Annotated in this window: 117 protein-coding genes and 4 pseudogenes (2 of these 121 running past the window's edge); 55 read left to right on the top strand and 66 right to left on the bottom strand. The window is 33.2% G+C overall.

All coding sequences use genetic code 11. From position 1 onward, the window contains the following. Nucleotides 1-472 carry the beginning of a metallophosphoesterase gene (locus ACPWTF_RS06670; protein WP_427874903.1) on the bottom strand. 3260 nt of this gene lie to the left of the window's left edge, so only the first 472 of its 3732 coding nucleotides appear in the window; it begins with the start codon at nucleotides 470-472; its stop codon lies beyond the left edge, outside the window. A gap of 26 nt (nucleotides 473-498) precedes the next feature. Here ACPWTF_RS06670 and ACPWTF_RS06665 point away from each other — a divergent pair, with 26 nt between their 5' ends. Next, nucleotides 499-1686 carry a Pycsar system effector family protein gene (locus tag ACPWTF_RS06665; protein ID WP_427874902.1) on the top strand — a complete coding sequence of 396 codons (1188 nt, stop codon included), beginning with the start codon at nucleotides 499-501 and terminating at the stop codon, nucleotides 1684-1686. A 166-nt stretch (nucleotides 1687-1852) separates the two neighbouring features. On the opposite strand, the gene ACPWTF_RS06660 is transcribed toward ACPWTF_RS06665, so the two are convergent. Next, nucleotides 1853-4222: a GAF domain-containing protein gene (locus tag ACPWTF_RS06660; protein ID WP_427874901.1), complete on the bottom strand. Its 2370-nt coding sequence runs from the start codon at nucleotides 4220-4222 to the stop codon at nucleotides 1853-1855. Between the two features lie 227 nt (nucleotides 4223-4449). Between ACPWTF_RS06660 and ACPWTF_RS06655 the strand changes: the two genes are divergently transcribed. Together ACPWTF_RS06655 and ACPWTF_RS06650 are read left to right on the top strand one after the other, a co-directional pair. Next, complete coding sequence (locus ACPWTF_RS06655) at nucleotides 4450-5202, top strand: SDR family oxidoreductase (protein WP_427874900.1); 753 nt, start codon at nucleotides 4450-4452, stop codon at nucleotides 5200-5202. 70 nt (nucleotides 5203-5272) lie between these two features. Beyond that, nucleotides 5273-5854, top strand: a complete 582-nt coding sequence (locus tag ACPWTF_RS06650; RefSeq protein ID WP_427874899.1) for a TetR/AcrR family transcriptional regulator — start codon at nucleotides 5273-5275, stop codon at nucleotides 5852-5854. Nucleotides 5855-5945: 91 nt separating this feature from the next. Here ACPWTF_RS06650 and ACPWTF_RS06645 read toward each other — a convergent pair whose 3' ends face one another. From ACPWTF_RS06645 to ACPWTF_RS06600, 10 genes are all read right to left on the bottom strand, one after another. Further along, nucleotides 5946-7004: a nucleoid-associated protein gene (locus tag ACPWTF_RS06645; RefSeq protein ID WP_095931005.1), complete on the bottom strand. Its 1059-nt coding sequence runs from the start codon at nucleotides 7002-7004 to the stop codon at nucleotides 5946-5948. A gap of 34 nt (nucleotides 7005-7038) precedes the next feature. Beyond that, entirely contained in the window at nucleotides 7039-7404 is a 366-nt protein-coding gene (locus ACPWTF_RS06640; protein WP_427874898.1) for a four helix bundle protein, read from the bottom strand. Between the two features lie 96 nt (nucleotides 7405-7500). Further along, nucleotides 7501-8043, bottom strand: a complete 543-nt coding sequence (locus tag ACPWTF_RS06635) for an IS1096 element passenger TnpR family protein (protein ID WP_125719847.1) — start codon at nucleotides 8041-8043, stop codon at nucleotides 7501-7503. Nucleotides 8044-8231: 188 nt separating this feature from the next. Next, nucleotides 8232-8831 carry an HPP family protein gene (locus tag ACPWTF_RS06630; protein ID WP_427874897.1) on the bottom strand — a complete coding sequence of 200 codons (600 nt, stop codon included), beginning with the start codon at nucleotides 8829-8831 and terminating at the stop codon, nucleotides 8232-8234. 84 nt (nucleotides 8832-8915) lie between these two features. Next, on the bottom strand, nucleotides 8916-10250 hold the full coding sequence (locus tag ACPWTF_RS06625; protein WP_427874896.1) for a chloride channel protein: 1335 nt from the start codon (nucleotides 10248-10250) through the stop codon (nucleotides 8916-8918). A 327-nt stretch (nucleotides 10251-10577) separates the two neighbouring features. Next, complete coding sequence (gene gloA2, locus ACPWTF_RS06620) at nucleotides 10578-10967, bottom strand: SMU1112c/YaeR family gloxylase I-like metalloprotein (RefSeq protein WP_379796822.1); 390 nt, start codon at nucleotides 10965-10967, stop codon at nucleotides 10578-10580. Further along, nucleotides 10967-11542, bottom strand: a complete 576-nt coding sequence (locus ACPWTF_RS06615; protein ID WP_427874895.1) for a sugar O-acetyltransferase — start codon at nucleotides 11540-11542, stop codon at nucleotides 10967-10969. Before ACPWTF_RS06615 ends, gloA2 begins: the two co-directional genes overlap by 1 nt. A gap of 3 nt (nucleotides 11543-11545) precedes the next feature. Then, nucleotides 11546-11740, bottom strand: coding sequence for a YciI family protein (locus tag ACPWTF_RS06610; RefSeq protein WP_427874894.1), 195 nt, complete (start codon nucleotides 11738-11740; stop codon nucleotides 11546-11548). A gap of 7 nt (nucleotides 11741-11747) precedes the next feature. Continuing rightward, nucleotides 11748-12005, bottom strand: a complete 258-nt coding sequence (locus ACPWTF_RS06605) for a hypothetical protein (protein WP_427874893.1) — start codon at nucleotides 12003-12005, stop codon at nucleotides 11748-11750. Between the two features lie 158 nt (nucleotides 12006-12163). Next, the gene (locus ACPWTF_RS06600) at nucleotides 12164-12622 is read right to left on the bottom strand and encodes a DinB family protein (RefSeq protein WP_427874892.1); all 459 of its coding nucleotides are present in this window, start codon (nucleotides 12620-12622) and stop codon (nucleotides 12164-12166) included. Between the two features lie 141 nt (nucleotides 12623-12763). Between ACPWTF_RS06600 and ACPWTF_RS06595 the strand changes: the two genes are divergently transcribed. From ACPWTF_RS06595 to ACPWTF_RS06555, 9 genes are all read left to right on the top strand, one after another. After that, nucleotides 12764-14929 carry a TonB-dependent receptor gene (locus ACPWTF_RS06595; RefSeq protein ID WP_427874891.1) on the top strand — a complete coding sequence of 722 codons (2166 nt, stop codon included), beginning with the start codon at nucleotides 12764-12766 and terminating at the stop codon, nucleotides 14927-14929. A gap of 271 nt (nucleotides 14930-15200) precedes the next feature. Next, nucleotides 15201-15614, top strand: coding sequence for a DUF2141 domain-containing protein (locus tag ACPWTF_RS06590; RefSeq protein ID WP_427874890.1), 414 nt, complete (start codon nucleotides 15201-15203; stop codon nucleotides 15612-15614). Between the two features lie 37 nt (nucleotides 15615-15651). After that, entirely contained in the window at nucleotides 15652-16272 is a 621-nt protein-coding gene (locus ACPWTF_RS06585; protein WP_095930994.1) for a hypothetical protein, read from the top strand. Between the two features lie 21 nt (nucleotides 16273-16293). Then, nucleotides 16294-17631, top strand: coding sequence for a 2TM domain-containing protein (locus ACPWTF_RS06580; RefSeq protein ID WP_095930993.1), 1338 nt, complete (start codon nucleotides 16294-16296; stop codon nucleotides 17629-17631). Further along, a complete protein-coding gene (locus ACPWTF_RS06575) occupies nucleotides 17631-17954 on the top strand; it encodes a 2TM domain-containing protein (RefSeq protein ID WP_427874889.1) in 324 nt (107 codons plus the stop codon). Before ACPWTF_RS06580 ends, ACPWTF_RS06575 begins: the two co-directional genes overlap by 1 nt. Next, nucleotides 17935-18264, top strand: a complete 330-nt coding sequence (locus ACPWTF_RS06570) for a 2TM domain-containing protein (RefSeq protein ID WP_427874888.1) — start codon at nucleotides 17935-17937, stop codon at nucleotides 18262-18264. Before ACPWTF_RS06575 ends, ACPWTF_RS06570 begins: the two co-directional genes overlap by 20 nt. Nucleotides 18265-18266: 2 nt before the next feature. Further along, on the top strand, nucleotides 18267-18572 hold the full coding sequence (locus ACPWTF_RS06565; protein ID WP_379796804.1) for a 2TM domain-containing protein: 306 nt from the start codon (nucleotides 18267-18269) through the stop codon (nucleotides 18570-18572). A 13-nt stretch (nucleotides 18573-18585) separates the two neighbouring features. Then, nucleotides 18586-18978, top strand: coding sequence for a 2TM domain-containing protein (locus ACPWTF_RS06560; protein ID WP_427874887.1), 393 nt, complete (start codon nucleotides 18586-18588; stop codon nucleotides 18976-18978). Between the two features lie 40 nt (nucleotides 18979-19018). Beyond that, nucleotides 19019-19783, top strand: coding sequence for a LytR/AlgR family response regulator transcription factor (locus ACPWTF_RS06555; protein WP_379796800.1), 765 nt, complete (start codon nucleotides 19019-19021; stop codon nucleotides 19781-19783). Here ACPWTF_RS06555 and ACPWTF_RS06550 read toward each other — a convergent pair whose 3' ends face one another. From ACPWTF_RS06550 to ACPWTF_RS06535, 4 genes are read right to left on the bottom strand one after another with little or no spacing between them, the layout of a single operon-like run. Then, complete coding sequence (locus ACPWTF_RS06550) at nucleotides 19784-20305, bottom strand: hypothetical protein (RefSeq protein WP_427874886.1); 522 nt, start codon at nucleotides 20303-20305, stop codon at nucleotides 19784-19786. A gap of 23 nt (nucleotides 20306-20328) precedes the next feature. Beyond that, on the bottom strand, nucleotides 20329-21354 hold the full coding sequence (locus ACPWTF_RS06545; RefSeq protein WP_427874885.1) for a COX15/CtaA family protein: 1026 nt from the start codon (nucleotides 21352-21354) through the stop codon (nucleotides 20329-20331). A gap of 15 nt (nucleotides 21355-21369) precedes the next feature. Beyond that, nucleotides 21370-22803, bottom strand: a complete 1434-nt coding sequence (locus ACPWTF_RS06540; RefSeq protein ID WP_427874884.1) for a CCA tRNA nucleotidyltransferase — start codon at nucleotides 22801-22803, stop codon at nucleotides 21370-21372. Between the two features lie 14 nt (nucleotides 22804-22817). Further along, complete coding sequence (locus tag ACPWTF_RS06535) at nucleotides 22818-23192, bottom strand: GxxExxY protein (protein WP_427874883.1); 375 nt, start codon at nucleotides 23190-23192, stop codon at nucleotides 22818-22820. Between the two features lie 481 nt (nucleotides 23193-23673). Between ACPWTF_RS06535 and yaaA the strand changes: the two genes are divergently transcribed. Beyond that, the gene (gene yaaA, locus ACPWTF_RS06530) at nucleotides 23674-24432 is read left to right on the top strand and encodes a peroxide stress protein YaaA (protein ID WP_427874882.1); all 759 of its coding nucleotides are present in this window, start codon (nucleotides 23674-23676) and stop codon (nucleotides 24430-24432) included. Nucleotides 24433-24614: 182 nt separating this feature from the next. On the opposite strand, the pseudogene ACPWTF_RS06525 reads toward yaaA, so the two are convergent. The 19 genes and pseudogenes from ACPWTF_RS06525 to ACPWTF_RS06435 all read right to left on the bottom strand — a co-directional run bounded on the left by ACPWTF_RS06525 (nucleotide 24615) and on the right by ACPWTF_RS06435 (nucleotide 40620). After that, nucleotides 24615-26202, bottom strand: a pseudogene (locus ACPWTF_RS06525) (MDR family MFS transporter). Nucleotides 26203-26207: 5 nt separating this feature from the next. Continuing rightward, entirely contained in the window at nucleotides 26208-27287 is a 1080-nt protein-coding gene (locus ACPWTF_RS06520) for an HlyD family secretion protein (protein ID WP_095929088.1), read from the bottom strand. A 12-nt stretch (nucleotides 27288-27299) separates the two neighbouring features. Further along, complete coding sequence (locus ACPWTF_RS06515; RefSeq protein WP_427874881.1) at nucleotides 27300-28619, bottom strand: TolC family protein; 1320 nt, start codon at nucleotides 28617-28619, stop codon at nucleotides 27300-27302. Beyond that, nucleotides 28609-28845, bottom strand: a pseudogene (locus tag ACPWTF_RS06510) (TetR/AcrR family transcriptional regulator); the annotation flags it as partial. The pseudogene ACPWTF_RS06510 and the gene ACPWTF_RS06515, both read right to left, overlap by 11 nt. A 2-nt stretch (nucleotides 28846-28847) precedes the next feature. Further along, complete coding sequence (locus ACPWTF_RS06505; RefSeq protein ID WP_427874880.1) at nucleotides 28848-29222, bottom strand: TetR/AcrR family transcriptional regulator; 375 nt, start codon at nucleotides 29220-29222, stop codon at nucleotides 28848-28850. Nucleotides 29223-29426: 204 nt separating this feature from the next. After that, complete coding sequence (locus tag ACPWTF_RS06500) at nucleotides 29427-29909, bottom strand: hypothetical protein (protein ID WP_427874879.1); 483 nt, start codon at nucleotides 29907-29909, stop codon at nucleotides 29427-29429. 11 nt (nucleotides 29910-29920) lie between these two features. After that, nucleotides 29921-30682: a tryptophan synthase subunit alpha gene (gene trpA / locus ACPWTF_RS06495; protein ID WP_427874878.1), complete on the bottom strand. Its 762-nt coding sequence runs from the start codon at nucleotides 30680-30682 to the stop codon at nucleotides 29921-29923. Nucleotides 30683-30897: 215 nt separating this feature from the next. Further along, nucleotides 30898-31254 carry a hypothetical protein gene (locus ACPWTF_RS06490; protein WP_427874877.1) on the bottom strand — a complete coding sequence of 119 codons (357 nt, stop codon included), beginning with the start codon at nucleotides 31252-31254 and terminating at the stop codon, nucleotides 30898-30900. Between the two features lie 15 nt (nucleotides 31255-31269). Then, entirely contained in the window at nucleotides 31270-31635 is a 366-nt protein-coding gene (locus ACPWTF_RS06485) for a carbon-nitrogen hydrolase family protein (RefSeq protein WP_427874876.1), read from the bottom strand. A gap of 6 nt (nucleotides 31636-31641) precedes the next feature. Further along, nucleotides 31642-31962: a gamma-glutamylcyclotransferase family protein gene (locus ACPWTF_RS06480; RefSeq protein WP_202006225.1), complete on the bottom strand. Its 321-nt coding sequence runs from the start codon at nucleotides 31960-31962 to the stop codon at nucleotides 31642-31644. Nucleotides 31963-32042: 80 nt separating this feature from the next. Further along, nucleotides 32043-33224 (bottom strand): tryptophan synthase subunit beta, encoded by a 1182-nt coding sequence (gene trpB / locus ACPWTF_RS06475; protein WP_427874875.1) that lies wholly within the window; start codon nucleotides 33222-33224, stop codon nucleotides 32043-32045. 12 nt (nucleotides 33225-33236) lie between these two features. After that, nucleotides 33237-33869, bottom strand: coding sequence for a phosphoribosylanthranilate isomerase (locus ACPWTF_RS06470; RefSeq protein WP_427874874.1), 633 nt, complete (start codon nucleotides 33867-33869; stop codon nucleotides 33237-33239). A 97-nt stretch (nucleotides 33870-33966) separates the two neighbouring features. Then, complete coding sequence (trpC, locus tag ACPWTF_RS06465) at nucleotides 33967-34752, bottom strand: indole-3-glycerol phosphate synthase TrpC (RefSeq protein WP_427874873.1); 786 nt, start codon at nucleotides 34750-34752, stop codon at nucleotides 33967-33969. Between the two features lie 80 nt (nucleotides 34753-34832). Further along, nucleotides 34833-35825, bottom strand: a complete 993-nt coding sequence (trpD, locus tag ACPWTF_RS06460) for an anthranilate phosphoribosyltransferase (protein WP_427874872.1) — start codon at nucleotides 35823-35825, stop codon at nucleotides 34833-34835. A gap of 73 nt (nucleotides 35826-35898) precedes the next feature. Then, entirely contained in the window at nucleotides 35899-36306 is a 408-nt protein-coding gene (locus ACPWTF_RS06455; protein WP_427874871.1) for a GNAT family N-acetyltransferase, read from the bottom strand. A gap of 128 nt (nucleotides 36307-36434) precedes the next feature. Further along, nucleotides 36435-37001 carry an anthranilate synthase component II gene (locus ACPWTF_RS06450; RefSeq protein WP_427874870.1) on the bottom strand — a complete coding sequence of 189 codons (567 nt, stop codon included), beginning with the start codon at nucleotides 36999-37001 and terminating at the stop codon, nucleotides 36435-36437. A gap of 88 nt (nucleotides 37002-37089) precedes the next feature. After that, complete coding sequence (locus ACPWTF_RS06445; protein WP_427874869.1) at nucleotides 37090-37533, bottom strand: hypothetical protein; 444 nt, start codon at nucleotides 37531-37533, stop codon at nucleotides 37090-37092. 106 nt (nucleotides 37534-37639) lie between these two features. After that, entirely contained in the window at nucleotides 37640-39040 is a 1401-nt protein-coding gene (locus ACPWTF_RS06440) for an anthranilate synthase component I family protein (RefSeq protein ID WP_427874868.1), read from the bottom strand. A gap of 299 nt (nucleotides 39041-39339) precedes the next feature. Continuing rightward, the gene (locus ACPWTF_RS06435; RefSeq protein ID WP_427874867.1) at nucleotides 39340-40620 is read right to left on the bottom strand and encodes a hypothetical protein; all 1281 of its coding nucleotides are present in this window, start codon (nucleotides 40618-40620) and stop codon (nucleotides 39340-39342) included. Nucleotides 40621-40848: 228 nt separating this feature from the next. Between ACPWTF_RS06435 and ACPWTF_RS06430 the strand changes: the two genes are divergently transcribed. Then, nucleotides 40849-41085 (top strand): hypothetical protein, encoded by a 237-nt coding sequence (locus tag ACPWTF_RS06430; RefSeq protein WP_427874866.1) that lies wholly within the window; start codon nucleotides 40849-40851, stop codon nucleotides 41083-41085. Beyond that, entirely contained in the window at nucleotides 41076-41324 is a 249-nt protein-coding gene (locus ACPWTF_RS06425) for a type II toxin-antitoxin system RelE/ParE family toxin (protein ID WP_427874865.1), read from the top strand. The genes ACPWTF_RS06430 and ACPWTF_RS06425 overlap by 10 nt, the downstream gene beginning before the upstream one ends. Nucleotides 41325-41467: 143 nt before the next feature. On the opposite strand, the gene ACPWTF_RS06420 is transcribed toward ACPWTF_RS06425, so the two are convergent. From ACPWTF_RS06420 to ACPWTF_RS06390, 7 genes are all read right to left on the bottom strand, one after another. Further along, on the bottom strand, nucleotides 41468-42034 hold the full coding sequence (locus tag ACPWTF_RS06420; protein ID WP_095929075.1) for a YceI family protein: 567 nt from the start codon (nucleotides 42032-42034) through the stop codon (nucleotides 41468-41470). Between the two features lie 39 nt (nucleotides 42035-42073). Continuing rightward, nucleotides 42074-42706: an NAD(P)H-dependent oxidoreductase gene (locus tag ACPWTF_RS06415; RefSeq protein ID WP_095929074.1), complete on the bottom strand. Its 633-nt coding sequence runs from the start codon at nucleotides 42704-42706 to the stop codon at nucleotides 42074-42076. A 13-nt stretch (nucleotides 42707-42719) separates the two neighbouring features. Then, nucleotides 42720-43178 carry a MarR family winged helix-turn-helix transcriptional regulator gene (locus ACPWTF_RS06410; RefSeq protein WP_095929073.1) on the bottom strand — a complete coding sequence of 153 codons (459 nt, stop codon included), beginning with the start codon at nucleotides 43176-43178 and terminating at the stop codon, nucleotides 42720-42722. A 289-nt stretch (nucleotides 43179-43467) separates the two neighbouring features. Then, the gene (locus ACPWTF_RS06405) at nucleotides 43468-45045 is read right to left on the bottom strand and encodes an FAD-dependent oxidoreductase (protein WP_427874864.1); all 1578 of its coding nucleotides are present in this window, start codon (nucleotides 45043-45045) and stop codon (nucleotides 43468-43470) included. A 509-nt stretch (nucleotides 45046-45554) separates the two neighbouring features. Next, nucleotides 45555-46031: a DUF6691 family protein gene (locus tag ACPWTF_RS06400; protein WP_427874863.1), complete on the bottom strand. Its 477-nt coding sequence runs from the start codon at nucleotides 46029-46031 to the stop codon at nucleotides 45555-45557. 10 nt (nucleotides 46032-46041) lie between these two features. Continuing rightward, the gene (locus ACPWTF_RS06395; RefSeq protein WP_427875739.1) at nucleotides 46042-46605 is read right to left on the bottom strand and encodes a YeeE/YedE family protein; all 564 of its coding nucleotides are present in this window, start codon (nucleotides 46603-46605) and stop codon (nucleotides 46042-46044) included. Between the two features lie 159 nt (nucleotides 46606-46764). Continuing rightward, a complete protein-coding gene (locus tag ACPWTF_RS06390; RefSeq protein WP_427874862.1) occupies nucleotides 46765-48177 on the bottom strand; it encodes an MBL fold metallo-hydrolase in 1413 nt (470 codons plus the stop codon). A 205-nt stretch (nucleotides 48178-48382) separates the two neighbouring features. Here ACPWTF_RS06390 and ACPWTF_RS06385 point away from each other — a divergent pair, with 205 nt between their 5' ends. From ACPWTF_RS06385 to ACPWTF_RS06360, 6 genes are all read left to right on the top strand, one after another. Continuing rightward, a complete protein-coding gene (locus ACPWTF_RS06385; RefSeq protein ID WP_427874861.1) occupies nucleotides 48383-48973 on the top strand; it encodes an HD domain-containing protein in 591 nt (196 codons plus the stop codon). A 293-nt stretch (nucleotides 48974-49266) separates the two neighbouring features. Next, nucleotides 49267-50241, top strand: a complete 975-nt coding sequence (locus ACPWTF_RS06380; protein WP_427874255.1) for an integrase core domain-containing protein — start codon at nucleotides 49267-49269, stop codon at nucleotides 50239-50241. A gap of 218 nt (nucleotides 50242-50459) precedes the next feature. Beyond that, nucleotides 50460-51806: a cytochrome ubiquinol oxidase subunit I gene (locus ACPWTF_RS06375; RefSeq protein WP_427875738.1), complete on the top strand. Its 1347-nt coding sequence runs from the start codon at nucleotides 50460-50462 to the stop codon at nucleotides 51804-51806. 2 nt (nucleotides 51807-51808) lie between these two features. Then, nucleotides 51809-52885 carry a cytochrome d ubiquinol oxidase subunit II gene (gene cydB, locus ACPWTF_RS06370; protein WP_427874860.1) on the top strand — a complete coding sequence of 359 codons (1077 nt, stop codon included), beginning with the start codon at nucleotides 51809-51811 and terminating at the stop codon, nucleotides 52883-52885. Between the two features lie 591 nt (nucleotides 52886-53476). Further along, on the top strand, nucleotides 53477-53881 hold the full coding sequence (locus tag ACPWTF_RS06365) for a hypothetical protein (protein WP_427874859.1): 405 nt from the start codon (nucleotides 53477-53479) through the stop codon (nucleotides 53879-53881). Between the two features lie 239 nt (nucleotides 53882-54120). Then, entirely contained in the window at nucleotides 54121-54507 is a 387-nt protein-coding gene (locus ACPWTF_RS06360; RefSeq protein ID WP_095929062.1) for a helix-turn-helix transcriptional regulator, read from the top strand. Nucleotides 54508-54593: 86 nt separating this feature from the next. Here the strand turns inward: ACPWTF_RS06360 and ACPWTF_RS06355 are convergent, their stop codons facing one another. Continuing rightward, a complete protein-coding gene (locus tag ACPWTF_RS06355; RefSeq protein ID WP_427874858.1) occupies nucleotides 54594-55379 on the bottom strand; it encodes a sulfite exporter TauE/SafE family protein in 786 nt (261 codons plus the stop codon). 173 nt (nucleotides 55380-55552) lie between these two features. Then, complete coding sequence (locus ACPWTF_RS06350) at nucleotides 55553-56188, bottom strand: Crp/Fnr family transcriptional regulator (RefSeq protein WP_427874857.1); 636 nt, start codon at nucleotides 56186-56188, stop codon at nucleotides 55553-55555. Between the two features lie 360 nt (nucleotides 56189-56548). Between ACPWTF_RS06350 and ACPWTF_RS06345 the strand changes: the two genes are divergently transcribed. The 4 genes and pseudogenes from ACPWTF_RS06345 (at nucleotide 56549) to ACPWTF_RS06330 (ending at nucleotide 61446) form a co-directional block, all read left to right on the top strand. Continuing rightward, nucleotides 56549-56860 (top strand): rhodanese-like domain-containing protein, encoded by a 312-nt coding sequence (locus tag ACPWTF_RS06345; RefSeq protein ID WP_095929060.1) that lies wholly within the window; start codon nucleotides 56549-56551, stop codon nucleotides 56858-56860. Nucleotides 56861-56935: 75 nt separating this feature from the next. Next, nucleotides 56936-58515: pseudogene (locus ACPWTF_RS06340) on the top strand (NADP-dependent glyceraldehyde-3-phosphate dehydrogenase). 276 nt (nucleotides 58516-58791) lie between these two features. Then, entirely contained in the window at nucleotides 58792-60669 is a 1878-nt protein-coding gene (locus ACPWTF_RS06335) for a M1 family metallopeptidase (protein ID WP_427874856.1), read from the top strand. 162 nt (nucleotides 60670-60831) lie between these two features. Continuing rightward, the gene (locus ACPWTF_RS06330) at nucleotides 60832-61446 is read left to right on the top strand and encodes a hypothetical protein (protein WP_427874855.1); all 615 of its coding nucleotides are present in this window, start codon (nucleotides 60832-60834) and stop codon (nucleotides 61444-61446) included. 48 nt (nucleotides 61447-61494) lie between these two features. Here ACPWTF_RS06330 and ACPWTF_RS06325 read toward each other — a convergent pair whose 3' ends face one another. Continuing rightward, nucleotides 61495-62097: an outer membrane beta-barrel protein gene (locus ACPWTF_RS06325; RefSeq protein ID WP_427874854.1), complete on the bottom strand. Its 603-nt coding sequence runs from the start codon at nucleotides 62095-62097 to the stop codon at nucleotides 61495-61497. Nucleotides 62098-62232: 135 nt separating this feature from the next. On the opposite strand from ACPWTF_RS06325, the gene ACPWTF_RS06320 reads away from it, so the two are divergent. The 13 genes from ACPWTF_RS06320 to ACPWTF_RS06260 all read left to right on the top strand — a co-directional run bounded on the left by ACPWTF_RS06320 (nucleotide 62233) and on the right by ACPWTF_RS06260 (nucleotide 76686). Beyond that, the gene (locus tag ACPWTF_RS06320; RefSeq protein ID WP_427874853.1) at nucleotides 62233-62640 is read left to right on the top strand and encodes a GNAT family N-acetyltransferase; all 408 of its coding nucleotides are present in this window, start codon (nucleotides 62233-62235) and stop codon (nucleotides 62638-62640) included. A 169-nt stretch (nucleotides 62641-62809) separates the two neighbouring features. Then, nucleotides 62810-63190 carry a hypothetical protein gene (locus tag ACPWTF_RS06315; RefSeq protein ID WP_427874852.1) on the top strand — a complete coding sequence of 127 codons (381 nt, stop codon included), beginning with the start codon at nucleotides 62810-62812 and terminating at the stop codon, nucleotides 63188-63190. A 177-nt stretch (nucleotides 63191-63367) separates the two neighbouring features. Continuing rightward, nucleotides 63368-64450 carry an efflux RND transporter periplasmic adaptor subunit gene (locus tag ACPWTF_RS06310; RefSeq protein ID WP_427874851.1) on the top strand — a complete coding sequence of 361 codons (1083 nt, stop codon included), beginning with the start codon at nucleotides 63368-63370 and terminating at the stop codon, nucleotides 64448-64450. Between the two features lie 120 nt (nucleotides 64451-64570). Then, nucleotides 64571-67738, top strand: a complete 3168-nt coding sequence (locus ACPWTF_RS06305; RefSeq protein WP_427874850.1) for an efflux RND transporter permease subunit — start codon at nucleotides 64571-64573, stop codon at nucleotides 67736-67738. After that, nucleotides 67731-69182: a TolC family protein gene (locus tag ACPWTF_RS06300; RefSeq protein WP_427874849.1), complete on the top strand. Its 1452-nt coding sequence runs from the start codon at nucleotides 67731-67733 to the stop codon at nucleotides 69180-69182. Before ACPWTF_RS06305 ends, ACPWTF_RS06300 begins: the two co-directional genes overlap by 8 nt. Before the next feature lie 333 nt (nucleotides 69183-69515). After that, nucleotides 69516-69908, top strand: a complete 393-nt coding sequence (tssD, locus tag ACPWTF_RS06295; protein ID WP_095929050.1) for a type VI secretion system tube protein TssD — start codon at nucleotides 69516-69518, stop codon at nucleotides 69906-69908. Between the two features lie 21 nt (nucleotides 69909-69929). Further along, nucleotides 69930-70331 carry a hypothetical protein gene (locus ACPWTF_RS06290; protein ID WP_427874848.1) on the top strand — a complete coding sequence of 134 codons (402 nt, stop codon included), beginning with the start codon at nucleotides 69930-69932 and terminating at the stop codon, nucleotides 70329-70331. Continuing rightward, complete coding sequence (locus tag ACPWTF_RS06285) at nucleotides 70322-71788, top strand: phage baseplate assembly protein V (protein ID WP_427874847.1); 1467 nt, start codon at nucleotides 70322-70324, stop codon at nucleotides 71786-71788. The genes ACPWTF_RS06290 and ACPWTF_RS06285 overlap by 10 nt, the downstream gene beginning before the upstream one ends. Nucleotides 71789-71797: 9 nt before the next feature. Next, nucleotides 71798-71968: a hypothetical protein gene (locus ACPWTF_RS06280; protein WP_172426870.1), complete on the top strand. Its 171-nt coding sequence runs from the start codon at nucleotides 71798-71800 to the stop codon at nucleotides 71966-71968. Nucleotides 71969-71973: 5 nt separating this feature from the next. Continuing rightward, complete coding sequence (locus ACPWTF_RS06275; RefSeq protein WP_427874846.1) at nucleotides 71974-73377, top strand: T6SS phospholipase effector Tle1-like catalytic domain-containing protein; 1404 nt, start codon at nucleotides 71974-71976, stop codon at nucleotides 73375-73377. 76 nt (nucleotides 73378-73453) lie between these two features. After that, complete coding sequence (locus ACPWTF_RS06270) at nucleotides 73454-74473, top strand: DUF2931 family protein (RefSeq protein ID WP_427874845.1); 1020 nt, start codon at nucleotides 73454-73456, stop codon at nucleotides 74471-74473. 29 nt (nucleotides 74474-74502) lie between these two features. After that, nucleotides 74503-75588 (top strand): DUF2931 family protein, encoded by a 1086-nt coding sequence (locus tag ACPWTF_RS06265; RefSeq protein WP_427874844.1) that lies wholly within the window; start codon nucleotides 74503-74505, stop codon nucleotides 75586-75588. A 99-nt stretch (nucleotides 75589-75687) separates the two neighbouring features. Then, nucleotides 75688-76686: a DUF2931 family protein gene (locus ACPWTF_RS06260; protein ID WP_427874843.1), complete on the top strand. Its 999-nt coding sequence runs from the start codon at nucleotides 75688-75690 to the stop codon at nucleotides 76684-76686. A 72-nt stretch (nucleotides 76687-76758) separates the two neighbouring features. Here the strand turns inward: ACPWTF_RS06260 and ACPWTF_RS06255 are convergent, their stop codons facing one another. Continuing rightward, nucleotides 76759-77028: a hypothetical protein gene (locus ACPWTF_RS06255; protein ID WP_427874842.1), complete on the bottom strand. Its 270-nt coding sequence runs from the start codon at nucleotides 77026-77028 to the stop codon at nucleotides 76759-76761. 403 nt (nucleotides 77029-77431) lie between these two features. Next, nucleotides 77432-78181: a DeoR/GlpR family DNA-binding transcription regulator gene (locus tag ACPWTF_RS06250; RefSeq protein ID WP_427874841.1), complete on the bottom strand. Its 750-nt coding sequence runs from the start codon at nucleotides 78179-78181 to the stop codon at nucleotides 77432-77434. 99 nt (nucleotides 78182-78280) lie between these two features. On the opposite strand from ACPWTF_RS06250, the gene ACPWTF_RS06245 reads away from it, so the two are divergent. Continuing rightward, nucleotides 78281-78814: a 5' nucleotidase, NT5C type gene (locus ACPWTF_RS06245; protein WP_427874840.1), complete on the top strand. Its 534-nt coding sequence runs from the start codon at nucleotides 78281-78283 to the stop codon at nucleotides 78812-78814. Between the two features lie 72 nt (nucleotides 78815-78886). Here the strand turns inward: ACPWTF_RS06245 and ACPWTF_RS06240 are convergent, their stop codons facing one another. Together ACPWTF_RS06240 and ACPWTF_RS06235 are read right to left on the bottom strand one after the other, a co-directional pair. Beyond that, nucleotides 78887-80356 carry an ATP-binding protein gene (locus ACPWTF_RS06240; protein WP_427874839.1) on the bottom strand — a complete coding sequence of 490 codons (1470 nt, stop codon included), beginning with the start codon at nucleotides 80354-80356 and terminating at the stop codon, nucleotides 78887-78889. Between the two features lie 306 nt (nucleotides 80357-80662). After that, entirely contained in the window at nucleotides 80663-80845 is a 183-nt protein-coding gene (locus ACPWTF_RS06235) for a hypothetical protein (RefSeq protein WP_427874838.1), read from the bottom strand. 568 nt (nucleotides 80846-81413) lie between these two features. On the opposite strand from ACPWTF_RS06235, the gene ACPWTF_RS06230 reads away from it, so the two are divergent. Both ACPWTF_RS06230 and ACPWTF_RS06225 read left to right on the top strand, forming a co-directional pair. After that, a complete protein-coding gene (locus tag ACPWTF_RS06230; RefSeq protein ID WP_427874837.1) occupies nucleotides 81414-82043 on the top strand; it encodes a hypothetical protein in 630 nt (209 codons plus the stop codon). A gap of 365 nt (nucleotides 82044-82408) precedes the next feature. Beyond that, nucleotides 82409-82771 (top strand): hypothetical protein, encoded by a 363-nt coding sequence (locus tag ACPWTF_RS06225; RefSeq protein ID WP_320492248.1) that lies wholly within the window; start codon nucleotides 82409-82411, stop codon nucleotides 82769-82771. 124 nt (nucleotides 82772-82895) lie between these two features. Here ACPWTF_RS06225 and ACPWTF_RS06220 read toward each other — a convergent pair. The 12 genes and pseudogenes from ACPWTF_RS06220 to ACPWTF_RS06165 form a co-directional block, all read right to left on the bottom strand. Further along, a pseudogene (locus tag ACPWTF_RS06220) lies at nucleotides 82896-84248 on the bottom strand (GH1 family beta-glucosidase). A 429-nt stretch (nucleotides 84249-84677) separates the two neighbouring features. Then, complete coding sequence (locus ACPWTF_RS06215) at nucleotides 84678-85091, bottom strand: hypothetical protein (protein ID WP_427874836.1); 414 nt, start codon at nucleotides 85089-85091, stop codon at nucleotides 84678-84680. Between the two features lie 82 nt (nucleotides 85092-85173). Continuing rightward, nucleotides 85174-86241, bottom strand: coding sequence for a type I restriction endonuclease (locus ACPWTF_RS06210; RefSeq protein ID WP_427874835.1), 1068 nt, complete (start codon nucleotides 86239-86241; stop codon nucleotides 85174-85176). Nucleotides 86242-86397: 156 nt separating this feature from the next. Further along, the gene (locus ACPWTF_RS06205; protein ID WP_427874833.1) at nucleotides 86398-87297 is read right to left on the bottom strand and encodes a hypothetical protein; all 900 of its coding nucleotides are present in this window, start codon (nucleotides 87295-87297) and stop codon (nucleotides 86398-86400) included. Between the two features lies 1 nt (nucleotide 87298). Continuing rightward, nucleotides 87299-88570, bottom strand: coding sequence for an ABC transporter permease (locus tag ACPWTF_RS06200; RefSeq protein WP_427874832.1), 1272 nt, complete (start codon nucleotides 88568-88570; stop codon nucleotides 87299-87301). 3 nt (nucleotides 88571-88573) lie between these two features. Beyond that, nucleotides 88574-88969, bottom strand: coding sequence for a hypothetical protein (locus ACPWTF_RS06195; protein ID WP_427874831.1), 396 nt, complete (start codon nucleotides 88967-88969; stop codon nucleotides 88574-88576). A gap of 14 nt (nucleotides 88970-88983) precedes the next feature. Beyond that, nucleotides 88984-89241: an excalibur calcium-binding domain-containing protein gene (locus tag ACPWTF_RS06190; RefSeq protein WP_427874830.1), complete on the bottom strand. Its 258-nt coding sequence runs from the start codon at nucleotides 89239-89241 to the stop codon at nucleotides 88984-88986. A gap of 7 nt (nucleotides 89242-89248) precedes the next feature. Then, on the bottom strand, nucleotides 89249-89473 hold the full coding sequence (locus ACPWTF_RS06185) for a DUF4236 domain-containing protein (RefSeq protein WP_427874829.1): 225 nt from the start codon (nucleotides 89471-89473) through the stop codon (nucleotides 89249-89251). Nucleotides 89474-89550: 77 nt separating this feature from the next. Beyond that, nucleotides 89551-89709: a hypothetical protein gene (locus tag ACPWTF_RS06180; RefSeq protein ID WP_286970024.1), complete on the bottom strand. Its 159-nt coding sequence runs from the start codon at nucleotides 89707-89709 to the stop codon at nucleotides 89551-89553. Between the two features lie 143 nt (nucleotides 89710-89852). Then, on the bottom strand, nucleotides 89853-90521 hold the full coding sequence (locus tag ACPWTF_RS06175; RefSeq protein WP_427874828.1) for a response regulator: 669 nt from the start codon (nucleotides 90519-90521) through the stop codon (nucleotides 89853-89855). Nucleotides 90522-90527: 6 nt separating this feature from the next. Beyond that, entirely contained in the window at nucleotides 90528-92222 is a 1695-nt protein-coding gene (locus tag ACPWTF_RS06170) for a tetratricopeptide repeat-containing sensor histidine kinase (RefSeq protein ID WP_427874827.1), read from the bottom strand. A 54-nt stretch (nucleotides 92223-92276) separates the two neighbouring features. Beyond that, nucleotides 92277-92465 carry a hypothetical protein gene (locus ACPWTF_RS06165; protein ID WP_427874826.1) on the bottom strand — a complete coding sequence of 63 codons (189 nt, stop codon included), beginning with the start codon at nucleotides 92463-92465 and terminating at the stop codon, nucleotides 92277-92279. Nucleotides 92466-92843: 378 nt separating this feature from the next. Here ACPWTF_RS06165 and ACPWTF_RS06160 point away from each other — a divergent pair, with 378 nt between their 5' ends. The 3 genes from ACPWTF_RS06160 to ACPWTF_RS06150 all read left to right on the top strand — a co-directional run bounded on the left by ACPWTF_RS06160 (nucleotide 92844) and on the right by ACPWTF_RS06150 (nucleotide 94375). Next, nucleotides 92844-93578, top strand: a complete 735-nt coding sequence (locus ACPWTF_RS06160) for a hypothetical protein (RefSeq protein WP_427874825.1) — start codon at nucleotides 92844-92846, stop codon at nucleotides 93576-93578. After that, on the top strand, nucleotides 93553-93840 hold the full coding sequence (locus ACPWTF_RS06155; protein ID WP_427874824.1) for a hypothetical protein: 288 nt from the start codon (nucleotides 93553-93555) through the stop codon (nucleotides 93838-93840). The genes ACPWTF_RS06160 and ACPWTF_RS06155 overlap by 26 nt, the downstream gene beginning before the upstream one ends. Nucleotides 93841-93958: 118 nt before the next feature. Beyond that, entirely contained in the window at nucleotides 93959-94375 is a 417-nt protein-coding gene (locus tag ACPWTF_RS06150) for a lipocalin family protein (RefSeq protein WP_250836993.1), read from the top strand. Between the two features lie 89 nt (nucleotides 94376-94464). Here the strand turns inward: ACPWTF_RS06150 and ACPWTF_RS06145 are convergent, their stop codons facing one another. Further along, complete coding sequence (locus ACPWTF_RS06145) at nucleotides 94465-98484, bottom strand: PAS domain S-box protein (protein WP_427874823.1); 4020 nt, start codon at nucleotides 98482-98484, stop codon at nucleotides 94465-94467. 12 nt (nucleotides 98485-98496) lie between these two features. Beyond that, complete coding sequence (locus tag ACPWTF_RS06140) at nucleotides 98497-98943, bottom strand: response regulator (RefSeq protein ID WP_379796668.1); 447 nt, start codon at nucleotides 98941-98943, stop codon at nucleotides 98497-98499. Nucleotides 98944-99446: 503 nt separating this feature from the next. Between ACPWTF_RS06140 and ACPWTF_RS06135 the strand changes: the two genes are divergently transcribed. Continuing rightward, complete coding sequence (locus tag ACPWTF_RS06135; protein WP_250836990.1) at nucleotides 99447-100892, top strand: glycosyltransferase; 1446 nt, start codon at nucleotides 99447-99449, stop codon at nucleotides 100890-100892. A gap of 264 nt (nucleotides 100893-101156) precedes the next feature. Here the strand turns inward: ACPWTF_RS06135 and ACPWTF_RS06130 are convergent, their stop codons facing one another. Both ACPWTF_RS06130 and ACPWTF_RS06125 read right to left on the bottom strand, forming a co-directional pair. Next, nucleotides 101157-101870, bottom strand: a complete 714-nt coding sequence (locus ACPWTF_RS06130) for an AAA family ATPase (protein WP_427874822.1) — start codon at nucleotides 101868-101870, stop codon at nucleotides 101157-101159. Between the two features lie 29 nt (nucleotides 101871-101899). Then, a complete protein-coding gene (locus ACPWTF_RS06125) occupies nucleotides 101900-102631 on the bottom strand; it encodes a YggS family pyridoxal phosphate-dependent enzyme (protein ID WP_427874821.1) in 732 nt (243 codons plus the stop codon). Between the two features lie 160 nt (nucleotides 102632-102791). On the opposite strand from ACPWTF_RS06125, the gene ACPWTF_RS06120 reads away from it, so the two are divergent. After that, nucleotides 102792-103055, top strand: coding sequence for a DUF2024 family protein (locus ACPWTF_RS06120; protein WP_095929017.1), 264 nt, complete (start codon nucleotides 102792-102794; stop codon nucleotides 103053-103055). An 89-nt stretch (nucleotides 103056-103144) separates the two neighbouring features. On the opposite strand, the gene ACPWTF_RS06115 is transcribed toward ACPWTF_RS06120, so the two are convergent. Continuing rightward, complete coding sequence (locus tag ACPWTF_RS06115; RefSeq protein ID WP_427874820.1) at nucleotides 103145-104554, bottom strand: PLP-dependent aminotransferase family protein; 1410 nt, start codon at nucleotides 104552-104554, stop codon at nucleotides 103145-103147. Nucleotides 104555-104757: 203 nt separating this feature from the next. Here ACPWTF_RS06115 and ACPWTF_RS06110 point away from each other — a divergent pair, with 203 nt between their 5' ends. The 9 genes from ACPWTF_RS06110 to ACPWTF_RS06070 form a co-directional block, all read left to right on the top strand. Then, nucleotides 104758-105351: a murein L,D-transpeptidase catalytic domain-containing protein gene (locus ACPWTF_RS06110; RefSeq protein ID WP_427874819.1), complete on the top strand. Its 594-nt coding sequence runs from the start codon at nucleotides 104758-104760 to the stop codon at nucleotides 105349-105351. Between the two features lie 509 nt (nucleotides 105352-105860). Then, nucleotides 105861-106454, top strand: coding sequence for an RNA polymerase sigma factor (locus tag ACPWTF_RS06105; RefSeq protein ID WP_427874818.1), 594 nt, complete (start codon nucleotides 105861-105863; stop codon nucleotides 106452-106454). 156 nt (nucleotides 106455-106610) lie between these two features. Then, the gene (locus ACPWTF_RS06100) at nucleotides 106611-107114 is read left to right on the top strand and encodes a hypothetical protein (RefSeq protein WP_427874817.1); all 504 of its coding nucleotides are present in this window, start codon (nucleotides 106611-106613) and stop codon (nucleotides 107112-107114) included. Continuing rightward, complete coding sequence (locus ACPWTF_RS06095; RefSeq protein ID WP_427875737.1) at nucleotides 107080-107760, top strand: FecR family protein; 681 nt, start codon at nucleotides 107080-107082, stop codon at nucleotides 107758-107760. The genes ACPWTF_RS06100 and ACPWTF_RS06095 overlap by 35 nt, the downstream gene beginning before the upstream one ends. Nucleotides 107761-107933: 173 nt before the next feature. Then, entirely contained in the window at nucleotides 107934-111251 is a 3318-nt protein-coding gene (locus ACPWTF_RS06090) for a SusC/RagA family TonB-linked outer membrane protein (protein WP_427874816.1), read from the top strand. Nucleotides 111252-111261: 10 nt separating this feature from the next. Next, nucleotides 111262-112710: a RagB/SusD family nutrient uptake outer membrane protein gene (locus ACPWTF_RS06085; RefSeq protein WP_427874815.1), complete on the top strand. Its 1449-nt coding sequence runs from the start codon at nucleotides 111262-111264 to the stop codon at nucleotides 112708-112710. A gap of 11 nt (nucleotides 112711-112721) precedes the next feature. Further along, on the top strand, nucleotides 112722-113486 hold the full coding sequence (locus tag ACPWTF_RS06080; RefSeq protein ID WP_427874814.1) for a DUF4843 domain-containing protein: 765 nt from the start codon (nucleotides 112722-112724) through the stop codon (nucleotides 113484-113486). A 30-nt stretch (nucleotides 113487-113516) separates the two neighbouring features. Beyond that, the gene (locus ACPWTF_RS06075; RefSeq protein ID WP_427874813.1) at nucleotides 113517-115007 is read left to right on the top strand and encodes a PKD-like family lipoprotein; all 1491 of its coding nucleotides are present in this window, start codon (nucleotides 113517-113519) and stop codon (nucleotides 115005-115007) included. A gap of 82 nt (nucleotides 115008-115089) precedes the next feature. Continuing rightward, nucleotides 115090-115343 carry the start of a thioredoxin family protein gene (locus ACPWTF_RS06070; RefSeq protein WP_427874812.1) on the top strand. The gene runs 616 nt beyond the window's last position, so 254 of the gene's 870 nt are visible here — the first part of the coding sequence; its start codon is at nucleotides 115090-115092; its stop codon lies off the right edge, out of view.

Here is a 115343-nt window from a genome sequence, read left to right as displayed (position 1 = left end):
TTACAAAATCGGCTTGACGTTCTAAACCTTTAATTCCGCTGTACCAATCATGATTTCCGGGAATTACAATGGTTCTTCCTTTAAAACCTTCCGTTAATTTTAATTGATTCGTCAGTTTAGTTTCTGCTAAAGCCTTGTCTTCAGGTTTTTTGTTGCCTGGAAAACCTTTAGGGTAAATGTTATCTCCCAAGAAAAGAAGTGTCGATTTTTTATTTGCTTTTTTCAGCTTTTGGTGCAAAAGTTCTAGCGTTTGTTGCGCTTGTTCTTCGTCGGCATTTCCAGCATCTCCAACAAGAAAAAATGTATGTGCAATTTTTATAGTGTCAGTTGCGTTTTCTGTTTCGTTGGCACTAACGTTTTTCCCGTACTGCGGTTTGCGCGTAGAACAAGAGTAAACGATGAATAGGGCCATAATTGCCAAAGAAAAGTTTTTAATCTTGGCAATAAAATGATTATCCAAAAACAATTTCATAATTTAGTGGTATAAAAATATTCTTTATGAATCTAATAGAACAATCCGAAGATTTTGTCGGTAATTTACTCAAAGATAAACTTTCTAATCTATATTCTTACCATAATTTTAATCATACTTTTACGGTGGTTACAGCGGTAAAAGAACTTTGTAAAAAAGAGGATGTAGAAGGCGAGGACAAAGAGGCACTTTTGGTTGCTGCATGGTTTCACGACACTGGATATATAGAAGGATATGAAAATCATGAGCAGAAAAGCACTGAAATTGCTGCTGACTTTTTGCGCGAAAAAGGAAAGTCGGAAGAATTTATTGCGCTTGTTTCAAGTTTAATTTTAGCGACAGTTAAAGAATATGAACCTAAAACGCATCTTGAAAAAATTATAAGAGATGCCGATTATGCGCATTTAATGGGAGCGGAATATGCTACAACTTGTGAATTATTGCGTCTGGAATTGAAAAATGCAGGAATAGTTAGTTTTTCTAATGCCGAATGGACAAGAGAAAATTTGAATTTCTTGTTGAATAAACATAGGTTTTATACCGATTACGCTTTAAGAAAATGGCAACCTTTGAAGGAAAAAAATCTCTTAATGATTCAGAAAAAAATCAATAAGCAGGAATTGAAAGCCGCTGCTGCACTTGAGGAAGAAAATAAAAAGAAAGAAAAAGCTGAAAAAGCTGAAAAACCAGACCGCGGAATTGATACTCTGTTTCGTGTCACTCTCGGAAATCATACTCGTCTAAGCGGTATTGCAGATAGTAAAGCCAATATATTATTGTCGGTAAATGCGATTATTATTTCGATTGCCTTATCTTCTATTATTCCAAAATTAGACAGTCCAAAAAATGCACATTTAGTTGTTCCTACTTTTATTATGCTGATGTCTAGTGTAATCACCATTATTTTTGCGATTCTTTCTACGCGTCCAAAAGTAACTTCTGGATTTTTTACAAGAGACGATGTGGAAGCTAAAAAAGTGAATTTAATGTTTTTTGGAAATTTCTATAAAATGCCTCTTGAAGATTACGATTGGGCAATGAATGAAATGATGAAAGACCGTGATTATTTGTACTCAACCATGATCAAAGATTTGTATTATCTAGGATTGGTTTTACAGCGAAAATATAATTTACTCCGAATTGCCTATAACTTTTTTATGTTCGGAATCATCATAACCGTAATCGCATTTGTGATTGCTTTTAAATCCATTTAAAATTAGACGCAGATTTTACGGATTCGCTATCGCGAAAACGCGGAAAAAAAACGGATTTTTAATCTAAAAACAAATAAAAAAATCTGTGTTCATCCGCATTTTCGCGATAGCGAATCCGTTTTATCCGTGTTCAATACATCATCGCCAACAAAAAAAGCTCAACTATTTAGTTGAGCTCATCTAATAAATCCTGATAAGTTATTTTTTTAATTCCTGGGTCTACATTATTATTGATTACTTTAACACGAATCGCTCTTAAACCTGAAACTCCCTGAAGATCTTCAACTTCAAATTGTTCAATAGAAGGTTCAAGAATTTTCTTGTGCTGTAAATATTTAATGTATTTTAAGTATTCTGCTTCTTCGCTATTTTGAGAATATACAATTGTGATTTTTTCTTTCTCCGTAATTCTTTCGTTTGTTCCTTTAATATGCGATTTGTCAATTCGTTTTTTAACGACTTCATATCTTGCATTATAAGTTCCATCAACGTCAAAACGTTTTTCATCCATTCTAAAACGGATTGAAAGGGCAGAACTGAAAACCAAAATCAACGAAGTAACATCCAATTCGTAAGGCAGAGATTCTTTAAGATCATGATGCTCTAATTCCATTTCGCATAAAGTCTGCAATTGCCATAATCGAAGATTGTGCAGATACATGATATCGAATGGTTTTGTTGGCGAAATTGAAGCTCCAATATATAAATTATGTTCTACACCATCTGTTTTAAAACGTTCGTAATAATGCGGATAAATCTGTTGCGCTTCAACTTGTTTTCTGTCTAAAACAGTTGCCAATCTTTTATTGATAATTGACATTGCATTGTCGAACTTTTTTCTTTCGTGGTAAAACATTCCGGTTTTTTCATCCAGTTTTTCAAAGTACAATTTTTCCAGTTTTTCGCTTTTTGCATTGCTTTTGGTATTTTTTAAGATCGGATGAATTTCTTCTTCAATATAACGCTGAACATGTTGTTCTGTATCTGCTTTTAACGGAAAATCCAATTCGCTTCTAAGTGATTCCAGTTCAAATTTTCTCTGTTCCAAAAGAACAAGATTCGAATTAGATTCTTGATTATCAAAGATCTCCAAAAGAGCTGTAAGCTGACTTTTTAAATCAATTTTTACCGTTTCATTTCGGTGTTCAGACGAACCTTTAATATCTATTTGGCCATACAGCGGATATACATTTTTAAAGACAATTTCTTTAAAAATATAATCTTTAGTATGGTTCATATTCTGAAAGTAATTCTGCGATTCCCTTTTAAATTTCCAATAAACGCTAGGGTGAATTGTAGTATATTCTCGCTGAATTATCGCCTCGATCTGATGTTGCATATCAGTATTGTAGCGATCAATTGTGTCAGTTAAATAGGGAAGAACCAAGTCTAGTTTTGTAGCATTTACGCTGTTTAAATCTCTCGGATTTTCAGAAACCAATTCGACAACACCCAATAAATGTCCGCTTTTGATAACGGGAGCAAATATGCAACTCTGAATTCCTTGTTGTAGTAAATGTTCGCCAAGTCTTTTATTGGTTTGTTCTTCAGTGAATTTGCTGACATTAGAAATAACGAAAGGCTCTCTATTGTCCAGTAAATTTTCAAAAGAACATCCAAAAAAAGCATTTTTGCAATCTACTTCCTGATCAGAAGAAAGTAAGAAGCTTTTCATTTGATTTTCGTATTTTGCTGGTCTGATAAATTTCTCTTCCTCTGGGTTGTAAATAATAAATCCGACTTTTAAATTAGAAAGATTAAAAATGGACTGAAAAATATTAGAAACTTCCTGATCTGTAGCAACTGTTTTTGGTTCAGGCTTTAGCAAATTACTTTTCAAAATAGAAATAGCACTTTCTGTTGTGGCATCAAACAAAGAAACAATTCCGAAACCTCTTAAAATCCAACTTCCTTTCGGGAACTTAGATTTCCACAAATTAATATCATTATAATTATCAATCAATTGATCGATATCTTCTTGAGTTAATGGTATAGAATTTTCAGTTGGAATAATTTCCATGAAATCAGCATTGTACAAAATTCTATAATGCTTTTCAATACCATTTTCATCTGGAATGTCATAAAAAAAGGGCTGATTGAAATCGATATGCTGTTTGTAATAATTGCTTAAAATTAAACAGCAGTTATTGATGTAAAATTGATGTTCGCTAAAATCACGAATTTCCATATAAAATTCGTCTCCCGCATTTTTCAAAATTTTCTTGAAACGCTCCGTATAATTGAAAGAGATATTTTGAAATGGAATCGTTACCGCTTTTATTTCGTTGTGCGTCAATGCAGTCGGAAATAAATCGGCTAATATATTTTTAATTAAAGCTTCATTGTTTTTGATAACCGAATAATCCTGGATTCCAGTCCTAAGTTCCGGAATTAATTCAATCTGTTCTAAAATTGCTTTGGCATAGTTTGATCTGTAATCAATGTCTGATTGTGCAATTTCTTCAAAAGATTCAATTAGCTTATGAAATGATATTATAGTGGTAAAAGGACTTTCTTTAAAAAATTGAATATCCATCTGAGTAATTTTTTAATGCAAAATTAAGGATAAATTAAGAATACTCGACATTTTTCGATTTCTTTCCTCTATAGTTAAATAGTTGTTTCCCTTAGAATTAAAGGGTTTCAAGAAGCTCTTTTCTATTTTAACTAAAAATTAACATTATTAATAACGGAACGATCGTTCCGTTATTATATCTTTGTACTGTAATAATTGAATAATCAATAACTTAAAAACAAATAAAAATGAAAAGTTTAGAAAACAAAGTAGCAATCGTGACAGGTGGTAATAGCGGAATTGGATATGCAGCTGCAGCCGATTTTGTATCAAAAGGAGCAAAAGTAATTGTAACGGGAAGAAACAAAGAAGCTTTAGCGAAAGCGGAAACAGAATTGAAAGTTACAGGAATTGTAGCCGATCAATCTGATTTAAAATCAATTGATAATTTGGTTGATGAAGTAAAAGCAAAATTCGGAAAAGTGGATATTTTGTTCTTGAATGCAGGAATAGCAGCTTTTGCGCCTCTAGATTCAGCTTCAGAAGATCACTATGATAGTATCATGAATGTGAACGTGAAAGGAGTTTATTTTACCGTTCAAAAAGTATTGCCAATTTTAAACGATGGAGGTTCAATTATCTTTAATACTTCTGTAAATGCTCATGTTGGAATGCCAAATTCTAGTGTTTATGCCGCAAGTAAAGCAGCCGTATTATCTTTAAATAAAGTTTTTGCTGTAGAATTGGCTTCAAGAAAAATTAGAGTAAACGCAGTTTCTCCTGGTCCAATTGAAACACCATTGTACGGAAAAGTTGGTTTAGAAAAAGAAGAAGTAGAAGGATTAGGAGCTGCTTTAGGGGAGAAAATTTTATTAAAACGTTTTGGACAAGCTGCAGAAGTTGCAAAAACAGTTAGTTTCTTAGCTTCAGACGATGCTTCTTTTATAACTGGATCTGAAATTGTTGTTGATGGTGGACTTATCGTAAATAGCGTATTATAATTTTTTTGACTAATTCAGGAACGATTGTTCCGTATTTTTATATCTTTGTAAATGAATTTAATTTGATGTCATGGCTAGAACGAAAGAATTTAATGAAGATCAGGCTTTAGATAAAGCAATAGAAATTTTTTGGCACAAAGGTTACAACGGAACTTCAGCTCAAGATTTGGTAACTCACTTAGGTTTGAGCCGTTCTAGTTTGTATGATACTTTTGGCGATAAGCCGCAATTGTTTACAAAGTCTTTACAGCGTTATCAGCAACAATCGCAAGATACTGTCAAAGAGCTTTTAGAAAAATCTGAAAATGTTAAAGAAACATTACAGGCTATTTTTAAGCAAGCTGTAATCGAAAGTTTGGAAGACCGAATTACAAAAGGCTGTTTTATGGTTAACTCATCTGTAGAATTGGCTATGCACGATGAAGAAATTGCCAATATTGTAAAAAGCAACAGCCAAACGATGGAAGAAGTTTTTACAAATGCCGTTAAAAAAGGGCAGGAAGCTGGACATATTTCCAAACAGCTGGATGCAAAAGTTTTGGCTCGATTTATCTTTAATAATTATTCTGGAATTCGAGTCTTGGCTCGCGCTGGAGAAAGAAACAAACAAGTTTACGATGATATTGTAAAAGCCGTATTTTCGGTTTTATAACATTAAAATTTAAGACAATAAAAAAACGGCAGTTACATTTGTAACTGCCGTTTTCTGTATTAATAAGTAAGTAATAGAAAATGAAAACTTCTTAGCTTTTTTCTTCTTTGTTGAAGTAAACTAAGTAGTAATACATTTGTTTTTCTTCATCCCAGCCTTTTTCAACAAATTTTTCTGCGCTTTCAGGATTAATAAAATCCATTTTAATCTGAATATGAGTATCCAAATTAATTACATTTTTAATCGATTTTCTAGCGTCAGAAACTGCTGCGTTGGCAATTGGGAATGAGGTAACATCTTCGATGCTGTATTTTTCTCCTTTATCAACTTTATAGTTTTTAAATTCAGGGATCAAATCAGGATTATCAATTACTTCATTCAAGAAATTCTGTTCTTCAAACTGATCATTTTTAGCGAAATAATTCACAGATCGGTTCATAAACATTACTTCCTCTTTCTTGTCTTCTGCTGGCAAAACCACGTCTTTTGCGAAGTTTTGACAGAATTTCAAATATTTTTTAGTGATGAAATTTTCATCTTCAAAAGCATCTACAGATAAAAAGTGCTCTAACCAGTAACGTGCATCATAACGGTTGCTGTCTACAGTCAGGATTTTGTATCCTTCTTCTTTTTTGTAGTTGAAGATCAAACATCCTTTGTCTAATTTATTCAAGTTGATTCCCTGTTGTAAAATCATCTCAAGGTTACTGTTATTTTCTTCAAACTGTAAAAAGTCTGCTTGTAACTCACTTTTAAAAATTCCGATTGCATCAACAACATTGTTGTCAATACTTAAGTTTGTCAAATAAGTTACATAAACCTCTCCGTTTTTAATGTGCGGGTGATTTGACTGCTCGTATAAATGTTTTGTGATGTTTTTAGAAACTTCATGAACATTTGACGGATTTGCAAAAATCTCAGTTGCATACTTAAACATGTCGTTGTAGTCCAAGTCCACTTCGTGTGCAAACTGATAATAGTTTTCTTCTTTTTCTCTAAAAGGCTTAAAAAAGAATTCTTTAATCAAAGGAACAATTTCATCATTTAAGTTGAATGGTTGCTCTGATAAAAAAATAGCTTCATTACGACTTTTGTTTCCAACGCGGTGTATGGAAAGGGTGTCGATGTGGGTATTGAATAAGTTTATCATCTTTAAGGTGCTGAGGTTCTAAGTTGCTAAGGTACTAAGGTTTGGTTCTATCTTTTATTTTTTTAATAAAAGAAACTAACATTCTTTCTACTTCGCGGCTGTCCTCGTATAATTTGTTAAAATCGTCTTCTTTTAAATAAAATATATTTTTAGCGATCTCTAATTGTGTTTGCATTTCAAATAGAGAGCCAATAGAAATAGTTAAAAAACGTAAAAGTTCTTTGTCAGTTTCTCTTCCATATCCTTCGGCAATATTGCTAGGAATAGAGATCGAGCTACGTCTAATCTGTGAAGTTAGTCCAAAGACTTCTTCTTTAGGAAATTTGTTTGTTAAGGAATAAATTTTGGTAATTAAGGTCATGGATTTCTGCCAAACCAATAAAGTTCTAAAATTGCTCATGTTTAATATTTTTAATTCAAAGAATTAAAAATAAGAAAAAACTTTCAAAAAATAAAACCTTAGTAACTTAGCAACTTAGAACCTCAGAACCTTAAATTAGTTCCAATTTTCCTCAAATCCATAATCTTCGAAGCTGTCATCGCCTTCGAACATGTCAAGATCGTCTTCGTCTAGGTCGTCTTCAAATTCTCCGTAGATGTCATCATGCATGTCATCGGCTTCAAAGTTTTTTTCGATAGCATCTGCTGGCATTTCACCGTGAGAAAACAAAGTTTCTGGGTAAGTAACTCCAACTTGTTCATCTTCAACGGCAGCCAATTCAACTAAGAAAGTCCACATACTGATGAAGTCATAAACGTAGATAATTTTAGTATTTTCTTTGTCTAAAATACTAGATAACGGATAATCGTTCATGGTTCTTATTTCGCCAGGAACATCTCCTGTATCGAAAAGCGGAATTTCATCTTCTTGATTCCAAGTATCGTCACAAGTATAAAATGAAGCCACTTCTGATCCGTCAAAGCCAAAAGAGTTGAAGATTGCATTGTGTAAATCCTCAAGAGTATCTTCCTCAAGAATAGCAATGTCTCTAAAAATATCTTCTTCGGCGTCTAGAATAACTCTAAATTTATAAACCATAATCTTTGTTTTTATTGAGAGGTCAAAGGTAAAATATAAAAAACGAAATACGAATTGTGAATTACGATTTGTTGAAAAGATTTTAGAAAATTGATTGTCAATAGTTTGTCAGGCTGAGCGAAGTCGAAGCTCTTTCCCAATTGGAACGCCCTTCGACTTCGCTCAGGGTGACATACAATAGCATAAAACTATTTTCTCGCCAGTCTTTTTCTAATTTTATGATAATGTTTGTGATAGGTGCTGTGGCTTGGATAACTTCTGCTTGAAGTCATATTATTAAAAATCAAAGCCGTGAAAAGCAATATCATAACTCCTGTAAAAACGGGAGAAAGCACATACATATAACCTAAGGCTTTTACTTTTTCTGTTCCGATAACTGCAATTAAAGCTGTTGCTCCTCCAGGCGGGTGAAGCGTTTTGGTAATCTGCATTAAAATAATGGCTATTGAAACCGCTAAAGGTGCTGCAATCCACATAATGTCTGGAACTAGTTTATGAACCGTAACGCCTACAAGAGCAGAAATTACGTGTCCGCCAACTAAATTTCGCGGCTGAGAGAACGGACTCTGAATAATTCCGTAAACCAAAACACTCGATGCTCCAAAAGAACCAATTAAATAAACGGCATCAGGCCTAGAAAAATGTATGGATTGTACATAAGCTAAAATTCCGATTCCAACGAAAGAACCTAAAAATGACCAAAAGTGTTCCTTATAATCTATTAAAGTTTCTTTGTAAAGAATGTAACGTGTTTTGCGATAGCTTCTTTTTATTTTTTCAGTTGGCATTATTGTGGTATTATATTTTACTCGTTATGCTTTTAAATATACTTTGCTGTACGTTTTTAATTCCAGATTATTATTAATCTGAAATTATTTAACTAAACTTGGAGAATAACTATAAACGGTATACGGATAAATTGTTTTTGCAGTGTATTTTGAAATTAAACAAACTACAAGAATTGGGAAAAACAAAGTATAATCGTTTGTTAATCCGCAAACCAAGAATATTGCTGTAAAAGGCGCATGAATACTTGCACTAAGAACCGCAGCCATTCCGATAATCATAAAGTTAACCGGAATTACATTTACATGGAAAAAGCTGTTTAAGATCGAAGCCAATAATAATCCTAAAAATGCTCCGATGAATAAACTTGGAGCAAAAACACCGCCATCACCTCCAGAAGCCAATGTTATTGAGGTTACAATTGGTTTTAGAATTAAAATTCCGATAAATGTTAAAGCCAAAGTTATAGTCAATTGGGTTTGAGGTGCGTTTCCAAAAATTCCTTTAATGGCGTGATAACCTTCTCCATATAATTGAGGGAAAAAGAATAAGGAAATACTTAACACCGCTGAACCTAAAATGATTTTGTAATAATGGGTGTCGATTTTACCAAATTGTGATTTGAAGAATAAGACACAACGTGTTAGGTAAACCGAATTCATTCCAGCTAAAATTCCTAAAAGAATGAAGTACGGAATTGCTTTTAAATTCCAAGTTGCAATTGAAACGGCAAATAAAGGTTCTTCTTTTAAAATCGTTAATAAACCAAATGCAATAGAAACCGCGATTAAATTTGAAATGATAAATGCACGGCTTACTTTTCTAGAAATTACTTCGAAAGCAAATAAAACTCCCGCAATCGGACTGCTGAAAAGTGCCGTAACTCCTGCTGCAACTCCCGCACATATTAATTCTGTTTTGTATTGACGGAAAACATTTTCTTTTTCATGCGCAACAGATCCAATAGTTGCTGTAGCGACAACGGTAGAAACTTCGATTCCTGTTGAACCTCCAAAAATAACAGTTAGTAATCCGTTTATGAAATGCGACGGAATTTTATAAGATGGAAGATTTTTAGATTTTGATGCTGTGCTTTCAAAAACTTCTTTGATTCCTTTATTTTCTTTTTTCTTAAAAAGATATTGCCTTAAAAAATAAATTACCGATAATCCGAAAACTGGAAATACGATATAAAAAATAGGGTGTACCGATACTTCGTGAAAGAAGATTTCTTCGTAGTATTCTGTTATTTTTTTTAATGAAATTCCGAGAAAGGCAGAAAGAAAGCCAATTAAGATAGAAACAATAACTAATTTTCGGAGTTTAATTAATTGATGATTTTTTTTGATTTGCGCCGTTTTGTTCATCATTATAAGTTTGAGAATTCCGCATTTTTTTCTGCGGATTACAAAATTAAGCATCAAATTCGGTTTTTTCTAGGAAATATTCATTTTAGTGTGTTAAAATCGATATAAACAGGAAAATTCTTTCGATATGTGATTTTGCCACAAAGGCGCTAAGGCATAAAGTTTTTTTAAGTTTTCTTGTACAGCGAATAGAATTGCCTCCAGCTTTAGCTGGAGGTATAAAATTTGAAAAACAAAAGGCTTTAGCCAAACAATTCGCTTATTTGGCTAAAGCCTCTTCAGTACGATTCTTGTAATCATCCAGCTAAAGCTGGACGCAATTCAATTTTAAATGCTTAAAAAAAACTTAGCGTATTAGCGCCTTCGCGGCAGAAAAAAAGCCTAACGTTCATAAAACTCAATCGGCAATAAATCAGGATCTGCAATAAAAGTAAAACGTTTTTCAGTCGTTTCATCAATTCTGATTGGTTCTGATTCTATGTTTTTAGAAGTTAAAAAAGCAATTGTTTCTTCCAGATTAATAACTTCAAAAGCCAAATGTCTTAAACCAACAGCCTCAGGTCTAGAAGGTCTTTTCGGTGGATCTGGAAATGAAAATAATTCAACAACATACGAACCATTTAAAGCTAAATCTAATTTATAAGACTGGCGTTCTTCGCGATAGATTTCTCTAATTATGGTTAAACCTAAAATCTGTGTATAGAAGTGTTTCGATTTTTCGTAATCGGAACATAAAATAGCAATATGATGAACTTTATTAAGGGTAAGCATTATTTTTTTGATTCAGGTTCTTGATTTAATTTTCGGATCACTTTAGCAGGATTTCCAACAGCCAGCGAATTGTCTGGAATATCTTTTGTAACCACAGATCCAGCGCCAATAACACAGCCTTTTCCTATTGTTACGCCTGGGCAGATAACAGAATTTCCGCCAATCCAGCAATCGTCTCCAATTGTAACAGGATAAGCATTTTCTAATGTTTTTCTTAATTCAGCGTCAAGCGGATGTGAAGCGGTATAAATTTGAACATTTGGCGCAATAAATACATTAGAACCAATGTTTACCGGTGCGCAGTCCAAAACAACACAATTCACGTTAAAATAAACATTTTCTCCAGCAAAAATATTATAGCCATAATCGCAATGAAATGGCGGTTCAATATATAAACCTGCTCCAGCATTTGGAATCAGTTCGTTTAAAATCTCTTTTGCTTTTTTAGTAACTCTATATTCTTTTACATTTAAGCTGTGTAAAAGGTTTTTTGCGGCGCGACGGCCTTTTAGTAATTCTGGATCAAAGGCATTATAATATTCGCCAGAGATCATTTTTTCTTTTTCTGTTTTCATATTTTACATTTTCGTCTTGGCAATTTTGTCGTGTATTTTTACAGTTTCCTGCAAAGCTGCGGTGCAGTACCAAGGCGTTAATTCGGCTTCGAGTAAATTGGCCTTTATGGCTGGATCAGTGGCAACAAGAGCTTTGGCTTCTTCTATGGTTTCTACATTAAAGATGTAAATACCACGATAATTTCTGTCATTTTTCATGAATGGTTCATGCAACAACCAGTTTTCCTTCTTTGGCTAATTTACCAATGTTTTCCATGTGACCTTCAAAAAGTTTTTTGGTTTCTTCTTTAGAAGCGGTTGTATTGCTTCCCGATTTTAAAAGACAAAAAACATATTTCTTCATTCCGTATTCGTCGGCATGGAGAGATTTCGCGAGGTTTTCATCATATTTCACTTCAGTTTCTTGCGAAAAACCGATTGCATTAAAAACCAAAAATGCGAGAACAATTAGTGAATTTTTCATCTAAATAATTTAAGTTTAAAAGAGATATTTTTTAAAATTGGTCTCATCTTGTCATTTCGACGAAGGAGAAATCGCGCTAGAAACTCTACAACGAAATTCCAATCTATGTTGAGCTACTAACGGAGATTCCTCGTTCCTCGGAATGACATCGCAACGTATTAAAGCAATTTCTTCAAAATAACAATTTGTCCCAAATGATAAACATCATGCTGAATAATCCCGTGAATGTGTTCGTAATACGTATGACCGTTATTAACATAAATCTTCGATAAATCTTCGTCATTAAAATCGTCAAAAAAAGCATTCCAAGAGTCTTGAGATTTTGCTAAGGTTTGAAGAGATTGTTCCCATGCAGCTTCAGAAGGATCTAAAACAGGAACAAAATAATTATGATCTGGAGTAATAATTACTTCGCCCTGCATGCGTTCTAAAATATTTCTTCTCCATTGAATCAAATGATTTACAATTTCCCAGATGGTATTCAGGTTTGGGTTTATTTTTCTGTAAGCTTGCTCAGCTGTAACATTTTTTAAAGTATTGTCTAAATTAACTTCAAGCCATGGATTTCCATTATAAATAGACTGATATAGATTTGAAATTCGTTTACTTTCTGACATAAAATGATGATTTTGGTTTTCCTAGCTAAGATACAAATTAGTATTTTACAACTCATCCTCGAAAATCTACAATTGGGTTATTATATATTTTTTAACGTTTAATGTTAAAATACATTTGCTTCATCAAAAACCAAAGATGACATGAAAACCAAATTATTTTTTACCCTTAGTTTTTTATTTTTTACTGCAGTAATTTTTGCTCAAAATACAATTTCAGGAAAAGTAGTAGATCAAAAAGGAAAACCAGTTGCAGGTGCAAACATATATATTGACGGAACTTACGATGGAGCAACAAGTTCTGAAACTGGAGATTTCTCTTTTGAAACGACAGAAACAGGAAACAAATTTTTAGTAGTGAGCTTTTTGCTTTTTGAAACTTTCAAACAAGAAATTGATGTTGCCAATTATAAAGACCAAACGGTAAAATTAAGAGAAAATGTTAATGCTCTAGATGCGGTTGTGATTACAGCAGGAACTTTAGAATCTGGAGACAAGGCAAGAATTTCTGTTTTAAAACCTCTAGATATTGTTACAACAGCCGGATCTGCCGGAAATATCGTGGCGGCATTACAGACTTTGCCAGGAACGCAGTCAGTTGGGGAAGACGGACGTTTATTTGTACGTGGAGGTGAGGCAAGCGAAACTCAGACTTTTGTTGATGGAATTCGTGTAGCACAGCCTTACGGTGCAACAACAAACAATTTGCCAACAAGAAGCCGTTTTTCTCCTTTCTTGTTTAGCGGAATCGCATTTTCTACGGGTGGTTATTCTGCAGAATATGGAGAAGCTTTATCGAGTGTTTTGCTTTTAAATACTCAAGATGAGGAAGATCATGAAAAAACAGATATAGGATTAATGACGGTTGGTTTGAGTTTGGGTAATACACAGAAATTCAAAAAAAGTTCTTTAAGCGTAAATATGGCTTATATCAACTTGGCTCCTTATCAGGCTGTGATTCCGCAAAATGTAGATTGGAATAATCCGTATCAATCGCTTGGAGGCGAAACGGTTTACAGATACAATTTTACAAATGGAATTTTTAAATTGTATGCTTCATTCGATTCTGAAAAATTCGATTTAAATCAGAAAAACGTCAATTTCGAAAACCCGATTCGAACCGACATGAACAATAACAACTTCTATTTGAATTCTTCATACAAAGGAAGTTTTGGAACAGGATGGCAGATTACTTCTGGGGTTAGTTACGGTTACAGCAAAAACAAACTTAAATATGATATCACGGGAGTTGATAGTCAGGAAAATGCAGCTCAGTTGAAATTGAAATTAAGCAAGAAATTTTCAAACTATTTTAAATTGTCTTTCGGAACGGATTATTTTATTACAAAATACAATGAAAATGTAGCCGATAATATTGCGCTTGATGTTACAAATGGTTACGATTCGAACATTTTTGCAGCATATACAGAAGGGGATGTTATGTTTTCTAAAAAACTAGCTTTAAAAGTAGGTTTGAGATTTTCTAATAACAGTTTGCTAAACGAAAACCATATTGCGCCAAGAGCCTCATTAGGATATAAAGCTTCAAAAAGCAGTCAGTTTTCTTTTGCTTACGGAGATTTTACTCAGACGCCAGTTGTAGATTATATTAAGTTTTCTAAATACCATCAGTTTGAAAGCGAAAAGGCAAGTCATTATATTTTGAATTATACGTTTACAAGACCTGGGCAAACCCTTAGAGCAGAGGCTTATTACAAAGATTATAGCAATTTGGTGCAGTATGATACAAGAGATATTCAATACAATTCGGTTTTCAATAACAACGGATCGGGTTATGCAAAAGGATTGGATATTTTTTGGAGAGATAGCAATTTGTACAAAAACTTAGAATATTGGATTTCCTACTCTTATATCGATTCAGAAAGACAATATAAAAACTTTCCTTACATGGCAACTCCAAGTTTTATTGCAAATCATAATTTATCTGTTGTAACGAAATATTTTATTACAGATTGGAAATCGCAAGTTGGTTTTACAAACAGTTTCAGTACAGGACGTCCGTACAATGATCCGAACCAGACGCAATTTATGAACGGAAAAACAAAATCATATAATAGTTTGAGTTTTAACTGGGCGTATTTATTAACAACACAAAAAATCCTTTATTTCTCGGTTTCAAATGTGTTAGGAACACAAAATGTTTTCGGATACGATTATGCTAAAAATCCAGACCCAAGCGGCGTGTATCAAAGACAAGCCGTGGTTCCAACAGCAGATAGATTCTTCTTCGTAGGTTTCTTCTGGACAATCAGCCAGAATAAAAATGAGAATCAGTTGAAAAACTTGTAGTTTTTGGTATAGATGCTAAGTTGCTAAGATTCTAAGATACTAAGAGAAAAACTTAGAATCTTAGCAACTCAGAATCTCAGAAACTTAAAAAAAACAATTCAGTAACTAAAATCAACAACTCAGTAGCATTTAATTTTAAAAGACTAAAAACCAGCATACTTTTGAAGTGTAAATTAAAAAAGTCGCTAAGAGGCTAAGTAAAAAAGCTTAGAATCTTAGCAACTCAGAATCTCAGAATCTTTAAAAAAAACTTAGTAACTAAAAAAAAATCATGACCAAAATTATCACAATAACCATCTTATTTATCTGCAGCTTAATGTCTGCACAAAATGCAAAATTAACTGTTGCTGTTTCAGGCTTAAAAAATGATACAGGAGTTGTAAAAATAGGATTATACAATTCAGACGGAACTTTCCTTAAAACAACTTACAAAAGTTTGGCTTCGGAAATTAAAGACAATAAAGCAGTTGTAACTTTTGATAATCTTCCTGCGGGAGAATATGCAATTTCTACGTATCATGATGAAAACAGTAACCGAAAGCTGGATAGAAACGCAATGGGAATGCCAGTAGAAGAATATGCAGCTTCAAACAATGCAAAAGGATTTATGGGCCTCCTTCCTATCAAGATGCTAAATTTAATGTCAGTAAAGATTCAAAAATTGAAATTGTATTCTAAAAAATAAATAATCTATATAAACAAAACCATTAATAATTTATAAAATGAAAAAAATCATCACTTTAATCGCACTATTTGTAGTAGTAATAAGTTCAGCCCAGACACAATTTGAACAAGGAATGAATAAAGCATTCGGACTTTGGAAAGAAGGAAAAAATACAGAAGCTTCTGCTTTATTTGAAAGAATTGCGGCGGCTGAAAAAAACAGTTATCTGCCCAATTATTATGTAGCTTTGATCAATGCGACAGCTGTATTTACAGAAAAAGACAAAACTAAAATCGATTTATTATTGACAAAAGCGCAAGATGCATTAGATATTGAATTGATAAAGGATCAAGCAAACTCAGAGCTATACGTAATGCAGGCTTTAATTTATACAGGATATGTTGTAGCCGATCCAATGACAAACGGGATGAAATATTCTGGCAAAGTGATGGAAGCTTACGCGAAAGCAAAAGCGCTAGACCCAAACAATCCGAGAGCTGTTTTTGGTGAAGCAGATTACCAATTAGGAGGAGCAAAATGGACAGGAGTAGACACAAAACCTTTATGCGCGCAAGTTGATAAATCTATTGAACTTTTTAATACTTTTAAACCAGCTACACCTTACGCTCCAAAATGGGGATTGGATAGAGCTTTAGAAATTCAAAAAACTTGTAAATAATTCAATAGTTTATAAAACATTATGATATTAAAACCTAATTTGTTAAAAGCATGCTTCGTTGGAGGAATAGTATTTTTATTTTCTTTTCTAATTCGGTTCGCCTCTTTAGGGACAGCAGTTTTTACCAAGAATCTTTACATTTATTTCTTGTACTGCATGCTTTACAGTGTGGTTTTGTATATCGTAAACGTTGTTCTTTTTGAGTTTTTAGATAGGGTTTTCAGAGAAAATCCATATTCGCTAAAGAGAATTTTAATTGGTTTTGCAAGTTCGTTTTTAATATCGATGATTGTAATTGGAGTATTGCGTTTGTTTACAAGTGTAATAATCGAGAATAAAACAATTATAGGTTTTCTTGCCAATGAAAAAGCAGAAAATTATATCGAATCTGCGGTAATGACTTTTATTGTGCTTTTGTTTTTTCATGGACTTAATTTTTATAAACTCTATCAGGAAAATAAAGTAACTCAGCAGAAAATTATTGCAGGAACGGCAAATGCCAAATTCGAAAGCTTAAAAAATCAGATCGATCCGCATTTTCTTTTTAACAGCTTAAATGTTCTGAGTTCTTTAATAGAAGAAAATCCAGATAATGCGCAGCGATTTACAACTTCTCTTTCTAAAATTTATAGATATGTTTTAGAACAGAAAGACAAAGAATTGGTTTCGGTTGAAGACGAATTGTCATTTGCAAAAACCTATATGAATCTGTTGAAAATGCGTTTCGAAAATAGTTTGTTTTACGAATTGCCAACAGAAAATATCAATCCAGAAGCCAAAGTGGTGCCGCTTTCTTTACAGCTATTGCTGGAGAATACTGTAAAACACAATGTAGTAAGCGAGCAAAAACCGCTTCATATCAGAATTTTTATTGATAAAGATTATCTGGCGATTCAGAATGATCTTCAGAAAAAAGAAGTTTTGCAGGACAGGCAAGGAGTCGGATTGCAAAATATTGTAAACAGATACGGAATTATAACAGATAGAAAAGTGAAAGTTGATCAGGATGAGAAAAATTTCACTGTTAGAATTCCAATTTTAACCAAACAAATTGCGGTTATGGAAATGAGTGCAGAATATACCGACGAAGCAAAAGCTTACTATAGAGCCAAAAAAAGAGTAGAGGAACTGAAAGGTTTTTACGGAAATTTAATTTCATATTGTTGTGTGATTCCGTTCTTGGTTTTTATTAATCTAAAATTTTCACCAGGATTTCAATGGTTTTGGTTTTCAGCTTTAGGCTGGGGATTTGGAGTTGCAATGCATGCTTTTAAAGTTTTTGGATACAGCTCAGATTGGGAAGAAAGAAAAATTCGCGAGATTTTAGAGAAAGATAACAAACAAAAAACGTGGAAATAATGGAAAATAATTTCACAGAAACAGTTCGCTATTATGATGCTCAGAAAAAAGTAAAAGAGATAAGAGGATTTTACGAGCATTTGACTGTCTACGTTTTATGCAATCCAATTGTAATTGTTGTAAATTATATGACTTCTCCAGAATACCTTTGGTGGATTTGGTCTGTAATGGGGTGGGGAATAGCTATAATCTTGCACGGACTGAAAGTTTTTGGTCTTCCGCCTTTCTTTAATAAGAAATGGGAACAGAAAAAGATTCAGGAAATTCTAGAAAAAGAAAATAAACAACGATTAGAAAATAGTCATGGAAACAAATTTGAGTAACGATCAAGAAGAAATAATACTGCAAGAATTAGCAAGTAAAAAAGTAATTCAGCTGAAATCTTTTTACAAGCATTTGTTCATTTACACTCTTGCACTGATTGTTTTTCTTTTAAAAGAATACACCAATCTGCCATTGCAATTTTTTCCGATAAAATATCTCAATTGGGTAGTTGTAATTATTTGGTCGGCTGTTATAGTGGGTTCTGCAATCGATTTGTTTGCTTCCTATAAGATTTTTGGACACGAATGGGAAGAACGAAAATTGAGAAGCATTTTAGAAAAAAAATATAAAAAACAAAAATGGGAGTAATCATGGAAACGAATTTAAGCGAGGAAGAAAGATATATTCAGGCAAGAAAAAAAGTCGAAAACTTAAAAGGATTTTATGGCAATCTAGTTGCTTATATCTTGGTAAATGCAATTTTGATTTTTATAAATCTTTATACATCACCTCAATATCTATGGTTTTTTTGGCCATTATTGTGGTGGGGAGTTGGAGTAGTTTTTCACGGATTAAAAGTATTTGAGGTTTTTCCAGGAATGGGTAAGGAATGGGAAGAAAGAAAAATCAGAGAGTTTATGGAGAAGGAAAAACAGAATAAAAACAAGTGGAAATAATTAAAATATAGTTATGGGACGTTTAAGAAGACAATTCTATGATGAATTAGGAAGAGAATATGAAAAGCATTATGGGAAAGAGTATAGTCAGGATGAAAATTATAATGCCGCTTATATAAGAGTAAAAAAACTGAAAGGATTTTACTCACACCTTAAAGTTTACATTATTGTCAATATCATCATCATTGTATCCAGTTTAACCCGAGATAATTCTAATGTAGGATTGGACTTTAGCGGTTTGACGGAATGGCACACGTACTCTACTGCACTTTTCTGGGGAATTGGTTTACTAGCTCACGGATTATCTGTATTTGGAACTGATTGGTTTTTTGGATCAGATTGGGAGAAAAGAAAAATCCAAAAATACATGGAAAAAGATACCGCAAATAAAAATAAATGGGAGTAACTTTGACTTCATAATTTTTTCAAATTTCACATTATAGGAAATGATCACATTAATTATAGAAGACGAAAAACCAGCTGCGAGATTGTTGCAAAGAAAACTTGAAAAGTTAGATGTAACCGTAGAAACAATGCTTCACTCTGTTGAAGAATCGGTTCATTGGTTTGAAAATAATCCACATCCAGATTTGATTTTTTTGGATATTCAACTGTCTGATGGTTTGTCATTTGAGATTTTTGAAAAAATAGACATCAAAAGCGCTATCATTTTTACAACGGCGTATGATGAGTACGCTTTAAAAGCTTTTAAATTAAATAGCATAGATTATCTTCTCAAACCTATTGATGAAGACGATCTAGAAACAGCGGTTTCAAAATATAAATCTCGCCTTCCAAAAACAGCAGAAACTTCAAATTTGCAATTGGACTTTGAGCAGATTCGACAGATGTTATCTAATCCTTTTGAAAAGACATACAAAAAGAGGTTTACGGTTAAAATTGGCCAACATTTAAAAGTCATTACTACAGAAGAAATAGAATGTTTTTTTAGTGAAAACAAAGGAACTTACATTCATACCTACGACAATCGCGATTATTTGATCGATTCGACTTTGGAGATTTTAGAACAAGAACTCGATAAGAAGGATTTCTTTCGCGTAAGCAGAAAATTTATTGTTCCGTTAAAAGCAATTAAAGAAATTCAGGTTTATACTAATTCTCGACTTAAAGTGATTCTTCCAACTTATAAGGAAGATGAGGTCATTGTAAGCCGAGAAAAAGTACAAGATTTTAAGACTTGGTTGGGATAATTAGTTGTCGATAGTCGACATAATTTCTATCGCTCCAAACTTCCAATCAGGATTTATTATTTGAGCGTCAGTAGGCTTTATAAAAGTTATTGACACAATTTTTTTTACTGCTTCATTGTTTGGAGTAATGCTGATATAATTTACAAGCTGATCATAAGGTTGATTTATATTACTAGCAATACTTCCTATTATCCCAATTTTAGATAAACAATCCGTTGTTGGAATGTCTTTTTTTAATGGAGAGTTTTCAATATTGTTTTGATAAAACGTATTAAGAATATATTTTTTGGTAGCAAAGATTAGAACTCCCGATTTAGAACCGAACTTTTGCTCAACTTCTTCAGCATTTCCCTTATAAATAAATGTCAACAGATCATTCTGATTGATATTTTTTAAGGTATTTTCTGCCTGATTCATATATCCAATACTTTTAGAATTCAAAATGACTAATGGATTATTTTTGGTTTGCCCAGAAACAAGGCAAGTAAAAAGAATTGTAAATAAAAAACAGACTTTTTTCATCAATATTTTTTATGAAAGTTAGCTTATTTGCTCAATCTATGCAATGTATACGTCATTGCACTCAAAAGGAAAAATGCCATAATTTGGTGAATTAATCCTAAAGCCAATGGCACGCTATATAATAAAGTGAAAACTCCCAATAAAAACTGAATAAAAACAAAAACGACTAAAGTTTTGATTCCGTTTGATTGAGTGTGAGTAAGCGTATATTTTTTGCTTTTGAAGAAAAGGAAAAGAATAATCGCAACTACTACATAAGCAAAAGTTCTGTGTACAAACTGAACACCGCTTTTTCCTTCAATTAAGTTTTTTACTAAAGAAGATTGCTCAATAAAAACCGATTCGTGAATAAATTCTCCATCGCTCATTAAAGGCCAGTGATTATGAATTAGTCCAGCATTTAGACCTGCTACAAATCCGCCGTAAATAATTTGGATTAATAAGGCAGCCAAAGCATAGCGAGCAATATTTCTAAGCGGTAAAATCTTGTTGATATTTCTTTCCGGATAAATTAAATCTAAGGCAACCCAAAGTGTGTATGCGAAAGTAATGAATGCAAAAGTTAAGTGTAAGGAAAGTCTGAAGTGGCTCACATCTGGATTGTCAATTAATCCGCTTCTTACCATAAACCAACCTAAAAATCCTTGAAAAGCTCCCATTGCCAAAAGAACGATACATTTTTTAATCGTATCTGTATCTAATTTCTTTTTGGCTAAAAAGTAAACAAATGGAACAAAGAAAACCAAACCAATAATGCGTCCAATAAAACGGTGAAACCATTCCCAGAAATAGATAAATTTATAATCAGCCAATTGAAAATCGTTATGAATGTTGATTTTCTGATACTCTGGAAATTTTTTATATTCGTCAAAAGCGGCTTGCCATTTAGCATCTGTTAAAGGCGGGAAGGTATCGGTTACCAAATGCCAGTCGGTCATAGATAAACCTGAATTGGTCAAACGGGTAATTCCTCCCACGACAACCATTAAAAACAATAAAACACAGCCTGATAGTAACCAAATGATTACTGATTTATTCTCTTTTTTCATTTTATTAAATAATACTTATTTCTCAACTTTTTTTAAGCCCAATTTCTCCGCTCTTTTAATTACAAAATCATAAGCAGCCTGATATTCATTTGGAATAATACCTTCTAAAATAGCCTCTTTCACCGCTTCTTTTAAAACTCCTATTTCGCGTGAAGGCTTCAAATCGAATATCTCCATAATTTCTTCTCCCGTAATTGGCGGTTGAAAATTACGTACATGATCGCGTTCTTCTACTTCAACGATCTTCTTGCGTACGAGTTCGAAATTTTTATGATATTTCTTGAATTTTGATGGATTTTTGGTTGTGATATCTGCCTCGCACAAAGTCATTAAATTTTCGACATCTTCACCAGCATCAAAAACCAAACGGCGAACCGCGCTATCCGTTACAATATCCTGAGCCAAAACAATCGGACGTGAACTCATAATAACCATTTTCTGAACGAATTTCATTTTATGGTTCAAAGGCATATGCAAACGTTCAAAGATTTTCTTAGCCATTTTTCCGCCCAAGAATTCGTGTCCGTGAAAAGTCCAGCCTTGTTTTTTAGTGAAACGTTTAGTGGGCGCTTTCCCAATATCATGCAATAAAGCTGACCAGCGTAACCAAACATCATCTGTGTTTGGACAAATATTGTCGACAACTTCCAGCGTATGGTAAAAATTGTTTTTATGTGTATGACCTTCAATTTCTTCAACCTGATTCAACGCGGTCAATTCAGGTAAGATTAGATCTAGAAGCCCTGTTTTGTATAAAAGTAAAAACCCTGTTGAAGGTTTATCCGTCATAAGAATTTTGTTTAATTCATCAACGATTCTTTCGCCAGAAATAATTTTAATGCGATCTGCATTTTTTGTGATCGCATTCAAAGAATTTTCTTCGATTTCAAAATTCAATTGAGTCGCAAAACGAATCGCACGAAGCATTCGCAAAGGATCATCAGAATAAGTAATATCTGGATCCAAAGGCGTTTTTATGGTTTTATTTTCTAAATCGGTTAAACCATCAAAAGGGTCTAAAAGATCTCCAAAATTGTTTTTATTTAAAGATAAAGCAAAAGCATTGATTGTAAAATCACGACGGTTTTGATCGTCCTGCAAAGTTCCGTTTTCCACAATCGGATTTCGGCTATCACGATTATATGATTCTTTTCGGGCACCAACAAATTCAATATCCGTATCTTCAAAACGAAGCATGGCAGTTCCGTAAGTTTTAAAAACCTGAACTTTTGGTTTATTCGGAAGTAAATCGGAAACTTTAAGCGCTAATTCGATGCCGCTTCCAACAGCAACTACATCAATATCTTTTTTAGAACCTCGATTTAAAAGCAAATCACGAACAAATCCTCCTATCACATAAGAGTCGATTTTTAATTCCTGAGAAGCTTTCGAAATAATATCGAAGATTTTGTTTTGTAAAGCAGTTTTGTAATTTGTTTGTATCGCCACGAATTCCTTAATTTTTATAAAATAATACGTTTGTGTTCAAGTGAGGTAGAATTAAAATTTGCCAAAATCGCTAAATTGTTTTTGGATACTTTTAAATAATTAAGACATTGCGAAATATATTTTGGATGCAGAAAATCACTTGATTTTATTTCAAGTATAATTTTATCAAACAAAACAAAATCAGCATAAAACTTGTGATCTAAAATTATGTCTTTATAATTTACTAAATATTCTTTTTCTCTTTCAAATGGAATATTTGCTTTCTTGAATTCGTATTCTAAAGCATCTTTATATACGATCTCAGAAAAGCCTCCACCTAAATTTCTATGAACATCAAATAAAATTCCCATTACCTGATAGCTTTCCTGCTGATACAATATTTTTGACATAGTCTAAATTTTTTCCGCCACGAATTCACGAATTTTTCTAATTAATTTTTTAAAAAGTTAATTCGTGAATTTGTGGCTATTATTTAGAATACAACTTTCAATTTTTGTATTGAAAATGTTTTTGGAATTTTATGGTTGCAAATTTACAACATAGAAAATGCCTTTTATAATCTACAGCCTAATTTTTTGAGTAAATTCACAATTTTTCAATTAAATTTTAAGAAATAAAAAACACTGGTGGCGAACTATACGAATTAATCTAAATTTTCCGCCACGAATTCACGAATTAATTTTAATCCATTTCGAATAAATTAGAGTAATGAATTACCCGAATTCATTCGAAATTAAACTCAAAGATTGTAAAAAATAAATTCGTGAATTCGTGGCATAAAAAAAAATATACGCTCATAGAACAAATCAATTACGATAATCTGTTTTTAGAAATGCAATTTGTATTTTTGAATCACAGAAAAATGCACACATGAAAATTGTTATATCTCCAGCGAAATCATTGAATTTCGAAAAAGAATTACCAACATCTCAATATACAGAACCTTCATTCTTAAAAGAAGCAAGAGTGGTTCATAAAGTAGTAAAAGAAAAAAAGCCTTCTGAATTATCAGAATTAATGTCTATCTCAGACAAACTAGCCGATTTAAACTGGAAGAGAAATCAGGAGTGGAAAACGCCTTTCACATCAGAAAATGCTCGTCCGGCAGTTTATACTTTCGATGGCGACGTTTATACAGGTTTAGATGCTTATACAATTCCGTTAGAAAAACTAGATGATTTACAAGATAAACTTCGAATTCTATCAGGTCTTTACGGTCTTTTGAAACCGCTTGATTTAATGCAGGCTTACCGTTTGGAAATGGGAACAAAAATGCCGGTTGGTGAATCTAAAAATCTGCATGAATTCTGGAAACCAACTGTGACTAAAGCTTTGAATAAAGAATTGAAAAAAGACGAATTGTTTGTGAATTTAGCGAGCAATGAATATTTTTCGGCGGTTGATGTAAAAGCTTTGAAAGTTCCTGTAATCACTCCAGATTTCAAGGATTATAAAGATGGAAAGCTAAAAATGATCAGTTTCTTTGCGAAAAAGGCCAGAGGTATGATGGTTCGTTATATTATCGATACAAACGCTGAAACTATTGACGATTTAAAAGGTTTCAATTACGATGGATATCAGTTTGATGCGAATCTTTCTAAAGGGAATCATTTAGTTTTTACAAGATGATTTTTTAAAGATACTAAGGTTCTGAGATGCTAAGATTCTAAGTTTTTTACCGAAAGGCGCAAAGTTTTAAGCGAAGTTCATGAACTGAATACTGCCACTGAAAACTGTGACTATTATAAAAAACAACGCCGAATTCAATTAAGAATTCGGCGTTTATGCGTATTATAAAATTATTATTATCATTAATGCATTGCGTCGGCTGCACTAATTTTGTTCTTCCCTTTTTTAATAAAGAGAATAATCGGTATGCAACATAAAAACATAATTCCTAAATAAAGGAAAATATCCATATAAGCCATTACAGTACTTTGCTTCATTACTGACATTTCAATAGCCTGATACGCTTTTTTCAAAGCAACATCTGCGCTATATCCTTTTGCCATGAATGCGTGCTGCATTCCTGCAATTCGCTGCTGTACTTCAAACTTGGCAGGATCTAGGTTATTAATTAAATCTACGCGGTGCGACTGGCTGAAACGTGTGATGAAAGTAGTAATGATCGCGATACCAAAAGACCCGCCTAACTGACGCATCATTCCTGTAAATGCTGCTCCTTCACCAATTTGTTTTCCTTTTAAAGTTGAAAGAGAAAGTGTTGTAATAGGTACGAAAAGTAGTCCTAAACCAATTCCTCTTAAAATTAAAGGCCAATACATATGTTCAACTCCTGTATCTGGTGTCATTCGGCTATACATCATAAAAGTAAAGAAGAAGAAAACTAAAAATCCTACTCCAACCATATAACCTTGCGGTACACCTTTCTGAATCATATTTCCCACAAATGGCATCATGATCGCCGTTGTAATAGATCCAGGAATCAATAATAATCCTGCATCAGTTGCGGTCAGATCCTAAAATAGACTGCGTGTAAATCGGAATGATTAATGTTGAACCATAAAGACCAAAACCAAGAATAAAACACATTATAGTTCCAATTCTAAGGTTACCATCTTTTAAAACGCTTAAGTTTACGATCGGATGTTTGTAGGTAAGCTCTCTCCAAATAAAAAGAACCAATCCTAAAACTGTCACAACACTTAAGGTTACAATAAGTGAATCGTTAAACCAGTCGTCTTGCTGTCCGTGCTCTAATACGAATTGTAAAGAACCAATAAAGGCACTCAACAGAATGATTCCCCACCAGTCAACCTGATTGGCTTTTAGTTTTTCTCCATATTTAGGACTTCTTACGAATGTTAAAGCCAAAATAGTTGCAATAATTCCCAACGGAATATTGATATAGAAAATATAAGGCCAAGAATAATTATCTACTAAATATCCTCCCAAAGGCGAGCTTAGAGTTGAACCAACAATTACACCCATACCGTAAATAGCCTGTGCCATTCCACGTTTTGCTACTGGGTAACTTTCTGTAATAATCGTTTGGGCTGTTACTAGTAAAGCTCCTCCACCCATACCTTGTACGAAACGGAAAGCTACAAGCTCCCAAATATTTGTGGCATTACCACACAAAAAAGAACAGACTGTAAATATTATAATGGAAGCCACAAAATAGTTACGTCTTCCAAATTGCTGCGATAGCCAGCTCGTCATCGGAATTACAATAACATTCGCAATAGCGTATGCTGTAATTACCCATGCCACATCGGTCAAGGTAGCACCAAGACTTCCGCGCATGTCAGTTAGCGCTACGTTTACAATCGTAGTATCTACAATTTCCAGCAGTGCACAAAGTACTGCTGTAATCGTAATGACAACACGTCTGAAACCGTATTCTACTAAATCGTCATCTTGTACTGCTGTTGCCATTTATTTTATTTCAAATGTACATCTACATCAACATTCATTCCTGGTCTTAAAAGTTTTACTTTCTCAGGATCGTTTGATTCATCTATACTAATTTTTACTGGTAATCTCTGAATTGTTTTTACGAAGTTTCCTGTTGCATTGTCAGGAGGTAATAATGAAAAACGAGATCCTGTAGCAGGAGAGAAAGAAGTTACGGTACCTTTAAACTCATAGTTTGGATACGCATCTACTTTTAAACTTACTTTTTGTCCCACAACCATTTTGTTTAATTGTGTTTCTTTAAAGTTTGCTACAACCCAAGCTTCGTTGTTGTTAATGATGTAGAATAAAGATTGTCCTGGCTGAACCAACTGTCCTGGCTGAATATCAACTTTAGAAACCTGACCATCAATTGCAGCAGTTACTACGGTATAAGAAAGGTTTAAGTGAGCCACATCTAGCATTGTTTTTGCTTTTTTGATGTTTGCTGCAGCAACTTCTGTTTGTTTGTCTGAAACTTTAGATTTTGACTGAATAACAGATTTTTGGTAAGAAGTAGCTTTTTGTTGTTGCTCTAAAACACGTACTTGGTTTTCTGCTTCTTCTTTTGCCGTTAAAGCTTGCTCATATTGTTGTTTTGTAATAGTATGAGTTTTGTACAAGTTGTTGTAACGGTTGTAATCGTTTGTAAGCTGTCTCAATCTAATTCTTGCACTTTCGATAGAACCGGTTGCAGATCTCATTTGAGCATCAGATACTGAGATGCTTGCATAAGCACTTCCGATATCAGCTTTTGCAGCTTCGTACTGACCTTCAGCACCTAATAAAGCTGCATTAGCTTCATCAATCTTTAATTGATAATCTCTCTTGTCAATAGTAAATAAAGTATCTCCTTTTTTTACATAATCATTATCTTTCACATAAACTTTGCTGATATATCCTGAAACTCTCGGGATAATCGGGTTCATTTTTTTCTCGATTTGAGCATCATCTGTTTCTTCGTGAGCTTGACCGTGTAGGTATTTAGATATTCCGTAAGTTCCGCCTCCTAAAATCAGAACTGCAAGTATGATGATGAATTTTTTATTTGTTTTTTTCTTTTCCATGAGAGCTATCGATTATATTTTAGAAAGATTGAATGATTGTGATAATTGTCCTGATACTGAAAGTAATTCGTAATATTTTTGAATAATGGTTGCTTTGGCTACAGCAGTGTTGATTTTGGCACTTAATTGTTCAACATCAGCTTCAACCAAATCATTGGTGTCAGCAAGACCGTTGTCAAATTTATCTTTTACCAATCGGTAATTTTCTGCAGCCTGTTGAAGCGCTTCTTCGTAAACCACACTTTGATTTATAGCCAAATCATAATCTTCAATAGATTTTTGAACTTCAACTTTAATGCGGTCTGTCATGATTGATTCTGTATTTTTTACTTCAAGAGCTTTACTTTCAGCCTCTCTTACGTGTGCACTGTTTTTTAGAATTCCAGATAAATCATAAGATAAACCTAAACCAAAATTCATTGCATATTTTACAGTAATAATATCTTTAAGATCTAGAGCAGTATAGCCTCCAAGTAATGAAAGCGTTGGGTAGTATCCTGCTTTTGCAATCTTAACACTTGCCTCAGAAGCTTTTTGTTGTAAACGAATTGCTTCTAAATCTTTTCTGTTTTCAAGAGCCATTGCATCTGTTGTAGGTGCACCAGTCGTTTTCAAATTGAAAAAATCATCCTCATTTACCTGTATTTTTACAGTTGGGTTTAATTTAAGCAATGTTGTCAAATAGAAATTGATGTTATTGATATTGTTATTAGCTTCATCGATTGATAATTGTGTTTTTGAAACTAACAATTGCGCTTTCAATAAATCATTTCTCGGAATAATTCCGTTTTTCTCCAACTCTGTAAAATCAGTAACACGTTGTTTAGCGCTTTTTTGATTTTCGTTTAGAGCATCTAAAGTTTTTTGTGCTTTGTATAAAGCGGTGTAATAAGTGATTACTCTTAAAGCAACATCTTCCTTTGTTTTTGCAGCGTTTGCAGTTTCAGCTTCATACATACTGTCGTAAGCATCAATACTGCTTTGTATTTTAAATCCTGCAAAAATTGGTAAACTTAAATTGGCCATACCAAGCATTGCTCGGTCTGGAGAAGCTAGAGAAGCACTTTGACCCTGATTTGGTAGATCAATAGAAGCCTTTGTAAGACGTTGATACTGACCAGATATTTTTAAATCAGGATATTGGTTATTCTTAACCGTCTGTAATTCGTATTTTTTTGTGTTTACCTTAGTGTTGGCAAGCGTAACTTCGTCACTCTTTTCCCATGCCATTTTCACGGCTTCGCCTAAGGTTAAACTTGTTTTTTCTTGTGCTTCTACTGAAGATATTCCAATAAAGAAAACTCCAAAGAGCATTAATTGACTAATTTTCATAAACAAGTAGCGCTTTTATAGTTTGTTGAATGTGCTTTGTAAGATCGTTTTTAATGTAATTGTTAAACATTTCTTCGGTTTTTAAATCAAATATTTCTTCGAAGAAAGAGCGATTCATGTGAAAGTGAAAAAAGGTTCCGATAATTGTTGGTGTAATGAGCTGGATATTTACATCTTTTCTAAAAACCCCCAGAGCCTGGCCTTGCTTAATAATGCTTTCAACCGATTTTAAATTTCCTTTTTTGAGCTCAGTAAAAGCCTGAAGGCTTTTTTCTCTCTTTTGTTGTAAAGTTCAAAATGTAAAACCCTGTAAATCCCTTTGTTAAGGCAAATTCTGTTGATGTAAATTTCGATTAATTTATTGACTTTTTCAAGAGGTTCTAGATCTTCTTGTAATAAATTTTCGAGTTGTAGTTTTAAATCAACGGTCTTGTGAAAAATAAGAGCTTCCAGTAATCTCTCTTTTGAACCAAAATAATAAGAGACCATAGCAATGTTAATTTTGGCCTCTTTGGAGATATCCCGTATCGATGTACCCTCAAATCCTTTCTCAGAAAATAGCCTTTCTGCAACATTAAGAATCTGAATTTTTTTATCGTTCAATTCGATGTGTGACATGGTATTGTTTCTAATCGGATGCAAAATTAAACACTTGTTTAATTTAAACACTTGTTTAATTTTATTTTAACACAATATTAACATAAAGCGTTTTCGATAATTTATGTTAAATCGGGCATTAATTAGTTAAAATAAAAAAGCTGAAACACCTTAGTATTTCAGCTTTTATCTAGTTTTTATGCTCTCAAATTATCTTTTGTAATTTCGATATGAGAGATAAAGAATAAAAAATCCGGCAATTAATCCAATATATAAAAGACTGCCTTCTTTCTGTTCGTATTCACTTTTATTAATTATAATCTTTCCATCTTTCTCAAGTTGAATTAGATTAATATTTATATTTTCATCTTTATTAGAATTTGCTTGATAGTAGACTTTAACCTTGTCTCCAATATTTACTTTTTGCAGTAAATCATTATAGTTTTGGGACATCCTGTAAACCCCTAAATCTTTATCTAGATTTTTTAAAGATATAAAAAAGACATCTGATTTTTGTCCTTTACTTCCATAATGAATATTAATCCCTTTGTCGATTATTATACTTTCAAACTTATCTTGCTTTGATAAGTCAATATTTCTTTTTTCGTAACCTATATAAGCTAAAAAGAAAAATAATATAGAAAATAATCCCGCAGTAATTGAGTTTATTAGCTGTTTAGTTTTCTTAGTCATGAAAGATGTATTTATCGAATCTCTCCAACAAATTCTTCAATTTTTCCGCTTCCTTTTTCACTCAAATGTTTGATAAAGGCACTTCCAATAATAGCGCCTTTTGCATACTTTGTTGCCTGATTAAAAGTTTCTTTATTCGAAATTCCGAAACCAACTATTTGAGGATTTTTTAAATTTAGATTAGCGATTCTTTCAAAATAGCTTTCTTGAACATCTCCAAAACCAGATTGAGATCCCGTAACACTTGCAGAACTTACCATGTAGATAAATCCGTTTGAAACGCTATCAATAAAACGAATACGTTCGTCTGAAGTTTGAGGCGTAATTAAGAAAACATTTATCAAACCATATTTTTCAAAAATCGCTTTGTATTCATCTGCATAAACATCAACTGGAAGATCTGGAATAATTAAACCGTCAATTCCGATTTCAGCACATTTCTGGCAAAAAGCTTCAACTCCGTATTGTAACATCGGATTAAAGTATCCCATCATAATCAACGGAATTTTTACGCTTTCGCGGATGTTCTTCAGTTGATCAAAAAGAATTTGCGTTGTCATTCCGTTATGAAGCGCTGTTGTCGAACTAGCCTGAATAGTCGGCCCGTCTGCCAAAGGATCACTAAAAGGGAGTCCAATTTCAATTAAATCCACTCCGTTTTTTTCTAAATCCTGAATAATCTGTACGGTATCATTTAAGTTCGGATATCCCGCAGAAAAATAGATCGAAAGGATCTTTTTATCTTCTTGTAATTTTTGAGTTATTCTGTTCATTTTTATATTTTTTCTCCTGCAAGGTTTTCAAAACCTTGTAGGTATGTTTATATTTTCTTTTTTGCCAAAGATTAAAAGCTTATTTCACGCAGATTTATATTGATTTAAGCTGATCTTCGCAGATTTTTTTAGATGCTTTTAATAAAATCTCTATTAATCTGCTAGATCTGAGAGAGAAAATCTTTTCTAATCTGTGAAATCTGTGGCAATATATTTTAAAATTTTATGATTTGGCTTTCCCAATCATTACCTTTTTTTTCAACCAACAACAATCCAGAATACGAATCATTCATTTGGGCGACTAATTCTCCTTTATTATTCCAAAAAGCACTTTGGCCTGCTGATGGCGATCCCCAAGATTCTCCGCTGAAATTCGACATCAAAACATTCATTTTATGTTTTTCAGCATAATTTTGCAAATGGCTGTACGCATTCGGAATTCCGTTTGGCGAAAAGAAAATACTTGCGATATAAATATCGGTATCATTTTTAGCTGCGTTTTCTGGATGTAGCGGATTGTCAATGTCAGCGCAAATTGCAAAAGAAATATTTTGATCCTCAATCGTTAACATAGGGTTGTAATCAAACTAAGAATCGAAAAAATCACCTTCGCCTTCATGTAAAAATTGTTTCGTATAAATAGAAACAGAATCATCTGGAGCTATAATAAATTCGCCAATAAATAGTTTTGAATCTATTCGAATTGGCGCTCCAGCTATAATGACAATGTTATTTCTAACCGACAATTCTTTTAAGTGATCAATTCTATAATCATCTTCTGTAAAAACTAAAGCTTCTGCATTTTCTCTTTCGTAACCCGTAATAGATAATTCAGGAAACGCAATTAAATTAGCGCCATTTTGAGCAGCCAATTCAATAAGATGATAATGATTTAGTAAATTAGAAGATATATCTCCACGTTTTGGTTTGGTCTGCGCAGCCGCTAAAATCATTTTATATTATTTATTTTCTGTATAAACCCAAGCTACTCTTCCTGATTGAAGTTTGACCTGAACTCTTTTGTATGAATTAGACTCGAATTGATCTACTTTTAACAATTCTTGATTAGAAACTTCAAAAGCAACACCGTGTATAATGTCTTCCAAGCTTTCACTTGGTACAGCCACAACATAATCTGCCATTCCAAACTCTTCTTCAATTTGTAAACTTTTAAGTTTGAAGCCCAGTATTTGATCTGGACTGCCGCTTAAAACTTTATTAAAAATCTGCATCTGAATTTGTTTCGATCTTAATGTTCCGTAGGAGAATAATAGTTCCATAATTATGATTTTCTCTTTATTTGTTAGCGTACAGACTCCCGATAACTTTCGGGATTTGAATGCCCAAATTACAATTTTTATTACAATTTAAAGTAATCTATATAATTATCTAAATCTTTATCGCCACGACCAGAAAGACTTACTACAACAACATCTGTAGGCTTGAATTTCTTCTGATCTAAAACTGCAAAAGCGTGTGCACTTTCAATTGCTGGAATAATTCCTTCTAATTTTGTTAATTGTAGACCGGCATTCATCGCATCATCATCGGTAACTGAGAAAAATTCTCCCCTTCCTGTTTGTGCTAAATGGGCGTGCAAAGGCCCAACCCCTGGATAATCTAGACCTGCAGAAATAGAATAAGGTTCTGTAATTTGCCCATCTGGAGTTTGCATTAAAAGTGTTTTACAACCATGAATAACACCAACTTTTCCTAGTTTACTAGTTGCGGCACTGTGTCCGCTGTCAACACCTTTTCCAGCAGCTTCAACCGCAATAATTCCAACTTGTGGTTCGTGTAAAAAGTGGTAATAAGTTCCTGCAGCGTTACTTCCTCCGCCAATACAAGCTACTACATAATCAGGATTTTCACGACCTTCTTTTTCTTTTAACTGCCATTTGATTTCCTCAGAAATAATGCTTTGAAAACGTGTTACCATGTCTGGATAAGGATGAGGCCCAATGGCAGATCCGATAATATAATGTGTATCTACAGGATTGTTAATCCAGTCACGAATGGCTTCGTTTGTAGCATCTTTTAAAGTTCTTGAACCTGAAAGCGCCGGACGAACTTCTGCGCCTAACATTTTCATACGCGCCACGTTTGGTGCCTGACGGGCGATGTCTATTTCGCCCATATAAACGATACATTCAATTCCCATTAAAGCACAAACTGTTGCTGTTGCTACACCGTGTTGCCCAGCTCCAGTTTCGGCAATAATTCTTTTTTTACCCAAACGTTTTGCTAGCAGGATTTGTCCAATTGTATTGTTTACTTTGTGAGCTCCAGTATGGTTTAAGTCTTCTCTTTTTAGATAAACTTTGGTATTGTATTTCTCAGATAGACGTTTTGCAAAATACAACGGACTAGGGCGTCCAACGTAATCTTTCAACAATTGGTTGAACTCTGCTTTAAAATCAGGTTCATCCATTATACTTAAGTATTTCAGACGTAGTTCTTCTACATTTGGATACAGCATTTCTGGGATGTAAGCACCACCAAATTCTCCGTAATATCCTTTTTCGTTAACGTTAAAACTCATTTTATTTAAATTTTAAAAGTTGGCAACATCAAATTTTCGTTTGAAGATGCTTAATAAATTTTTATTTTTCAGCCCTGGTTCGATTTCAAATTTACTATTTACATCGACAGCATAAATAGGTAATTTGGTTTTTGAAATTTCTTCAATAGCTTTTAATTCATTCATTCCAATTCCGCCACTTAAAAAGAAAGGCTTTTTCGAATTGTATTTTTTTAATATGCTCCAGTCGAAAGTTGTTCCATTTCCGCCTGGTAATTTTCCTTTGGTGTCAAATAGAAAATAATCGCAGACATTTTCAAAAGGTTTTATGATTTCAAAATCGAAATTCTCATCGGCCGAAAAGACTTTAATAATTTCAATTTTTTTTGGAAGTTTTTCTTTTAATACTGAGCAAAATTCAACTGATTCTTCCCCATGTAATTGAACTGCTTGTAAGTTGTATTTTTCGACTTTTTCCAGAATTTCTTCCTGACTTTGATTAACAAAAACGCCCACTTTTTTGATTGTTTTTATCAATTCGGGAACATTCTCATTGCAATATCTAGCGGATTTTTCCCAGAAAATAAATCCCATATAATCGGGTAGGAGTGCACCTACTTCGAGGATATTTTCTGGATATTTCATGCCGCATATTTTGAGTTTCATTTTTTTATTTTTTTTGCCGCGAAGGCGCTAAGACACTAAGTTTTTTTACAAATGAGCACAAATTAAATTTGCGCCTTTGTGACTTTGTGGCAAACGTTTATAGGCCTAGCTTGTTAATAAATTCTGTTGCCGCTTGACCAGCATTATCGGTTTTCATGAAGTTTTCTCCAATTAAGAAACCTTTGTAACCGTAAGGTTTAAGTTCTTGAATGGCTTCAATTGATGAAATACCGCTTTCGGATACTTTTACAAAATCATTCGGAATTTGTGAAGCCAATTCTTTACTGAAATCTAAGCTTACTTCGAATGTTTTTAAGTTTCTGTTATTTACGCCAATCATATCTAAAGTCGGCATAATTGATTTTTCCAGTTCTTCCTGATTATGAACTTCCAACAAAACTTCTAAACCTAAGCTTTTTGCAAATTCAGATAAAGATTTGATTTCTTCAAGAGTTAAAACTGCTGCGATTAACAAAATCAAATCGGCACCATGAGCTTTTGCTTCTAAGATCTGGTATTCGTCTACAATAAATTCTTTTCGCAAAAGCGGAATATTTACCGAAGCTCTAGCCAAAAGTAAATCGTCAAGAGATCCGCCAAAATATTTACCGTCGGTTAAAACTGAAATTCCGCATGCGCCGGCATTCTCATAACCTTTAACTACTTCTTCAACTGTAAAATTATTGTTGATGATTGATTTTGAAGGAGAACGGCGTTTGTGTTCTGTAATAATTCCAGAATTGCTTTCTTTTAATTTCTGACTAAGAGAAATCGTCTGTTTTCCAAAAAAGACTGAAGCTTCTAACTGAGAAACCGGAATGATCGATTTCTTCAAAATCACTTCTTGTTTTTTGTCTATTATTATTTTATCTAAAATATTCATTATTTTGTTTGTTTCAGGTTTCAAGTTTCAGGTTCGTTCCAACAACTTGAAACTTGAAACCTGAAACTTGAAACAATTTTTTACCTGCTTAATTCTTGTAATTTCTGTAATGCTTTTAACCCTCTTCCAGACAATAAACTTTCTTTAGCCAGTTCAAATCCTTCTTTTGGAGAGCATTTCGTAACGGTCGAAATTGCCATTGCAGCATTGGCGCAAACCACATTATTCTGTGCTTCATTTCCTTTTCCAGAAATGATATTCGTGAAAATTTCTGCAGACTCTTCAATTGTTTTTCCTCCTTCAATTTCGGTTTGAGAAAGAAGACGAACACCAAAATCTTCTGGATTCAACATTCCCTCCATATGGTTGGAAATTGTTTTGGTTGGACCAGTTAATGAAATTTCATCATATCCGTCAAGCGAATGTAAGATCGTAAAATTGGTATCTGTATTTTGATATAAATAAGCATACATTCTTGCCAATTCTAAGTTGAAAACTCCAACCAATTGATTTTGTGGAAATGCAGGATTTACCATTGGTCCTAACATATTAAAGAATGTTTTTACTGCCAATTCTTTTCTAATTGGTCCAACATTTTTCATTGCTGGGTGAAATAGGGGAGCATGCAAAACGCAAATTCCAGCCTGATCAATACATTTTTCTAAAAAGGAAGGATCATTACTGAATTTAATTCCCATTTTTTCCATCACGTTGCTAGATCCAGAAATAGATGAAACTCCGTAATTTCCATGTTTTGCAACTTTTATTCCAGCTCCTGCTGATACAAAAGAAGCCAAAGTCGAAATGTTGAAAGTGTCTTTTCCGTCGCCACCCGTTCCGCATAAATCGATGGTATTGTAAGCTGATAAATCAACACGAATGCAAAGATCTAATAAAGCTTCGCGAAAGCCAGAAAGTTCATCAATTGTAATGCTTCGCATCATAAAAACAGTCAAAAATGCCGAAATCTGACTTGGATTGTATTGACCGCTTGAAATATTAATCAATACGTTTTTTGCTTCTTCTTTAGTAAGAACTTCGTGGTTGATTAATTTGTTTAATATAGTTTTCATTTTTTTAAGATTCTAAGTTGCTAAGCTTCTGAGCTACTAAGTTTTTTACTGTTACTGAAATTGAATGCTGTTTTTAATGTTCGTTTCCTTGATAAATCCACATGGGTTCTGTTTTTCCAGCTCTTTCGAAACCATTTTTTTTATAAAAATCAACCGATTTCCCATCTGCCGTTAGCATTTGCATATGAAAGTGACTGTATTTCTCTTGCATTTTATCCAAAATCAATTTTCCAATTCCTTTCCCTTGATATTCAGGAAGTACTAGCAAATGTAGATAATAAACAGTCAAGAATCCATCAGAAATCGCATTCCCAAGTCCAACAAGTTTTTTGCCTTCCCAAGCCGTTACTAATGTTTCCGAATTTAATAATCCGTTGTACAATTCGTTTGGTTTGCTAGCAGAACTCCATTCATTTGCTTTATATAAAACCAAAACATCTTCAATATTGATATCTCGGGTTTCTAAAATTGTTATTTCCATTTTTTAAGGTTTCAAGTTGCTAAGGTTCTGAGATATTATGTTTTTTGTTTCAAGTTTAAGGTTTCAAGTTTTCTGCGACTGAACACTAAAACTCTGAACACTGATCACTAATTACTGAACACTGATCACTAACTCTTAATCCAATTCTCCAAAATCCTTTTTCCGTTTGGTGTAAGAACGCTTTCTGGGTGAAACTGAACGCCTCTCACGTCATAAGTTTTGTGTCTTAAAGACATAATTTGTCCGTTTTCGTCTACCGAAGTTGCTTCTAAATCTTCAGGTAAATTGCTGTCGACAACCCATGAGTGATATCTTCCCACTTCAAATTCTTTTCCTAAACCTTCAAACAAAATTTCGTCGTCTACTAAAGTTTTTACATTTGTAGCAACTCCGTGGTACACTTTATCAAGGTTAGAAAGCGTTCCTCCAAAAACTTCTCCAATGGCTTGTTGCCCTAAACAAACCCCAAGAATACTTTTTGTCGGACTATATTTTTCGATTACTGCTTTTAACAAACCTGCTTCATCTGGAATTCCAGGCCCTGGAGAAAGTAAAATTTTATCAAAAGATGCAATTTCATCAATATCAAATTCGTCGTTTCTGTAAACGGTAACTTCGCAGTTTAAATCTTCTAAATAGTGCACTAAATTGTAAGTGAAACTATCGTAATTGTCTATAACTAAAATCTTTTTCATTTTTTTTAAGGTACTAAGTTGCTAAGATTCTAAGGTTCTAAGTTTCCTAACTTGAAACTTGAAACAAAGAAAACCTGAAACTAAATTTCTATTTTTCTCGAACGTATTTTTCTATAATAACACGATCTACTCCTAATTTTTCTATTTTTTCTACACCTTTCTGAATTAAAGTGTCGTTTTGAACTTTCACAACAAATTCAAATTTGTTGTTTTCCCAATCGCGGTTGTTAAAGAACTCTAAGTTTTCTGTATATATACTGTCTTTTAAAGTATATTTTCCGCCGCCTCCAAAGAACAATGCTACTGTTGAATCTTTTCCATTTTTCAAATCATGATTAAAAAAAGCAAAATGTGTATCGTTAATAATCTTAATCATTTTTGTTTTAGTATTGAAAGTTGAAAAAGTCGAATCTTTCTCAGTTGTTTCAGCTGATATAAGACGCCAGGTTCCTTCAATCGGATTGTGCTTTTTTTCTGAATTACAAGATGTCATCGTAATGATTAAAACTAAAATTGATACTGCTTTTTTCATGGTTTTATATTTTGTGGTTTTATATTTTATGGTTAATTGTTTCAGGTTTCAAGTTTCAAGTTTTCTGCGACTGAACACTAAAACTCTGAAAACTGAACACTGATGACTAAATTTTCTCTGCCATTTCTAGTGCTGTATTTAGTGCTCTTAATTTATTATAAACTTCCTGCATTTCGCTTTCTTCGTCAGAACTTGCTACAATTCCGGCTCCAGCTTGACAATGCAATTGATGATTTTTAGAAAGGAAAGTTCGAATCATAATGGCGTGATTAAAGTTTCCTTCAAAATCCATAACTCCAATTGCGCCTCCATAAAAATTACGATTTGTTTTTTCGCAATCTTCAATTAACTGCATTGCTCTGTGTTTAGGCGCACCGCTCAAAGTTCCTGCTGGGAAAGTGTCTGCTACAACTTGCATTGTAGTTGCTTTGTCGTGCAAATGTCCCGTAACTTTTGAAACTAAGTGTATTACGTGAGAGAAAAACTGTACTTCTCTATATTTTTCTACATTGACATCGTGACCATTTCTGCTTAAATCGTTTCTTGCCAAATCAACAAGCATAACATGCTCGCTATTTTCTTTTTTATCTTCTGAAAGTTCTTTTGCTAAAAGAGCATCGCGTTCGTCATTTCCAGTTCTTTTAAAAGTTCCTGCAATTGGGTGAATTTCGGCTTTTCTATCTTTTACGATAATTTGTGCTTCTGGCGAAGAACCGAATATTTTGAAATCTCCATAATCAAAGAAAAATAAATACGGAGAAGGGTTGATGCTTCTTAAAGCTCTATAAACATTAAATTCATCTCCTTTGAAGCCTTGAGTAAATCGGCGAGAAAGAACTAATTGGAAAACATCTCCACGGTAGCAATGTTTTTTGGCTAAAGCCACATTGGTTTTAAATTCCTCATCGGTTAAGTTAGAGAAACCTTCGCCTTCTTTAGAAAATTTATAAGAAGCTATATTTCTAGATTGTAATAATTGCTCGATTTCTGAAATATTGTTTTTTCCGTCTAGACTATGGCAAAAAATATAAGCTTCATTTTTAAAGTGATTGATTGCAATAATGTTCTGATAAACGGCATAAAAAATATCTGGAATAGAAGTCGCGTTGTCTTTTTTTGCAATAGATATTTTTTCGAAATAACGAACAGCATCGTAAGAAATGTATCCGAATAAACCGTTATTGATGAATTTAAAATCGTTTTTTTCTGATTTAAACTGACTTGAAAATTCCTGAATTACCTGAGGAATATTTGTTGAAGCATCAATATTGATTTTTTCTGAAGTTCCGTCAGGGAAAGTTTTAGAAATAACTTCATTTTCTATTTTGATTGTAGCAATCGGATTGCAGCAGATATAAGAAAAACTGTTGTCATTTCCATGATAATCACTACTTTCTAGTAATAAACTATTTGGGAATTTATCTCTGATTTTGAAATAAATACTTACTGGCGTTACAGTATCTGCCAGAATTTGTTTGTAATGTGTATTAAGAATAAAAGGTTTCAAAATATATAGTTTTATGTTGTTCTGTTAATTTATTTTCAATTTGATCCAAAAAAAAGGGCTTGTCGTGATGACAAGCCCTTTATATTTTATAGTTTTAACAATACCATAGGAAGCTTCGTTCACGACGTCTGACGTAAATTGCTCCACCACCAAGTATTGTTTAAAATTGTTCTCATTTCTTTATTTTGATGTCACAAAGATATAAATGTAATTTTAATTAGAGTACATAAAATTTGAAAAAAATCTTTTCGTATTTGTGAAATTTGTTAAATTTTAATTCAAAGGATCTCTATAACTCCTTAGTTACCACTTGCTACCGTGTTATTTACATTTAGTCTAAAATCTGGATTTCCTTTAATATTTGGAATAGCAAATAGCTCGCTAAGTTTCATTTTTGTATACTCTATTCCGTAAGCTGGGTTACCATAATAATTTTTTATGCCAGGAATATTGCTTCCAGATTCACTTTCAATTTCTCCTTGACAATTGTTTGCAATTACATTTTTAAAAGTGATTTTTGATAGATTAGCTTCACCATTTCCGATATTTCCTTCCAATAAAATAAAAGGAGCAAATCCAGAAACAACACTATTGGTTAAATTGAAATAGGTATTTTCTTTAATGTAAGCAGATTCTCTAACCAAACCTTGATTGTTTTCTTCTAAATTAACCAATGTGATATTGTTGGCATTTATTTTAGTCATTTTTTTAGTCATGTCTGTAGCAGCAACTTTTTCGTATGAATCTACCTCAAAACATCTTGAACCTGAAATATCTGAAGAAAACGGATGGCGAACGGCAATACTATTACTAATGTTAATTTGAGCACCTTGGGTAAAATCAAAATCATCATCTGTTGTTCTAAATGAAACCAAATTGCTCAGATTTAAATCTCCACCATAACATTCGAAAGAATCATCATTCGAAAAGCTAACTTGAACATGACTAACAATTGTTTTTCTTCCAACGCCAGCAAGAGAAAGACCATTTAATTCTTTAGAAGCGCTTAATTTTCTTCCAGCATATTCGATTCTCACGTATTTAATAATTCCCGAGTTATCTTCTGGATCTTGGCCTCCATAGTGATTTAAGGTTGGATTTAAATCGAAAGGCAATGTATGTATACCTCCAAGAGAGTTTATTGGAGCTTTTCCTAAAACAATAATTCCGCCCCAGTCACCTGGTTTTCTATTGTTTATTTCATTTTCAGAAGTAAAAATAATCGGATCGGTTTCTAATCCTTCAGCTATAATTTTAGCTCCATTTGTAATTACAAGAGTTCCGCAGGTTTTATCGTCTCCTCGTATTACAGTACCAGGCTCGATTGTTAAAGTTGCATTATTTGTAACGTACACAACACCAACTAGATGGTAAATATTACGCTTTGACAATCGAGTATCTTTGTCGATTGTTCCCGCAATTATATTGGTTGCTTCGCCATAATCATTAGCAGCTGGTTTAAAGCTCGTCCAGTTAGTCATCCAGTTAGAAGTTCCAACGATTCCTTTTGGTTGTTGTTGAGCTTGTGCGAAAAAGCTGATAATGAAGATTATAGATGCAAAATGTAATTTTGTTTTCATAACTATGATTTTAATTTCTAGTTTTTGATTTTTTTAATTGTCCCAAAAATAGAAGCCGTATGTTAATCAAAGTCCTGATGCTTATTACGAAAGAGTTACTATATTATTAAGAATGTTAAGATTTTGGAAAGAGTTAAAGTATTTTTGGTCATAAATGCCTATTTCAAAATTATTTGCAATTGAATTTTCATTTGAAGATAATTTGTAACTTTGATAAAAATAAAAGAAATGGATTTAGATACTCGAAAAGTGATTTTTATTAGAGACTTTCTTAAACTTGAAAGTGAGAAAGCAATTTCTCAATTTGAGAAACTGTTAAAAAAGGAAATTAAAGCAGATTTAGAATTAAAGCCAATGTCTATTGCTGAATTTCATAAACGAATAGATGCTTCTATAGACGATTCAAAAAATGGAAGAATTACAGATGTTGATGAATTAATTTCTGAAATTGAGAAATGGAGTTGAAAATTTATTGGACTGATTTTGCTAAAGCTGAATTAAAAAAGATTTTTGATTATTATAAGAAGGAAGCTAGTTTAACTGTTGCAAAAAAACTTGTAGTCGGAATTACCAGAGAGACTCTGAAATTAAAACCACACTCAACAAATGCGATAGGACAAAAAGAAGAACTTTTAGAAAGTTACTCTGAAGAGATACGATATTTGGTTTATAAAATTATAAAATTATTTATTGGATTAATTTAAAGAAAAATTCAATTGAAATTTTAGATGTATTTGATACAAAACAAAACCCAATAAAAATTAATAGAAGTACATAAATAAGCAAACCCCAACAGTAAAAAAACTGTTGGGGTTTATTGTATTTCTGAATTAGTAAGCTTGAAATATTAGAATTTTAAAGCTACAGCCAATTCGAATTCGTCATTGATAGTTTTGTCTCCTAAGCCGTCGAAGAAGCTACCTGAACCGTATTTAATATCGTATTTAGTTCTGTCAACTTTGAAAGCAGTTGTAGCAGTGTTTCCTTTTACAGTGATATCGAAAGTTACTGGTTTAGTGATTCCTTTGATAGTTAAGTCTGCAGTTACAGTATAAACGTCAGCAGATTTTGCACCGATAGTTTTGAAAACTAATTTTGAAGTTGGGAATTTGTCAGTTCCGAAGAAATCGTCAGCTTTTAAGTGACCGTTTAATTTTCCTTGGTATTCTCCAGTTAAATCTGTAGAAGTTAATGAAGTCATATCAACTGTAAAGCTTCCTCCAGTTAATTTTTTTCCTTTGAAAACTACAGAACCTTCTTTGAAGTTTACTGTTCCAGAGTGCTCTCCAGTTACTTTTTTACCTACCCATTTAATAGTAGATGCTTTTACGTCGATTTTTTTAGTTTGAGCATTTACTGAGATACTAGCTGCTGCTACGAATAATGCTATTGCAATAGTTTTTAAATTTTTCATGTTTTTTAAAATTAAAATTTGAATTTGATTAATAAATAATTATAGAGTGATAAATAATTCTTCGTGTGATTTTCTAACTTTTTTCTGGTGTTGAGATTTATCCTCATCATGTCTGTAACCTACAGTTGCAATTACAGAAGCATTTAGACCTAATTTGTCAAAACCTAAAATTTCGTTGAAAGAAGCTGCGCTGAAACCTTCCATTGGAGTAGCATCAATTTTTAATTCGGCAGCTGCATTTAATAAGTTTCCTAAAGCTAAATAAGTTTGTTTTGCCGTCCAGATGTGTTTTGCGTCTTCAGATAAATTTGAAATTACACCTTTCATCATATCGCTAAATCCACCTAAAGCTTCAGCAGGAACGCCTCTTACTTCGCTAATATTGTTGATGTATTTGTCAACAGAACCTCCGTCAAGGCTTAAATCATTTGCAAAAATGAATAGGTGAGAAGCATCTGTAATTTGAGTTTGTCCCCAAGCTGCTCCTTTTAATTTTTCTCTTAATTCTGGATTTTCAACAATAACTACTTTATAAGGTTGTAATCCGTATGAAGAAGCACTTAATCTTACTGCTTCTTTTAATGTATTTAAATCAGCATCTGATATCTTTTTTGAAGCATCATATTGTTTGACTGCGTATCTCCAATTTTGATTTTCTAAGAAATTGCTCATAGTTTTTATTATTTTATTTGTTGGTTCTATATTTTTCTAATAATTGATTTAAGAAAACTAATTCTTCTGGTTGTAAATTGTTAGCAAACGTTTGTTCATGCTCATCTACTTTCGGATCTAATTCTTTTAAAACATCTAATCCTTTTTCTGTAATCGAAACTTCAATTTTTCTTCGATTATCAGGACAGACATTTCGAGTTACAAAATCCTTCAGTAATAACTTGTCTACCAAACGTGTTGTGTTGCTTGTTTTAGCAAGCATTCGCTCTTGTATCACGCACATATTAGCAGGTTTTCCTTTTTGTCCTCTTAATATACGCAACACATTATACTGCTCTCCAGATAAATCATACGGTTTAATCAACTCGTTGAAATGATCCTGAATCACATTTTGCGTGTACATGATATTCAGAATAACTTTTTTCGCATTATCCATCTTAACCGTACTCTTAATAACCTCTTCAATTGTCATAGTCGTAAGTGTATAATTTGTATATACAAATGTATAGCTTTTAATAGTTGTATATACAAATATTGTGTTAATTATTTGTTAACATGTTTAATTGCGCTTTTTGCAAGAACTAATAGACTCGTTTTTTGATACTAAAATTAATCTAATTTTTCAATATAACGATCTGATATATTGCGAATTAATGATTTTTTAAAATCAAGAAGCAATTTTGATTTATACTATTTTTTAAATGGCTTTTTGTAAGAAGACTTTAAAACAAAAGTTATTGAAGATAGGCTGAATTTACCGTTTATTGGAATTCCGAGAGAAGAAAACCGTTTGCAATTTGTCTGAAATTGGCAATTTCTGTGTTAATCCAAGCTTCATCATGTTTTAATTCTTTAGCTAGTACTCTTGCTGTTTTCTCAGAAACTTCAATTGCAGCTCTTGCATCTAAGAACAATAAACGAACTCTTCTTGCTAAAATATCATCTACCGTTCTTGCCATTTCATAACGGATAGCCCAAACAATTTCTGCCATCGTAAATTCGTGATCAGGATGCAGTTTTTCTTTTAACTCTTGTTTGCTTTCTTGTAATTCAATTATTTTAGGAATATCAGTACCATATATATAAAGGTGATTTTCTCTATCTAAAGAATTCGTAGATTTATTTCCATGAATGGGAAGATGTTCTGTGCAACATTCCTTTGGAGATAATTTTCTGGTTTTGATTGCTTTATCCATAATATCTTCAGCAATTTTTCTGTACGTTGTCCATTTTCCTCCTGTAATGGTAATTAGCCCCGTTTCTGAAACTATAATTTTATGACTTCTAGAAACTTCTTTGGTGCTTTTACCTTCTTCTTTGGGAGCAGCCAATGGGCGCAATCCTGCAAAAACAGAAAGAACATCTGTTCTTGTGGGTTTCTTGGTTAGAAAACGTTGCGCTGTTTCGAGAACAAATTGAATTTCGCTTTCTAAAGCAATGGGTTCTAAACTTTGTTTTTTAATTAAAGTATCGGTCGTTCCAACTACAACACGATTATGCCACGGAACAGCAAATAAAACTCTTCCGTCTTTTGTTTTTGGAATCATTAAAGCATGATCTCCAGGCAAAAAAGATTTGTCAAATACCAAATGTATTCCCTGACTAGGAACAATGTATTTTTTATAAACATTATCATTGAGCTTCATAATAGCATTTGTAAAAACACCTGTCGCGTTAATTATGGCAGTACCTTTTACATCCTGCTTAATTCCGCTTTCCTGATCTTGAATTTGAACACCAATAACTTGGTTTTTGTCGTCTTTTAGCAAATTGACAACTTTTACATAATTCAAAACACAAGCTCCGTTTTCTACAGCCGTTTGAGCAAGGTTAATTGCTAAACGAGAATCATCAAATTGTCCATCATGATAAATAACGCCATTCACCAATCCATTTTCTTCTACGTTTGGAAGCATTTCAATAGTTTTCTTTTTCGAAAGATATTTAGAACTTCCTAAACTAAGGCAACCGGACAATAAATCGTAAATCTTTAATCCGATGGTATAAAAATAACCGCTAAACCAATGATAATTTGGAATAACAAAGGATTGGTTTTTAACTAAATGATTTGCATTTTGCGCTAATAATCCTCTTTCTTTTAATGCTTCTCTAACTAAATGAACATCGCCTTGAGCCAAATATCTTACACCGCCATGAACCAATTTGGTACTTCTGCTAGAAGTTCCTTTTGCAAAATCTACAGCTTCAAATAATATTGTTTTGTAACCGCGACTTGCAGCATCAATTGCAGTTCCGAGTCCGCTTGCTCCACCACCTATAATTATTACGTCCCATTTTTCAGTATTTTTAAGTTTGGCTAATTGTTCGGAACGATTCATGTTTTGGCTTTAAAAATTTATTTTTAGGGAAATGTTGTTGAAAGCAAACTTAACGAAATGAAATTAAAAATTGATGAAGAAAAAGTTTTTGGTTTGTTTGGTTTTGTTTCAGGTTTCAAGTTTCAAGTTGATTAACATTGAACATATCTAACCGCAAAGTGCGCAAGGTTTTTTTAGGAACAAGACTTTTATAAAGTGCAAAGTTCGCAAAGCTTTGTAAATAAAACTTTGCGAACTTTGCGTATATTTTAGTGTGCTTTGTGAATAATAAAAATTGATAAAGAAAAGGTTTCTGGTTTTTCTTTGTTTCAAGTTTCAGGTTTCAAGTTGATTAACATTGAACATATCTAACCGCAAAGTACGCAAGGTTTTTTTAGGAACAAGACTTTTATAAAGCTCAAAGTTCGCAAAGCTTTGTAAATAAAACTTTGCGAACTTTGCGTATATCTTAGCGTGCTTTGCGGTTAAATCAACCTGAAACTTGAAACAAATTAAACCTGAAACAAATTTTAATGAGGCAGTTTATCCTTAATCAAACCATAAACCCAAGTTCCCGCAATTGCGCTTATTAAAGTCACAACAATTACAGTTGCACCCGTACCGATTTGAGCAAAAAGCGAACCAGGACAAGCTCCAGTAATTGCCCATCCGAAACCGAATAATAATCCGCCATAGATTTGTCCTTTGTTGAAAGTCTTTGGCTGGATTTCGATTTTTTCGCCATCAAGAGTTTTGATATTAAATTTTTTAATCAATTGTACTGAAATTAATCCAACAGCAACAGCACATCCAATTACGCCATACATATGGAACGATTCCAGATTGAACATTTCTTGAATACGAAACCAACTTATGATTTCTGCTTTTACGAATACAATTCCGAAAAAGATTCCAACAATTAGATATTTTAGGTTTGCAAATCCTGTTTCTTTTTTCTGGCTTGCGTTGATTCCTTCGCCGTCTATATTTTTATTTTCTAAACTCATTTTTGAAATTTTAAAGTGAAAGAATATAAGGTAAAATCAAAAGTGCCATTACAAAACCGCCAATCATAAAACAGATTGTTGCTACCAATGATGGCCATTGTAAGTTTGATAATCCCATAATCGCGTGTCCGCTTGTGCATCCGCCAGCGTAACGTGTTCCGAAACCTACTAAAAATCCGCCCACCACAATCATGATAAATCCACGAAGCGTTAATAAACTTTCCCAAGAAAATAATTGCGATGGAACTAAACCAGTGTGGTCAGTAATTCCGTAAGTCGCTAATTTCTCCGATAATTCAGGAGCAATTTCTACAGGATTTGGATTTGATAAAAAGTGAGCCGCAATAAAACCACCGAAAAATATTCCAAGAACGAAGAATAAATTCCAGCTTTCTTTTTTCCAGTCGTATTTAAAAAACGAAATGTTTGCAGGAATACAAGCTGCACAAATATGACGAAGCGAAGAACTAATCCCGAAAGATTTGTTTCCGATAATTAATAAAATTGGAACTGTTAATCCAATCAGCGGGCCAGCAACATACCAAGGCCAAGGTTCTTTAATGATTTCAAGTATACTCATTTACTTTTAAAATTTAGATTTTTTTTATTTTCACCATTAAGATATTAAGTTAATTAAGTTGGAATGCTTAATTTTTCTTAGCCTTCTTTGAAAAGTTTCATTAAGCTCAAAAACTTAATTAACTTAATATCTTAATGGTGAAAAAATTACACGTTATAGTGTTTTGCTTTGACAAACAAAATCCGATTTTGGAACATTGGTTTTAGAAATCGATCCAAAACCGCCTTCAACTTCAGAGAAATTTCTGAAACCTCTTGCTTGAAGGATAGAAGCTGCAATCATACTCCTGTAGCCTCCTGCGCAATGCAAATAAAAATGCTCGTTTGGATCAATGTCTTTTACCCAGTCATTAATATAAGCCAAAGGTTTGCTGTAAGCGTCATCAATATGTTCTGCTGCGTATTCTGTTTCTTTACGGATATCTACGACTTTATCTTCGCCAAATTTAAACTCGTTAGCAAATTGCTCAGCAGTAATTCTGTTAACAGTATCAATCTCAAAACCTTCATTTTGCCAAGCTTCAAAACCGCCTTCCAAATGCCCAATAATTGTATCAAAACCTACACGGCTTAAACGCGTTACAGTTTCTTCTTCCATGCCAGCCGCAGTAACCAGAATAATTGGCTGTTTTACATCGGCAATTAAAGTTCCAACCCACGGCGCAAAATCACCATTGATTCCGATATTGATAGATTGCGGAATAAATCCTTTGCTGAAATCTGCTGCGCTTCTTGTGTCTAGAATTAGAGCGCCAGTTTCTTCAGCAACTGCTTCAAATTCTTTTACATTTATCGCTTTCATTCCGTTGTGTAAAACCGTTTCAAAGCTTTCGTAACCTTGTTTATTCATGGCAACGTTCATGCTGAAGTAGGCTGGAGGAGGCAATAATCCATCCGTTACTTCTTTGATGAATTCTTCTTCGGTCATGTTAGCACGCAAAGCATAATTTGTTGCTTTTTGATTTCCGATTGTTGAAACCGTTTCTTTGCTCATGTTTTTTCCGCAAGCGCTTCCCGCACCGTGCGCAGGATATACAATTACGTCATCAGCCAAAGTCATGATTTTATCTCTTAACGAATGATATAAAATTCCAGCCAATTGATCTTGTGTCATTCCAGCTGCTTTTTGAGCCAAATCAGGGCGGCCAACATCTCCGATAAATAAAGTATCACCAGAAAAAATAGCGTGATCTTTTCCGTTTTCATCAATCAGTAAAAAAGTAGTACTTTCCATGGTATGACCTGGAGTATGTAGTGCTTTAATTGTTATTTTTCCGATTTTGAATTCCTGACCGTCTTTGGCAGAAATGCAGTCAAATTCGCAAGCAGCATTTCGACCGTAAACGATTGGAGCTCCGGTTTCTTTGCTTAAATCAACATGACCTGAAACGAAATCGGCGTGGAAATGCGTTTCAAAAATATATTTCAGTTTAACGCCATCACGCTCTAAACGATCCAGATAAGGCTGAATTTCTCTAAGCGGATCAATAATGGCCGCTTCGCCATTTGAAGTGATATAATATGCACCTTGAGCAAGGCATCCGGTGTAAATTTGTTCTATTTTCATGATAGGTATTGTAAAATGATGGGTTACAAAGGTAACTTTGTTTTTTAAAAAAATAGGTGACTAATGTTACAGAAATTAGGTTTTTGTGTAAAAAAAAGTGGTGTTTGTCATATTCGGTTGAGATAAATTAAATTTAAAGTTGAGCAATTACGCTTTAAGCTTTAATTTTGCATATGACGAATGTCATTTTAAAACAAAAAATAAAATGAACACACAAGACTTATTGGATCAAATTGCTTTTATAAAAGAAATTGACAAAGTAAAATACATTCAGCGCAAGACAAAATTATTCAACAGCGACAGATGTGAAAATGATGCAGAACACAGTTGGCATTTGGCTTTAATGGCAATTGTTTTGGCAGAACATTCCAATGAACCGATTGATGTTTTGAAAGTGGTGAAAATGGTTTTGATACACGATATCGTAGAGATTGACGCAGGAGATGTTTTTATTTATGATACTGTGAAAAGTCATGATAATACAGATGAAGAACGTTTGGCGGCAAATAGAATCTTTGGTTTATTGCCAAAAAGTCAAGCGGAAGAATTAATTGCCATTTGGGAAGAATTTGAAGCCGGAGAAACCAATGAAGCCAAATTTGCAAAATCAATGGACAGATTAGAGCCTTTATTGCAGAACACATCAAACAATGGCGGAACTTGGAAAGAGTTTGGAGTGAAGTACGATAAAGTTTATGAGAAGAAAAGCGTCATTAAAAATGGTTCAGCATCTTTATGGAATTACGCTGAAGGTTTGATTAATGAAAGTGTTGAAAAAGGGATTTTAGAAAAATAATAAAACAGAACCCAAGTAATCAAAATCAAATATAGCCTGCGGTTTCAACCGCAGGAAACGTATTTAGGATTGTGGATTATGAATTGCGTTCCTGCGGTTGAAACCGCGGGCTATGTTTCATACGATATCTATACACAATATTGTCATTTCGACCGAAGGGAGAAATCTTCGTAAGAAGCTCGACAAAGAATGGCTTCTCGTTGCGGAGTTACTTGCGGAGATTTCTCCTTCGTCGAAATTGTAAAGGTTAGATAATTCGGTAACAAAATTTAACTTTAATAAATTTTGTTGCGATGAGAAATAACAGTCAGGATTCGACATTAGAGAGAAACTATTTAGAGAAATATCGTTTTTTAATAAGAGAATACGAGCAGGTAAAAAACAAGACTCATCCAGTGCATAAAAAAGCAATGGATTTTTACACAGCAAATGATACCTGCCGAAAAAGTTTTTTAAAGTATTATAACCGCTATAAGCAAAGTGGTAAGGCTGTAGATTTATTGCCTCAAAAGCGAGGTCCAAAATATAAAACCAGGCGCCCTTTGCCTTTTATAGAGCAAAAAGTAGTTGAATTAAGAGAAAAAGGAAACAACAAATATGAAATTGTTAGTATCTTAAATCCCAAATTAGGAAAACATACACCATCATATTCTGGAGTTTATAATATTTTAAAACGGCATAAAATAAATAGATTAACTCCGAAGATTAAAAAGAATCATCAGAAAATAATCAAAGAAAGAATGGGACAGCTGGGTCATATTGATTGCCATTACTTAAGTAAAAGCATAATTCGCGGAGAAAACAAAAAACTGTATTTAGTCTGTGTAATTGATGATTACAGCCGGATTGCCTGGGCAGAATTGGTTCCCGATATAACCAGTTTAACCGTAATGTTTGCTTCATTAAAATGCTTAAATATTCTAAGCAGCCATTATGAAATAAAATTTGAAGAGTTATTATCTGACAATGGAGCTGAATTTGGAATTAAAACAAGCAAGGTAAAAAATCAGCATCCTTTTGAAAGAATGCTTATGGAACTTGGGATTGTACACAGATACACCAGACCTTACCGTCCGCAGACAAATGGTAAAGTAGAGCGATTTTGGAGAACTCTGGAAGAGGATTTATTACGAGATACTGACTTTGATTCTCAAGAAGAACTAAAAGAGGAACTGCTGCAATATTTATATTATTACAATCATGAAAGACCACATCAGGGAATTGATGGAAAAAAGCCAATTGAAATGATAAATACGTTACCGAAATAAGTAACTTTTACAGAAATGACAAAACAATACGCAAAAAATATATACTAAGAAACTTTGTCAAAGTTCAAAACTTTGACAAAGTTGTAATGACAAGTGTCATTTCTACCCTTTAAATTGTTGAAAAGTTTAACAAATATCGGGCGATAAACTTTTTTTAAAGGACGTTAATTCGGGTTCTAATGGTTAAATTTGTGGAACTTCATAAACAAATTACCATTATGGAAGAAATGCTCTTTTATGATCGAATGCAATTTGCCTTCACGATCACTTTTCATTATCTTTTTCCGCAACTTACAATGGGTCTTTCTTTGATCATTGTGTACTTTAAGTGGAAATATCTCAAAACTAAAGACGAACAATACAATCACGCCACCCATTTCTGGATGAAAATCTTCGCTCTCAATTTTGCAATGGGCGTTGTAACGGGAATCCCTATGGAGTTTCAGTTTGGAACCAACTGGGCTAAATTCTCCGAATTAACGGGCGGAATTATTGGGCAGACATTGGCAATGGAAGGAATGTTTTCTTTCTTTCTTGAATCTTCTTTCCTCGGATTATTTTTATTTGGAGAAAAACTACTCGGGCATAAATGGCATTTTGTAACGGGATTATTAATCATGATTGGTTCGTGGGCGAGCGGTTACTTAATTATTGCGACACATTCTTGGATGCAGAATCCTGTGGGTTACGAAATCTTAGAAAACGGAAAATTTGTTCTGAATAATTTTCAAGCCTTATTCTTAAATCCTTGGCTTTGGCCGTCTTATTTACACAATCAAGCGGCTTCTTTGGTAACCAGTTCTTTTGTTGTAGCTGGAATTGGAGCTTTTTATATTTTAAGTAATAAAAATGTTTCTTTTGGGAAATTGTTCTTAAAAACAGGTGTTATTTTCGGATTGATTTCGAGTGTAATTGTGGCTGTTCCAACAGGAGATTTATTGGCTAAAAATGTAGTAAAATATCAACCGGTAACTTTTGCGGCTATGGAAGGGATTTTTCATACCGAGAAAAAAGGTTCCGAAATTGTTTTAATCGGACAGCCCGATGTGAAAGACAAAAAATTGGACAACAAAATTGCCGTTCCTAATATTTTGAGTTTTTTGACTTATGGAAATTGGGATCAGGAAATAAAAGGTTTAGATCAGTTTGAAGAAGATTTGCATCCAACTAATATTTCTGGTTTGTATTATGCATACCACATCATGGTTGGACTCGGAACCGTGTTTATCGGATTAATGGTGCTTTCGCTTTTCCAATTAGTAAGAGGAAAATTATTTGAAACCAAATGGATATTATGGTCTTTGATGTTCATGATGCCGTTTCCGTACATTGCCAATACAACAGGCTGGTACACGGCAGAATTAGGAAGACAGCCTTGGTTGGTTTATAATTTATTACGAACTGCAGAGGGAGCTTCACCAACGGTTTCATCGGGAAATACCTTGTTTACATTGCTTGGTTTTATTGGTCTATACCTTTTGCTGGGAATGCTGTTTTTACTTTTGGTTGGAAAAATTATTAATAAAGGCCATCATAATGTGAACCTTTCATCAGAAAAAATATAAGTATGGAATTTTTTTGGTACGTAGTTTTAATGGGAATTTTGGCTGTTTATCTGGTTTTAGATGGCTATGATTTTGGTGCAGGAATTATTCATTTATTTTTTGCCGATACAGAAAAAGATAAAAAGGCAATTACAAATGCCATTGGTCCGTTTTGGGATGCCAATGAAGTTTGGCTAATTGCGGCAGGAGGGGTTTTGTTTTTTGCTTTTCCAACTTTATATGCTTCTTCTTTTAGCGGATTTTATCTGCCTCTGATTATGATTTTATGGCTTTTGATTTTCCGCGCTATCGGATTAGAAATGCGTGGACAGATTCATAATCACATGTGGGAAAGTATTTGGGATAAAGCTTTCGGAATTGCGAGTTTGCTTTTGGCTTTGTTTTTCGGAATTGCTTTAGGGAATATTGTTCGAGGTGTGAATCTCGGAATGGTTCAAAACGGAGTTTCTACACAAGAAGCACATTATTTCTTTTTGCCTTTGTGGAATCCAACTTTTAGTCCGCAAGCAAATGAATTGGGAATTATTGACTGGTTTACGCTTTTCTTAGGAATTGTGAGTGTTGTGGCATTGACGATTCACGGTGCAAACTGGATTATTTATAAAACGAATTCAGCTTTAAATCCGAAATTGAAAAATGTAGTTTTTAAACTGAACTTTGTTTTGCTGATTTTGGTCTTTATTTCTTTAGGAATTTGGCATTTTATCGAACCAAGACCATTTCATAATTTTATTGAAAATCCGATTCTTTGGTTTTTTCCTTTAATGACTTTTGTTGGAATTGCGGGATTATTCAAAGTTCGTTCTTTCAAAAAAGATGGTCAAGGATTTATTTTTTCGACCTTATTTTTAGTTGGCGGATTTGCGTCTACAGCGGTTTCGATTTTTCCGAATGTTTTGCCATCCACTAATAAAGTAAATCCGTCTTTAACGATTTATAACACTGCAGCTCACGAATACGGATTAAACGCTGGTTTGAGCTGGTTTTTTATCGCTTTGTTTCTCGTAATTATTTATTTTATTATTCAATATCGCGTATTTAGTGGTAAAATGGATGATATTGGGTATGGAGAACATTGATTTTTTTATAGCCACGAATTCACGAATTTTATTTTGATTAATTAATTTTATAGCTATAGATTACACGAATTTTAGTTTCAATATAAAATGAATTGCCTCCAGTTTTAACTGGAGGTTTTTTTGTTTAGATTTGAATTAGGGCTTTAGCCAAACTTTACGATTTTGGCTAAAGCTTTTTTTTATATAGATTTGTTTACCTCCAGCTAAAGCTTGAGGCAATTGATTGAAAATATTAAAGACCAAACGTCATTTTACCTGAGTCTGCGTTAGGGATAGGAGCGGTATCTCCCGATTTAGAAAAACAAGGCTTTTTAGCCGTAGTTTTTGTTAATCGGGAATAAAGCGGATAGCCCGGCCGGAGGCAACGCCCAAAAGAATCTTCTTACTTGAGATTTTTTTATAAATAAAGTATAAGATAACTTTTACGAAAGATTTAATTACAACGGATAGTTATATTCTATAATGTTAATTGTAAGAAAAAAAAAGTGTTAATGCTTAATATTGCGTATCTAAGAATTTTTTCCCCCTAAGAATTTTTAGAAATTGATTTTTCACTAGAAGCTTAAATCTATTTTTACCTACTAAATTATTATGCCTTTAACAGTTTTTTCCGACAAGGTTAGATTTCGTTACAAATCTAAGAATTGGCAGTATCACTTTGATGAAATTAAAGAAATTGGACTGCTTAAAAAAAAGAAAAAATATTTTCTTGAAAACGGTGCTTTTTTGGCCGTAACCGCTGCGACATATTATTGCATGCTATTTTCCAACTTAATAGACTTGTATTACATTATTCCTGCAATTTTGTGCTATTCGTTTATTTTAGCTATGAGATTCTGGAACAAGGCCGAATTTGCCTATTTTGTTTTTGTAAAAGATATTTACCAGAACAAAATAAGGACTAAAATTGCCACCAAAGACCGCATATTGGTTGGCAAGCAGATCGATTCTTACATAGATCTTCAGTTTGAAAGAAGTGTAAAAAGAACTGCCTAAAAAAAATCAGAGATGTTTATATTCAGTATTTCCCGTTATGATTGCATTTTTCATAATGGCAGCTTTGATGTACGGTTATTTTATCATTACACAAAGAAAAAATTAACAAAACGCTGCGACATAAGTATTTAGTTATGAAGTAGTTTTATGATTTCCCAATAAAAATAATAGTATAGTCTTGCCGTTACATTCTAACGGCTGGCTGTTTTGACTATACATGACCACAAATCAGAAATAATATGGCCACAACAATTAAAAGTAAAATCAAAAATATTAGAGAGTTAAAAAATTATACTCAGGAATACATGGCAGAAAGATTAGGCGTAACCCAAGCTGGTTATAGTAAAATTGAAAAAGGAAAGACTTCTTTGAGTTACGAAAAATTGGTTGAAATAGGAAGAATTTTGGATGTAAGCGTAGAGGATATAATTAGTTTTGATTATGATAAATACTTTAATAATTACAACAAAATAACAGGAAACAATAACGGCAGTATTTTGATTAATGCCGATAATTCTTCGGTTTTGAAGGAGCTTTATGAAGATAAAATTCAATTGCTTGAAAAACTGCTTTCGAGAACTGAAATCGAGCTTGAAAGATATAAAGATAAATTTGGAGAAATCTGAAGGTTTTAGTTTCATCTTTGTCAAAGTTTAAAACTTTGACAAAGATTACTCTACAAGTGAAACTAAATAAAGCGTTGAAATTCTTTTTAGAATAAAACTTCTTTGGCAATGATATAAAATCCCATTACGAGCACAAACCACCCAAAAAGAGGTTTTAATTTTGTGCCGTCCATTTTTTTTGAAAGCTGGCTTCCAATAAACATTCCGATTAAAGCCATTGCAGAAACGCTTAATAAGAAACTATAGTTTATTGGTGTCCCAATGTATAGATCGCCAGCAAAACCTATTGACGAATTAATAGTGATGATTAATAATGAAGTTCCCACGGCTTGTTTCATGGGTAAATTGGCAAAAAAAAGCAAGGCAGGAATAATTAAGAATCCGCCGCCTGCACCTAGAAATCCGGTTACGATGCCGACCAAAAAACCTATAAAACTCAATTGCGAATAATTAGTATCTGTTGATTTAATTTCGGACTGATTTTTTTTAATCATAGAAATAGCTGCTGTAATCATTAGGATAGAAAAGATGATCATAATTAGAAAATCTTTTGAAACGGTATAGGAAGCAACAGAAAACAAAGTCGATGCAATTTGCGGAAATATGACTTCACGAATTATTAAAATCGAAATAACTGAGGGAACAGCAAAATACAAAGCCGATTTCAGTTTTAGGTTTCCCATTTTATAATGGCTATAACTTCCAAATAAAGCGGTTAATCCGACAATAAATAAAGAATAAGAAGTGGCCTGATCTGGATTTACTTTAAATAAATAAACTAGAATAGGAATAGTAAGAATAGAGCCTCCGCCGCCAATTAAGCCAAGCGAAATTCCGATTATGATTGAGGCAAAAAATCCTAAATATTCCATTGCATATGTTTTGATGCAAAGTTGCCTCGGAAATTAGAATCTTACAGTAACATTTATCACAGACCTAAAATAATTTTACCATTAAGATATTAAGGAAATTAAGCTATGCTTTCTTAATGAAACTTTTAAAGGTTAAGTAATATTAAGCGATCCAACTTAATTAACTTAATATCTTAATGGTTAAAATTTAGCAATTCAATCTGGTTTCGGTTGAGTTTGACCAGACCGCGCTGTTCCATTTTTTTGAGTAATCTGGAAACAACTTCGCGTGAAGTATTTAATTCGGTTGCAATTTCCTGATGCGATAAATTTACCTCAGAACACCCACAAGTATCAGAATGTCTTTTTAAGTAAAACTCTAATCTTTCATCCATAGAACGGAAAGCGATATTGTCTACCACTTCGAGAACTTCTTCAAAACGGCTTCGGTAGGTTTCAATTACAAATTCGTACCAGCTTCTATGTTCCATCATCCATTTGTCCATCAATTGCAACGGAATCATCATCACGGTTACATCTTCGACTACTTTTGCCATAATCTGGCTTTTTTCGCTTTTTGCTGTACAAATCATTGATATCGCACAAGCTTGTCCAGGCTGCAAGTAATACATTAAAAACTCTCCGCCGTCTTCACCTTCGCGATAGATTTTGATTTTACCTTTAGTTATCAAAACTGTATTTTTAATATACTGACCGGTACGCATTAAAATGGTTCCGGCTTCAAAATCTTGAAGGCTTCCGTTTTCTTCTATCGTAGCAATGAGTTCGTTCGAGAAATTAGGAAAGATGGTTTTTAATGAATGTTGCATATTGTAGATTTTTTTGCCATCAATTGCATTAATCAAAACAATTAATTATTGAGAATTCGTGTAATTGGTGGCGAATATTTTTATCAAAATCGGATAAAAATATAGGATTGTTTGCAAAGATAAGGGTTTGGAATGGGAATAATTATCAGAAAACTAGATTTAAGATTAATTTTATGTAAATGAAAAAATCCTATTTTCTATCGATTTTGTAGGCTGAATTTTTAAAAATAGTAACTAAATTTGTAATTCACTGATTATAATACTTTCTCTAAAACGTTTTCTGAGAATAATAATCGAAATCGCATTTGGTACGTTTTTTATATAGAGAAACGTCGTAATTTTACAAAAACACATTTTATTATGAATTTATCACAAGAAGATTGGGTTGCTCAGTTAGAAGCTGACGAAAATGCAGTTATACTTGACGTAAGAACTGAGGACGAATTTAATGATGGCTACATTGAGAATGCTCTAAATATTGATATCAATAAAGGGCAGGCATTTATCTATGAAATCGAAGAACTAGACAAAAATAAAAACTATTACGTATACTGTCGTTCTGGGGCTAGAAGCGCAAAAGCATGCCAGATTATGAACGAGTTGGGTATCGAAAACGCCTACAATCTGCTTGGAGGAATCCTAGATTGGGAAGGTGAAACAGTACAACCATAAATGAAGAAGAGGCAATAAAAAAGCCTCTTTTTTCTTTTGAAAATAAAATTACCAGACCATTAAACAAACCAAATTATGAGTTTTATACCAGAAGAATATCAGATTAATAGTCTGATAAATCAAGATACCTATCTTGTAAATGGAGAATTGAAACAATGGACAGGGCAAACCACACCTGTGTTTTCTACTATTTCTTCAACAGAAAAGTATTCGCCGACTTTATTAGGATTTATCCCTTTTATGGAGAAAAAGAAGCAGCAGAAGTTGTCGAAGCTGCTACCAATGCATACGATATGGGACAAGGCTTATGGCCGACTATGAAAGTGGTTGATCGTATTAAATGCATGGAAAAATTTGTGAAACAAATGAAAGAAACCCGCGAAGAAGTAGTGAAATACTTAATGTGGGAAATTGGAAAGTCATTAGGAGATTCGCAAAAAGAATTTGATAGAACTGTAGAATATATTTACGATACTATTGCCAGCTACAAAGAATTAAACGGACGCAGTTCGCATTTTGAAAAAGTGCAAGGAGTAAACGCCATGATTCGTCGTGAACCTCTTGGAGTGGTTTTATGCCTTGGACCATATAATTATCCTTTAAACGAAACTTTTTCATTGTTGATTCCAGCTTTGATTATGGGAAATACCGTAATCTTCAAACCTGCTAAACATGGTGTTTTATGTATTTCGCCATTGTTGGAAGCATTCAGAAGCAGTTTTCCTAAAGGAGTAATCAATATTGTTTACGGAAGAGGACGCGAAGTGGCTTCTCCGATTATGAAATCTGGAAAAATTGATGTTTTAGCCTTAATTGGAAACAGTAAATCGGCGATTGCTTTACAAGATCAGCATCCAAACAAAAATAGATTGCGTTTGATTTTAGGTTTAGAAGCTAAAAATCCAGCAATTATTCTTCCAGATGCCGATTTAGATTTGGCTATTCAAGAATGTATTACCGGAAGTTTGTCTTTTAACGGACAACGTTGTACTGCTTTGAAAGTGTTATATGTCCACGAATCGATTGCTGAAGAATTCAATAAACGTTTTTCTGAAAAAGTAGACAGTTTGCTTTTTGGAAATCCGTGGGAAAAGGGAGTTGCTTTAACACCGCTTCCAGAAACCGACAAACCAAAATATATTCAAGGATTAATTGATGATGCTGTTCACAAAGGAGCTAAAGTCATCAATGAAAAGGGAGGAAAACATACTGATAACTATATTTTTCCAGCAGTTTTATATCCAGTAAACAAAGAAATGCGTGTGTATCACGAAGAACAGTTTGGGCCAGTTGTTCCTGTACTTTCTTTCAAAGATATTAAAGAACCATTGAAAGATATGGCAGAATCAAATTACGGACAGCAAGTAAGTTTGTTTGGTAAAGATATAAAAACTCTTGCGCCGCTAATTGATGCTTTGGTTAACTTAGTTTGTAGAGTAAACCTTAACAGTTCTTGCCAAAGATGACCAGATGCTTTCCCTTTTACAGGAAGAAAAGATTCTGCCGTAGGAACTTTGAGTATTCCAGATGCTTTGCGTTCTTTCTCAATTCGTACGTTTGTAGCTTCAAAAGATATCGATTATAATAATGAGATTCTGCAGGAATTGCTTAACAGCAAAGAATCGAATTTTATTAATACAGATTATATTTTGTAGTCATCAAGGTTATATATTAATTGTAGATGCCGTCTGTCGCTTTTAGTGATAGACGGTTTTTCTTTTTAAAGATGCTAAGGTTCTTTTTTAAAGATGCTAAGTTTCTAAGTTTTTTTGTAAAAGTTTGATGTAAAATATAAAATAAAGTTTTCTACATCTCACATTTCACTATTTACCTTTTACTATTCACATTAACAATTAATAATTAAATTTGTAACATTGTTTTAAAACAGCAGTCTTATATATCAAAACAATTTAAAGACATAAGAATTATTTATGAAAAAGAGATTTTTGCAATTTGCATTAATAGCATTCGTTCTTTTTGCCCAAGATACTATTGCTCAAGAGCTTTACATGCCTCGAAATATAAAAAAAGCCTACGAAAACGGAACCCGCTCTAAAGACGGAAAACCAGGCTCAAACTATTGGCAGAACCGTGGAAAATATAATATGGAAATTTCAGTTGATCCGAAAACGAGATTGGTCAGCGGAACTGAAACCATTATTTACGAAAACAATAGCAAGGATACTTTAAGAAACTTAGTTATCCGTTTTGTAAACAACCTTCACAAGCCTTCTTCTCCAAGAGGAAGTGAAGTAAGCAACGATTTTTTAAGCGACGGATTAACGATTACTTCATTGAAAGTAGAAAATGAAGTGTATAAAGAAGATGCTAAAAACTGGGGAACTGTTGGAAATGTAAAATTGCAAAAACCAATTTTACCTAATTCAAAGACCACTATAAATATTCAATGGAATTATCCTTTGTCCAAAGAAAGTGGTAGAGAAGGCCAGATTGACGAAACGACATTTTTTGTAGCGTATAGTTATCCTCGTGTTTCAGTTTTTGACGATTACAATGGATGGGATAGATTACCGCATACAGATCGTCAAGAATTTTACAATGACTTCAACGATTATGTTTTTTCTGTAAAAGCACCAAAAAACTACGTGGTGTATGCAACTGGAGATTTATTAAATCCAGATGAGGTTTTGCAACCTGAATTTGCTTCACGCTTAAAAAAATCATACACAACAGATGAAATTCTGCATATTGCAAACGAGCAGGAAATGAAAAGCGGAATCGTAACAAAACAATACGATTGGAATGTCTGGAAATTTGAAGCTAAAAACATAACAGATGTTTGCTTTGGTTTAAGTGATCATTATTTATGGGATGCTAGTAGCGTTGTAGTGGATAAGAAAACAAATCGTCGTGCGAGCGTTCAGGCGGCTTACAACGTAAAGGGAACCGATTTTGTGAATTCGGTAAAAAACAATCAATATGCTTTAGATTGGTTTTCTAACAATTGGCCAGGAGTTCCGTATCCGTTTTCTAAAATGACGGCTTTCCAAGGTTTTGCCGATATGGAATATCCAATGATGTGTAACGATTCTGAAATGGGAGATCCTATTTTTGCACAGTTAGTTCAAGATCACGAAGTGGCGCATACTTATTTTCCTTTTTATATGGGAATCAATGAAACGCGTTATGCCTTTATGGACGAAGGTTGGGCAACTACTTTTGAATATTTAATCGGAATTGCTGAACATGGTAAAGAAGCTGCAGATAAGTTTTACAAAGAATTTAGAGTGAAACATTATATAAGCGATCGATCTTCAGAACAAGATCAGCCTATTATAACAATGTCTACACAGGTTTCTGGCGCAGGTTATGGAAATAATTCTTATGGTAAAGCTTCTCTTTCTTATTTGGCTTTAAAAGATATGTTAGGAGATGAATTGTTCAAAAAAGCGCTTCATTTTTATATGGATACTTGGAACGGAAAACATCCTATTCCGTGGGATTATTTTAATTCATTTAATACAGCAACAGGAAAGAATTTAAATTGGTTTTTTAATAATTGGTTCTTTACTAACAATTACATAGATATTGCTGTAAAAGGTCTTTCTGCAGATAAGAAAACGATAACAATAGAAAACATTGGAGGTTTTGCAATTCCTTTTGATGTTGTAATTACTTATGCAGATAAGTCAAAAACAACTTTGCATCAAACGCCAGCGATTTGGGATAAAAATCAAAAAACAGCTAAAATAATTTTGAAAAGCGCAAAAAAAATCGAAAAAATTGAGATTGATGGTGGGATATTTATGGATGCAACACCAGAGAACAATGTTTTAAATGTTAAATAATTGAATTAAATTTAACTAAATAAATTAAAGCGTCACTTTGTTTTAGCAAAGTGACGCTTTTTGTTTAAAATAATTAAAAATATTCAAGATGCAAAAAAACAGTATAAATATTTCTGGGAAAAATATTACGTTTGCCAAATACTAAACATACCACCAAATCTAATGAAGAATACTTTTGTTCTGATTGCTTTGCTAAGCAGTCTCCAGTTTTTTGCGCAGAACGATCAAAAGACTGCATTTCAAAAAAACAAATATGAATTGGCTAATTCTTACTACAAAAAAGCCGATTTTGTAAAAGCTATTGATTTGTTTTCTTTAGCTGCAAAGATTAAACCTGAAAATGAAATAGGAAAAGAAGCTATTAAAAAGGTAGACACCTTACGCGAACTTTTAAGAAAAGAAATTTTAAATCAAGCAATTGGAACTTGGAAAAGGACAGGAAGTCAGCCAGTTTGGTCTGCGGCAACAGCAGTTACTGCCAGTCAATCTACTTTTGACGAAGTGGTCGAAATTAAAGAAAATGAGATCTTGTTTTACGAGGTCGACAAAAAAACAAAAGTAAAGAAACTTCTCAGAACTGAAAATTTAGTTTATAATGATGCAAAAAGCACGGTCTCATTATTTTCAGAAATTATTCTTTCTGATGGAACAGTTTGGAACTGTAGTATTAATGAAAATTCAGACGTATTACATGTTGTTAATGTAGCTGTTAAAACAGAAGAGGGAATAAAAAAGATAGAAAGTGATAATGAGGAAAATTATTACGTTAAAATGTAAATGATATATAAAAAAAGGGAATCGATTGATTCCCTTTTTTTATGAGTTTTATAGAAATTTAAATCCAATGGAGAGATTGGTAACTCCAGTTTTAATTTCACTGCTAGAAGCATCTATATCACTAAGTCCAGCAAGATATCTAACATCAAAAGTTAGTCTCCAGACATCGACTCCGACACCTCCAAGAATGCTATGATTATTTTTTTCTATAGCTATAGAATTGAGATTATTGCTGGTACTTATGTCTGAATAATTTTTCCAGTTGTATCCCACAAAAAGCCTCACATTTCCGAGTTTTCCAAGCGGAATAATTTTAAGTCCTGCAATTAATGAGGCATCTGTTCCTGATAGTTTAAATTCAGTTTCTCCAACACCGTTTTGGTATACGCTAAAATTAGTTTGACCATATCCAAACTCGCCCTGAGCATAAAAAAGTGCAAGGTTTAATCGACCAAATGCGGCAAATCCAATTCCTGTATTCGTATGATCGGAGCTGAAATTTTTGGCATTGACAGAAGTAATGCTTGTAGAAAACTGCGGCCGATTTGTATTAATTGCGCAAATCCATTGGCACAAATACATAAAAATGTTGCTAAAAGGAATTTTCTCATAACGGAATTTATTTGATTTTGGTACTATAAAAATAATCATAATACATTAGAATTGAATGATTTGTCTGATTTATTTTTCTGTAAAGTTTTGATAATTAATCAGATCAAGATTTCTGGTTTGCTTTTTTCGATTAAATCAAAATGAATTAATTTTGAGACGCTTAAATAAATTCAAATGGACGTTAAAAAAATAAACGCAAGTGATACTTGGCAAATAAGACATGAAGTAATGTGGCCAGACCAGCCTTTTGAGTTTGTACAGCTTGAAGAAGATAATTTAGGAATTCATTTTGGAGTTTTTGAAGAAGATAAATTGGTTTCTATAGTCTCTTGTTTTATGGAAGAAAAAGAAATGCAGTTTAGAAAATTGGCTACTTTAGAAGAGCATCAAGGTAAAGGAATTGCGTCTCATCTTTTAAAATATATTCTAGAATTTGCAAAAGAAAAAGGTGTAGAAAAAGTATGGTGCAACGCCAGAACCAATAAAAAATCATTTTATGAGAAGTTCGGAATGAATGATACTTTTAAAACTTTTGTAAAATCAGGACAAGAATTTACGATTATGGAAATTTTGCTTTCTTAATTGTAAAGTTTAAGTTATTGATTTTTAATGTTGTAAATAAGGGTTTTAATTTTGAAGTAAAGTGATTAATAAAAATTAAGAGAATGAAAACGTTTTCGTTTTATGGAACTGTTAAACCTTGTTAAAAATTCTTTTTTTGTTTTAATTCTTTTACTACTTTCGCACCGAAATGAGAAAGTTAATAGTATTTTTAGTATTCATGAATATGCTTCTGTTTGGCGGAGGCCAATATTTGAATGCAAATACTTTTGGCGCTCATACTCACCATCACCTACAGAAACATAGAGTTAAGTTTACTAATCAAGATCGCGGAACTTCAATAATTGAAGATGCTGTAGATGTTGATTTAGAAGAAGATCTAGTAGGAGGTGATGATGTTGATTTACTTACGAGCAAGTATTTTGCTGCTACGTATAGTTTGGTAGACACTTTGTATCTGGCACTTTCAGATCAGTCTGCAGCGAATGATTCTAATCGTTTAAAATTTTCTACGCCTATATTCGGGCATTCAAATCCTATCTACATTACTCAACGAGTATTAAGAATTTGATTTTACAGTATACATCGGTTACCTGAGTTTTGATCTCTGCGTATCTTGCTGTTGTATATTTTTTCTACTTCTGCTTATATAAAGTTAAGGTCTGGGCTAAGGCTGACTGATGCATTTTAACATCCAAAAGGAATTTTCATTCCAAAGCATTCAATCGCTTAATTTCCAAACTAAATCATGAAAAAAATCATTGTGTTCACAGGCTTAATGGCCTTGGTGTGCTTGACGAGCTGTACATCTAAAAAAGAAGAAAAAGAAGAAGTAGAAAAATTTACTGTTACTAATCCGGTAAGAATTGATACTTCATTTACCAAAGAATACGTTTCACAAATAAAATCGGTTCGTAATATCGAACTTCGCGCCCAAGAAAAAGGGTTTTTACAAAATATATATGTTGACGAAGGACAGTTTGTAAAAAAAGGACAGCTGTTGTTTAAAATTATGCCAAACATGTATCAGGCAGAGTTATTAAAAGCACAGTCAGAACAAAAATCTGTAGAAATTGAATTGCAAAATTCAAAATTACTGGCAGATAAAAATATCGTTTCTAAAAACGAATTAAGTGTCGCTCAAGCAAAATTGCAATCTGCAAAAGCTGAGGTTGCGTTGGCAAAACTTCATTTATCATTCACAGAAATTAGAGCTCCGTTTGACGGAACAATCGACCGTATTCCTTTAAAACTAGGAAGTTTAATCGACGAGGGAGAATTGTTGACAAGTCTTTCAGACAACAGTCAGATGTTTGCTTATTTCAATGTTTCTGAGCCAGAATACATTAGTTACGAAACGAATATTAAAGACCGTGCAGATAACAAAGTGAATTTGGTTTTGGCTAACGGAGATATTTTTAAAGATAAAGGAAATGTTGAGGTAATCGAAAGTGAATTCAACAACGAAACTGGAAACATTGCTTTTAGAGCAAGATTCCCTAATTCTGGAAAATTACTTAGAAATGGAGAAACAGGCCAAGTTCAAATGAATGTTCCTCTTAAAAATGCTATTGTGATTCCGCAAAAAGCGACTTACGAAATTCAAGATAAAAAATATGTTTTTGTAGTTGGAAAAGACAATAAAGTAAGTTCTAGAGAAATCACTATCACTGGCGAAATCCCTGATTTATATGTAATCAAAAGTGGTCTTACAGAAAATGATAGGATCTTGCTTGAAGGTGTTCAGAAAGTAAAAGAAAACGACAAAATTAAATTCGATTACGAATCTCCTAAAGAAGTAATCAATCATTTACGCTTAAAAGCAGAATAGTTTTTTGTTTTAATAGTTTCAAGTTTCAGGTTTCAAGTTGCATACTGAACCTGAAACTTGAAACCTGAAACTTGAAACATTTTAAACTTCAATAAGTTTAATCATTTAAAAAATATAAAAATGTTTAATAAATTTATTCAAAGACCTGTTCTGTCGATAGTAATATCGTTGATTATTGTCTTTTTGGGGGTATTGTCGGTTTTAAATTTACCAATTACACAATTCCCTACAATTTCACCTCCAATGGTGAATGTTACTGCAGATTATCCTGGATCTAACGGTGAATTGATGGTTAAGGCTGTTGTTATTCCTTTGGAAAGAGCCTTAAACGGAGTTCCAGGAATGAAGTATATGGCTTCAGATGCCGGAAACGATGGTGAAGCTACGATAAAAGTGGTCTTTAACTTAGGAACAGATCCTAATCAGGCAGCAATTAACGTTCAAAACCGTGTAGCTTCGGTTACCAATAAACTTCCTCCTTTGGTAATTCGTGAGGGTATTAAAATCACTCGTGAGGTGCCAAGTATGTTGATGTACGTGAATCTTTACAGTACAGACAAAAATACGGACATGAAGTTCTTATACAACTATGCCGATATCAACGTTCTTTCTGAATTGAAAAGGGTAAATGGTATTGGTTCTGGAGATATCTTAGGAACACGTGAATATGCAATGCGTATCTGGCTGAAACCAGACCGTATGTTGGCTTATAAAATTTCTGCAGATGAGGTAATGGAAGCATTATCTAGTCAGAGTTTGGAGGCTTCTCCAGGTAAAACGGGAGAAAGTTCTGGTAAACGTTCTCAAGCATTTGAGTATGTATTGAAATATTCTGGACGTTTTACAACAAAAGAACAATACGAGAACATTGTAGTAAAAGCAAATCCAAACGGAGAACTTTTAAGATTGAAAGATGTTGCTAAAGTTGAATTTGGTAGCTCGATGTATGATATCTATTCTAATTTGAATGGAAGACCATCTGCGGCGATTGTATTAAAACAATCTTTTGGAAGTAACGCGAATCAGGTTATTGAAGAAGTAAAAGCAAAACTGGAAAAAATCAAACAGAGATTCCCTAAAGGAATGGATTATGAAATTTCGTATGACGTTTCTAAATTCCTTGATGCTTCTATCGAGAAAGTAATTCATACTTTGGTTGAAGCCTTTATTCTGGTAGGTTTAGTAGTATTCCTTTTCTTAGGAGACTGGCGTTCTACGGTTATTCCTGCAATTGCAGTACCAGTATCTTTAGTAGGAACTTTTGTATTCATGACATTCTTTGATATATCATTGAACTTGATTACGTTATTCGCTTTAGTATTAGCAATTGGGGTCGTCGTCGATGATGCGATTGTGGTTATTGAAGCCGTTCACGCCAAGATGGAAGAGGAGCATCTCTCGCCATTTAAAGCGACTAAAAAAGCAATGCACGAAATTGCGGGGGCAATTATTGCAATTACTTTCTTGATGGCCGCGGTATTTATTCCTGTTGCATTTATGTCTGGTCCTGTGGGAGTATTCTACAGACAGTTCTCTGTAACTATGGCAACTGCGATTATCCTTTCGGGTATTGTGGCTTTAACATTGACACCGGCACTTTGTGCAATGATGTTAAAAAACAATCATGGCGTGCCTAAAAAGAAAACACCAGCCAATAGATTTATTGATGCTTTCAACGAAAAATTCAATTTAGCGCAAGGTAAATATCAGAACTTACTAGGCAAAATTGTTGACAGAAGAGTAGTTACTATTGTAGCGCTTCTTGGTTTCTGTGCTGGAACATGGATCATCAGTAGTAATGTTCCATCAGGATTTATTCCGAATGAGGATCAGGGAATGTTTTACGCGGTAATCCAGACACCGCCAGGATCTTCTTTAGAAAGAACAAATAATATTGCAGAACGAGTTCAGAAAATTGCTGAGGATATTGACGGAGTAAAATCGGTTTCTTCATTGGCAGGTTATGAAATTCTGTCTGAAGGTACTGGAGCTAACTCAGGTACGTGTTTGGTTAACTTGAAAGACTGGAGCGATAGAAAAGAATCTGTTTTGGAGATCATGCACGAAATGGAGGAAAAATGTAAAGATATTGCGGGGGCAAATATCGAGTTTTTCCAACCACCTGCTGTACCTGGTTATGGTGCTGCCGGAGGATTTGAGCTTCGTTTGTTAGATAAAACTGGTTCTGTTGATTATAAGAGAATGGAACAGGTAAACAACGATTTTGTGGCTGAATTGAACAAACAGCCGGAACTATCAAACGTATTTAGTTTCTATAGCTCTAGTTTCCCTCAATACATGATGAAAGTCGACAATGATTTGGCACAGCAAAAAGGAGTTTCTATCGAAAACGCGATGAATACTTTGTCAACTCTTGTGGGAAGTAACTACGAAATCAGTTTTATCAAATTCGGTATCAACTATAAAGTAATTGTTCAGGCTTCGCCAGAATATCGTGCACAGCCAGATGATATCTTAAAATTGTATGTAAAAAATGATCGTGATGAAATGGTGCCTTTTTCTGCTTTTATGAAATTAGAAAAAGTGTACGGACTTTCAGAAATCACACGTCATAATATGTATACCTCAACACAAATCAGTGGTTCGCCAGCTGCGGGTTATAGTTCTGGTACAGCGATTAAAGTAATTCAGAGAGTAGCTGCAGAAAAATTACCAAGAGGATATGACATTGACTGGGCAGGTATTTCTGCCGATGAGGTGGCTCAGGGTAATCAGGCAATTTGGGTATTCTTAATCTGTTTAGGATTCGTTTACTTGGTATTAGCGGCACAGTACGAAAGTTTTATTCTGCCATTGTCAGTAATTCTTTCTTTGCCAGCGGGTATTTTTGGAGCTTTCCTTTTATTGAAATTAACAGGATTAGAAAACAATATTTATGCACAGGTTGCCATGGTAATGCTTATCGGATTATTAGGTAAGAATGCCGTGTTGATTGTAGAGTTTGCGATACAAAGGCATGCCGCAGGAAAATCTGTTTTAGATGCTGCAATGGAAGGGGCAAAAGCAAGGTTCCGTCCGATTTTGATGACTTCGTTTGCTTTTATCGCAGGTTTATTACCGCTTGCTTTTGCAACTGGTCCTGGTAAAATTGGAAACAGAACCATTGGTACTGCAGCAGCTGGAGGTATGCTTATCGGAACCATTTGTGGTGTATTTGTAATTCCGGGCTTGTATTTCATTTTTGCCAAAATTGCAGAGAAACACAAACTGGTAAAACATGAAGAAGAAAATCCATTAACAGAAGAAATTGACAACAATCATGTATAAAGTTAAATCATATCAATATAGTATTGCTTTGGCTGTATGTCTAGCAGTTGCAGGGTGTAAAACCCCTGCACCTGAGGCAGCAGTTACTACCAGTACACCAGTTCCAGAATCGTTTGGCTCAACAGTTCAGACTCAGGATGCAAACAGCAATACGGCAGCATTAAACTGGAAAGATTATTTTAAAGATCAGAATCTAGTTGATTTAATAGATACTGCTCTTAAAAACAATCAGGAATTAAATATCACTTTGCAGGAAATTGAAATTGCAAAAAATGATATTCGAGTTAAAAAAGGACTTTTATTGCCAACTGCAGGCTTACGTGCCGGAGCTGGAGTAGAAAAAGTGGGTAGATATACCAGTCAAGGTGCGGGTGATGCTACTACAGAGATTAAACCAGGGGTAGAAACTCCAGATCCGCTTGGAGATTTTACAATTTCGGCTTATGCAAACTGGGAAGTAGATATCTGGAAAAAACTGCGTAATTCTAAAAAAGCAGCTTTAAACAGATATTTGGCTACAGTAGAAGGTAAAAACTTTGTAATTACAAACCTCATCGCCGAAGTTGCTGATTCGTATTATGAATTACTAGCTTTAGACAATCAGTTAGATATTGTAAAACAAACAATCAAATTGCAGACTAATGCTTTAGAAATTGTAAAAGTTCAAAAACAAGCCGCAAGAGCAACAGAATTGGGAGTTAAGAAATTCGAGGCTGAGGTTTTAACTTCGCAAAGTATGGAGTTTGACATTTTGCAGCAGATAAAAGAAACTGAGAATAAAATCAACTTTTTGTTGGGTAGATATCCTCAAGAAGTAAAAAGAACAAGCAGCACTAATTTCTTAAGTTTATTGCCAGCTTCTGTAAGTTCTGGAATTCCGTCTCAATTGTTACAAAATCGTCCAGATGTTAAACAAGCAGAATTGGAATTAGTAGCGGCAAAATTAGATGTAAAAGTGGCTCGTGCCGAGTTTTACCCGTCTTTGGATATTACGGCAGCGATAGGAGTACAGGCTTTCAAACCTTCTTATTTGTTTACTATGCCAGAATCGTTATTGTATTCTTTGGCTGGAGATCTTGTTGCTCCTTTGATTAACAGAAATGCAATTAAAGCAGAGTTTGCAAGTGCCAATGCCAAACAGATTCAGGCATTGTACAATTACGATCGTACAGTTTTAAATGCTTATCTAGAAGTTTCAAACCAAATGTCTAAGATTGAGAATCTTCAAAAAGGATACGATCTTAAATCGAAACAAGTTGATGCTTTAAATACTTCGATTGATGTTTCAAACGATTTGTTTAAATCGGCTCGAGTAGATTATTTTGAGGTTTTGATGACGCAGAGAGACGCATTAGAAGCGAAATTAGAATTAATTGATACTAAAAAAGAACAGTTGAATGCTGCAGTTCATGTCTATAGAGACTTGGGCGGCGGATGGAAATAATATTGCCAATTAATTTGTAGAAAGAAAGCCTTTTGGGAATAAAATCCCGAAAGGCTTTTTTGTAAGAAAATTATCTTATATTTGCATTTCACTGTTCTGAAAAAAAGTGACCATAAACCTCGGAAGCTATTATTTAGTTTTCGGGGTTTTTTTATGCTTTTTAAATTTTTACCCATTGTTAAATTTTAATATTTTTCTTACTTATATAAACGGTCTTATTATATTTACAATATAATTATGTAATATTTTATTTACTTAAATACCACTTCTCATTTATTGATTAAGGTTATAAAATCTACAAAAGCCTGTAAAATAATCAATAACCTTTTAGATATGAGTTTTTTAGCAAAATTAGAATTAGACAATGAAGTGTTTAATGTTTTAGAATTTGATGTTCATTTTACCCAGAATGTCGATAACAACGGAAAACCGGCCAACAAGACAAAGGGCGGACAGATAAAACTTGTAATAGAAACCACACAGACAGATCTGTTTTCAGACTGGATGGTATCTCAGACCAGTGTAAAAGACGGAAAAGTCATTTTTTATCGCAGAGACGCTATGAGCACCATGAAAAATGTAACCTTTAAAAAGGCCTTCTGCATATCGTTTCATAAAAGTTTTAGAAGTGAAGGATCAGTTCCTATGGTCACTGAGATTTTGATTTCATCTAACGAAGTAAAAATTGGGAATACAATTTTTGAAAACAATTGGAAAAACTCATAACTCTTTTAAAAAACAACTAGTATGGCATTGCAAACAATTACGAATATTAAAATTGGCGAAATAAGAATTGCTAATTTCAACAAATTAGAAGTTTTTCAGACGATTCATGACCACCACACTTTTTCCTTCGAAGTAAGACAAGATTTATTAGTAGAAGAATTTAAAAGTGTTATGCCTTTTTCCCAAAAGTTATACGGAGAAAAAATAAGCATAGAAATAAAACCTATAGAGGGTCTGGAAGATCTTATTATTGGAGCAGATTCTAAAGATTACATCATGCAGTTTTACGGCATAGTAACCGAAGTTAAACTGCAAAAATCCCGTATTAAAGACGTAGAAGAAACCATCGTAATAAAAGGAAAGAGTACTACAATACTTTTAGAAAACGGACCGAATGCAATTCGTTCACCAACATGTCTCTGAATGATATTGTAAAAAAAGTAAAATCAGACTGTGATATTGATATCGATGTAAGACCGTTTTATTTAGACAACCTGCCTTACACTGTGCAGTATAATGAAAGCAATTTTGCTTTTCTAAATCGTTTGGCCAAAAGAAATGGGCATTGGTTCTATTATAACGGAAGAACAGCCATTTTTGGAAGTCCAGGCGGTGTGGGTGCAACGCCAAAATTAATGTATGGAATAAACATGCAGGATTTTGATTATACCCTAAAACTTCTCCCTGCACTGTTTAAAGTAATAGAAAACGATAACAATGACGGCCAGTATAAAACCGATGAAACTTTAAAATATAGAAAAGAAGCCGACGGTTTCCATCAAAACTTTTTAAACAGGTCTAATGAAGTTTTTAATAAAGAAACCATTATACAATTAAACCAGACCCCTGTTGGCGGATCCGGAAGGCGATCTTCAGAAGAATATGCCAAAAACAAAATGCGATCTATTTTAAGCGGTCTAGTAGAAATAAAAGCTTCAAGCGAAGTTCCAGGAATTACTATAGGAAACGAAGTAAGAGTAACGGGTGTCGACATGCAGTTAGAAAGTTCTTACCGCGTTACTCAGATAACACATATTTGCGATGACGGAGGTGGTTACGAAAACCATTTTACAGCCGTAAATTTTAACGGTTCTGTGTTTTCTCCCGAAACAGATCCAGATTTAGTTCCATTCTGCAAAAGCCAGACGGCCATTGTAACCGCTAACGCAGATCCTGACGGACTCAGCGGTATACAGGTACAGATGCCATGGCAGGCAGCCAAAGGCGAAACCACACCTTATATTCCTTTAATGCAGAATTACGGAGGCGATGCCAGAGGCGCTCATATCATACCTGAAATTGGCGATACGGTTTTTGTAGACTTTCAGGGCAATAATGCGGAACTGCCTATTGTATTGGGAACTATGACGAGCAGAAAGGAAAAAAGCGGTTATAGTACGCCGAATAATGATATAAAGGCAATAATGCATAGCCGAAGCGGAAACAGAATTATAAATGATGATGCTACGGGCGACATTACAATAGAAAGCCAAAAAGGCGAAACTATAGCCGTAATTCATGGAGATGGAAACATCAGGTTTAAAGCTCCAAAAAATATTGAATTTGAGGCTGGTGAGGATATTGTTATGAAAGCTGGGAGAAATGTCAACGTAGATGCAAAAGAGAATATTGATATTGAGGCAGGAAATAATATAAATCAGGATGCAGGAAATAATATTGGGATAAGAGCACAGGGTGATATTAATGAATTTGGAGACAATAAAACTGAAAATATAACTGAAAACTATAAACGAAGTTCTCATGAATCAACTCAGTTTGCCGATGAGGTTAAAATTTTTAGTACTCAGGAAAACATGTTGTTAGAAAGTTCTCAAAAAACAGTAGAAATAAATAGTGCCGAAAAATCTAATCTCTTTTAAAAATAATTTATGGCTATTAATAAAACCGCCCGAAACCTAAATATAAAAATTAAAAACAGCTATACCTCTTTAGCCAAAACTATTCATGAAGAAAGTGGAAAAATTGAGATTGTTGCCACCAAAGAAAATTTGACACTGACATCAAATAAAAAAATTAACATTATAGGTAACAAATCATAAAAAATATGTCGAATATAATATTTGGAGAACCACGTTTTGTACCTCCTAAAGAAGATTATAAAGAAACAAACGATGTTTACATGGGAGTTTTTTTTGACGGAACTTCAAACAATAGAGAAAATATTGAAGGAAGACGAAAAGATTCCAGTTTAAAAAATGATTATATATCAAATAAGGATGGCTCCAATACCAGCTATGGCAATGATAATACCAATGTCGATCGATTAGAAAATGCATATCTGAATATTCCAGAATCACATTATTATTCTGTTTATGTTGAAGGTATCGGCACTAAAAACCCGAAAAAAAAGAAAGATGGGACATTAGATTATTATGGTGATTTTATTCGGGGACAGGGATATGGGGAAGGCGAAACTGGACTTTTTGAAAAAGTAGAAAAAGGGTGTTTTGATGTAACTAAAAAATTAAAAAAAGAAACGGAAACCAGTATCAGCACGTTGTATTTAGACGTTTTTGGTTTTAGTCGTGGAGCGGCGGCTGCTAGAATTTTTGTAAATGAATTGAATAAAAATAAAACTGCTGGTAAAAAAAATAGTTACAAATGGGGTTATTTAGGCAAAGCCTTTAAAGAGCTGGATTATAAAACAGAACCACAACGAATTAAAGTGAGGTTTTTAGGTCTTTTTGATACCGTGTCATCTTACGGAAGTAATGTTTTTGATGATGTAGAGAAAGACAGAGTACCGCTAACAATACCTAAGGTTGGTTTTACAGTACATTTAACCGCAGAAGATGAGCACCGTAAAAATTTCCCCTTAACCACTATTGCCAGTGCAGGAGAAAATAGCATTGAATTGACTTTACCCGGATCGCACTCAGATATTGGTGGCGGATATAAAAGCGGTCCGGAAACCGTTATACTCACAGAAACGGGATCAAAAATTGCCGAAGAAAAAAAATATGTACTGGAACAAGGATGGTTTTTCCCTCATGAACTTAAAGAATTACCAAGTATTTCACCGTATTATTTAGAGGGAAACAGAAAAAACTTAAGTAACGGCTACACTTTTGTGATTTTGCATTTAATGGCTGAATTTGGGAACCTAAAATGTAAAGTTCCATGGAATTATGAAGAAGAATTAAATTTACGATACAAGATTCCTAAAAAATTAGATGAAGTAAAAAAAAGAATTGATGAATATGCCTTTAAAAATAAACCCAAATTACAATACTACACAAAAAGTGAGATTGAGGCAAAACGAAAAAAACAATGGGAAAACAATAAGGAAATAGAGGCTTTTAATGTTTTAATAGGAGAACATAATATGCTTGTTGACTTGCGAAATAAATATTTACACTGTTCTGCTAATATGGACGGAGCTGGGATGGAACCCACGCAAGATAATCAAAGTAATATAATCTGGAAACGAACAATAATAAAGGGATAACGATGAAAAAAAAATGTACTTTTTGCTTATAGCTTTAATTGTATTGAATATCACCTTTACCTCATGTCAAAATACTATGAAAGAAAAACAATATTCCTGGGATGCTTCAGTCTGTACTCCAAAAAATTATCCGGCTGAAATTTTTTCAGGCCATTTAATTTTAGGAGATAATCCCAAGAGCGGTTATGTGTATATGCCTTTTAATAGAATTATTAATAGCCGATATCTCGGTGATAATGACGGTTCTTCATCAGGCCAAGCAGAAGGGATATTCCCTAAAACTTTAGATATTACCTGGCTGTCTTATACAGAAAACAAAAGTTATTCGGGCATTTTTAAATTAGATTCACATAAGATAGAAGCCTTAATGATAAATGGCAGTGAAAGACCCTACTGGGATAAAGAAACAAAGAAAATAGGGATTGTAAAAGATTTTGATTTTTCAATTAATGCAGGACTATTTCCAGGAGGAATGGTTGTATTATACGTTTGGAGCCCTTCAAATATGAACATTGTAGGCAAATATCAGGCTCATGAAGATAAAACAGTCGATTGGGGAATTGCACATGAAATTATGAAAACCCAAGAGGGATATGATGAAGTTATTAGGGTTATTACTAAAAATTTACCACAAGAAATAATAGACCAGATTAAGAACAACACGATTCCATTTGGATATTGGGAAACACTCTTTAGAGAATATAATTTAACCCCTCAAGTTAAGGCAGAAGATAAAGTAGAAACAATTCTTATAAATTATATAAATGGAGAATTTGAATCTATTTTCTTGAGTTTGAACGGAAATGTGATGCCTATTAAAAAACGTGCTATTCCAAGAAAAGTAAATATCGTTTGGCATGATATAAACGACAGACGTATGGAAAGTGATGTCTACTTTGATGAAAAAAAATCTAAAGCCATTTTTGAGAACTTAAATGATGGTGAGGTTATAACTTTTGTAATAGATATTGACAGAAATACTAAACCTAGAGAAACGAAAGGGATTTCGATAAAACTAAAAACGTCATCTAGGGAGATTAATATGCAGGAAGCAATTGTTTCTCAGGAATCGTTTACAAAGCCAAATCCTTATTAACATAGTATGATGTAATTTGTAAAAATGTTATGAGAAGAATTTTTCTATTTATGACTTTAGCTGCTTTCTTGAGTTTGATCTCATGTCAAAGTACTATGAAAGAAGAACAATATTCCTGGGGTGCGGCAGTATGCACACCCAAAAATTACCCTGCTGAAATTTTTTCAGGCCATTTAATTGTAGGAGATAATCCTAAAAGTGGGTATGTGTATATGCCATTTGATCGTGTAATCAATAGTGAGGATTTAGGAGACAATGACGGATCTTCATCAGGAGAAGCTACAGGAATTTCACCAAAAACACTAGATATTACATGGTTGTCTTATACTGAAAGCAAAAGCTATTCTGGAATTTTTAAACTCGATTCAGATAAAATAGAATCTCTAATGATCAATGGCAGTAAAAGACCATACTGGAACAGAGAAACTAAAAAAAGTGAAATTTTTATCGACAGGCGTTTTGTAATTAATGCAGGCTTGTTTCCTGGAGGAATGGTTGTTCTATATGTATTTAGTCAATCTAATATGACCATTGTAGGGAAATATCAAGCACATGAAGATAATAATGTTAATTGGGAAATGGCGCATCCATCTATGAAAGGAAAAGTAGGTATTAAGGATTATGTTAATTACATGAATGAAGATCTGCCACAAGAAATATTAGACCAGATTAAAAATGGCACAATTCCATTCGGATATTGGGAAACACTCTTTAGAGAATATAATTTAACTCCTCAAGTTAAGGCAGAAGATAAAGTGGAAACAATTCTTATAAATTATATAAATGGAGAATTTGAATCTATTTTCATGAGTTTAAACGGAAATGTGATGCCTATTAAAAAACGTGCTATTCCAAGAAAAGTAAATGTCGTTTGGCATGATATAAACGACAGACGTATGGAAAGTGATGTCTACTTTGATGAAAAAAAATCTAAAGCCATTTTTGAGAACTTAAAAGAAGGTGAGGCTATAACTTTTGTAATAGATATTGACAGAAATACTAAACCTAGGGAAACGAAAGGGGTTTCGATAAAACTAAAAACGTCATCTAGGGAGATTAGTATGCAGGAAGCAATTGTTTCTCAGGAATCGTTTACAAAGCCAAATCCTTATTAATTAAAAGATAAAAACATATAAAAAAGTAATGATAAAAAAAATAGTTACATTATTGTTATTGGCAATTACGGTAAGTTCATGTGTAGAAAAAAAACAAGAATGGTCTGTTCGTATTTCTGTTCCAAAAGAATACCCTGTTGCAATACAGCGAGGTTTTGTAGGCAAATCTTTTTTTGGCCATCTTGTATAAATTCAAGTTGGGGAATTGGTGTAGAAGTTGCTAAAAAAGAATTTTATACACTTCCTGAAACTTTTGAAATAACTTGGCTTTCTTTAGTTGAACAAAAATTTTATAAAGGTAAATGGCAATTACCAGAAAATATAATTGAAAGATATCTCAATCAAGAAGAGAAGAATAAGAATGATAAATTCAATTGTAAAACAATTCAACTTGGTCTTGCTCCAAAAGGAATGGTTATAGTATGGTTGATAGGAGATGATGATGCACAAATCGAAATTGGCAGATTCCAAGCTTCTGAGACAATATTAAATAAAGATGATGTGTATGACAGTGCAAAATTCATGTTTGAAAAAGGGTTCTCAAAGAAAAAATTATCTGATCCAAAATTTCTCTCAAATGAAACAAGGGAAAACATAAATAAACATGGGTATCCAGCTCCCAATGTTTATAATTTATATAGACAAAAATATATTTGGAATCAAGATATCACTGTTCCTGAAGGGGGACAAATAATAAGTGTAAAAGCAAGAATGTGTAATGGTGAATGTCAGTTTCTCGTTGGCAAATCAATTTTTAATCCAAGTGAAAAAAAAGCTATTCCTTATCTTTTTATTGTAAAATGGAAAGACAACAAAAATCAGGATTTTATAACAAAAATAGCTTTTTCAGAAGATAATGAATATTGGCAAAAAGATAATGCTTTCACAAAAGAAGGATTACCCTTAAACTTTGATAAAGGTTTTATGATAAATCAGTTTAAAAATAAAAGTGAAATATCTACCACAATAGGATTAAAAATTGACAATGATTCAACTGCTTATGTATTTCTAGAGCAAAATGGTAAACAATTGAATATTCCTAAATTTAGCCAAGAGACAAGAAAAATAGTAAAAAAAGCTCCTTGCATTTGTAAATAATAACATATACTGCAAAAAACTAAAACCCTGCAAATCTCAATTCGCAGGGTTTTCATTTTTTATTGGAATAATTTATCTATTACTACTACAAGCCTTATAAATCTGCTTTTCTGAAAATGGCGATAAGGCTTCGGCGAGATTTCGGCTCGTTCTTAAACAGCTCAGTATTTTTTGCCTTAAATTAATATCGTCGCCAAATTCTGTATGCATGAGGAGCTCGAAGATTTCCTGCAAATACATGGGCTGTTCTTTGTAATCTCCCTCAAACAATTCGTCTGAAAGGAAATTAATTACGGATGGCATTACATCACGATGTGTTGGTTTTTGATTTTCTTTTGACATTTTCGAAAATATTTAAACGCACGAAGCCCTCATCTTCGGTTGTGTCAAAACACTACAAGGAGTGGAATTAGGGCTATCACTAGCTCCAGCAACGTGAATGAGGGCTCGTTATGTTAACTTAAAATTTAAGTTTCGGATTTCTCCTTGTATAGTATTTTGACTTTACAAAGATATGTTTTTATTTTAAAAAGAAAGAAAAAACTTACTTTTTGTTTTTTTGGATTTTACTTCTGAATCTAGGCTTAAAACAAAGATAGAAAATATTATTTGTGGTTGAGTTGCGTCCTAATTTTGATTAGAATTCATGTCTATAAAGACTTGGGCGGCGGATGGAAATAATATTGCCAATTAATTTGTAGAGAAAAAGCCTTTTAAGATCACTCTTAAAAGGCTTTTATATTATTTATAAAATAGTCAAACTAGTATTTTTATACGGCTTTAAAATTTCCTCATCTGGAGTAACATTGGTTACCAAGACATCGATATCTTTTATTGGGCAGACAAAATAAGGTTCTGCGGTTTCTACTTTTTCGATAGAGCTTAAAGCAATAACAAAGTTGGAGTTCTTAATCATATTTTTTTTCAGCATAGAATCGTCGTATAAAATTCCTGTAATTCCTCTTTCATGATGAATACTGCAGATTCCTAAAATGAAGATATCTGCTCTAAAATTCCTAAAGAAATCAATTGTTTCAATACTCGAAGTGGCAAAAGAAGTTTTACACATTTTACCGCCTGCAAAAATTAAATCAATATTGGGTAAATCTTCAACCAACGAAGCTATGGGAAAACTATTGGTAATAACCGTCAATTTTAAATCATAAGGAAAGCTTGCTACCAATGCTAGAGAAGTGGTTCCGCCGTCAATAAAAACAACTTGTCCGTCTTTTAAATACGAAATAGCTTTTTGAGCGATAATTTTTTTGTTTTCGATATCGTGTTTTTCTCTTTTTCTATAATGAAGCGGAATCGGAGAAGGAGCGACCGCCCCACCGCGAACTGCTTTTAAAAGTCCTTGATCTGAAAGCTCTTTCAAATCACGTCTGATCGTATCTTCAGAAACACTCAAATACTCGCTTAATTCTGCCGAAGTTACACGATGTTCTTTAGATAAATATTCTAAAATGGTCTGTTGGCGCTCTTCCTTTCTCATTTGTTTTGCGGTTTTATGTTGCAAAAATAAATAAAAAATTACAACTTTTTGCTGTTTATTGCAATTTTTGCATAATTTAGCAGCAAAATAAAATTACAAATGAAAAAGAAATCAATCGCAATCGACATGGATGGCGTGCTTGCTGATGTAGAGGCACATCTAATCACTTACTTCGAAAGAGATTTCGGAATAACAATTTTAAGAGAAGATATTCAAGGTTTGACAGAAGAAGAAGCTTTTCACGGTCGTGAGAAGGTAATGAGCGTTTTAAACTCTAAAGATTTTTTTAGGACATTGCCCGTAATAGAAGATGCTGTAGAAAGTTTAAAACTATTACAGGAGGAATTTGAGGTTTATATTGTTTCTGCGGCGACCGAATTTCCGCTTTCGTTGAACGAAAAAATAGAATGGCTTGCAGAACATTTTCCTTTTATCAATTGGCAGAACATTGTTTTATGCGGAAGCAAAAGCATTATCAATACCGATTATTTAATCGATGATCATCCAAAGAATTTAGATTTTTGCATGGGTAAGCCCATTATGTTTACAGCATTTCATAACGCCAAAAAAGAGAATTATTTGAGAGTAAATAATTGGAAAGAAGCTGTTGCTGTTTTGAAAGAAGCAGTTTAACGCAAGGTAATTTTAAAAATTACTTGTTTTTTGAAGAAAAAGCCTTTCAGGAATCTTCTGAAAGGCTTTTGTTTACTTAGGTATTGCTATTTTAGCTTTAAATCCGTTTTGGGGTTCTGTTTCAAATTCGATGGTCCCTTTAACGGTCTGAATTCGATGCTCCATATTTTGAAGCCCATTTTTAGAAATCTTCGTTTTCTCACAGCCAATTCCGTTATCGGTGTAGTTTATAAGAATTGATTTCTGATCGCTGTCAAATTTTATCACGACCAGGCTTGCTTTGCTATGCTTTTTCATGTTCACCATTAATTCCTGCAGCACTCTTCCAATCGTGATTTTCTTTATCTCATCTACATCTTCCCAATTTACACTTTCTAAATTAGTGGCAATAATGTTTCTCTCCACCGTATTGTAGGTAGAAAGCATTTCTTTTATGCTTTTGGTAAAGTCTTTGCCCGTTTCAATCTTATTGTTTTCTTTTGAAATTCCTCTCACACGACCATAAATATCATCTAATTTTTGTAGAAGATTCTCTTTGGTGTTTTCTACAGCCAATGGCTGAGATTCGGCAAAAGCAATTACTTGGAACACATCATTGGCCAATTCGTCATGGATTTTTTTAGAAATTCTGGTTTCAGTATCGTACGAACTTTTAAACTCGATAGCCTTGTTTTTGTTTTTATAATAGCGGATCAAAATTGCAATTAGAATGACTAAAAAGAAAAATACAATTACGAATACAATTCGAAGATATTTGGCCTTTTGAAGTGATAATTGATTTTCTGCTTTCTCTAAACGAAGTTTTTCATTTTCGTCTTTTTCTTTCTTCGCATCGTATTTAATTTTAGCAGATTTATTTTTAAAATTATTTCGAACCTTAATAATACTGTCGTTTAAGGTAAAATATTGTTGTACGTATTTACTAGTATTTGGGCTGTGGTCATTTGAAACAAGTATTTGAAGCGCTTCTAATCTTTCATCCACACTATTCAATTTTGTAGAAATTTTGTAAGCTAAGAGAGCATTTTCATCTGATTTTTGAAGATTTTTTTTAGAGTAATAGTCTGCAAGGTGGAGATAACTTTCAATGCTGCCATAAGTATCTTTGATTTCATTTCTTAATTTTAGACCTTCAATCATTAAGTAAAGTCCCTTTTCGTGCAATCCAATTTTAAAATAGGCATATCCTAAATTGTCTTGTGTTCTGGCTTTAGAACGTGCTTTAGATTTCTTTTCTAAAAATTTCTGATTTAAAATGAATTCTAGAATGATAATTGCCTTATCATATTTTTTTTGATGGATATAAACCGCTGCAATATTGCTTAATGGGATGTGTTTATCTTCAAGATCTTTGGAATCTTTGACAGATTCTTTATAGTAAAAAATAGCATCGTCGTAAAGAGAAAGTTCTTTATCTGCAATGCCTAATGTATTATTTATACAGCTAATATAATCCTTACTTTTTTTAGCATAAGGTAATGCCTCTGTAACGGTTTCTTTACTACCATAATAGTCTCCGTTGATTTGTTGAATAGCAGCCATTTGAATTAATATATATGAAATATTGGCACTATCTTTTAAATTTTCAAAGAGAACTTTTGATTTATTAAACTCATAAAAAGCAGTATTGAAATTTTGTTTTATATAATTTTCATCTGCCTTTTCTCGTAAATCAAGGGCTTTTTGTCGTAAAGTTTCCGTATTAGAATAAACAGTCTTTTTTTCCTCGCAGGAAAAGAGAAAAAGAAATATAATAAAATAAAAAAACGGGGACCGTAACATACAAATTTACTTTCCCCGAAAATAACAATAATAAATTAGATACTAAAAAATATATAATTAGCAATTTTATGGTTTTCCTGGTCTATTTCGACCGTCACCAGGCCCATCTGGATCTTCTCCATCACCACCAATAGATAGATTAGCACTCTTTTCAACTTTCTTTTTTGGTTGAGTCTCATACTCATCAGGAGTACAAGAAAATATCGTGAACAATAGCGTGAAAGCTATAAATAGTATTAGTTTTTTCATTTTAATTTAATTTAGAAATTAGACATAGGTATGGCTGTCCGGATTTAACCAGATCTTGGAATTGCGATACCAAAATTGTTTTTTGGGGAAGTAGATCGTGTAGACCTGTAAGACGTAATTTATACTTCCCGAATAAACTCGGTCTTACGGTTTTCCACAATGTTAATTAGAACTAGTTTTATATTTTTGTTTTAGTCTGCAGACAAAACTTGAACTAATTTCTGATGCAAAGTAAAGGCGCTTCTAGATCACTGTTGATAAGGGATTCCCGGAATTCCTGCGTTTTCCTGAGATTCCCGAGAATTCCCAATAAAAGGATAGAAAAGGCCTATTTTTTTAAATTAATTGTTATTTAATTCTAAACAAATCTCTATTATTATAGATGCAATAAGTCCGTCAAAAGTTGGTTGCGAACAGTAAAAAAAAATATATAAATAATATAGAATTGGAACAAAAATTGAAAGTGTTGGATAGGGTTTAATAGTAGAAGTCGAAAATAAAGGCATAGAAGAAAGTTTTGGTGAAAAATGAAATTAAAGAGTCTAAACAAGTTCCTAAAAAAGGCAAGATGAATAATACATTAGAAGCATATAAAAAGGCGATTAAAATTAAATACGAAATCGAAAAGGAGGGAGAATACTTTGATTTTCTGTACAGCCCGTCGCGCGGAAAACTCCGCGATTTGTGTTGGCTTATTTTTGAAGATAATCCGACCCAAGACGATTTAAATGTTTTTAAAAATTTATTGTGCTTAGATTTTGACCATACTCAAAAGAATAAGTTTAAAGATCAGAAAGACAAGTTTAGGCCTATTGAAACTTTCTTTAAAGGAGAAACAAATCCATCAAATATTGATGCGATAAATCTTGCCGCAGTGATAGTCGATTTTCAGCCGCGCCCTTTTAAAAAGTTCAATGAAAAATGTAGAATTGAAGAAGCGAAACAAATGAAAAGTGTCGTTAAAGAGGTAACAGTTGAAATTGAAAATAGTGGCATAGAGAAAAGAGTTTTGGTGGAAAATGAACATGAAGAGTCGAAAGAAGTTCCTAAAAAGAGAAATTCTTTATTTGATTTAGCAGATGAATTTTCTAAAAAAATAGTTCAGAAAATACAACCAGAAAAAATAATTATGGTTGCGGTTGGTGCAGTCGTAATTGTATCGTCTGCGTGTGTAAACTTGGTGAAGAAAAAAGAGTAGAAATAAATTCTAACCGATTTTTAATTGCATTTTGGAAAATAAAATGCGTGAAGCGATAAAAAAAATAATTTTTTGAGGTGTGATTTGGGTAGTTAAAAAGTACGTTTTTCGGCATATATTTACTGTTATTTACACTATAAAGATAAGAAAAAAATCCCGTTAAACCTAATAAAAATCAATGAAATAGCGTTTTTTTTGTCTGAAAAACGTGTTTTTTTTTCGATAATTTGAAACCCACTTATTGGTCATTGAGAAGACAGAAAAAGTCGCTTTTTCGAGCAGCCGAATTGCAATAAAATTATCTATATTTATAAAATTAAAATAGATTTCGAATCTACCAGTATCAGTTACAAAAACATCATTTTATGAAAAAGCTTCTATTACTCCTAATCGTTTTATGCACCGTCAGCTGTAAAAAATATGTTGTCTCATTTGAACAGCCAACCAATATGAAATTGGACAACATAAAACTAGAAGTGTATATAGATAAAGAAAAAGTTCAAGACATTAATTTAAAAGCTACAGAAGCATTACCAACTTACGAAACGGTTGGACTATCAGTTTCTGGTGAAGGAAAACATTTGCTTCAAGTTAAAGTAAAAGATACAACCTTTAGTTTTGATGTAAAATATCCCGAGGAGAAATTTATTAGGATTATAACGAATTTAAAACCTAATGGGAAAATCCATGTTGGAATCTTAAAACAGAATTATAAGTATAAGTCTTAATACTATTTAGGTCTAGTTTAAAAGCAAAGAGCATATAGATAAACGCAAAGTTCGCAAAGCTCTATCTTTAAATAGCTTTGCGAACTTTGCGTTTATTCTTTGCGTGCTTTGCGGTTAAAAAAAATCAAGATAAAAAATCCTTAAACCACAATCCAGAGTTTTTTATCGTTCTTTTTTGCGTTTCAAAATCAACATGAATTAATCCGAATCGAGCATTATATCCTTCGGCCTATTCAAAATTATCGGTTAGAGTCCAGACAAAATAACCATCGACATTTAAACCGTCTTGTTTTGCTTTTAAAATCTGTTCTAAATTGTCCTGAATAAAATGAGTTCGTTTTATATCGTGCACTTTTCCGTTTTGAACGGTGTCAGGAAAAGCAGCGCCGTTTTCAGTTACAATGATTTTTCTGATTCCGTCATATTCATTAAACTTTTTGAGAATATGATACATTGCCGGCGGATAAACTTCCCAGCCCATATCGGTAGCAATTACATTTCGCTTTTCGGCACTTACTAATTCGGCACCGATATACGGAATCAACATGGACGATTTTACCACTTCACGAGTATAACATTGCAAACCAATGAAATCGAAATCGAAATCGAGATTCTTTAAATCGTCTTCTAAAATGTAATTATTGAGTTTTTTAAGAACCGGAAGATCTTTCTGCGGATAACCTAATCCTAAAATGGGTTCTATAAAAGTTCGGTTTAATAAAGTATCGACACGTTTTGCGGCTTCGACATCTTTTGAGCTTTCTGTAGCAGGTTCAATATGCGTGCACGAAAAAGTGGTTCCGATATTCGCATTCGAAATTCGTTCTCGAATTATTTTGGCTCCAGCAGCAGTTGCAAGCGTAACATGATGCATGGCTTTTAGGTAATTCGAAATTCCTTTTTTACCTGGCGCGTGAATGCCTAAAAAATAACCTGCGCCTGTAAAGACAGAAGGTTCATTGATTACCATCCAATTTTTAACACGATCGCCAAAATACTGTACGCAGACTTCAACATAATCTTTAAACCAAGAAACAGACTCTCGGTTTGTCCAACCTCCTTTTACTTCTAGATCGTGTGGTAAATCCCAATGATAAAGTGTTATCCAAGGTTCGATTCCAGAAGCTAGAAGCGAATCTATTATTTTGTTGTAATAATCGATTCCTGCTTGATTAATAGGATGAACGCCTGTAGGCATAATTCTCGGCCAGCTGATAGAAAATCTAAAATTAGGAATATTCAATTCCTTAATGAGACCAATATCGTCCTGATAATTGTTGTAGAAATCGCAAGCAGTTATGGCATGATGACCGTTTTTAATTTTCCCTTTTTGAGAAGTAAAAACATCCCAGATAGAAGAACCTTTTCCGTCAGAATCATGCGCACCTTCAATTTGGAAAGCGGCAGTTGATACACCCCACAAGAAATCTTTACCAAATTGGTTTTTGTTCAGAAATGAGCTTTCAATTTTATTCATTCAATCGTACTTTCCTTTATTTATAAACTATTTATTAATGTAGGAAAGAAGATTGCATAGCTCTTAAGAAAAGCCATTCTTTGAAAGAAACTAGAAAATTTAGATTGAATAATTTCATGACGATTAGTTTTATATCAAATTAAAAAAACAAATGTGAAATTATTGTAAAGGCATTATTATCAAATGATTAAATATTAAAATGGGAAGATCTTTAATCTTCCCATCCGCAAAGTGTTAAGCCTAAACCTTTAGCTTGTTTTAAAGTAGTTTTTACCGTACCATGACTACAAGAGCTTAAGCCACGACAATTTTCATTATAATGATATTTTTTAGCCCCAGTAGGCCGCAGATAAAAACGTTGTCTTCTACAGGGCGGAACGAAGTGCAAAAAATAAAAAATAAGAGTAAAGTATATTTCATTAGTTTGTTTTATTTGACAACTAGATTATATTCGTTTCCTTTTTTATCAATAGCTTTTAGTTTTCCGTGAGAAACCCATTCTGTATTAATTTCTAATTCTGGAATGCTATCTGTTATTAAAATTCCCGCGCCGTATTTTCCTTCTGTATTAATGTTTCCAAAAACCGAATCGCCTAGTATGTTTATTCCCTTTACATGATAGTTGTACTTGTAATGTCCGGGATGTCCAGTTCTGTATTCGTATTTATATACAGGATTTACATGATATGTTTTGGCTTCTTCTGCTGTAATAGTTTTGCGGTCGTCAGCGCTAATAGCGCTTTTGTAAAATGAATTTACTTGCGGTAATGGAGGCGGAGCACTAGCTTTTTGGCAGGAATAAAAAGCAAATATTAAAAGTAAGATGAGGTAGTTTTTTTGCATAGGCGATGTGGTTTTAGTTAGAGTTAAAAGCTTATTTGGTTGCGATAAATCTAATTAGAATTAAGTTTTTGATAATGAGTACTTATACGGGATTTAATTCTGTTTCGTAAAGAGCTACAGTTTCTAATAATTCTTTTTCGTATTGATAAATGTCATCAATTGAAGATATTGCGATTTTAGCTTCGCTTTTGTTATTATTGAAAAGACTTATATGTTTTTTTCCGCCATTTAAGTGAAGTCTGCATAAAGGTTTACGATTATTATCGTCTAATAATATTCCGAAATAAGACTGTGTATCGCGATATACTATTCTGCTAATTGGCAATTTTCGGCGTAAAATGGCAACTACAATACGGTAACCATCTAATTCTTCTTCGGTTGTTACGACTTTATTGTCATCTTCAACAGAACTAATTTCTTCATCTTGTTGCTTAATCGTTTCTTTACTTAAAGCGGCATTCAAACGATCATTAATCTTGTCGTTAATGAATTGACTAACTGATTTCTGAACTAAATCTTTAAATTCATCTACAACTTTTTCAGTTAATCTGCCTGTGTATATTTTACTTGCAAATAATTTTGTAAAATCATTCGAAGGATTCTCTAATTCAGCGTTGATCAGTTTCTTAATTTCTTTAATGTATTTTAGAGAACTGGCATTGCTCACAATATTATCAACGTCAAAATTTGCTTTGTGAAATTTCGCAATTTCGTTTATTGTATTTTCTTTTAGATTACAAATATCAAATTCCAGAAAAGGCTTTTCATCCATTTTATTTTGATCATCCAAATCGGTAAAGAATTGATAATTTATTCCGTTTGTTAAAAGAGCAAATCGGGTTTTTGTGACGTGAAAGTAACGGAATAACTGAGAGTTATGAATGGTAAGCTTTTCTTTCCAGCTTTTGCATTCCACAATTATTATCGGTTCTCCATTTTGGAAGATCGCATAATCTACTTTTTCACCTTTCTTTAATCCAAGATCTGCGGTAAATTCGGGAACTACTTCAAGCGGATTAAATGCATCGTATCCCAAAATATGTATAAAAGGCAATACAAAAGCATGCTTAGTAGATTCTTCTGTTTCAATTTTACTTTTCAGCTGATTTATTTTATCTGCCAACGATTTTAGTTGAATGTTCATTTCCATAGGTTTAGAATTTAGATTAATAATCCAAAAGTAAAACCAATCAAAACCAGTATTTTACGGAAAACCGTAATAAAACAGAATTTTAAAAGAAGAAGTTTTTTAAACAGAAAAAAGAGGACAATGAAGTTCCTCTTTAAAACATATTGGTTTGATGTTTTATTCTTTTTCTAAAATAAAATCTTTAATGATTTTATCCATGTTAGAAGGCAAGTCGGCATTTTTGATTTCGAAATGTTTTATTTTCATTTCAGAAAGCCATTTAGTCCAATAAGCTTTTATAATTTTTTCTTCGAAAGGATTATTTTTGCTTGGATTTATTCCTAAAACTAAGACTTCAAGATCAGATAAGTCCGTATTAATTTTAATGAAACCGAAATTTTCTTTTTCAAATTTTTTCTCCCAATCGTTTGTATTTAAACCATTTTTTTTAATTAGTTGAGGTGTTAAATAACTGGATAAATTTCCGTCTTTTATTTGAGTTCCAGCATAAAACATGTATCCGTCTGTTAAAATAACCAAGATGTTTCTGAAATCCTTATCAATGCATTGATCTTGTACTTTACTGTCAAAAAAGTTCCAAATATCTGAACCAATGTATTTATCATCTTTAATTGCAGATTCATAAATAGTTGCCGTTTTTAAAGAATAAGTATCATTAATGGAATTGAGGAATTTTTTTGAAGCGTTATCTTTAGTTACATTAATTCTTAAATCTTTTGATATAGAATTAATTTCAGAATTTTCAGGTTCGGGATTAAAGAATAACTGCATTTTATCATTAATCTGTCTCATTCTTTTGGATTTTAAATGCTGTGTAAAAGCTTCAGAAACCGATTTTATGTATCCTAAATCTCTTTGATATATTTCCATTGTCGGATTTGGATTTTTTTTGAGACTTATTCGATCTGATAAATCAACAAGAATACTAATGTTGTAATTTTCTGAAACCGAATTTTTAATGGCAGTTTCTTTTTCTTCATTCTTGTTTTCTTCTTTGCATGAAAAAAATAATACCAATAATAATGACATTGAAATTTTGAGTAAAGTATTTTTCATCTTAATTAATTTTAGAATATATCAGGTGTTGAAAATCAGGATCAATTAAGTTTAATTTTCCAAGATGTTCTTCAGAGTAAAGCTCACAACTTTGGAGAAGCTCTTCTTTTTCTTTATATGGTAAAGCCAATTCGGTACCAATTGCTTGAAACCAGCCTTCTTTGTATTGATGATGATAATGAAGATATTCTTTTACAGGAAAAACAAAACCGTCAATTTTGGCTTGCAATTCAGAGATTTTACCATTAATAGTAACAGTTTGTTGTTTGAAGTCATTGATTTTGTTTATGTAATCATTTTTTAATTTTTCTAAGTTGAGTAAATTTTCTTTTTTACCTCTTATAAAAGCTCTGATCTTATCAATGTTTTCAAATTCTTTCATTACAAAATCAAATACAAGTCCCCAAATGATATACACTACAAAACCTGCAAAAATGATCATCCAGAATTCTGGTTCACCCAAGGCAATATTTAAATTATACGGAGATGATTCTGTTGTTTTATTAAACTCGTATATTTTTTTCTCGATGATATAAGCCAAAAGTGAATCAAATAAAAACGTAATAGCAAAAAGCGCAGCGAGCCTAAAAATATTTTTAATTCCCTTTCCTTTTTGAACCATGTGAATCACATAACCTAATCCCATAAAAACAAATGGAATTGTGGTAACCAAAACACCTTCTAGCCAGCTTGCCTTAAATGCATTTGTGAAAGCATCTGCATCGAAGATTGCGGCAGTTAAGCTATCATTTGAAAATTCTTTGAAAAAAGCAGAATAAGAAGCAGAAATATAGAAAACCAAAACATACAAAGTAATTGGAAGCAAAAGAATCAGACCGATGTAAAATTGCGCTTTTAGACCTTTTCCTTCTTCAATTCCGTATTTGTCTGGATTACGTTTAACTTCGATAATTTCATTTTTTATCTGATCAATATTTTCATTGATATCTTGTTCTTTTTTCTCAAAAATACCAATAGCTGTTTCAGATTTTTTAAGTTCTGTTCTGTTTTTTTCCTGTTCTTCGCGGTAAGGCTGCTTCAGTCTGTCTTGCTCCATTTTTTGTTTTCGGCATTGATCTTCAAAACTCATGTACAAATTTTGAAGACATGCTTTTAAAACAATTGGTTTTCCAGTTGCTTTTACCGAAGCAGCAAAACCGCTTTGATAATACGTAATTCTAATTTGTTCTCTGTCTTCTTCATTTTCTTCCAAAACTTTAAAAGAAGCATCTTCAGATTTTTTTAAACTAAATAATTGTGAAAGTGGTTTCATATCTTAAGCGTTTAGTTGACTAATAATTTCTTCTTTTCCAATGTTTTTCTGAACACAATCAATTAAATAATCAGATAAATCATTGATGTTTTCTTCGATGAAATCAAATTTCCTGCAATATTTTCTCAGCATATTTATTTCATCATCAGTAATTTTTCCATCGGCCCAGATAATTCTGGTAAGATCATACAGATATTCAATTTTTGTATTTAAAGATTCTGGAACAATAAATTCAGTATTCACAGGATTTAGAAAAAGTTTATCGAGTTCTTCTTTTGGAATTCCTCTTTCGTCTGCAAAATGATACAGCATTTGAAGTTCTAATACATCAAATTGATCATCTGATAATGCCATTTGGTATAATCTTAAAAAATGACTTTTTAGTTCTAGTGTTATCATAGTTTTGGGTTTGTTTATTTTAAAGATTCGCATGCAATTCCGTCTCCATCTGCATCGAGATTTTTGTAACAGCTTTTGTTACTATTATAGGCAGCCTGTGCTTGCGCTCTAGTTGCAAAATCGCCACAGGTTTTTGTTGGACAGTTTGAACTAGAACTAGAACTAGAGCCTGAAGTTATTTCTCCTGAATCTCCTGAATCTGAGCAAGAAATTATAATGCCCGTTAGTATTAATAAGGAAATAGAAATTGCTATGATTTTTTTATGTTTCATGATTAGATTATTTAAGATGATAAATTAGAAATGCAAGAAATCCTGAGAAGACAAAAAGTACTAAACATCCGCTGTTTTGATATCGTACTCCCGGAATGCCTGTTTTTGTAGAATATCCATTTCTGCTAAAAGTTCCCATTTTCGTTCTAAAACTTGGAGAAATGCCAGAATTACTTATGTTTAATCCTAGTCCGCCTCCTAGTTTGATTCTTTTTTGAAATCGAAAGCCCATGATTTTTTAGGTTTAGTTGATAGATGAAACTTCTTTTGACTTAACCCTCTCTTTATGTCAATCGAAGTTTAAAATGATTATTTTCTTTTTTTGTAGTGATTATTCGTACTTGAGTTTTTGTATTTTCCACCTTTATGAGAACTACCTTTTCCTCCTTTATAGTGACCGCTTTGAGCTTCAATACTGCCTCCTAATACCAAGAAGAATAAACTAAATAAAATTGCTAATTTTTTCATGTTTTTAATTTTAGATTGATTAATAATCCAAAAGTAAAACCAATCAAAACCAGTATTTTACGGAAATCCATAATTCATAAATTTTTAGAAGAAAGAATAAAAAAAGCTCCCGAAGGAGCTTTGAAAATGGAGTAATAAGAAATTTAAATAATTCCCATATCTTTTGTAATTGAAACCAAATGAACAGTATTGTTTGCCTTGAAAAAATCTTTCAGTTTTGATAACCTTTTTTCCATCGCACTTTTACTATTAGGTTTAATATCGCTGGTTTTAAAAATTTCGATAATGTCATCCTGAGATGTTCCCGCAGACAAATACTTTAAAATTTTAATATCGACATCGTCTATTTCGTAGTTGCCTTTTTCCTGTAATGCAGAAGCCACTTCGGGAGAAATAAATTTTTGGTCAGAAGTTGAAATGATTGAAAGAGCTTTTCTGAGATCTTCAATACTATTTCTGCCTTTTAGCACAAAGGCATTAATGTCTGAATCTTCAAAAAGTGATTTTATACGAACATTTTTATCTTCAACCGAATAAGCTATAATCTTAATATTGGGTTGCAATTCGCGAACTTTTTGAATTAATTCGTCGCCACTTCCAATTTTTACTTCACGATGGTCTTTTTTAAACGAAAGATCACTAATCAATAAATCAAAAGGTTCATTATCCTGAATGGCTTTTCTTATTTTTAGCAAGGCATCATCACAATATTTTGCATGTTGAAAATTGACAATGTTGAGGTCACTCAAAGTTTGTTTTACGGCTAAATTGAATTCTTCAAAATCTTCGGCAATAATTACTTTTTTAAACATGGGCTCTTATTTAGGTATTGTTATTTTTACTTTGAAACCTTTATTCGGTTCAGTGTCAAAAGTAATAGTTCCTTTTAAGGCCAAAATACGGTTTTCCATATTTTGCAGACCATTTTTTATAATTTTTGATTTTTCGCAGCCTTTGCCAATATCGCTGTAATCAATAAAGAGCGAATTGGAGTTGGAATTAAATTTTATGGATACTACAGAAGCTTCGCTATGCTTTTTCATATTAACCATTAATTCATGCAAAACTCTCTGAATGGCAATCTTTTTTAAATCCTCAACCGAATCCCAATTTATTTTATCGAAACCATTAATAATAACGTTTGTTTGACTGCTGTTATAAGTCGAGAGCATTTCTTTTAAATTGTTTGGATAATTTATGCCTGTATCAATATCATTATTTTCCCTAGAAATTCCTCTAACTCGCGAATAGATCGTATCGAGTTTTTGAACCAAAGTTTCTTTTATACTTTCATTTTCTAAAGGTTGTGTCTGTGTAAAAGCAATGGCATTGAAAACGTCATTTGCCAGCTCATCATGAATATCTTTCGCAATTCGGGTTTCGGTATTATACGCCGTTTCTATTTTTTCAATTCGATTTCGGTTCTGGTAATATTTTCTCAAATAAAGCAATAATAGAAAAAGTGATGTAATACCAATTATAAACAATATCTTTTGGTATTGCGCTTTTTGTAGCGCAAGTAAATTTTCTGCTTTCTCTAATCGCAGTTTCTGATTTTCGTCTTTTTCTTTTTTAGAATCGTATTTAATTTTAGCAAATTTGTTTTTAAAATTGTTTCTGACTTTGATTATGCTATCATTTAAAGAAATATATTTTTTGCCATATTTTGCGTCAGATCCATTAGAAATAAGAAAAGATAATGCTCTTAGTCGCTCGTCTATGCTATTAAATTTAGTTGCAATATCATAAGCTTTCTTGGCATATTCGTTTGTTTTTTGCAAATTGTTTTTGGAATAATACTCGGCTAAATGTAAGTAGCTTTCAATGCTTCCATATAGATCATCAGCTTTTGTTCTTAATTGTAGAGCTTCATTCATTAGTTCAAGTCCTTTTTCATTTGATCCTTTTTTGAAATAGGCAAAACCTAAGTTATCGATAACTCTTGATTTACTTTTTACAAAATTATCTAACGCTTTTGTTTTTAAAATGGACTCTAAAATTTTAATTGCCTCGTCGTAGTTTTTCTTTTTAATATAAACCACAGCAATATTATTTAAAGGAGATTGTTTCGCAACCTGATCGTTTGCTACTTTTATCGCTTCGTTATAATAAAAGATGGCATCATCATAAATAGAAAGTTCTTTATCGGCAATTCCGAAAAAATTATGGATTGCAGATTTGTAAGTTTTGTCAATTTCAGCATAAGGTAATGCTTCTGTTAATGTTTCTTTACTACCATAATAATCACCATTTATTTGCTGGATATTTGCCATCCGAATTAAATTGTAAACAATATTTAAACTGTCTTTAGAAGCTTCAAAGGCAATTTTTGATTTGTTAAAAAGGTAAAAAGCATTATTGTAATTGTTCTTCAGGAATTGATCTGTAGCTTTTTCTTGTATAAGTTTTGCTTCTTTGCTTGATTTTTCTGGTTGGACTAATATGCTAGTTTTCTCTTCGCAGGAAAAGAAAAGAAAAAAAATAAAGAAACAAAAAAACGGGGATTGTAACATAAATCGTACTTTCCCCGAATTTAGCAATTTATTGAAAACAACAAATTTTATTTGTTATTTTTTTGGTGGATTAATGTTAGTAGGATTGTCACCAGGGCCATCTGGTTCACTTGCTTGCCCTTCTGATGGAGTTTCTTTTTTTATTTCAGTTTTTTGTTCTGAAGATTCTAATTCATCAGCAGTACAAGAAAATAATGTAGTTGACAATAGGATGCACGCTCCCCATAAATATAATGTTTTCATTTTTTTAAAATTTAAAAGTTGAACAGGGGTATTGCTGCCTGAAATCTTTTTCAGGTTGGTTTTTAAATGGCAATACCAATTTTGTTTGGGAAGTGAAGTGCGTAGAACAGTAAGATTTTCATCTATACTTCCCGGAATAAAATCCGTCTTACGGTTTTCCGCACTTGGTACATAAACTAGTTTTGTACATTTGTTTTTGACCTGCAGATCAAAGCGCTAACTAATTTTGTTGAGGCAAAGTAACAACCGTTTTGAGCCTGTGTTGAGCAGAAAGTCAGGAAAGTCGAATGTTTTTTTTAAAAGTCAGGAGAAGTTCCAGAAAGTCATAAAAAGTCGAATAAAGTACTTTAGATAAAGTTTTAAAAAGTTCAAATGCCTATGCCAACCATTACTTTTGAAGATTATAAAAAAGCGATTAAAGCTAAATATGAAGAAGAAAAAAATGGAGAATATTCTAATAATTTGAATTCTCCTACATCCGCAAATCTTAGAAATTTGTGTATAAAAAGATTTGAAACAAATAATAGTAAAGATGACCTAATTACTTTTAAATCTTTTTTTGATTTTCCATTTGATAGGGATAATAGAAATCTTTATGGAGAAATTGAGTTAAATAAATTAACAGCAGTTCGTAGATTTCTTTTGAATGTGACTGAAAGTCCTGCGGAAGATACTGTTCAATTAGCCGCAATATTAGTAGATCTTCAGCCTAGACCTTTTAAAGAGTTTCAAAAACAACTTGATCCAGATGAAGTGAAATTGATAGAAGAGTTAAGAGATACTAATCATGATAAGAATAGATTTTTTTCTGATATTTTGCCTGATAAGGTGGAAACCGAAAAATTTCCTGAGTTAAAAAATGATGAGGTAGAAAAAGATAAAAATGAAGAAACAGGACAAGATGAAGCTGAAGAAGTACAAGATGAAAATGAGGATTTGGAAAAAAATCCAACGGGTATATTTACTCCTATTAAGAAAGGAGGAGGAGATGGGGGAAGTTCTAGATTAAAAAGATCTTTAATAATTGCAAGCTTTTCTCTTAGGTCTAGCTTTAATCGTTTACTTAAACATGTCAAAAAAAGATTGCATGCAATGGATGGGCGATCATTATGAAAAAATAGAAAGGTCTGACGATGGTTATTGCAATACTTATTATGATGCCAGATATTTTGATTTAAAGAAAATTGAAGTATGTGATACGACTGAATTTTTTGATGATAGTGGAAGAGCAAAAGTTTGGTATATTAAGATTGGAAATTCTGTAGAATGCTATAACCAACATGCCCCTTATCCAGAAAACACACAACGATTCTTAAAACCAATTACGCAACATATTATTAATAAGTATTTGTCAAATAGACCAAAATGCAATTAATTTTAAAAATTCCTAAAATGCGATTTATGTAAAATATTCCTAAAATCATGGAATTATTTGTAAGTATATACTTTTAATTTAGCATTATTGAATTAAATAATTAAAAAACAAACAAATCATGAAAAAAAGAAGCATATTATTCGTATTAGCCTTAAGCGCGGGAATGTTCGTAACCTCTTGTAGTAGCGACGATAATGAAGGAGAAACAATTGTTCCAATTCAAGGTAAATATAATCTAAGCCAAAGAGGAACAATTGTAGATGGAAAAGAAGTATTGGTTGACGCACCAGAAAATGCAGCAGGATGTAATAGAGATTATTTAGATTTAAGATTAAGTAATGCAGCAGTTATTGGTGATTATAGTGGATCTGATTGTGCTTTAACAGAAACTACAGGAACTTATGTAAGATCTCATAACGATTTGACTATTACTGTTGGAAATTTAAGTTCAACAAGCGATATTATGAACCTTACTAACAAAGAACTAAAAATTAAAGACAAAACAACTGGTATTATTACTGTTTATACTAGATAATAAAATTGTTTTGAGATAATTTCAATTTGTTTTGAAATGGAAAACGGAAACTCCAATTAAGAAGTTTCCGTTTTTTTTATAGAGTAAAATTAATTGACTGGGATATAAATGTCAAAAGAAGCTCCTTCGTTGTGAATGCCAGAAGCGGTTATAATTCCGTTGTGGTTTTCTACAATTTTTTTTACAATGGCAAGTCCGATTCCTGTGCCGTTGTAACGATCTCTGCCATGAAGACGTTGAAAGACTTCGAATATTTTTTTGTTGTATTGCGCTTCAAAACCAATTCCGTTATCGGAAACTTTAATGTGGCAATATTTTTTGGACGGAATAAGTTTTTCTTCTTCTAAATCTTGACCAAAAGCAATTGTGCTTGTAATTTTAATTAAAATCGGAATTTCAGGATTTGAGAATTTCAATGAATTACTGATTAAATTATATAGTAATTGCTTGAACTGAAAAGGAATAACGTCAACTTCAGAGGTTTCTCCAATTTCAATTACGGCACTTTTCTGTTCTAATTCTTCCGTTAAATCTTCTTTAACCTCCTTAATAATTTGGCTCAGATCTGTTTTTATAAAAATGCGTTCTTGACTATTTGTTCTAGAATAAGCCAATAAATCATTAATTAAGGTCTGCATTCGCTGTGCAGCATTCTGCATTCGTTTAAATTTATCTTTTCCGTTTTCAGATAAATTTTCCGATTCTTTTTCGATAATCTGCGAAGCAAAAGTCTGTATTTTTCGAAGCGGTTCCTGCAAATCATGACTGGAGATATAAGCAAAGGACTGAAGCTCTTTGTTCATTTCTTCCAATTCATTGTTTTTCTGCTCTAGCTCGAGTGCATTCATTTTTAATTTATCATCGGCTTTTTTTCTTTCATTTAAATCGTGCGTCACTTTAGAAAAGCCAATAACATCGCCTTTTTTATTATGAACAGCCGTTATCACTACGCTTGCCCAAAACAAGCTGCCATTTTTACGTACGCGCCATCCTTCATGAATCACTTTTCCTTTTTCTCTTGCAATTTGCAAAAGTTTTTGAGGCAGATTATTTTTTTGATCTTCTTCGGTATAAAAAATAGACAAATATTTGCCGACAATTTCCTCAGCTTTATAGCCTTTTATTTTTTCGGCACCAGCGTTCCAATTCTCAATAATACCTTCACGGTTGAGGTACAAAATGGCATATTCCTGAATTTCTTCGACCATTAAATGATAACGTTCTTCACTTTTTCGGAGTGATTCGTTGATCTGTATGAGTTCTTTGGTACGAGCAGTAACCTGCTGTTCGAGTTCGTGAGTAAAAGCTTTTTCGGTATGAATGTCGGTAAATGCACCAACCCATTTTAAAATTTTATTATCAGGACCCAAAACAGGTTCTCCAATAACGGTATGCCATCTGTACGAACCGTCTTTTCTATGCATACGTACATCGCAGCGATACATTTCTCCTGTTGCAAGAGCATGCTGCCAGATTTTTACATTTTCGTCAAAATCATCAGGATGAATCATTTTCTGCCAAGAACCTTCGGCTCCAGGTTCTATTCCGGTATATTCAAACCATTTTCCTGAGGTAAAAAGTGCATTTCCTTCTGCGTCGGTTTCCCAGATTAGCTGCGGAATACTTTCGGTAAGCGAACGGAATCTCTTCTCACTTTCTTCGATTTTTTTTCGGGCTTCGACTTTTTCAGAAACGTCAATTAATGTCATTCTAATTCCAGAAATCGAATTGTCACTTTCGCGCAGCGGGGCAAATTCAAAATCAACATAAAATTGACTGTTGCCATTTTTATTAGCAATAAAAAGTAAAGATTCAGATTCTGAATACACTTCGCCAGATTCGTAAACTTTACTTAATAACTGGGCATATTTTTGTTTGTTGAGTTCGGGAAATAATTCGAGTATTTTTTTTCCTTCAACTTCAGATGCTTCTCTTTTCCAAATATTATGCAGTAATACAAAATTGGCCATTTCGATTACAAAATCATTTCCGCGTAAAATGGCTTTTGGAACAGGCGATTGCATAATAAGATTGCGCAGTTTCTTTTCGCTTTCTTCTATTTTCTGCTGGTATTTTTTTTCTTCGGTAATGTCGCGAATAGTTCCTATTAGTTTTGCAGGCTCATTATTTTCATCATAGAAAACTTTTCCTTTGCCTTCAATCCAATGAATCGATTTATCTTTCCAGATAACGCGAACTTCGTAGTTTAGAAAACCAGAATTTAAAGCTTCCTTAAAGCCTCTATTTCTAACATGCAGATCATCGGGGTGAAGATGCTCCAATAATTCTTCGTGAGAAAGCATTACATCTTCGGTATAGCCGCCAAGAATTTCAAGATATCTTTTAGAGTAAGTGGGAATTCGGGTCTTTACATTCAATTCCCAAGTTCCCAATTCGCTGGCTTCTACAACAATTTTAAGACGATCTTCGTTAAGTTCGATTTTTTTTCGGGCTTCCACTTTTTCGCTTACTTCGGTAACCGTAACCAAGATTCCCGAGATTGTTCCGTTTTCTTCTTTTAAGGGATGATAAAGAAAATCAAAATAAGCAGTTTCGATTTTTCCGTATCGGTTTAAAGGAACAGGAACTTCAATGCCGTGAAACGGAATTCCAGTTTTTAATACATTGTCTAATAAATCGCTAACGGTTTCTTTTACTTCTGGAAGAGAATCATACAATGGTCTTCCGACAAAAGGTTCCTCTTCTCGAGCTACAAGTTTAAGATAAGCTTCATTGGCCATTTCCACAATATATTCTGGGCCTCGAAGAATTGTGATGCCAACAGGAGCTTGTTTTACGGTATTACGGAAACGTTTGTCGCTTTCTTCAATTTTTTGTTTTGCCAAGTACAAGTCTGTAATTTCTACAGCGGTATTCATTACACCGTAAATTTTACCAGTCAAATCATATAAAGGCGTAAAGCTGTAATTGAAATAAAAAGATTGCAATTTATTATCGATCATAAGATCAATACGAGAATTTCTCGAATGAAAAGATTGTCCAGTTTCAAAAACCGACTCAACTTGTTCAAATACCGACTGGTTTTGTAGTTCGGGGAGAATTTCTCTGTAGGTTTTTCCAATTACATCTGGGCCTTTTCCCCAGATTTTTATAATAGATTCATTTGCGAGTTCAATACGCATTTCTTTTCCGACATAAACACCAATCGGGAAAGGGGCGTTTTCAACCAGTTGTCTTATTTTTTGTTCGCTTTCTTCCACTTTAGCACGAGCCAAAACTTGAGCGGTAACTTCTGTAGCAATTGCTGCAACGCCAGAAATACTTCCGTCTTTTTCGCGTAAAGCTTCGTAAACAAAATTGATATAAGTATTTTCGGTTTGACCGTTTCGATTTAAAGGAATAAAAAGTTCTTCTGTGATGACTTTTTTCCCAGAGATAAAAACGTTTTGCAGAATTTCATCAAGGCCTTGTTTTTTTAATTCGGGAAGAACTTCAAAAATAGGTTTATTAATAATGTTTTCTGCTTTTGCATCCCAAAGCCTCAGCATTTGGTCGTTAGCGATTTCAACGATATGATTTTCACCTCTAAAAATGGACATTGCCACCGGAGCTTGCATAATATTATTGATGAATCGTGCATTACTTTCATGCAAAGCGTCTGCAACGATTTTCTTTTCTGTGGTTTCAATAACAGTAACCAAAATGCCTCCAACAGATCCATCTTCTATTTTTATGGGACTGTACGAAAAATCAAAAAAGCAATCTTCTGTATAGCCATTTCTATTAAGTGGCACTTTGAAATCAGGGAAACTTACTGCATGTCCTTTCATGACATCGGTAAATAAAGGCCCTATGGTATCCCAGATTTCTGCAAATGTATCTTTAGAACTTCCGCCTAAAGCTTCTGGATGTTTAGAAGCGCCCAAAATAGGACGAAAAGCATCATTATAGATTTGAGTATAATTTTTTCCCCATGCAATGTACATTCCAAACGGATTGCCCAGCATCATTGCAGTCATTGTTTTTAAACTTTGAGGCCACTTTTCAGGATTACCCAAAGGGGTTTTACTCCAATCTGCGGAACGAATTAATTCTCCCATTTCTCCACCTTCGGAAAGAAAATAATGTTCCTTTTGTTTGCGGTTCATTTTCAGAGAGGATTAAGGTTGCAAAATGAAATTAGCTCTTTCGGGCTGTTTGAAACTATTTTCGGGTGCAATGGTTAGGGCTTTTTCTATTACATTTTTGAGTTTAGAAAATTCTCCAGGCTTTCGAATATAAAATGAAGCGCCTTTTAGATATAATTTATCAACGATTTCGCTGTCTAGCGAAGTAGAAAATATAATAATCGGCAGATTTTTTAAGTTTTCGTTGTCTTTTATTTCAGCCAGACATTCCAAACCATTTTTTAGTGGCATGTTTAAGTCTAAAAAAAGGACATCAGGAAGATTGGTACTATTAGTTTTTAAATAATTCATCAATTGCACGCCGTCGTGTACCACTGATAGAGTTGTGCTAATTGTTATTTCGTCGAGAGCTTCTTTAAAGAAAAGGCAGTCATCTTCGTCATCATCAGCCAATAAAAGATAATAATGCTCTTTGGTCATTTTTTAGTCTCCTTAAAATTTAGTGTTTGAATTTTACTAGGATAAATTTAACTTTTTTCAGTAAAACTTCTTGTTTTTTTATGAAGAATGTTTTTTAAAAGACGTAAATAAACGTAAAATTAGATTGTTTTCTTTCTTTTATGCAATTTTAGTTTAGTAATTACGTTTTATTCATTCTTGTTATTTTATGTTTTTAAGACACGCTTTTTGAGATTCTTATTTCTTTACCAAATAGAACAGAAAATACTGTAAACCCTTCTGGAATCTCGCTTCTTTCATTTAAAAAATCATCTTTTTAGTGTATACCCGTATCCAAAAAGTGTAAAATAATTACACACTCTTTTTTGATCTTATTTTTCTAAACGGCTCTATACCAGTTTAAAACCGTATTGGCATGCCGCTTGCAAATTGTGTTAATGTCAAAATTTCTAATGTATCCGTTTTTGAAAGGAAGAAGATTTTGCTAAAAGCCCAATTAAGGAAATTAAAAAAGGAGTATAAGCATGAAAAGCGAAACAATTATCTCAGAACAATTTTATGCGAACAGCAGTTCAGCTATCAGCGAAAAAACATTAAACGGTTCTTTTTTTAGAACCAACGAAAAATCACAAAAAGTACATGTAGAAAGACCAACAAGTCCTTTCGGATTAGCGGTTCTTATTGCAACCTTCTTATTATTAATTGCAGGTGTCTTTATGGTAATTCAATTGCAAGATGATTTCGAACAATTTCATTTTGAAAGAATTGCTTCGACTTGGGGATTGCCATTTTTAATAATCACAACAATATTGTTTTTCTACCAAACAGGAGTTTTCTTGTATAGCTCTTATTTGTACTTAAGATACAAAGCAATTCCGTCGGTTTCAGACGATTTATTGCCAACTTGTACGATTATCGTTCCTGCATACAATGAAGGAAAACTAGTTTGGGATACTTTATTGAGCCTTGCAGAAAGCGATTATCCAGCAGAAAAACTACAGCTTTTGGCTATTGACGATGGAAGTAAAGATGATACTTGGTATTGGATGCAAGAAGCAAAAGCAAAATTAGGAGATCGTGTAACGATTTTTCAGCAGCCTAAAAACCAAGGAAAACGCCAAGCGTTATACAGAGGATTTAAATTAGGAACAGGAGAAATTTTTGTAACTGTAGATAGTGATTCTATTGTAAAAAAAGATACTCTAAGAAACCTAGTTAGCCCATTTGTAGTAAACAAAAAATGTGGTGCCGTTGCAGGAAACGTTCAGGTTTTGAACAACAAAAAAGCAATTTTACCAAAAATGCTTAATGTAAGTTTCGTAATGAGTTTCGAATTCCAACGTTCTGCAGAAAGTGAATTAGGTTCTGTATTATGTACACCAGGTGCTTTGGCAGCGTACAAAAGAGATGCCGTTTTCAACTGTCTTCCAGAATGGATCAACCAAACTTTTATGGGGCAGCCATCAGATATTGGAGAAGATCGCGCTCTTACCAATATGATTTTAAAACAAGGTTTTGAAGTGAAATTTCAAAGAAATGCAGTGGTATTAACCAATGTTCCAGAAGAATACAAAGGATTATACAAAATGTTCATTAGATGGGCGAGAAGTAACGTTCGTGAAAATCTTATGATGGCAAAATTTGTTTTCAAAGATTTTAGAAAAGATTCAAAATTTGGACCAAGAATGCTGTTTTTAAATCAGTTTTTTAAAATTGCAATGACGTATCCATTTCTATTGTTTATGTTTTACTTTATCGCGGTTCACCCCGTGTTATTTTTAAGTTCAACATTAATGGCAATCTTAATATTTTCAAGTTTTTCAATGTTGTTTTACGCAAAAAGATACACGCTTTCAGAATCTTTCTGGGCCTATTCTTACAGTGTTTTTTACACTTTCAGTTTATTCTGGATTGCGCCTTATGCCATTGCAACAGCCAACAAAAAAGGCTGGTTGACAAGAGGACTATAAATTTAGTACACTATTCATTCTATTATATAAAACTCCGCCCAATGAAAACCCGCTGTAGTGTCAGCGGGTTTTTTTATTAATAGCATTTTCATTCCTCAGGAATGCTAAAATTGAAATTCCCTCAGCAATTATACGTTCCGTAGGAACGTCTGGTTGGTAGTAGAATTAAAATTTAGATTGCGGTTATACGTTCCGTAGGAACGTTTCGTCGGTAAAAAAAATAAAATGAAATGTTCCTATGGAACATATAAAAAACGAGAATTTTTATGCGTTTTGTTTAGAATCCAAGGCAGCAATAATCTGCCTTTTCATTGTGGTATTGGTATAATCCAGAGCTTCGGCATAAGAAACAGAATATTTTCTGTCTATGTTTTGAAAATGTTCTGGAAACGTGCCTAAAATCTTATCGTAATAAATATCCAACTGTTTTTCTGAAGGCATTTCATATTTCAAGCGAAGTTGAAATCTTCGCAGTAAAGCGCTATCTATTATTTCGTAATGATTGGTTGCGCAGATCAATAAACTATCTGAAGGGAAATAATCAAAAAGCTGAATAATTGTGTTGACCAAACGTCTCATTTCGCCCACATCTTTGTCGTCGCTGTCGCGGCTTTTTCCAATTTGGTCAAATTCATCCAAGAATAAAACGGCTCTTTCGCGAATAGCTTTATCAAAAATAGCTTTTAAGTTTTTAGAAGTTTCGCCTATCCTAGAATCGACAACAGTGCTGAGGTTGACTATGATAATCTTTTTGTTTAAAGTATGGGCAATCGCTTTTGCGGTTGTCGTTTTACCGCAGCCAGAACTACCGTGCAGTAAAATTTTATTATCGACTTTAAGATTGTATTTTTTTAATTCTTCGATATATTGATGTTCTTTGATAATCTGAAGCAAAGCGGCTTTATTTTCATCACTAAAAAATAAATCGTCTAAAGCAATTTTTTCAGTATCAATTACGGTAAGATCATTCAGGTTCATCTACTTTTAATTTGCTGCAAAATTAAGTTTTATTCTGCAATGTTTTCGTTCCAGATTTCTTTTCCTAAAAAACGGTTTCCAAAAATTGACGTGCCAATTCTTACCATATTAGAACCTTCTGCAATGGCAAGTTCCAAATCTTGAGACATTCCCATAGAAAGTTTTAAGTCTTGTAAGCCTTCGATCCTTTCTGAATAAATCTCATCTCGTATGGTTCTTAGAAGTCGTAACGACGGAATCATTTTTTCTTTTTCAACATCCAAAAGCCCAATGCTCATTAAACCTTTAATATTCAAGGTTTCGTACGTTTTTATCTTTTTAATGAAAGATAAAACGTCTTCTGGTGCCAATCCGAATTTGCTTTCTTCGTAGGAAGTATTGACTTGAACAAAAACATCCAATTTTCTGTTTTGGTTCTGAAGCTGCTTGTGCAATTCATCAGCCAAATTGATTCTATCCAAAGATTGAATGCAAGTAACATATTTCAATACATCTTTTATTTTGTTCGTTTGGAGATGTCCAATAAAATGCCTTTCAATAGGTAAGTTTTTCAAAACATCATTTTTATCTCGCAATTCCTGCATTTTGTTTTCGCCCATTAAAGTTTCGCCAGCTTCTATCGCAATTCGTATTTTTTCGGCAGGAACAGTTTTGGTTGCCAATAAAAGCTGAACATCTTCAGGATTTCTTCCAGCAATCTTGCAAGCATTTTCAATACGCTGATGCACTTTAATTAAATTAAAAATAATATCGTTTTTCATATTGCAAAATTAAATGGAAACCACAAAATTCTACTGAACCAGTACATCTCAAAAAATGAAAAAACTGGATGATTTTCAACTTTTAAATCCAATGTAAATTTGCATCATAAAACAATAAAACTTAGTCCCTTAGCGGCTTAGTAACTTAGAAACTTAGGAAATGAAAATAGCAGTTTGGGATACCTATGTAACCCGCAAAGACGGAAAAATTATGCACTTTGATATTTTGGTAGACGAAAATGTTAACGATGCAGAGCAAGTATACGAATATGGAAAAAAGTACCTGAAAAGTGTTGCGCAAGAAGGACAGACTTTGTCTTCTAAAGAATGTCGTTTTTGCCATATTGATAAAGCGCCGATTGAAGTAGAAAATCAGATTCGAGAAAATGGTTTTTCTATTATTGAAATGGAAAACTGTAATTAGTTTTTAAAAGAAACTGATGACTAGAAAGTCTTCGACTCCGCTCAGCCAGACAGCGATTTATGTCACCCTGAGCGAAGTTGAAAGGCTTTTTATAACAATTTAGAAAGCGCTATAATTCCTTCTTCCATTTGTTTTTCAGAAAGAGAAGCATAACCCAGACGAAAACCTTTAATGGTTTCATCAAAACTAAATCGGTTTGGGCTCATGATTTGAATGCCTTGCGATTTTAGCTTTTCAAATATTTCTAAAACATTACAATCTTCTTTTGGAACAATCCAAAACGCAAGTCCGCCTTCGGGTTTGGTGAACGTAATTTTATTTTGAAGATATTGATTTAACAAGCTTTCGAAGAAATCTCGTTTGCTTTTATAAACCAAATTAGCCTTTTTAAGGTGGCGCTTTATTTTGCCTTCATTAATAAGGCTTAAAATTGCTTCTTCCATAATATTGTCACCTTGGACATCGATGATTTTTCTATGATTTCCAATCTTTAAAACGTTCTCATGTGAACTGACTAAATATCCAATACGAAGCGCAGGAGCAACAATTTTGCTGAAAGTGCCAATATAAATATAGTTTTTCAGACCCGAATAACTCGAAATAGGAAGTATTGGTCTTAGTCCGAAATGAAATTCGTTATCGTAATCGTCTTCAATAATCGTAAAATGATATTGATTGGAAAGTTCGATCAATTTTAATCTCTTTTTTAGAGACAAGGTAACAGTAGTTGGAAATTGATGATGGGGTGTAACATAAATGGCCTTTATATTTTTATGCTGTACATATTTTTCGACTTGATCGATATCCAATCCATCCGATTCTATATTTACAGGAAGTAGAGTTGCACCTGCATTTTCAAAAGCTTCCCAAGCGGGTTTGTACCCAGGATTTTCAACCAAAACAAAATCGCCTGATTTTAAAATACAATGAGAGGCAAGATACATCGCCATTTGGCTTCCGCGTGTAATACAGATTTGATCCTGAGAAATACTCATGCCGCGTTTAAAATTGAGCATTTGTGCAATTGATTTTCTGAATTCTAGATTTCCCAATTCGCTGCTGTAACCCATAATCTGCCAACGTGATTTTCGGCTAAATAATTCGCGATACGCTCTAGCCAAATCATTCATTGGTGCCAATCGGCTATCAGGAAGTCCGTCGTCAAAAACTAAAAAACTTTTAGAATCTTCAATTTGAACTTTTTGCTCTTTTTCATTTTCTGACGAATGACTGATTTTAGGCAACGATTCTGTTACAAAAGTTCCTTTTCGGTCAATGGTTACCAGCCAGCCTTCAGCAGTTAAAACATCTAAAGCTTCTACAACAGTATTTCGGTTTACTTTCAGTAATTCAGCCAATTGTCTGCTACCGGGCAATGCATTTCCGTTGACCAGTTTTCCTGTTTTGATAGCGTCAATTACAGCATCGGCAATCTGCAGGTAAATCGCTTTATCTGATTTTTTATCTAAATGAATTTGTAATGGCCAAGGTCGAAGCATCTGGACTGTTTGTTGTTGCTAAATTAAGTTTATTCAGTAGTCCAAAATTAACCTTTTTTGATGGAATAATAGTGATATTTATGCTAAAAGAAATACCTTATTCTGTTGTTTTTTAGACTTTTAGGAAACATTTTTTCGGAACTCTCATTTTAATTTTGCATCGTCAAATAATTGATTTTTAATGTTTTAAAAATGAAAGGTTTATGAAAATAGTAAGTATAATAATCCTAATAACAGCGTGTGTTTTTGGCAACCCAAAACCAAAAGAAGAAAATACGATAGAGGATTCTGATATAGAACGTTTTAATCAACAGATTGAAAATGTAAAAAAAATGAGCGCTTCTGGAGTTTATAATTCTAAAATCGCATTTTTTATTGATATGAGAATTAAATCGGGTAAAAATAGATTCTTTGTTTATGATCTTGAAAACGACAAAGTAATTGATGAAGGATTAGTAGCAAATGGCGCAGGTTCTGAAACGGGTGTAAAAGGAGAATTGAAATTTAGCAACGAACCGAATTCTAAATGCACTTCGCTTGGATGTTACGCAATCGGAAAATCGTATAGAGGAATGTTTGGAAAAGCTTATGTTTTAAAAGGGCTGGACCAAACGAATAATAATGCCGTTAAAAGAATGATTGTATTGCATTCATATTCGGCAGTTCCAGAAGGAGAACAGGATCATTATATTGCCCTTAGCCAAGGTTGTCCCATGGTTAGTGAGGTGTTTTTTAAAAGACTCGAAAAAATAATTGATAATTCGAAGTCGAATATTATCCTGAATATTTATTATTAATTAGAAAGAATTGTTTTTTAACGGAAACTAGATTTGAATGCAGAAACATATTCGCTATTTCGAAAGCGCAGATTAACAGAGATTTTTAAAAATTAGTTTTTATGTGTGTCTTCGCTATAGCGAATCTGTTTTGTCCGTGTCTAATTTTATATTTCTTTTTTATTTTAGAAATTTTGAGTTAAAAAAGATAGCCTGAAAAGACTCAATTTTATATTTAAAGAAATTGGCTACGGTATTTTTTTGAATTTTAATAAAAATACAATATTAACGCAACAGCGTTTTAAATCTATTATTTTAAAATATTCATTTTATTTTAATCCTGAATCTTACTTAAACTTAAAAAACATGAAGGTTTTATGGGTAGAATTGAAAAATTTATAAAGTTTTTTTATTTATAAAATTATGTTTTCTTGCAAAAATAAAGATGCGTTGATGAGAACAAATTAGGATTATTAACGGAATTTATTAAGTTTGTTGCGAATTATTCAATCTCCATAAACAACCAATCATTGCCAAATTCCATCTTAAATCAGGATCAGATTTTAATCGATCGTCTTCGCGACGGCGATGAATTGGCATTGACAGAATTGTATAATAAATTTTGGCAGGCTCTTTTTATGTCTGCTTACAATGTGATTAAAGACAAAGAATTGTGCGAAGATATTATTCAGGATATTTTCATGAATATTTGGCACAACCGTGAAAAAATCGAAATTCATATTTCGCTAAAAGGCTATATGTATGCTTGTGCGAGATATCAAGTTTTTAATCATTTGAGAAAAAATAAAGACAAAGTTCACGTCGAACTTTTTGATGATGTAGAAAAGCGTTTTTTATCTACAACCCCAGAAACACAATTAATGCACGACGAATTGGTGCAGCAGCTTAATTTAATCATTGCAGGACTTCCCGAAAAATGTCAAGCTGTTTATAAGTTGAGCAGAGAAGAACAGCTAACTCATAAAGAAATTGCCGAACGACTCAACATTTCTACAAAAACAGTCGAAAATCATATTACAAAAGCGTTGCATACGATTCGATCTTCTATGGGCGAAAGTATGAGTATGGCCATGATTTTATGGCTCACAAAAAATATCTTTTAGCAAAAAAATAAATGAAGTGTTTGGGCTGAGGATGTGTGGTTTTTCTTCTTTTTTAATTCTTTTTCAAAAAAAATCAAAAAAAATGCAATTAGGACTAGGGGGTATATGCCTTTTAGGTTACTTACTCTATATACTCCCGAAATAATACAATAAAAAATGAAAAAAGAGGATTTCTTACTGTTACTAAATAGATATCTTTCCGGTGATACCAATCTCGAGGAGAATAATAAATTATTGAATTATTATGAAAGTTTCCAGACAGATAAGGATTGGGACGAAGCTTTGGGGTCTAAAGAAGAATTAGAATTTAGAATGAGAAACCGTCTTCAAAATGCCATTCAATCTGAAGAAACTCCAATAAGATCAATACAGCCATTTTATACTAAGACAGCTTTCAAATTGACTGTTATGGCGGCATCATTATTATTGCTGATTTCAATTTCATTAATCATTAATAAAACAAATCCGCTTAAGATTGAGACTCCGCAAGTGGCGCACAAAGAAATCTTAATTGGAAGCGATAAAGCAACTCTGACTCTGGAAGACGGTTCTGTTATAGCCTTAGAAAAAGGAAAATCATATACCAAAGGAAATGCTTCCAGTAATGGAGAAAAGTTAGTTTACAATTCAAACGGAAAATCTGCAAGCAATTGCGAATAATCTTTTAACGATTCCGAGGGGCGGGCAGTTTTTTGTACAGCTGGCAGACAGTACCAAAGTCTGGCTGAATTCGGAATCACAATTAAAATATCCTGTTGCTTTTGTTGATGGCCAAACCAGACAAGTAGAATTGGTTTATGGAGAAGCTTATTTTGAAGTATCTCCAAGTACCAAACATAAAGGTTCGAGATTTAAAGTAAAAACTGAAAATCAGAATGTAGAAGTAATTGGAACCGAATTTAATATTAAAGCTTATAGAGACGAATCGGCTATTTATACCACTTTGGTCAAAGGAGTTGTAGCAGTTAGCAATACTAGTAAAAAACAAATTCTGACCCCAAACCAGCAATCTAAAATAACAGAATATAACGGAAATATTAATGTTTCTGAAGTTGATGTCTATAATGAAATTTCCTGGAGAAAAGGTTTGTTCGTGTTTAAAGGAATGCCTCTAAAAGATATTGCGAGAGTATTGTCGAGATGGTACGATGTTGATATTGTCTTTGCAGATCCAGCGCTTGGCAATGTCAAGTTTAATGGGGTTTTAAATAAGAATCAGAAATTAGAAGACATATTAACCACGATCAAGAATATTAATTTTATTAATGCCTATGAGAAAAAAGACAATAAAATTATAATCAAATAAAAAAGAAAAGGGATTAAAGTTTAGACCTCTCACCGTACTGCGCTTTATCCCTTTCTGTGTATCAACCAGTAAGTCAGTTTTATTAACCAACCAACCAATTAACATGTAAATTTATGAAATTTAAATTAACCAGTGCCTATTTCTATTTTAGAAAGCGGCTAATTATTAACATTATGAGAACTTTTATCTTCTTGTTTTGTACTACAATTTTTGGTTTTTCTCCCGTAAATCTATTTTCACAAAACACGAAAGTTGTAATTACAGCTGATAAAACAGTATCTGTTGACGAAGTTTTTGACATCATTACAAAACAGACCAATTATACTTTTATTTATCAGGAAGATTTATTTAAAAAATTGCCTAAAGTACATTTAAAAAAAGGAAAAATTAAGGTCAATGATTTATTAGAAGCCAGTTTCTCTGATAAAGATTTTGATTTTAGTTTTTCTGCTGGAAATACGATTATTGTAAAAGAAAGAAAAGCAGAGAAAGTTGTCGTTCAATCTAAAATAATCGAAATTAAAGGAACAGTTACCAATGACGCCAAAGAGCCACTGCCAGGAGTTAACATTAAAGTAAGAGGTACAAATGTTGCTGTGCAAACCGATTTTGACGGAAAATATACAATTAGTGCACCAGAAAATGGGCAAATTTTGTTTACCTATATCGGTCACAAAGCGCAGGTAGTGGAGATAAACAAAAGAAAAGTAATTAATATTACACTAGCACAAGAAACTAAAGAACTTGTTGGAGTTGTAGTAAATACAGGGGTTACGGTGCGTAAGAAAGAATTAATTACTGGTGCAGTTACTGTTTTTAGAGGTGAGGAACTAAGACAGATTTCTACGCAAAATGCGGTACAGGCTTTAAAGTCATTAGATCCGTCTTTTATTGTGGTTAATAATAATATTGCAGGTTCAAACCCTAATATTCTGCCAACAATCGAGGTGAGAGGACAGACAAGTTTAACGGCCAATCAGGTTGACAGTCAGTTTAGAGATGATCCAAATCAGCCTTTGTTTATTCTGGACGGATTTCCAACTACTTTACAGCAAGTTGTCGATTTGGATATTAATAGAATTGCAAGCATCACTTTATTAAAAGATGCGGCTTCAACTGCATTGTACGGTTCTCGATCTGCAAATGGAGTTGTGGTTATTGAAACCAATAAACCTCTTCCTGGAAAACTGCAGTTTAATTATGTGTATAATTCTTCTTATGAATTAGCAGACTTAAGTGTTTATCATTTAATGAATGCAGCGCAAAAATTAGAATTTGAAAGACTTTCAGGCGCATTTATTGTTAAGGATGGAACTGCCGAATCTACTCCATTAACTTGGGATAAAGAATATAACAGACGTCTGGCTGCAGTACGCAGCGGTGTAGATACGTATTGGTTAAACGAACCGATCCAGATGGGAATTACATCGGGACACAGTTTGAATTTTGGCGGAGGTTCTGATGAGTTTAGATTTAACATTGCCGGAAATTACAAAACACTAACAGGAACAATGAAAGGTTCTGAGCACGATACTTGGGGTTACAATACGACTTTGACTTATAGAAAAAACAAGTTAAGTCTTAACAACCAGTTTTTTGTTTCAGGAGGAACGAATCAGGAATCTCCATACGGTTCATTTGAAACTTGGGCAAAAGCAAGTCCGTATTATCCAAAGTATAACGAAAATGGAGTGATAACACGTTATATGGACGGGTCGTCATTGCCTTTAACTAGTTTACAAACCATTGTAAACCATCCGGCTAACCCGCTTTACAATGTCTTTTTAGGAAGTTATGACAAAGGAAAGGACTTTAATTTCACGAATAACTTCGCTATTAATTATGATGTAAACTCGCATATCAAGGCAACAGGAGCTTTATCTGTTTCAAGATTGGATAACTACAATGTCGTTTTTGTTTCTCCAGACGATACTCGTTTTGTAAATAACATTGCGACAGAAAAAGGAACGTATAACAGGTATGATGCCATTACCGATAAATGGAATGCAAATCTTGGTGCAACGTACTCAAATGTTTTTAAGAACGTTCATTCTTTTAACTATACGATTAGAGCTTCGGCTTTAGAGACAAAAAACAATTCTTATAAAACATCTTTAAGAGGATTTCCTCTTGGTGTTGGTGGAAATCCAACATTTGCTTTTGGATATGAGCCAAATGGGAAGCCAGAAGTTTATACAGAATTGATAAGAAGTGTCGATTTAACCAATCAGATTAACTACGCTTACGACCGCAGATTTTTATTCGATTTTACTCAGACAATTTCTGGAGCTACCAATTTTGGAACCAACAAAAAATATTCGCCTTATTGGGGAATTGGTTTTGGATGGAATTTGAACAATGAGTTTAAAATGAATGAAGATATTGTCAATATTTTTAAAATTCGTGCCAATATCGGTCAGACCGGAAATCAAAACTTAGTGGGTTTTGCTTCTTATGATGTATATGCTTATAACCCAAATACAAACGTTTTTGGTCATGGATTAGGAGTCTCTCAAATTGCAAACCCCAATTTAGAAGCGCAAAGAACCAAAGATTTGTCTTTAGGATTAGATCTGGCTATGTTTAGAAACAGATTTACGATGACTCTAGGAGCTTACAAACGTAAAACGTCTCCACAGATTGTAGCGATCGATCTTGCCGCTTCAACAGGACTTAACGGTTATCCTTTAAATGTTGGGTATTTAACTACTCAAGGATTAGAGTTAAAAATGAACTACAATTTTATCTATGATTTGAGCAGAAATTTTGTTTGGGGAATAGGTTTAATGGGAACGACAGGAGATAATGAACTTGGAGGTTTTGGTAATGCATTGGCTTCTTTAAATTCTGAGGCACAAAAAACAACCAGTTTAACGAGATATTATGATGGAGCAAGCAGCAATGACCTTTGGGCTGTACCTTCATTAGGAATTGACCCAGCAACCGGAAGAGAAATTTTCTTAAAGAAAGATGGTCAGACTACTTTTATTTTGGATAAAAAAGATGAAGTAGTAATGGGGAATTCTAGAGAAACCGCTACAGGAGTAGTTTCTACAAACTTAAACTACAAAGGTTTTAGTTTTGGATTGTTTGTGCGCTATAGTTTTGGTGCAGAAAGATTTAACTCTGCCTTGTACAACAAAGTAGAAAATATATCAAGAGATAATATTTTTGATAATCAAGATGTGAGAGCTTTTACAGACCGTTGGACAACTCCTGGACAGATGGCACAATTTAAAGCGATCGGACTAACCAATAATACCCCAATTTCATCCCGTTTTATCCAAAAAGATGATTACATCTCTGGAGAATCTATTCGCTTAGGCTACAGATTAACAGATAGAGCTTGGTTAAAAAGAAACGGATTAACTGCTTTAGGATTTAATGTTTTTGCAAACGAATTCTTCCGTGTTTCAACCATAAAAGCAGAACGTGGTATTGATTATCCTTTCTCAAGAATATATTCTTTGAGTCTTAATTTATCATTTTAATAAAGAGATTATGAACAAGTATTTATATAAAATTACATTCCTTTTGCTTGCTTCTTTTGTTGCAGTAAGCTGCAGTGATTTTTTGGATGTTGTGCCACAAGATAAAATTTTAGAAGATCAGGCATATAGCTCTGAAGCGGGTGTGCAAAATGTACATAACGGACTTTATCTTCAGCTAGCTGTAAATAATCTTTACGGCAGACAGCTGACTATGGATGCAGTGGAAATTTTAGGGCAGCAGTATAATATGTCTGGATCGCATGTTAAAAACAAAATATCGACGTATTCGTATGAAGAAACGCTTTCTAAGAATACTTTTGCTGGAATTTGGCAAAGTGCTTTTACAACTGTTTTGTCTGCAAATAAGTTTTTAGAGAGTATTGAGGAACATCCTGAAGTTATTTCAGCCGAAAAAACAGCTATTTTAAAAGGAGAAGCAATCGCCATTCGTGCAATGATACATTTTGACATGTTAAGAATGTACGGACCAATTTACAAAGTAGCGCCAGCAAATCCATCAATACCTTATTACGATGCTGCCGTAACTGTAAATAAACCGCTTTTGCCCGCTCAAGATGTTATTGCCAAAATCATAGCCGATTTAGATGCTGCAATTGTACTTTTAGCAAAAGATCCCATATTGACTACAGGAAAATATACGGGTTCTACTGAATTTGATTCGAATCCGTATTATTCTGTAAATCGCGGACAAAGAATGAATATTTTGGCTGTAAAATGTTTAAAAGCCAGAGTCCTTTTATATGCTGGAGATAAAACTGGAGCTTTTGCTACGGCAACAGAAGTTATTAATTTTGTAAAAGGACAGCCTGTTATTACTTGGACTCCATTCTTAGAAGCTACTAACACTTCTAATCCAGATCGTATTTTTTCTTCAGAAAACTTCTTTGCTCTTAGCGATCAGACTTTATACTTAAAACAAAAAGCACTTTTTGATTCAAGTTTAGATGATTTTAATATTTATGCTCCAATGTTGAGCAGAATAAATGCTGTTTTTGAATCTAATGATAATGATTACAGAAGTTTGCCAAGCTGGAAAATTCCAATTTCGGGAGGAAAAACTCAGAAGACATTTTTTAAATATGAAGATGTAACAGACAAAACGAAACTTTTCCGTTTTCAGATTCCGATGTTTAAACTTTCAGAACTGTATCTTATTGCGGCAGAAACAGCACCAGTTTCAGCAGATGGTATTGCTTTTTTAAATACACTTCGATTTAATCGAGGTCTGACCAATTTAGCAGCTACTGCAGTATTGGCTACAGAAATTACAAAAGAGTATAGAAAAGAATTTATTGGTGAAGGACAATTATTTTTCTACTACAAAAGAATCAATTCGACTGCAATTCCAAATGGTTCTGCTTCTTCAGGAAATGTTACCATGAATGCAGTTAAATATGTAGTGCCATTACCAGAATCGGAAGTTAATTTTCAAAACTAAAAAAAGTGATCATGAAAAAAATATTGATTTTAAGCATTCTTCTTTTTTCTCTGTTTGGCTTAACATCTTGCGATAAAGAAGAAATTGAAACTTATAAAGCTACCAATAACATTTATTTTCCGCTTGCTGTATTTCCGGCATACAACAACGCACCGCTTATAGACAGTACAGGATTCAGTTTTAGTTTTGATAAAGCTAATGTTACTGGAAGAATTTATAGCATTCCCGTACAAGTTCAAGGAGCTGTAAGTGATGTTGACCGTCAAATTAAAGTTTCGGTTGATCCTTCAAGTACAGCTATTTTAGGCACACATTTTTCTTTGCCCGAAAATATTGTGTTGCACGCAGGTAGAGAAATAGATTCTATTCCTGTAAGAGTTAACAGAACTTTAGATTTAAAAGATAAGTCCGTAACATTAGTTTTGAATCTGGAAGAAAACGAATTTTTTACTGTCAATATGAAAGACAGAATAACAAATGTTTTGACACAGAAAAAGATTCATTATACGCGTTTTAAGTTGACATTTACAGACAAGCTCATGCAGCCAATAGGGTGGCAGGCTGTATTTGGTGTATTTACCGCAAAAAAAATCTTTTTAATGTGCGAGCTCATGAATTTGGATCCAGAAATGTTTAATCAGGCTCAAGGTTCACCAGGACTCTCAATTCCTGAAACGCTCTATTATGCAAGTTTTATGAAACGTTATCTGGCTGATCAGAAAGCGAATGGCAATACTATTTATGAGGAAGACGGAAAAGAAATGTTATTTCCTTAAAACCATTCTTTAATTTAAAAATATAAAGCGATGTTTAAAAATATAAAAATACAGACAGCCATAATAGCACTTCTCTTTTTGGCATACGGATGTGTAAGCGATGAAGGAAATTACAATTATGAGAAGATCAATGAATTTAATGTAACAGGAATTCAAGAAGAATATACGGTTTATACGGGAGATTATTTTAAGATTACACCCGAATTAAATCCAACTTTAGATGACGGCAAAGATCCTGACCGATATGAATATAAATGGGTTGCGGTAAATCCTTTAAAATTGGTTAACGAGGCGAGGACAACTATTGCGACCACAAAAAATTTAGATGGTATTTTAAAATTACCGCCGGCAAAATATAGTCTTTATTATTTTATCAAGGATAAAGTAACGGGAGTCAACTGGCAGCAGCCCATTATTACCTTAAATGTAGTTTCTTCTATTTATGAAGGATGGCTGGTTGTAGGAGATGTAGATGGAAAAGCTCGACTAGATATGGTTTCTATAATTCCAGGAATTCCGCAGCCGCGTATTATAAATGATGTGTTAGATGCTGCTGGGTCTGCATTGAAATTAAAAGGAAAAGCTGTAGATGTAGAAACTTTTAGCGGGCCTTTACCAGGAAGTATTATTTATGGAATCTATGTAACAGCATCAGAATCTGGAACGGCAAGATTAGAACCCGATTCTTTTGAATGGAATCAGACCATGAATATTGCATACGAAACTGTTGGTGGAAGTTTTCCAACCAATTTTGCAGTAGATTTTATGAAATGCCCTATTGGGTCAGAAAATTTACTGTATAAAGATGGTGATGTTTATTATTATAATAGAGCACTGCAAATTAGATATGGGTTGCCACAAAATAAAGTAGATCTCGAAACTAAAACTTTCTATGCAGCTCCTTTTATCGCAGAAGGTTCGTCAGCAGGAACTCCTGTCTTTTTTGATGTCGAAAAACATCGTTTTCTGCGTTATAGTACTTCAAAAGGAAGTTGTTCGGCAATGCCTCCGGTTACCCCTTCTGCAACAGTATTAGATTGGAACAATACCAACTGTGAACTGGTCTATATGACCACATCAAATTTCAATTTGAACGAAAGTTTTGCTGTATTAAAAAATATTTCAACAGGTAAATTTTTTCTGCTTCGTTTTAATGCAAGTACCGTACAAACGTATTATAAAGAGATGCTGAATGCGCCTGATTTAGATAAAGCTACAAAATTTGCCGTAAGTCCAGATGCTGGTTATTTATTTTATACTGTTGGAAACAAAGTGTATGAATATGACAGCGGAACGCAATCTGCAAAATTAATGTTAGATAAAGGAAATGAAGAAATTACCTATATAGGTTTCAGCAAAAGAGGGAAAAAGGAGATTATCAGCAAATTAATTGTGGGTTCTTATAGCACAACAGGAAAATTAGAATTGTATACTGTGCCTCCTGTAAATGGTAATTTAATTTTAGAAAGCAGTTATTCAGGCTTATGCAAAATTGTCGATGTTGCTTATCGTGTTCGATAATGATAGGAAGTTAAAAATCTAAAAATAAAACCGAATGAAGTATAAATCTCATTCTTCATTCGGTTTCTAAAAACCACATTTTATGAAACGATTTATTAAAATCGCAAGCGCAGTTTTGCTGCTTGCCTGTCCATCTATTGCCTTAAAAGCACAAGCGCAATCCACTCAAGAAAGTTGGGAACAAGCTAAAAAACAGGCTAAAACAGAGAAAAAATTAATTTTTGTAGACTTGTATTTTACAGGTTGCATGCCGTGTGCACAAATGGATAAAGAAGTATTCCCAGATCCCAAAGTTGCTACAGTTTTAAATACTGATTTTGTCACTTTCAAATCAGA

The sequence above is a fragment of the Flavobacterium sp. MMS24-S5 genome, assembly GCF_050320125.1.
Taxonomy (GTDB): Bacteria; Bacteroidota; Bacteroidia; order Flavobacteriales; family Flavobacteriaceae; genus Flavobacterium; species Flavobacterium tyrosinilyticum.
This window is presented reverse-complemented; position numbering and strand designations above follow the sequence as displayed.

Bases quoted from the DNA above. Each gene is read 5' to 3' on its own strand.
- ACPWTF_RS06665 (WP_427874902.1), top strand. From the start codon at position 499: ATGAATCTAATAGAACAATCCGAAGATTTTGTCGGTAATTTACTCAAA.
- ACPWTF_RS06660 (WP_427874901.1), bottom strand. From the start codon at position 4,222: ATGGATATTCAATTTTTTAAAGAAAGTCCTTTTACCACTATAATATCA.
- ACPWTF_RS06655 (WP_427874900.1), top strand. From the start codon at position 4,450: ATGAAAAGTTTAGAAAACAAAGTAGCAATCGTGACAGGTGGTAATAGC.
- ACPWTF_RS06650 (WP_427874899.1), top strand. From the start codon at position 5,273: ATGGCTAGAACGAAAGAATTTAATGAAGATCAGGCTTTAGATAAAGCA.
- ACPWTF_RS06645 (WP_095931005.1), bottom strand. From the start codon at position 7,004: ATGATAAACTTATTCAATACCCACATCGACACCCTTTCCATACACCGC.
- ACPWTF_RS06640 (WP_427874898.1), bottom strand. From the start codon at position 7,404: ATGAGCAATTTTAGAACTTTATTGGTTTGGCAGAAATCCATGACCTTA.
- ACPWTF_RS06635 (WP_125719847.1), bottom strand. From the start codon at position 8,043: ATGGTTTATAAATTTAGAGTTATTCTAGACGCCGAAGAAGATATTTTT.
- ACPWTF_RS06630 (WP_427874897.1), bottom strand. From the start codon at position 8,831: ATGCCAACTGAAAAAATAAAAAGAAGCTATCGCAAAACACGTTACATT.
- ACPWTF_RS06625 (WP_427874896.1), bottom strand. From the start codon at position 10,250: ATGCTTAATTTTGTAATCCGCAGAAAAAAATGCGGAATTCTCAAACTT.
- gloA2 (WP_379796822.1), bottom strand. From the start codon at position 10,967: ATGCTTACCCTTAATAAAGTTCATCATATTGCTATTTTATGTTCCGAT.
- ACPWTF_RS06615 (WP_427874895.1), bottom strand. From the start codon at position 11,542: ATGAAAACAGAAAAAGAAAAAATGATCTCTGGCGAATATTATAATGCC.
- ACPWTF_RS06610 (WP_427874894.1), bottom strand. From the start codon at position 11,740: ATGAAAAATGACAGAAATTATCGTGGTATTTACATCTTTAATGTAGAA.
- ACPWTF_RS06605 (WP_427874893.1), bottom strand. From the start codon at position 12,005: ATGAAAAATTCACTAATTGTTCTCGCATTTTTGGTTTTTAATGCAATC.
- ACPWTF_RS06600 (WP_427874892.1), bottom strand. From the start codon at position 12,622: ATGTCAGAAAGTAAACGAATTTCAAATCTATATCAGTCTATTTATAAT.
- ACPWTF_RS06595 (WP_427874891.1), top strand. From the start codon at position 12,764: ATGAAAACCAAATTATTTTTTACCCTTAGTTTTTTATTTTTTACTGCA.
- ACPWTF_RS06590 (WP_427874890.1), top strand. From the start codon at position 15,201: ATGACCAAAATTATCACAATAACCATCTTATTTATCTGCAGCTTAATG.
- ACPWTF_RS06585 (WP_095930994.1), top strand. From the start codon at position 15,652: ATGAAAAAAATCATCACTTTAATCGCACTATTTGTAGTAGTAATAAGT.
- ACPWTF_RS06580 (WP_095930993.1), top strand. From the start codon at position 16,294: ATGATATTAAAACCTAATTTGTTAAAAGCATGCTTCGTTGGAGGAATA.
- ACPWTF_RS06575 (WP_427874889.1), top strand. From the start codon at position 17,631: ATGGAAAATAATTTCACAGAAACAGTTCGCTATTATGATGCTCAGAAA.
- ACPWTF_RS06570 (WP_427874888.1), top strand. From the start codon at position 17,935: ATGGAAACAAATTTGAGTAACGATCAAGAAGAAATAATACTGCAAGAA.
- ACPWTF_RS06565 (WP_379796804.1), top strand. From the start codon at position 18,267: ATGGAAACGAATTTAAGCGAGGAAGAAAGATATATTCAGGCAAGAAAA.
- ACPWTF_RS06560 (WP_427874887.1), top strand. From the start codon at position 18,586: ATGGGACGTTTAAGAAGACAATTCTATGATGAATTAGGAAGAGAATAT.
- ACPWTF_RS06555 (WP_379796800.1), top strand. From the start codon at position 19,019: ATGATCACATTAATTATAGAAGACGAAAAACCAGCTGCGAGATTGTTG.
- ACPWTF_RS06550 (WP_427874886.1), bottom strand. From the start codon at position 20,305: ATGAAAAAAGTCTGTTTTTTATTTACAATTCTTTTTACTTGCCTTGTT.
- ACPWTF_RS06545 (WP_427874885.1), bottom strand. From the start codon at position 21,354: ATGAAAAAAGAGAATAAATCAGTAATCATTTGGTTACTATCAGGCTGT.
- ACPWTF_RS06535 (WP_427874883.1), bottom strand. From the start codon at position 23,192: ATGTCAAAAATATTGTATCAGCAGGAAAGCTATCAGGTAATGGGAATT.
- yaaA (WP_427874882.1), top strand. From the start codon at position 23,674: ATGAAAATTGTTATATCTCCAGCGAAATCATTGAATTTCGAAAAAGAA.
- ACPWTF_RS06520 (WP_095929088.1), bottom strand. From the start codon at position 27,287: ATGGAAAAGAAAAAAACAAATAAAAAATTCATCATCATACTTGCAGTT.
- ACPWTF_RS06515 (WP_427874881.1), bottom strand. From the start codon at position 28,619: ATGAAAATTAGTCAATTAATGCTCTTTGGAGTTTTCTTTATTGGAATA.
- ACPWTF_RS06500 (WP_427874879.1), bottom strand. From the start codon at position 29,909: ATGACTAAGAAAACTAAACAGCTAATAAACTCAATTACTGCGGGATTA.
- trpA (WP_427874878.1), bottom strand. From the start codon at position 30,682: ATGAACAGAATAACTCAAAAATTACAAGAAGATAAAAAGATCCTTTCG.
- ACPWTF_RS06490 (WP_427874877.1), bottom strand. From the start codon at position 31,254: ATGTTAACGATTGAGGATCAAAATATTTCTTTTGCAATTTGCGCTGAC.
- ACPWTF_RS06485 (WP_427874876.1), bottom strand. From the start codon at position 31,635: ATGATTTTAGCGGCTGCGCAGACCAAACCAAAACGTGGAGATATATCT.
- ACPWTF_RS06480 (WP_202006225.1), bottom strand. From the start codon at position 31,962: ATGGAACTATTATTCTCCTACGGAACATTAAGATCGAAACAAATTCAG.
- trpB (WP_427874875.1), bottom strand. From the start codon at position 33,224: ATGAGTTTTAACGTTAACGAAAAAGGATATTACGGAGAATTTGGTGGT.
- ACPWTF_RS06470 (WP_427874874.1), bottom strand. From the start codon at position 33,869: ATGAAACTCAAAATATGCGGCATGAAATATCCAGAAAATATCCTCGAA.
- trpC (WP_427874873.1), bottom strand. From the start codon at position 34,752: ATGAATATTTTAGATAAAATAATAATAGACAAAAAACAAGAAGTGATT.
- trpD (WP_427874872.1), bottom strand. From the start codon at position 35,825: ATGAAAACTATATTAAACAAATTAATCAACCACGAAGTTCTTACTAAA.
- ACPWTF_RS06455 (WP_427874871.1), bottom strand. From the start codon at position 36,306: ATGGAAATAACAATTTTAGAAACCCGAGATATCAATATTGAAGATGTT.
- ACPWTF_RS06450 (WP_427874870.1), bottom strand. From the start codon at position 37,001: ATGAAAAAGATTTTAGTTATAGACAATTACGATAGTTTCACTTACAAT.
- ACPWTF_RS06445 (WP_427874869.1), bottom strand. From the start codon at position 37,533: ATGAAAAAAGCAGTATCAATTTTAGTTTTAATCATTACGATGACATCT.
- ACPWTF_RS06435 (WP_427874867.1), bottom strand. From the start codon at position 40,620: ATGAAAACAAAATTACATTTTGCATCTATAATCTTCATTATCAGCTTT.
- ACPWTF_RS06430 (WP_427874866.1), top strand. From the start codon at position 40,849: ATGGATTTAGATACTCGAAAAGTGATTTTTATTAGAGACTTTCTTAAA.
- ACPWTF_RS06425 (WP_427874865.1), top strand. From the start codon at position 41,076: ATGGAGTTGAAAATTTATTGGACTGATTTTGCTAAAGCTGAATTAAAA.
- ACPWTF_RS06420 (WP_095929075.1), bottom strand. From the start codon at position 42,034: ATGAAAAATTTAAAAACTATTGCAATAGCATTATTCGTAGCAGCAGCT.
- ACPWTF_RS06415 (WP_095929074.1), bottom strand. From the start codon at position 42,706: ATGAGCAATTTCTTAGAAAATCAAAATTGGAGATACGCAGTCAAACAA.
- ACPWTF_RS06410 (WP_095929073.1), bottom strand. From the start codon at position 43,178: ATGACAATTGAAGAGGTTATTAAGAGTACGGTTAAGATGGATAATGCG.
- ACPWTF_RS06405 (WP_427874864.1), bottom strand. From the start codon at position 45,045: ATGAATCGTTCCGAACAATTAGCCAAACTTAAAAATACTGAAAAATGG.
- ACPWTF_RS06400 (WP_427874863.1), bottom strand. From the start codon at position 46,031: ATGAGTTTAGAAAATAAAAATATAGACGGCGAAGGAATCAACGCAAGC.
- ACPWTF_RS06390 (WP_427874862.1), bottom strand. From the start codon at position 48,177: ATGAAAATAGAACAAATTTACACCGGATGCCTTGCTCAAGGTGCATAT.
- ACPWTF_RS06385 (WP_427874861.1), top strand. From the start codon at position 48,383: ATGAACACACAAGACTTATTGGATCAAATTGCTTTTATAAAAGAAATT.
- ACPWTF_RS06380 (WP_427874255.1), top strand. From the start codon at position 49,267: ATGAGAAATAACAGTCAGGATTCGACATTAGAGAGAAACTATTTAGAG.
- ACPWTF_RS06375 (WP_427875738.1), top strand. From the start codon at position 50,460: ATGGAAGAAATGCTCTTTTATGATCGAATGCAATTTGCCTTCACGATC.
- cydB (WP_427874860.1), top strand. From the start codon at position 51,809: ATGGAATTTTTTTGGTACGTAGTTTTAATGGGAATTTTGGCTGTTTAT.
- ACPWTF_RS06365 (WP_427874859.1), top strand. From the start codon at position 53,477: ATGCCTTTAACAGTTTTTTCCGACAAGGTTAGATTTCGTTACAAATCT.
- ACPWTF_RS06360 (WP_095929062.1), top strand. From the start codon at position 54,121: ATGGCCACAACAATTAAAAGTAAAATCAAAAATATTAGAGAGTTAAAA.
- ACPWTF_RS06355 (WP_427874858.1), bottom strand. From the start codon at position 55,379: ATGGAATATTTAGGATTTTTTGCCTCAATCATAATCGGAATTTCGCTT.
- ACPWTF_RS06350 (WP_427874857.1), bottom strand. From the start codon at position 56,188: ATGCAACATTCATTAAAAACCATCTTTCCTAATTTCTCGAACGAACTC.
- ACPWTF_RS06345 (WP_095929060.1), top strand. From the start codon at position 56,549: ATGAATTTATCACAAGAAGATTGGGTTGCTCAGTTAGAAGCTGACGAA.
- ACPWTF_RS06335 (WP_427874856.1), top strand. From the start codon at position 58,792: ATGAAAAAGAGATTTTTGCAATTTGCATTAATAGCATTCGTTCTTTTT.
- ACPWTF_RS06330 (WP_427874855.1), top strand. From the start codon at position 60,832: ATGAAGAATACTTTTGTTCTGATTGCTTTGCTAAGCAGTCTCCAGTTT.
- ACPWTF_RS06325 (WP_427874854.1), bottom strand. From the start codon at position 62,097: ATGATTATTTTTATAGTACCAAAATCAAATAAATTCCGTTATGAGAAA.
- ACPWTF_RS06320 (WP_427874853.1), top strand. From the start codon at position 62,233: ATGGACGTTAAAAAAATAAACGCAAGTGATACTTGGCAAATAAGACAT.
- ACPWTF_RS06315 (WP_427874852.1), top strand. From the start codon at position 62,810: ATGAGAAAGTTAATAGTATTTTTAGTATTCATGAATATGCTTCTGTTT.
- ACPWTF_RS06310 (WP_427874851.1), top strand. From the start codon at position 63,368: ATGAAAAAAATCATTGTGTTCACAGGCTTAATGGCCTTGGTGTGCTTG.
- ACPWTF_RS06305 (WP_427874850.1), top strand. From the start codon at position 64,571: ATGTTTAATAAATTTATTCAAAGACCTGTTCTGTCGATAGTAATATCG.
- ACPWTF_RS06300 (WP_427874849.1), top strand. From the start codon at position 67,731: ATGTATAAAGTTAAATCATATCAATATAGTATTGCTTTGGCTGTATGT.
- tssD (WP_095929050.1), top strand. From the start codon at position 69,516: ATGAGTTTTTTAGCAAAATTAGAATTAGACAATGAAGTGTTTAATGTT.
- ACPWTF_RS06290 (WP_427874848.1), top strand. From the start codon at position 69,930: ATGGCATTGCAAACAATTACGAATATTAAAATTGGCGAAATAAGAATT.
- ACPWTF_RS06285 (WP_427874847.1), top strand. From the start codon at position 70,322: ATGTCTCTGAATGATATTGTAAAAAAAGTAAAATCAGACTGTGATATT.
- ACPWTF_RS06280 (WP_172426870.1), top strand. From the start codon at position 71,798: ATGGCTATTAATAAAACCGCCCGAAACCTAAATATAAAAATTAAAAAC.
- ACPWTF_RS06275 (WP_427874846.1), top strand. From the start codon at position 71,974: ATGTCGAATATAATATTTGGAGAACCACGTTTTGTACCTCCTAAAGAA.
- ACPWTF_RS06270 (WP_427874845.1), top strand. From the start codon at position 73,454: ATGAAAGAAAAACAATATTCCTGGGATGCTTCAGTCTGTACTCCAAAA.
- ACPWTF_RS06265 (WP_427874844.1), top strand. From the start codon at position 74,503: ATGAGAAGAATTTTTCTATTTATGACTTTAGCTGCTTTCTTGAGTTTG.
- ACPWTF_RS06260 (WP_427874843.1), top strand. From the start codon at position 75,688: ATGGTCTGTTCGTATTTCTGTTCCAAAAGAATACCCTGTTGCAATACA.
- ACPWTF_RS06255 (WP_427874842.1), bottom strand. From the start codon at position 77,028: ATGTCAAAAGAAAATCAAAAACCAACACATCGTGATGTAATGCCATCC.
- ACPWTF_RS06250 (WP_427874841.1), bottom strand. From the start codon at position 78,181: ATGAGAAAGGAAGAGCGCCAACAGACCATTTTAGAATATTTATCTAAA.
- ACPWTF_RS06245 (WP_427874840.1), top strand. From the start codon at position 78,281: ATGAAAAAGAAATCAATCGCAATCGACATGGATGGCGTGCTTGCTGAT.
- ACPWTF_RS06240 (WP_427874839.1), bottom strand. From the start codon at position 80,356: ATGGCTGCTATTCAACAAATCAACGGAGACTATTATGGTAGTAAAGAA.
- ACPWTF_RS06235 (WP_427874838.1), bottom strand. From the start codon at position 80,845: ATGAAAAAACTAATACTATTTATAGCTTTCACGCTATTGTTCACGATA.
- ACPWTF_RS06230 (WP_427874837.1), top strand. From the start codon at position 81,414: ATGAATAATACATTAGAAGCATATAAAAAGGCGATTAAAATTAAATAC.
- ACPWTF_RS06225 (WP_320492248.1), top strand. From the start codon at position 82,409: ATGAAAAAGCTTCTATTACTCCTAATCGTTTTATGCACCGTCAGCTGT.
- ACPWTF_RS06215 (WP_427874836.1), bottom strand. From the start codon at position 85,091: ATGCAAAAAAACTACCTCATCTTACTTTTAATATTTGCTTTTTATTCC.
- ACPWTF_RS06210 (WP_427874835.1), bottom strand. From the start codon at position 86,241: ATGGAAATGAACATTCAACTAAAATCGTTGGCAGATAAAATAAATCAG.
- ACPWTF_RS06205 (WP_427874833.1), bottom strand. From the start codon at position 87,297: ATGAAAAATACTTTACTCAAAATTTCAATGTCATTATTATTGGTATTA.
- ACPWTF_RS06200 (WP_427874832.1), bottom strand. From the start codon at position 88,570: ATGAAACCACTTTCACAATTATTTAGTTTAAAAAAATCTGAAGATGCT.
- ACPWTF_RS06195 (WP_427874831.1), bottom strand. From the start codon at position 88,969: ATGATAACACTAGAACTAAAAAGTCATTTTTTAAGATTATACCAAATG.
- ACPWTF_RS06190 (WP_427874830.1), bottom strand. From the start codon at position 89,241: ATGAAACATAAAAAAATCATAGCAATTTCTATTTCCTTATTAATACTA.
- ACPWTF_RS06185 (WP_427874829.1), bottom strand. From the start codon at position 89,473: ATGGGCTTTCGATTTCAAAAAAGAATCAAACTAGGAGGCGGACTAGGA.
- ACPWTF_RS06180 (WP_286970024.1), bottom strand. From the start codon at position 89,709: ATGAAAAAATTAGCAATTTTATTTAGTTTATTCTTCTTGGTATTAGGA.
- ACPWTF_RS06175 (WP_427874828.1), bottom strand. From the start codon at position 90,521: ATGTTTAAAAAAGTAATTATTGCCGAAGATTTTGAAGAATTCAATTTA.
- ACPWTF_RS06170 (WP_427874827.1), bottom strand. From the start codon at position 92,222: ATGTTACAATCCCCGTTTTTTTGTTTCTTTATTTTTTTTCTTTTCTTT.
- ACPWTF_RS06165 (WP_427874826.1), bottom strand. From the start codon at position 92,465: ATGAAAACATTATATTTATGGGGAGCGTGCATCCTATTGTCAACTACA.
- ACPWTF_RS06160 (WP_427874825.1), top strand. From the start codon at position 92,844: ATGCCAACCATTACTTTTGAAGATTATAAAAAAGCGATTAAAGCTAAA.
- ACPWTF_RS06155 (WP_427874824.1), top strand. From the start codon at position 93,553: ATGCAATGGATGGGCGATCATTATGAAAAAATAGAAAGGTCTGACGAT.
- ACPWTF_RS06150 (WP_250836993.1), top strand. From the start codon at position 93,959: ATGAAAAAAAGAAGCATATTATTCGTATTAGCCTTAAGCGCGGGAATG.
- ACPWTF_RS06145 (WP_427874823.1), bottom strand. From the start codon at position 98,484: ATGAACCGCAAACAAAAGGAACATTATTTTCTTTCCGAAGGTGGAGAA.
- ACPWTF_RS06140 (WP_379796668.1), bottom strand. From the start codon at position 98,943: ATGACCAAAGAGCATTATTATCTTTTATTGGCTGATGATGACGAAGAT.
- ACPWTF_RS06135 (WP_250836990.1), top strand. From the start codon at position 99,447: ATGAAAAGCGAAACAATTATCTCAGAACAATTTTATGCGAACAGCAGT.
- ACPWTF_RS06130 (WP_427874822.1), bottom strand. From the start codon at position 101,870: ATGAACCTGAATGATCTTACCGTAATTGATACTGAAAAAATTGCTTTA.
- ACPWTF_RS06125 (WP_427874821.1), bottom strand. From the start codon at position 102,631: ATGAAAAACGATATTATTTTTAATTTAATTAAAGTGCATCAGCGTATT.
- ACPWTF_RS06120 (WP_095929017.1), top strand. From the start codon at position 102,792: ATGAAAATAGCAGTTTGGGATACCTATGTAACCCGCAAAGACGGAAAA.
- ACPWTF_RS06115 (WP_427874820.1), bottom strand. From the start codon at position 104,554: ATGCTTCGACCTTGGCCATTACAAATTCATTTAGATAAAAAATCAGAT.
- ACPWTF_RS06110 (WP_427874819.1), top strand. From the start codon at position 104,758: ATGAAAATAGTAAGTATAATAATCCTAATAACAGCGTGTGTTTTTGGC.
- ACPWTF_RS06100 (WP_427874817.1), top strand. From the start codon at position 106,611: ATGAAAAAAGAGGATTTCTTACTGTTACTAAATAGATATCTTTCCGGT.
- ACPWTF_RS06090 (WP_427874816.1), top strand. From the start codon at position 107,934: ATGAGAACTTTTATCTTCTTGTTTTGTACTACAATTTTTGGTTTTTCT.
- ACPWTF_RS06085 (WP_427874815.1), top strand. From the start codon at position 111,262: ATGAACAAGTATTTATATAAAATTACATTCCTTTTGCTTGCTTCTTTT.
- ACPWTF_RS06080 (WP_427874814.1), top strand. From the start codon at position 112,722: ATGAAAAAAATATTGATTTTAAGCATTCTTCTTTTTTCTCTGTTTGGC.
- ACPWTF_RS06075 (WP_427874813.1), top strand. From the start codon at position 113,517: ATGTTTAAAAATATAAAAATACAGACAGCCATAATAGCACTTCTCTTT.